The 115,343-nt window shown below is 65.4% G+C and carries 72 protein-coding genes and 2 pseudogenes (2 of these 74 cut by a window edge); 37 read left to right on the top strand and 37 right to left on the bottom strand.

The window, feature by feature from the left end; all coding sequences use genetic code 11:
- The 4 genes from OG474_RS00805 to OG474_RS00790 form a co-directional block, all read left to right on the top strand.
- A protein-coding gene (locus OG474_RS00805) for a right-handed parallel beta-helix repeat-containing protein (protein ID WP_405060201.1) crosses the window boundary here: on the top strand, positions 1-2,023 show its 3' portion. The gene continues 512 nt to the left of window position 1, outside the view; the window shows 2,023 of its 2,535 coding nt (coding positions 513-2,535); the start codon falls outside the window, past its left edge; it ends in the stop codon at positions 2,021-2,023.
- A 46-nt stretch (positions 2,024-2,069) separates the two neighbouring features.
- On the top strand, positions 2,070-4,991 hold the full coding sequence (locus OG474_RS00800) for an ATP-binding protein (protein WP_405060200.1): 2,922 nt from the start codon (positions 2,070-2,072) through the stop codon (positions 4,989-4,991).
- 104 nt (positions 4,992-5,095) lie between these two features.
- A complete protein-coding gene (locus OG474_RS00795) occupies positions 5,096-6,163 on the top strand; it encodes an LLM class flavin-dependent oxidoreductase (RefSeq protein WP_405060199.1) in 1,068 nt (355 codons plus the stop codon).
- Positions 6,164-6,185: 22 nt separating this feature from the next.
- Positions 6,186-8,327, top strand: coding sequence for a BTAD domain-containing putative transcriptional regulator (locus OG474_RS00790; protein WP_405060198.1), 2,142 nt, complete (start codon positions 6,186-6,188; stop codon positions 8,325-8,327).
- Positions 8,328-8,353: 26 nt separating this feature from the next.
- Here OG474_RS00790 and OG474_RS00785 read toward each other — a convergent pair whose 3' ends face one another.
- The gene (locus OG474_RS00785; protein ID WP_405060197.1) at positions 8,354-9,106 is read right to left on the bottom strand and encodes a hypothetical protein; all 753 of its coding nucleotides are present in this window, start codon (positions 9,104-9,106) and stop codon (positions 8,354-8,356) included.
- Positions 9,090-10,154: a hypothetical protein gene (locus tag OG474_RS00780; RefSeq protein WP_405060196.1), complete on the bottom strand. Its 1,065-nt coding sequence runs from the start codon at positions 10,152-10,154 to the stop codon at positions 9,090-9,092. Before OG474_RS00780 ends, OG474_RS00785 begins: the two co-directional genes overlap by 17 nt.
- Positions 10,155-10,247: 93 nt before the next feature.
- Here OG474_RS00780 and OG474_RS00775 point away from each other — a divergent pair, with 93 nt between their 5' ends.
- Together OG474_RS00775 and OG474_RS00770 are read left to right on the top strand one after the other, a co-directional pair.
- Complete coding sequence (locus OG474_RS00775; RefSeq protein WP_405060195.1) at positions 10,248-11,213, top strand: BTAD domain-containing putative transcriptional regulator; 966 nt, start codon at positions 10,248-10,250, stop codon at positions 11,211-11,213.
- A 169-nt stretch (positions 11,214-11,382) separates the two neighbouring features.
- Positions 11,383-14,247, top strand: coding sequence for a TIGR03767 family metallophosphoesterase (locus OG474_RS00770; protein WP_405060194.1), 2,865 nt, complete (start codon positions 11,383-11,385; stop codon positions 14,245-14,247).
- 65 nt (positions 14,248-14,312) lie between these two features.
- Here the strand turns inward: OG474_RS00770 and OG474_RS00765 are convergent, their stop codons facing one another.
- Positions 14,313-14,672 (bottom strand): hypothetical protein, encoded by a 360-nt coding sequence (locus OG474_RS00765; protein ID WP_405060193.1) that lies wholly within the window; start codon positions 14,670-14,672, stop codon positions 14,313-14,315.
- A 222-nt stretch (positions 14,673-14,894) separates the two neighbouring features.
- Here OG474_RS00765 and OG474_RS00760 point away from each other — a divergent pair, with 222 nt between their 5' ends.
- The gene (locus tag OG474_RS00760; protein WP_405060192.1) at positions 14,895-18,062 is read left to right on the top strand and encodes an AfsR/SARP family transcriptional regulator; all 3,168 of its coding nucleotides are present in this window, start codon (positions 14,895-14,897) and stop codon (positions 18,060-18,062) included.
- A 91-nt stretch (positions 18,063-18,153) separates the two neighbouring features.
- Here OG474_RS00760 and OG474_RS00755 read toward each other — a convergent pair whose 3' ends face one another.
- From OG474_RS00755 to OG474_RS00745, 3 genes are read right to left on the bottom strand one after another with little or no spacing between them, the layout of a single operon-like run.
- A complete protein-coding gene (locus OG474_RS00755) occupies positions 18,154-18,510 on the bottom strand; it encodes a twin-arginine translocase TatA/TatE family subunit (protein ID WP_405064528.1) in 357 nt (118 codons plus the stop codon).
- Between the two features lie 40 nt (positions 18,511-18,550).
- Complete coding sequence (locus tag OG474_RS00750) at positions 18,551-19,273, bottom strand: crotonase/enoyl-CoA hydratase family protein (protein WP_405060191.1); 723 nt, start codon at positions 19,271-19,273, stop codon at positions 18,551-18,553.
- Between the two features lie 10 nt (positions 19,274-19,283).
- On the bottom strand, positions 19,284-20,492 hold the full coding sequence (locus OG474_RS00745; protein ID WP_405060190.1) for a calcium-binding protein: 1,209 nt from the start codon (positions 20,490-20,492) through the stop codon (positions 19,284-19,286).
- Positions 20,493-20,939: 447 nt separating this feature from the next.
- Here OG474_RS00745 and OG474_RS00740 point away from each other — a divergent pair, with 447 nt between their 5' ends.
- Positions 20,940-21,554: a fibronectin type III domain-containing protein gene (locus OG474_RS00740; protein WP_405060189.1), complete on the top strand. Its 615-nt coding sequence runs from the start codon at positions 20,940-20,942 to the stop codon at positions 21,552-21,554.
- Positions 21,555-21,558: 4 nt separating this feature from the next.
- Positions 21,559-22,374: a class I SAM-dependent methyltransferase gene (locus OG474_RS00735; RefSeq protein WP_405060188.1), complete on the top strand. Its 816-nt coding sequence runs from the start codon at positions 21,559-21,561 to the stop codon at positions 22,372-22,374.
- Positions 22,375-22,411: 37 nt separating this feature from the next.
- Here OG474_RS00735 and OG474_RS00730 read toward each other — a convergent pair whose 3' ends face one another.
- Together OG474_RS00730 and OG474_RS00725 are read right to left on the bottom strand one after the other, a co-directional pair.
- Positions 22,412-23,071, bottom strand: a complete 660-nt coding sequence (locus tag OG474_RS00730) for a GNAT family N-acetyltransferase (protein ID WP_405060187.1) — start codon at positions 23,069-23,071, stop codon at positions 22,412-22,414.
- A gap of 44 nt (positions 23,072-23,115) precedes the next feature.
- Positions 23,116-25,032, bottom strand: a complete 1,917-nt coding sequence (locus tag OG474_RS00725) for a DUF2207 domain-containing protein (RefSeq protein WP_405060186.1) — start codon at positions 25,030-25,032, stop codon at positions 23,116-23,118.
- Between the two features lie 186 nt (positions 25,033-25,218).
- Here OG474_RS00725 and OG474_RS00720 point away from each other — a divergent pair, with 186 nt between their 5' ends.
- Complete coding sequence (locus OG474_RS00720; RefSeq protein WP_405060185.1) at positions 25,219-25,671, top strand: hypothetical protein; 453 nt, start codon at positions 25,219-25,221, stop codon at positions 25,669-25,671.
- 210 nt (positions 25,672-25,881) lie between these two features.
- Positions 25,882-26,922 (top strand): tetratricopeptide repeat protein, encoded by a 1,041-nt coding sequence (locus OG474_RS00715; protein WP_405060184.1) that lies wholly within the window; start codon positions 25,882-25,884, stop codon positions 26,920-26,922.
- A 77-nt stretch (positions 26,923-26,999) separates the two neighbouring features.
- Here the strand turns inward: OG474_RS00715 and OG474_RS00710 are convergent, their stop codons facing one another.
- The 9 genes and pseudogenes from OG474_RS00710 to OG474_RS00670 form a co-directional block, all read right to left on the bottom strand.
- On the bottom strand, positions 27,000-28,070 hold the full coding sequence (locus OG474_RS00710; protein ID WP_405060183.1) for a hypothetical protein: 1,071 nt from the start codon (positions 28,068-28,070) through the stop codon (positions 27,000-27,002).
- Between the two features lie 73 nt (positions 28,071-28,143).
- Positions 28,144-28,584: a hypothetical protein gene (locus OG474_RS00705; RefSeq protein WP_405060182.1), complete on the bottom strand. Its 441-nt coding sequence runs from the start codon at positions 28,582-28,584 to the stop codon at positions 28,144-28,146.
- A gap of 28 nt (positions 28,585-28,612) precedes the next feature.
- Positions 28,613-29,239 (bottom strand): hypothetical protein, encoded by a 627-nt coding sequence (locus OG474_RS00700; protein WP_405060181.1) that lies wholly within the window; start codon positions 29,237-29,239, stop codon positions 28,613-28,615.
- Between the two features lie 161 nt (positions 29,240-29,400).
- On the bottom strand, positions 29,401-30,927 hold the full coding sequence (locus tag OG474_RS00695) for a carboxylesterase/lipase family protein (RefSeq protein ID WP_405060180.1): 1,527 nt from the start codon (positions 30,925-30,927) through the stop codon (positions 29,401-29,403).
- Between the two features lie 189 nt (positions 30,928-31,116).
- Positions 31,117-32,388, bottom strand: a complete 1,272-nt coding sequence (locus tag OG474_RS00690) for a calcium-binding protein (RefSeq protein WP_405060179.1) — start codon at positions 32,386-32,388, stop codon at positions 31,117-31,119.
- An 81-nt stretch (positions 32,389-32,469) separates the two neighbouring features.
- On the bottom strand, positions 32,470-33,336 hold the full coding sequence (locus tag OG474_RS00685; protein WP_405060178.1) for a hypothetical protein: 867 nt from the start codon (positions 33,334-33,336) through the stop codon (positions 32,470-32,472).
- An 80-nt stretch (positions 33,337-33,416) separates the two neighbouring features.
- Positions 33,417-35,006, bottom strand: a complete 1,590-nt coding sequence (locus OG474_RS00680) for an FG-GAP repeat domain-containing protein (protein WP_405060177.1) — start codon at positions 35,004-35,006, stop codon at positions 33,417-33,419.
- 151 nt (positions 35,007-35,157) lie between these two features.
- A pseudogene (locus OG474_RS00675) lies at positions 35,158-35,271 on the bottom strand (hypothetical protein); the annotation flags it as partial.
- A 98-nt stretch (positions 35,272-35,369) separates the two neighbouring features.
- Positions 35,370-35,495 (bottom strand): hypothetical protein, encoded by a 126-nt coding sequence (locus OG474_RS00670; RefSeq protein ID WP_405060176.1) that lies wholly within the window; start codon positions 35,493-35,495, stop codon positions 35,370-35,372.
- A 649-nt stretch (positions 35,496-36,144) separates the two neighbouring features.
- Here OG474_RS00670 and OG474_RS00665 point away from each other — a divergent pair.
- From OG474_RS00665 to OG474_RS00650, 4 genes are all read left to right on the top strand, one after another.
- Entirely contained in the window at positions 36,145-36,495 is a 351-nt protein-coding gene (locus tag OG474_RS00665) for a hypothetical protein (protein WP_405060175.1), read from the top strand.
- 210 nt (positions 36,496-36,705) lie between these two features.
- Positions 36,706-49,791, top strand: a complete 13,086-nt coding sequence (locus OG474_RS00660; RefSeq protein ID WP_405060174.1) for a putative Ig domain-containing protein — start codon at positions 36,706-36,708, stop codon at positions 49,789-49,791.
- Positions 49,792-50,151: 360 nt separating this feature from the next.
- Positions 50,152-50,472, top strand: a complete 321-nt coding sequence (locus OG474_RS00655) for a transposase (protein WP_405060173.1) — start codon at positions 50,152-50,154, stop codon at positions 50,470-50,472.
- Entirely contained in the window at positions 50,469-51,353 is an 885-nt protein-coding gene (locus tag OG474_RS00650; RefSeq protein WP_405060172.1) for an IS3 family transposase, read from the top strand. Before OG474_RS00655 ends, OG474_RS00650 begins: the two co-directional genes overlap by 4 nt.
- Positions 51,354-52,536: 1,183 nt before the next feature.
- Here the strand turns inward: OG474_RS00650 and OG474_RS00645 are convergent.
- Positions 52,537-55,035, bottom strand: coding sequence for an FG-GAP-like repeat-containing protein (locus OG474_RS00645; protein ID WP_405060171.1), 2,499 nt, complete (start codon positions 55,033-55,035; stop codon positions 52,537-52,539).
- Between the two features lie 737 nt (positions 55,036-55,772).
- Here OG474_RS00645 and OG474_RS00640 point away from each other — a divergent pair.
- Positions 55,773-56,555, top strand: coding sequence for a tetratricopeptide repeat protein (locus OG474_RS00640; RefSeq protein ID WP_405060170.1), 783 nt, complete (start codon positions 55,773-55,775; stop codon positions 56,553-56,555).
- A gap of 140 nt (positions 56,556-56,695) precedes the next feature.
- Here OG474_RS00640 and OG474_RS00635 read toward each other — a convergent pair whose 3' ends face one another.
- Positions 56,696-57,688: an ABC transporter permease gene (locus tag OG474_RS00635; protein ID WP_405060169.1), complete on the bottom strand. Its 993-nt coding sequence runs from the start codon at positions 57,686-57,688 to the stop codon at positions 56,696-56,698.
- Between the two features lie 348 nt (positions 57,689-58,036).
- Here OG474_RS00635 and OG474_RS00630 point away from each other — a divergent pair, with 348 nt between their 5' ends.
- A complete protein-coding gene (locus OG474_RS00630; RefSeq protein WP_405060168.1) occupies positions 58,037-58,264 on the top strand; it encodes a hypothetical protein in 228 nt (75 codons plus the stop codon).
- A 362-nt stretch (positions 58,265-58,626) separates the two neighbouring features.
- Here the strand turns inward: OG474_RS00630 and OG474_RS00625 are convergent, their stop codons facing one another.
- The 3 genes from OG474_RS00625 to OG474_RS00615 form a co-directional block, all read right to left on the bottom strand.
- Entirely contained in the window at positions 58,627-59,877 is a 1,251-nt protein-coding gene (locus tag OG474_RS00625; RefSeq protein ID WP_405060167.1) for an alpha/beta hydrolase, read from the bottom strand.
- A 138-nt stretch (positions 59,878-60,015) separates the two neighbouring features.
- The gene (locus OG474_RS00620) at positions 60,016-60,597 is read right to left on the bottom strand and encodes a hypothetical protein (RefSeq protein WP_405060166.1); all 582 of its coding nucleotides are present in this window, start codon (positions 60,595-60,597) and stop codon (positions 60,016-60,018) included.
- 119 nt (positions 60,598-60,716) lie between these two features.
- Positions 60,717-61,343, bottom strand: coding sequence for an RNA polymerase sigma factor (locus tag OG474_RS00615; RefSeq protein WP_405060165.1), 627 nt, complete (start codon positions 61,341-61,343; stop codon positions 60,717-60,719).
- A gap of 229 nt (positions 61,344-61,572) precedes the next feature.
- Here OG474_RS00615 and OG474_RS00610 point away from each other — a divergent pair, with 229 nt between their 5' ends.
- The 6 genes and pseudogenes from OG474_RS00610 (at position 61,573) to OG474_RS00585 (ending at position 71,540) form a co-directional block, all read left to right on the top strand.
- The gene (locus tag OG474_RS00610) at positions 61,573-61,857 is read left to right on the top strand and encodes a hypothetical protein (protein ID WP_405060164.1); all 285 of its coding nucleotides are present in this window, start codon (positions 61,573-61,575) and stop codon (positions 61,855-61,857) included.
- A 1,733-nt stretch (positions 61,858-63,590) separates the two neighbouring features.
- Positions 63,591-64,654 (top strand): annotated as a pseudogene (locus OG474_RS00605) (transposase).
- A 589-nt stretch (positions 64,655-65,243) separates the two neighbouring features.
- Positions 65,244-67,748 (top strand): FG-GAP repeat domain-containing protein, encoded by a 2,505-nt coding sequence (locus OG474_RS00600; RefSeq protein ID WP_405060163.1) that lies wholly within the window; start codon positions 65,244-65,246, stop codon positions 67,746-67,748.
- 220 nt (positions 67,749-67,968) lie between these two features.
- Complete coding sequence (locus tag OG474_RS00595; protein ID WP_405060162.1) at positions 67,969-69,378, top strand: IS1380 family transposase; 1,410 nt, start codon at positions 67,969-67,971, stop codon at positions 69,376-69,378.
- Between the two features lie 502 nt (positions 69,379-69,880).
- The gene (locus tag OG474_RS00590) at positions 69,881-70,240 is read left to right on the top strand and encodes a hypothetical protein (RefSeq protein ID WP_405060161.1); all 360 of its coding nucleotides are present in this window, start codon (positions 69,881-69,883) and stop codon (positions 70,238-70,240) included.
- A 1-nt stretch (position 70,241) separates the two neighbouring features.
- Positions 70,242-71,540, top strand: a complete 1,299-nt coding sequence (locus OG474_RS00585; RefSeq protein WP_405060160.1) for a caspase domain-containing protein — start codon at positions 70,242-70,244, stop codon at positions 71,538-71,540.
- A 286-nt stretch (positions 71,541-71,826) separates the two neighbouring features.
- Here OG474_RS00585 and OG474_RS00580 read toward each other — a convergent pair whose 3' ends face one another.
- The gene (locus OG474_RS00580) at positions 71,827-76,746 is read right to left on the bottom strand and encodes a hypothetical protein (RefSeq protein ID WP_405060159.1); all 4,920 of its coding nucleotides are present in this window, start codon (positions 76,744-76,746) and stop codon (positions 71,827-71,829) included.
- An 856-nt stretch (positions 76,747-77,602) separates the two neighbouring features.
- Here OG474_RS00580 and OG474_RS00575 point away from each other — a divergent pair.
- Positions 77,603-79,237, top strand: coding sequence for an IS1634 family transposase (locus OG474_RS00575; protein ID WP_405055942.1), 1,635 nt, complete (start codon positions 77,603-77,605; stop codon positions 79,235-79,237).
- Between the two features lie 205 nt (positions 79,238-79,442).
- On the opposite strand, the gene OG474_RS00570 is transcribed toward OG474_RS00575, so the two are convergent.
- The 3 genes from OG474_RS00570 to OG474_RS00560 all read right to left on the bottom strand — a co-directional run bounded on the left by OG474_RS00570 (position 79,443) and on the right by OG474_RS00560 (position 81,883).
- Positions 79,443-80,543 carry a DUF3644 domain-containing protein gene (locus OG474_RS00570; protein WP_405060158.1) on the bottom strand — a complete coding sequence of 367 codons (1,101 nt, stop codon included), beginning with the start codon at positions 80,541-80,543 and terminating at the stop codon, positions 79,443-79,445.
- A 405-nt stretch (positions 80,544-80,948) separates the two neighbouring features.
- Positions 80,949-81,239, bottom strand: coding sequence for a hypothetical protein (locus tag OG474_RS00565; RefSeq protein WP_405060157.1), 291 nt, complete (start codon positions 81,237-81,239; stop codon positions 80,949-80,951).
- Positions 81,240-81,337: 98 nt separating this feature from the next.
- Positions 81,338-81,883: a hypothetical protein gene (locus tag OG474_RS00560; RefSeq protein WP_405060156.1), complete on the bottom strand. Its 546-nt coding sequence runs from the start codon at positions 81,881-81,883 to the stop codon at positions 81,338-81,340.
- A gap of 48 nt (positions 81,884-81,931) precedes the next feature.
- Between OG474_RS00560 and OG474_RS00555 the strand changes: the two genes are divergently transcribed.
- Complete coding sequence (locus tag OG474_RS00555; RefSeq protein WP_405060155.1) at positions 81,932-83,329, top strand: PLP-dependent aminotransferase family protein; 1,398 nt, start codon at positions 81,932-81,934, stop codon at positions 83,327-83,329.
- Between the two features lie 62 nt (positions 83,330-83,391).
- On the opposite strand, the gene OG474_RS00550 is transcribed toward OG474_RS00555, so the two are convergent.
- Positions 83,392-83,949, bottom strand: a complete 558-nt coding sequence (locus tag OG474_RS00550; protein WP_405060154.1) for a TetR/AcrR family transcriptional regulator — start codon at positions 83,947-83,949, stop codon at positions 83,392-83,394.
- Between the two features lie 83 nt (positions 83,950-84,032).
- Here OG474_RS00550 and OG474_RS00545 point away from each other — a divergent pair, with 83 nt between their 5' ends.
- Positions 84,033-84,983 (top strand): NADP-dependent oxidoreductase, encoded by a 951-nt coding sequence (locus tag OG474_RS00545; RefSeq protein WP_405060153.1) that lies wholly within the window; start codon positions 84,033-84,035, stop codon positions 84,981-84,983.
- Between the two features lie 49 nt (positions 84,984-85,032).
- Here the strand turns inward: OG474_RS00545 and OG474_RS00540 are convergent, their stop codons facing one another.
- Together OG474_RS00540 and OG474_RS00535 are read right to left on the bottom strand one after the other, a co-directional pair.
- Positions 85,033-86,358 (bottom strand): diguanylate cyclase, encoded by a 1,326-nt coding sequence (locus tag OG474_RS00540; RefSeq protein ID WP_405060152.1) that lies wholly within the window; start codon positions 86,356-86,358, stop codon positions 85,033-85,035.
- 264 nt (positions 86,359-86,622) lie between these two features.
- A complete protein-coding gene (locus tag OG474_RS00535) occupies positions 86,623-88,179 on the bottom strand; it encodes an FG-GAP-like repeat-containing protein (protein WP_405060151.1) in 1,557 nt (518 codons plus the stop codon).
- Positions 88,180-88,604: 425 nt separating this feature from the next.
- Between OG474_RS00535 and OG474_RS00530 the strand changes: the two genes are divergently transcribed.
- From OG474_RS00530 to OG474_RS00515, 4 genes are read left to right on the top strand one after another with little or no spacing between them, the layout of a single operon-like run.
- Entirely contained in the window at positions 88,605-89,894 is a 1,290-nt protein-coding gene (locus tag OG474_RS00530; protein ID WP_405060150.1) for a DUF6271 family protein, read from the top strand.
- Positions 89,891-91,078 carry a type III PLP-dependent enzyme gene (locus tag OG474_RS00525; protein WP_405060149.1) on the top strand — a complete coding sequence of 396 codons (1,188 nt, stop codon included), beginning with the start codon at positions 89,891-89,893 and terminating at the stop codon, positions 91,076-91,078. The genes OG474_RS00530 and OG474_RS00525 overlap by 4 nt, the downstream gene beginning before the upstream one ends.
- On the top strand, positions 91,071-91,547 hold the full coding sequence (locus OG474_RS00520; RefSeq protein WP_405060148.1) for a GNAT family N-acetyltransferase: 477 nt from the start codon (positions 91,071-91,073) through the stop codon (positions 91,545-91,547). Before OG474_RS00525 ends, OG474_RS00520 begins: the two co-directional genes overlap by 8 nt.
- Before the next feature lie 14 nt (positions 91,548-91,561).
- Entirely contained in the window at positions 91,562-92,716 is a 1,155-nt protein-coding gene (locus OG474_RS00515) for an MFS transporter (protein ID WP_405060147.1), read from the top strand.
- Here the strand turns inward: OG474_RS00515 and OG474_RS00510 are convergent.
- From OG474_RS00510 to OG474_RS00500, 3 genes are read right to left on the bottom strand one after another with little or no spacing between them, the layout of a single operon-like run.
- Positions 92,713-93,555 (bottom strand): carbohydrate ABC transporter permease, encoded by an 843-nt coding sequence (locus tag OG474_RS00510; protein ID WP_405060146.1) that lies wholly within the window; start codon positions 93,553-93,555, stop codon positions 92,713-92,715. The genes OG474_RS00515 and OG474_RS00510 overlap by 4 nt on opposite strands.
- Position 93,556: 1 nt before the next feature.
- Positions 93,557-94,447 carry a carbohydrate ABC transporter permease gene (locus tag OG474_RS00505; protein ID WP_405060145.1) on the bottom strand — a complete coding sequence of 297 codons (891 nt, stop codon included), beginning with the start codon at positions 94,445-94,447 and terminating at the stop codon, positions 93,557-93,559.
- A 5-nt stretch (positions 94,448-94,452) separates the two neighbouring features.
- Complete coding sequence (locus tag OG474_RS00500) at positions 94,453-95,727, bottom strand: ABC transporter substrate-binding protein (protein ID WP_405060144.1); 1,275 nt, start codon at positions 95,725-95,727, stop codon at positions 94,453-94,455.
- A 141-nt stretch (positions 95,728-95,868) separates the two neighbouring features.
- On the opposite strand from OG474_RS00500, the gene OG474_RS00495 reads away from it, so the two are divergent.
- The 4 genes from OG474_RS00495 (at position 95,869) to OG474_RS00480 (ending at position 105,311) form a co-directional block, all read left to right on the top strand.
- Positions 95,869-97,527, top strand: coding sequence for a hypothetical protein (locus tag OG474_RS00495; RefSeq protein WP_405060143.1), 1,659 nt, complete (start codon positions 95,869-95,871; stop codon positions 97,525-97,527).
- Between the two features lie 98 nt (positions 97,528-97,625).
- Positions 97,626-98,603: a LacI family DNA-binding transcriptional regulator gene (locus OG474_RS00490; RefSeq protein WP_405060142.1), complete on the top strand. Its 978-nt coding sequence runs from the start codon at positions 97,626-97,628 to the stop codon at positions 98,601-98,603.
- A 98-nt stretch (positions 98,604-98,701) separates the two neighbouring features.
- Complete coding sequence (locus OG474_RS00485) at positions 98,702-101,590, top strand: family 43 glycosylhydrolase (RefSeq protein WP_405060141.1); 2,889 nt, start codon at positions 98,702-98,704, stop codon at positions 101,588-101,590.
- 1,870 nt (positions 101,591-103,460) lie between these two features.
- Positions 103,461-105,311, top strand: coding sequence for a DUF222 domain-containing protein (locus OG474_RS00480; protein ID WP_405060140.1), 1,851 nt, complete (start codon positions 103,461-103,463; stop codon positions 105,309-105,311).
- A 689-nt stretch (positions 105,312-106,000) separates the two neighbouring features.
- Here OG474_RS00480 and OG474_RS00475 read toward each other — a convergent pair.
- The 5 genes from OG474_RS00475 to OG474_RS00455 are packed head-to-tail and all read right to left on the bottom strand — an operon-like array spanning position 106,001 to position 112,274.
- Entirely contained in the window at positions 106,001-107,746 is a 1,746-nt protein-coding gene (locus tag OG474_RS00475) for a glycoside hydrolase family 35 protein (RefSeq protein WP_405060139.1), read from the bottom strand.
- A gap of 26 nt (positions 107,747-107,772) precedes the next feature.
- The gene (locus OG474_RS00470; protein ID WP_405060138.1) at positions 107,773-109,119 is read right to left on the bottom strand and encodes an ABC transporter substrate-binding protein; all 1,347 of its coding nucleotides are present in this window, start codon (positions 109,117-109,119) and stop codon (positions 107,773-107,775) included.
- A 39-nt stretch (positions 109,120-109,158) separates the two neighbouring features.
- A complete protein-coding gene (locus OG474_RS00465; protein ID WP_405060137.1) occupies positions 109,159-110,550 on the bottom strand; it encodes a ricin-type beta-trefoil lectin domain protein in 1,392 nt (463 codons plus the stop codon).
- 9 nt (positions 110,551-110,559) lie between these two features.
- On the bottom strand, positions 110,560-111,405 hold the full coding sequence (locus tag OG474_RS00460) for a carbohydrate ABC transporter permease (protein ID WP_405060136.1): 846 nt from the start codon (positions 111,403-111,405) through the stop codon (positions 110,560-110,562).
- Positions 111,402-112,274, bottom strand: a complete 873-nt coding sequence (locus tag OG474_RS00455) for a carbohydrate ABC transporter permease (RefSeq protein WP_405060135.1) — start codon at positions 112,272-112,274, stop codon at positions 111,402-111,404. The genes OG474_RS00460 and OG474_RS00455 overlap by 4 nt, the downstream gene beginning before the upstream one ends.
- Before the next feature lie 111 nt (positions 112,275-112,385).
- Here OG474_RS00455 and OG474_RS00450 point away from each other — a divergent pair, with 111 nt between their 5' ends.
- From OG474_RS00450 to OG474_RS00440, 3 genes are all read left to right on the top strand, one after another.
- Positions 112,386-113,408 carry a LacI family DNA-binding transcriptional regulator gene (locus OG474_RS00450; protein ID WP_405060134.1) on the top strand — a complete coding sequence of 341 codons (1,023 nt, stop codon included), beginning with the start codon at positions 112,386-112,388 and terminating at the stop codon, positions 113,406-113,408.
- 77 nt (positions 113,409-113,485) lie between these two features.
- A complete protein-coding gene (locus OG474_RS00445; protein ID WP_405060133.1) occupies positions 113,486-114,328 on the top strand; it encodes an SAM-dependent methyltransferase in 843 nt (280 codons plus the stop codon).
- Between the two features lie 112 nt (positions 114,329-114,440).
- Positions 114,441-115,343, top strand: the 5' end (the start) of a protein-coding gene (locus OG474_RS00440) for a heparinase II/III family protein (protein WP_405060132.1). Its footprint extends 918 nt past the window's final position; only the first 903 of its 1,821 coding nucleotides appear in the window; its start codon is at positions 114,441-114,443; its stop codon lies beyond the right edge, outside the window.

Genomic DNA, 115,343 nt, shown 5'->3' with positions numbered 1-115,343 from the left:
GACGCCTTGGAGCCGGATCGACATCGCAGCCGGTGTCCGGATCTTCGGCGGGCGAACCTCGACGAATCCCGGGGCGCGGCTCTACGTCAGGGACGCGAATCTCTGGGATCGGACCAGTTTCCTGGTCGTTGCAGGGGATAACGTGCGGATCAGCGGTGTCCGGATCGATGGCGGCAACATGGGGATCGTGAGTGTGGACACGGACGCGTCCGCCGGTATCAGGATCGCCTCGAAGGTGAACATTGAGGTCGACAACAGCGAGATCTACGGCTGGTACGGAATGGGCGTCTGGGTGGTGGGTGATACCGGCCGGGTCAACATCGACAACGCCACGGCTGTCCGAGTACATGACAACTTCATCCACCACAATCGCCGCTACCGTAGCGAAGGGTACGGCGTCGCAGTCGGCTCCGGCGCTTACGCGGTGATCGAGAACAATGTCTTCGACTACAACCGGCACGCGATCGAGGCCGGGCACCAGGAAGGTACTGGCTACCTCGCATATCGCAACCTGGTGCTGACCGAGGGCGGTCAGAACAGTCCGGTCGGGCTGGACACCCACATGCTGGACGTGCACGGCTCCGAATCCTGCGGTGGCAAGCAGGCATGGTGCGGACGGGCCGGCGAGTACTTCGACTATCGGTACAACACGATCTACTACAACGACAGCAACTCGATCACCGTCCGTGGCCGGCCGACCATCCGCGCTGACGTGACCCAGAACGTTTTCTGGCTGGGCGGCAACGGCGGCGACGCTCCGATCTACCAGACCGACGGCGACAACCTCCAGGCCTGGAACAACCTGTTCGGTGTGCAGAGCCTGAATGATCGCAAGTCGTGCGACTTCGACGGCGATGGCGAGAAGGACGAGTTCCTGGCCACCGGAATCACCTGGTGGTACAAGGCAAAGACCGGCTGGCGGTATCTCAACACATCCACTCGGCGAATCTGGGAGCTTTCGCTCCGGGATGCTGACAAGGACGGCCGTTGTGACGTCATTACGCCGGACCTGACGGTCTTCTCCGGTGGCCGGTCCGCGCCGACGCTGCGAAGCGACCTTTGGTGGTCACCGGTTTCCGGCCGGCTGTCCGTGTGGAAGCTGTACAACTCGACCATCCACAGTGTGGTGCAGCCAGAACCCCTGGTCGCCTCCAGCACGACAGTCCTGGCAGCGGCGGACTTCAACGCCGACCAGGTAGCCGACCTGGCCACCCGGACGTCGAACGGCATCGTCCAGGTCCAGCTCCTGGATGCCGCGGGCAAGGTAGATCTCACGGCTACCAGGTCAACAGTGCCGGGCGTCATGCCGCTGACGGTGAAGGCGGCGGGTTCTGGCGACTTCAACGGAGACTCACGGGCTGACCTGGTCTGGCGTCACCCGAACGGCGAACTCGAGATCTGGTTCGCCGGTGAACGCGGAAACGCTGCCAGGCCGACACACAAGAACGAAGGTGTATCGACCTCGCTGGACTGGCAGGTGAAGGGCTTGGGTGACTTCAACGGTGACGGTCGCTCGGACATCGTCTGGCGGCACGCCAATGGCCAGGTCACCATCTGGTACATGGACGGCGCGCAGATGGTGGGCGAGGCAACTCCCGGTGGCCAGGATCTGGCCGGCGACTGGCAGCTCCAGGCGGTCGGCACCCTCGACGGCAACGAGATCGCCGACATCCTCTGGCGGCACCGCGACGGCTCCCTCGCCATCTGGCTGGACGGTTCCAGCTGGCGCACCGTCTACCCCACGAGAGGCAATCAGCCAGGCGCCCACGTGCCCCTCAGCTGGCAGATCATCGGTCTGGCCGATACCAACCAGGATCGCCGCAGCGACATCATCTGGCGTGATGCCGACGGCACCGTTCTGATCTGGGAGATGGACGGTGCCCGCCAGGTGCGAGAGTCCGAACAACTTGAGCAGCCGTCGACTCGGGCTGTGGCGGCACTGTCCCAGCACATGAAGCGGAACTCCGGCATCAGCAGCGTCCGCCGCGTCAGGTGCCGGCTGAGGAGCAAATGCACAGGGTAACCGGGGTACTTCGTCGTATTCTCGTGCCACGATGAATGGTCCGCAAGTGGAGTTCAGGGTGTTGGGGCCTCTTGAGGTTCTGCGGGACGGGCGTCGGGTGGAGCCGAGCGGCGGCAAGCTGCGGACGCTGCTGATCGACCTGCTGATGCACCGTACGCAGTACCGGACGGGTCCCCAGCTCATCGACGACCTCTGGGGCGGCCAGCCACCAGCCACTGCGACTGGGATCTTGCGAAACTATCTGTCGCAGCTACGGGAGTTGGTCGGGGCAGATCTGCTGGTACGACGGGGTCCCGGCTACGGCATTGACAGTCCGGCCGACCACCTCGACAGCGAGCGATTCGAGCAGCTGGCGGAGCAGGCGCGGAGTGCGGATCGGAGCGGCGATCTTGCCGCCGTTGTCGACCTGACGACGGCGGCGCTTGCCCTGTGGCGCGGTGAGGCCCTGGTCGATGTGGCCGATGCCGACTTCGCGCAGCCGCATCTGGCCCGCCTCAATGAGTTGCGGGAGGCAACAACCGAGCTCTACCTGGAAGCGCTGATCGGGGTGGGCCGGGCCAAGGAGGCGATCGCCTTGCTGGAGGAGTCCCTGGTCGTCGATCCGTTGCGCGAGCGGCTGTGGTGGTTGCTGATGCTGGCCCAGTACAGGTGTGGACGCCAGGCGGACGCGTTGCGCTCCTACCAGCGGGTCCGGACCGAGCTGACCGACCAACTCGGAGTCGAACCAGGTGTCGAGCTGCGCAGGCTCGAAGTCGCGATCCTCAATCAGAGCCCAGGACTGGACGATCTGGTACGGCGTACGGCCGCGCCTCCCGTCGTACAGGGTCAATCCGTTGCCGGCGTGGTCGTCGCGCGTGCGCCACGGCGCTACCGGACTGCGTTGCTGGGGCGAGAGGTCGAGCTGGACGCACTGGTGGGGCGGGTCGAGGCCGGTGCGGTGCTGACCCTGACCGGTGTCGGCGGTGCCGGCAAGACCCGGCTGGCCGTCGAGGTGGCCGGGCGGTTGGAGGACCGATGGCTGGACGGGGTCGCGTTTCTCGACCTCGCACCGGTGATCGACGAGAACATGGTCGCCGCGGCCGCGCTGATGGCACTGGGGCTCGACGAGGAGCCGATCCGGCCACCGATCGACACCGTGACGCGGGCGCTGCAGAACCGGCAGATGCTTCTGGTGGTCGACAACTGCGAGCATGTGCTCGCCGCCGCCGGGCAGCTGGCTGACGCGGTTCTCGACGCGGCGCCCAGCTGCGCCGTCCTGGCTACCAGCCGGCTGCCGTTGGGCATCGTCGGCGAGTGGGTTTGGCCGGTGGGGCCGCTGGCCACCGACGGCGAGCAGTCCGGTGCGGTCCAGCTGCTGGCGGAGCGGGCCGCCGCGGTGAACCCGGACTTCCGCAGCGACCGGCAAGCCGTCGAGCTAGCGCGGCGGTTGGGTGGGTTGCCGTTGGCCATCGAAATGGTCGCGCCCTGGACCCGCACGCTGTCGACGGCCGATATCGCGGACCGCCTCGACCAGCTGATGGCCATCGGTGACCGCAGCAGACCGGAACGTCAGCAGCGAATGGAGGCGGTCTTCGACTGGGGTGATCGCCGGCTGGACCCCGATACCCGCCGGGTCTACCACCGGCTCGGCGTCTTTGTCGGCGACTTCGATTTGGCCGCGGCCGAAACCGTCGTGCCAGCCGAGGCAGGTGAGCAGCCCGGGGTGCTGCCGGCGCTTGGCCGACTGGTCGACCACTCGTTGGTGACAGCCGAAACGTTGAGCGGACCGACGCGGTACCGGCTCCTGGAGCCGGTTCGGCAGTTTGCAGCGGCCCGGTTGCTGTCCGACGGCGAAGATGTCGAGGTCCGCGGTCGCCACCTGCTGCACTATCGGTCGGTCGCGCTCAGGATCGGTAAGCATGCGGCCGGGCCGGAGGCGACCAGCTGGCTGGCCCGGGCCGATAAGGAGATCGCCAATCTGCGGGCCGCTCACGACCATGCACTCCGGATCCGGCGGGCGGACGATGCCACGATCCTGGCCGGTGGGCTGTATTGGTACTGGTGGATCCGCGCGTCCAGCTCCGAGGGAATCGATCGCCTCAGCCGCTCGCTGGCACTCGATCCTGCGCCCGGACCGCGGTCCCGGGCCCGGATCGGCCTGGCGTCCTTGCTGATTCAGGCCGACCGGCTGGAGGAAGCCCGGGAGCAGGCCGAGGCCGCGCTGTCGGATGCCAGGATTGCCGGTGACCCTCGGCTGGAGGCCCATGCGCTGGGCACCGTCGGCCGCGCCGCGAGCGATCGTCTCGACTACGGCCTGGCCGCGACGATGCTGCAGGAAGCCCAGACCAGATTCGAAGCGCTGGAGAACCGGGGCGGAACCGCATGGTGCCTGTTCGTCCGTTATGCCGCCGCCCCGTCGCCCGATGCCCAAGCTGCGGCGCTACCCGGCCTGTATCGCGCACATCGGCTCTACGCCGAGGAGGGCGCGCCCTGGGGGCAGGCGTGGACGTCGTGCCTGCTGGGACTAGCTGCGATCCGGGAAGGACGGATCGATGCCGCAGTCGAGCTGACCGCAGCGAATCGCCTGATCGACGAGAACGGTCTGCGTGACGATCTTGCGGTCTACGCGAAGTCGTATCTCGGTGTTGTCTACGCCCGGGCCGGCCAGCTGCGCGCCACCGTCGAGTTGCTCGCGCAGGCCTTGACGATCGCCGAGGTGTTCCCCGACCGGCGGCCGTTCGCCGCCTGGCGCTGGGCACTCGCGGAGGCTGCTGCCGCCGACCCCGAGCTGTTCGCCCGTTCCCTTGGATTTCCGATCGACCGCACCAGTTCCCTCGTCGACCCGAAGCGGATCGCGGCGCTCCGCTCGACGGCGGTCCGGACGCTGGGCTCGGGGCGCGCCGAGCTCCTGTTCGCTGCGGGCGTGTCCGCGTCCGACCATCAGTTGCTGGCCGAGCTCGAGGCGTCGCTACCCAAACGAGGCCGCTGAGCGCTCGCTGAACACTTGCTGAACGGTCCACCGGCACTCTGATCAGGTATCGAGCTGCCGGACGAAAGGACCATTGTGAGTCTGCACAGCACACTGAGGTTGCGATGAGCGCCGTACGCCGCGGAATCGCGCTCACGCCGATGGAGACCCGCGAAGACATCATCGTTCGCACCGCGCTGCTGGCCGACGAACTGGGGTACGAGGCGTTCGCACTGCCAGAGGCCTGGAGCCTGGACTCGACCATCATGCTCACTCGGATCGGGCTGCAGACCCGGCGGATCACGCTGGTAGCGGGCGTCCTCTCCGTGTGGGGCCGGACACCGGCCACCCTGGCGATGACGGCGGCCACACTGCACCGTCTCACCGAAGGCCGGTTCGTCCTCGGGCTGGGCACCAGCACGGCTGCCCTGGCCGAAGGATTCCACCGGACTCCCTTTGAACGACCCGCTGCCCGACTGCGCGAGGTCACCCGCGAGGTGCGGCACCTGCTCAACGGCGGACGTGCCCAGTACGACGTACCGGGGCAAGCGCACGAACTGATCGCGCGGCCGCTCGCACTGGGACTGCCGGCGATCCCTGAGCTGCCGATCTGGCTCGGGGCGATCGGTGATCGTACGGTCGAGGTGACCTCAGATCTGGCCGACGGCTGGTTCCCGGCCTGCCAGACCCGGCTCGGCCTCGCGGAGCGTGCTTGGCAGTTCAGCCGGCCGATAACTGTTGCCGCGGGCCCTCTGACCGTCGCTGCCGCCGATCCGAAGACGGCACGGACCGCTGTCTCCAGCGGCATCGTCTGGTACCTCTGCGCGATGGGCACCCACTACTCGGCGGCTGTGGTCCGCCAAGGCCACGGTGACGCGGTTCAGGCCATCCACGCCGCGAATCCGAGCCCCAGCCCTTTCAGCGGCATCGTCCCGGAACGCGCACAGGCGTTGATCGACGAGCTGACCGTCAGCGGTACTCCGGATCAGGTCCGCGCCGGTCTGGCGGCCTGGGACGAGGTCGCCGACATCGTCATGTTCGGCCTGCCACCGGGCCTGCCATGGCACCAGATCGAGGCGACTGTGCGCGCCGCGGCGCCGGCGGCCACCATTCCTACAACACTGACGGGGGTGTCGTATGACGAAGGTCTACGACGTATCGGCGACTCTCGCCGAAGCAATCCGGTCTTCTGACCGGGCCAGGACAGTTCAGTTCGTGACTGCCAACGCCAGCCATCTGCTGGACATCGGAGACGCCGGGCTCCTCCTGGCGGCTGTTGACCGGGTCCCCGAATTGCTGGACGACGCACGGATCGCTCCGGTCGTCGCGATGGCGCATCTGGTGACGGGCGACTGGCATCAGGCTCAGCTGGAGTTTCAGCGTTTGGTCCCGGCGACCGGTTCAATCGATCCCGGGCTCGCCTGGCGGGCCGGTTCGGCGGCATATCTGCTGGGTGAGAACGACGCTGCGGAAAAACTGCTAGCCCGTGGTCGGACCGACGGTGAGGATCCCGAGGACCTCGCCATCCTCACCGCGTGGACTGCGGCGCTTCATGCCACCAGGGGCTGCACCGGTGCTGCCCGCGAGGCTGCTGCTCTGTCCCTGGAGTCGGCGCTCCGGTCGAAGTCGACCGGAGCCCTGACCGCGAGCCACGGAGTGCTCAGCGAACTTGCCGCGAGTGTCGGGGACTGGTGCGAGGCCGACAGCCGGCACGGTCTCGCGGTCGAGGCCGCCGAGCGGGGTACCGACGTGCTGAGCAGGATCAGGTTGAGCATCGCCCGGGGCACCCGGCTGGTCTACCAGGGCATCACGGCCGAGGGAATCGCCGAGCTGCGGCGGGCCTTGGAACTTATCGATCGCTCCGGTTATGTGATTGTCCGGCCGCAGGCCCGCTGCCGGCTCGCCGAAGCGCTGACCCAGGCCAGCGAGTACGACGAGGCATTCGCCATGTACAGCGAATCGCGAGATGCGTATCAGGCGATGAACTCGCGGCGGATCGCCGACCCGCTGGCAGGACTCGGGATGATCCACCGGATGCGCGGGCAGGTCGCTCAGGCGCGATCGGCGTACGAGGAAGCGGTACAGCACGCTCAGGCGAGCGGCGACCAGCAGAGCCTGGCCGTCGCGTTGGCTGGGCTGGCCCGGGTCCGCGCCGCGGACGACCTTGATGCGGCCGCCGTCCTGGTGGATCTGGCGGTCGACACCGGCGACGCTCAAGGCCGGAACGAAGCTTGCCTCGCGAAGGGCTGGATCGCCCTCCTGAAGGGTGATTCGGAAGGTGCAGAGGCGCTCGCAAAGGTCACCATCACAGCTGCTCGCCGGCGCCGGGATGCACCTGGACTGGCCGAGGCGCTGGAGCTGGCGGCCTCTGCCCGTCCGGATCTGGGAGGACGGCAGCTCACCGACGCCATCGCGATCTGGACCGACCTCGGCAGCACCGTTCAGGCGGCCAGGGCGAGACTCCTGGATGCGACGTTGCGGGCGGAGCGGAAACAGGCGGCGGCGGTGGTCGAAGAGCTCCGGCGGCTGGGTGTCCAGCCGGAATGGACCGGCATCGCGGACGATCTGGCCAAGGTTCGGCTCACTCCCGCGCTCCGAATAGATGCGCTTGGCAAGTTCCAGGTGATCCGTGAAGGCTCGGTGGTGGCGATGACCGAATGGCAGTCGAAGAAGGCACGCGACGTGCTCAAGATCTTGCTGTCCCGGCGCGGGCGGCCGATCACCCGTGAAGAGCTGCATTCCCTGCTGTGGCCTGACGACACCGAGGTGGTGGGCAACCGGCTGTCCGTCGTTCTGACCACACTGCGGAAGGTACTGGACGGGTCGCGAGTGGACGGGAACATCAATCCGGCCGTGGTTTCTGATCGAAACATCGTTCAGATCGATCTTTCCGTCGTCGATGTGGACGTCGAGCGGTACATGGAGAAGGCAGGCGCGGCGCTGGAAGAGTGGCGGCGAACCGGCTCGGGAGCGCTCACCTCCTTGCAGCTCGCGGTAGCGGAATTCACCGGCGACTTCTGCGCGGAGGACCTGTACGAGTCGTGGGCAGCGCAGACGCGTGAAGAGGTGTCGGCCATGCACTCGGCGGTATTACGGGCGCACGGTGCTGCGGCAAGGGAGACCGGGCACATCGACCTGGCGGCTTGGTCCTATCTGAGCCTCCTCCGGCAGGATCCCTACGACGAATCGACGCATGTGGATCTGGTCGCGATGTTGCAGGAATCAGGCCGCTTCGGCGAGGCACGGCGCCAGTACCGCCGTTATGTCGAGCACATGACCGAAATCGATGTGCCTCCGGCGGACTATCCGCAGAGCACCCAGATCGGTTTCCATGCGGCCATCGGTGCGGCCGGGTAGCTCCCCGCCGTAGTCGAAATCCGGGACTATCCGACGGCGGGTTCGGTGAGGGCGGCGACCAGAGCACGAGCTTCCTCGAAGCCGGTCGCCGCCTCGCTGGTGCCTACTGCCGAGACGAGACCGGCGAAGGTCCGGCGATCGTGTGGGTACATGCCCAGTCGCGTGTCCTGGCTGCAGGCAAGAAATCCGGTCACTCTTGCCGCAATCGTCCGGTGGCCGAGGAGAAGGGCCGCGTGGGCCAGGTGCACGAGGTCGACGTGCTGCTGCTCGAGATCGGTGATCTCGGTGCGGATTCCGAGAGCGCCGAGCAGCAGCGGGACGGCCTCGGGTGCCTTGCCATTGGCCAGGAACGCAACGCCCAGCCCGCTGAGCCCGTTCCCGGTCAAGTTGATGATGCCCACGCCCGGAGCCAACCCGAGCACCTGAAGGAACTCGGCATGGGCTGCCCCGGGGTGCCCCTCGCCTAGGAACAGGAAGCCGACCTCCTGCCGGGCATACGCCTCGGCTTCGCGGTCCCCGGTTGCGAGCGCCATCGCAAGGCCTGTCTCGAGATGACGCCGGGCGGCCGGCAGGTTGTTCTCCTTGTGGCTGACGACGCCGAGGAGGTACTCGGCCTTCCGGATCATGACCGTCAGGCCGATCGCCGATGCCGCTACCAGCGCCTGTTCCAGGAACCTGCGGGCGGGGAGGAGCTCGCACCGCATCTCATGCTCGCGCCCTTGGCGATACAGGTCGTCGATACGCCGGCGCTCGGCCACTTCCTCATCCGTGGAACTCATAACCGGCAGCCTCGCACACGGGATCGGCCGGATTCTGGGGTGCTGCTTGGGGGATCACCTGTCCCGGCTGACCCAGAATCCCCGCGGACAATCTGTCGATCACCACAGCAACGTACTTGTCGACAGCCGGAACCGGAATCGTCAACTGGCGTGCGATCTCGTCGGTTGTGAGGCCTTCGACGAGCAACCTGAGGACCTCGAACTCACTATGATCGAGGTCGGCAGGATGGTTCTGCGGAACTGCTGCGCCACGGGATATCTGGCCGATCCCGAGCTGATGGAGCCGTTGTCCTGCAATCCGGGCCAGCGGCTTCGCTCCGAGCGAATCCAGCTCTTCGACTGCCTTCAGTAGATGCTCGGGGCTGTCGCTCTCAGACCAGGCCATCGCCGTCTCGTAGCGGCGGCCGGCTCTCGCCCACAGCTCGGCCGCCTCCCGCCAATTCCCTGACGCGAGCAGCTGGAACGGTCCGCCAGCCGTGCTCATCGCGACGATGTGGCCAGCACGCGTCAACCAGTACCCGAGCTCTGGCCAGACGCTCCGCAGATCCACGTGGTAGGCATCGGTGAACGGACCGAGTGCGATTCCGGCGACGGCTGAATGATCGCCGGTCAGCCAGGCGGCTTCCGCAGCGACAGCGGCTGCCCGCGCCATGTACTCCAGGTCTCCGCTCTCGTGGCTGTGGGCAACGACCGACGCGACCAGATCGGCTGCGCTGGCTTCGCCGCGCCTGCTCCCCACGCGGGCGAGTAACTCCAGCGCCGTGCATCGATGCGGGAGCGAGCTGGTTCTGAGGACCGCGGACGCAGCTTCTACGGCGTCGTCCCAGGCGCCACGGTCGATGTCGACTCTCGATCGGTCCAGTCTCAGCCTGGCGTACTCCGTAAGGAGGCGTGAACGTTCTCCGGGCGTCAGGAGACCGGCGCTTTCGAGCACCAAGCGATAGTGAGCGGCTGCCTCGCGGTAGGCGCCGTCAGCCGCGGCATCCCGGGCCGCGGTGGTGATCGTACCGACCAGGTCGGCCGGCTCCCTAGCATGCTCAAGGACCATTCGATCGAGTTTACTGACCATGCCACTGACACGGCTCACAGTCCGTAGTGGTTCAACAACCACAGCAGAAACACTGTCAACCCCCTCACCCGGATGGGCGGGGCACAGGCCAGCCACAGCGCACTTGAAGCGGTCGTTGGGGAAATGGTGTCAGTCAAAACGCGTGCTTACCGCACGCGTCCAAAGCACACTCGGGAACTGATGACCATGGCACAGAACACGCTTCGGCAGCTATGCCTTCAATCGACCACGATCGAGCCTCCGACGACAGATCGACCGCAATACAGCCTGCTGGGTCCCCTGGAGGTCTGGCGATGCGGTCGGCCGGTCGACATCGGGGGCCCGCAACAGCGGACGCTGCTGGCGGTGTTGCTACTCAATGCCAATCGGATGGTCGGCACGGATCGGCTGATCGAGCACCTCTGGGGCGTGCAGCCGCCGCAGACCGCCAAAGCCCTGCTCCACGGCTGCATCTCGCACCTACGGAGAGTGCTCAACTCGTCGTCGAACGAGCAGGTTCTCGTTACTCGAGGATCGGGATACGTTCTCAGGGTCGACACCGAGGACCTGGACCTGCTGCGTTTCCGGCACCTGACGGATGCGGCGGCCTGCCTGCCGGATGGCGAGCATCGCGTGAGACTGCTCTCCGAGGCACTCGCCTGCTGGAAAGGTGCCGTAGCAACCGGGCAGGATCTGCCCAGCTGCTCCGAGGAGATCGCGGAGCTGGAGGAACGCCGGACCGCGGCGCTGGAGGACCGTCTGGTCCTGGACCTTTCGCTCTCGGTCCACGCCGGCCTCCTGGTCGAGGTACGGGCTGCGGTCCGCAGACACCCATTGCGCGAACGCTTGTGGGCACTGCTGATCGCGGCGCTCTACGGCCTGGATCGGCAGGCCGAGGCGCTGGCGACGTATCGCGAACTCCGGCAATCCCTGATCGATCAACTCGGGATCGAACCGAGCGTCACGCTCCGGGAACTCCATCAACAGATCCTTTCCGGAACCAATCCCGGCGATCTGATCATTCCGGTCGGAGCCGAAAACCTCCGCCGAACTGGTTGAAAAGAGTGCCGATGCCCTTTGCGGACGTGGACAGACGCGCCACTGTGCCTGCACTTCATCAGGGGATTCTGGGGAGCTCTCACTGGGTGCCGGGCCGGCGATGGCTTCCCAGAGGTTCCCCAGCGTGGTCGGTGACCCTAACCCGGTAGGCGAGATCTGAGGAGGCACTGTGGAGATTTCCCGGCGAAGGTTCCTGGCGGCCGCTGCGGTCGGGACCTTGGCGGCCCTCGACCCCACCGGGCTGGTGACCGGAGCAGCCAGGGCCGGCGTGCCTGCTGAGTTGACCGGCGGAGTGACGACGCTCGACCGGACGGTCAAGCTGGGACCTCCTGGACCGCGGGGCTACCGCAAACTCATCGCCGGCCCAGGGGAACCGCACGTTGACCGAGTGGAACTGTTCCCGGGAGCCCCGCCGATCATCGATCGGCCGATGATCGCCTTCGCGCAGATGTCGGACCTGCACATCATTGACGACCAGTCTCCGATGCGGCTGGAACTGTTCGATCGGTATGCCGATCCCGGGCCGCCGCATTTCGGTAGCTACGACGACTTCGACGGTGCTTACCGACCGCAGGAGAGCTTGTCAGCCCACATGACCGATGCGATGTGCCGAGCGGTCGCCAAAGTCGGGCAGGGACCCGCGACCGGTCTACCGTTGAAGTTCACCCTTGTCACAGGTGACATGACGGACAACGCGCAGTACAACGAGACCAGGTGGTACATCGACCTTCTCGACGGGCGACCGGTCACGGTGAACTCCGGTAGTGCCCAGGACCAGAGTGTGACCGGGGCGGCATTGGGGATCGACAAGCATTACTGGCATCCTGCCCACGAACAGAATGGACCTGATCAGTACCTGGCAGCGGGATTCCCGAGGGTTCCTGGTCTGCCCGCGGCCGCCAGGACCACCTTCGACGCGCACGGCGTGGGGATGCCCTGGTACGCCGCGTACGGCAACCACGATCGCAACATCCAGGGCAACTTCGATCCCTTCACACCGGTCGTCGGCGACGACCTGAGATCGATCGCTGTCGGGGGCGGCAAGGGAATCGACACCAAGAATCCGCTACCGGACGTGGGTGACGGCAGTATCGGCAGCTTCGGTGAGTACAAGGACCTGCTCGATGCCGTCGGCGGACTGGTGCTGACCCATGTGCAGCCGGACGCGGCTCGCCGGCCCTTGTCACGTGAGTCGTTCATGGCCGAGCATTTCAACACCACCGGTATGCCGATCGGGCACGGGTTCGCCACTGTTGCGAACGACGCCGACTACGTCATCCCGTCAGGACCCGAGGATCTGTTCCGGTTCATCTGCCTGGACACGACCGAGTCCAACACCGCCACGGGGTCGATCGACGGCGACCAGTTCGACTGGCTGCTGGTTCAGCTGAGGGCATGTCACTCGCGCTATGAGATGTACAGCCCTATCACCAAGACGTACATCAAGTACGACCAGCCCGGCGTCCGCGACCAGCTGGTCGTGCTCTTCTGCCATCACACCCTGGCGACCATGAACGATGACTTTGATGCCGGCGTGAAGCTGCGGCTCCTGCTGCTCGGCTTCCCCAACGTGATCATGATCGTCAACGGTCACACCCACAAGAACAAGATCAACGCCTGCCCGCGGCCGGTCGGGTCCAACTTTCTCGGTGGGTTCTGGGAGATCAACACGGCCTCACATATCGACTGGCCGATCCAGAGCCGGCTGATAGAGGTGGCCGAGGGCGACGGTGTGCTGGCGATCCACACCACGATGGTTGACCTGGATGCGCCGCTGGACTCCGGCGACGACAAGTCGAGCGCGGTCGGGCTGGCTGCACTGGGACGCGAACTGACCGCGAACGACATCCAGCAGACCGGTAAACCAGGTGGCATCACCAGCACCGAAGGCCAGCTCTCGGATCGCAACGCCAGACTGCTGCTACCGATGCCTTTCAAGATCCCGATTCGGCCTTCGCGGGTCGCGACGGCACGCAACAGCGACGGAAAGCTGGAGACCTTCGCACTGGCCAAAGATGGCGGGATCTTCCGGCGCAGGCAGACCACTGCGGGCAGTCCGTCGTACCCGGCCTGGGACCAGTTGGATGCGGCCGGTGTCGCGCTGTCGGCCGAGACGAATGCCGACGGCCGGATCCAGTTGTTCGTACTCCGAGCAAATGCCAGCATCATCATGCGGTCGCAGAGCACTCCCGGTGGGCCGATGGCAGCCTGGACGGCGCTCGATGGCGGCTTGAGCACAATCGCATCGACCCGGACCAGTGACGGCCGGATCGAAATCTTCGGTACGACGGTGACCGGTGCCGTGCAGACACGTCGGCAGAGTACGCCGAACGGGCAGTTCGGACCTTGGGCCACACTCGACGGCACAATGAACGCTGTAGCGGTCGAAACCAACGCCGACGGCTCGACGGTGCTGTTCGCCGTCAGCCCGTCGGGCCGGGTCTTCCAGCGACGGCGGGCTCATCCGGCAGCTTTATGGACGTCGTGGCGGGTGCTCACCGGTTCACCCGGCAAGTTGAGTTCGATCTACGCCTGCAAACGCGCTGACGGTCGGCTGATCCTCAGCGGGACCGATGTGCTCGGCCAGTTCTGGCAGAGCATCCAGGCGACGCCGGATGGCGAGGTCTGGTTGCCGATGGTCAAGTTCGCGGCCGTTGGCACCGGCCCGGATCGCTTGTCGTCGGCTGCCGCCGAGATCAACGCCAATGGCGTCGTGGAGATCCACGGCATCGATCCGGCCGGGAAGGTGTTCTATACCGCAGTGGTCGAGGGCGTACCTACGAGCTGGGTCAAGACTCCGGATCTGTTGCCGGTCTCACGCACCGTCCCCGATCTCCGGGGCAGGACCACCGCCGCCGCCAGGCAGTTGCTCGAAGCAAACTTCCTGGTTCTCGGCACCATCGGTTCGACTTCGGTCAGCGACTCTCTCGACGCGGGCAAGGTCCGTACTCAGAGTCGTGCCGCGGGGAGCATCGTGCCGACCGGCACCATCGTCAACGTTACCGTCGGGCAGTGGGACGGCAGCCACAAATAAAGAACCGCGCGGTGACCGGCCTCGAGGCCCGGCCACCGCGCGGATCCAGTTGCGGTGTGCGCTGTCTACTTGGCGTCGGCCAGACAAAGGACGAAGCCCTTGTTTTTGGTGCCTTCCCAATAGACCTGCGAGACACCCTGGAAGTCCTTGCAGGCGCTCATGGTGGCGTCGTCCCGTCCCTTGTCCCCGATCCGGCCGACGACCTTGAACTGGGCATCGGCGGTGTCACAGCCCACTTGCTTGAGGCCTTTGGACCCGGATTCCTTGACGCAGTCGCCAACCTCCGCATTGGCGGCGTTGGTCCTGGCCAGAAATAGGGCCCCGCCGATGATGACGACGATTGCACTCACCCCGACCAGGTTGGTGATCTTCTGCTTCTTGCTCAACTTGTTCTTCGTGTTGCCGGGTACTTCTTGGCTTGCCATGACGAGTCTCCCTGCTTGTCTACACGAGTTCGCGATGATCTGAACAGGAGAGCCTTCGGGTGGGATGTGAATCGGCTGAGACTTTGACCGACCCGATTGTCGGCCATCACCGTACCCATAGAGCACCCACAGCGTTCTCTGGCGCAATGGAACCCCGGCCTGACGTGAGGCTCACTGATTGGGGAAGTGATGGGGGAACCGAACGAGGGAGCAGCGACTCGCGTGCGGTATCGCGTACTGGGGGCGCTGGAGGTCTGGCGTGATGAGGAACCACTCGCCGTCGGAGGTCCGCAACAGCAAGCGCTGCTGGCGATCCTCCTGCTGAACGCGAACAGGGTGGTCTCCGCCGATCGGCTGATCGAGTACCTCTGGGGTTCGCATCCCCCGACGACTGCCAGGAGTCTGCTGCAGGGGTGCATCTCGCAACTCCGGCGCGCCCTGCAGCCTGCTGCCGGCGCCGCGAGTGATCATCCGCTCTCCACTCGCGCTCCTGGCTACAGGCTCCGGGTTCGGTCGGCGGAGCTGGACCTGCTGGCCTTCGAGGAGCGGGTCCAGGCGGCGGCCGAGATCGAGGACCCTGCCCGCCGCTCGCGGATGTTGGCAGATGCGATCGCCTGCTGGTCCGGCCCGGTGCTTGACGGGCTGGACCTGTTGGCTTGTCATCAGGAGATCGCGCAGCTGACGGAACGTCGTGGTTTCGCCTACGAGCAGAAGTTCGAGGCAGACCTGATGCTGGGTGTTCAAGCGGGTCTGGTGGCCGAGCTCAAAGCGCAGATTCGCGGCGAGCCGCTCCGGGAGCGACTGTGGGGCCTGCTGATCGCGACACTCTACGCGCTGGATCGACAGGCGGATGCGCTGGCCGCCTATCGTCGGCTGCGGACGTCGTTGATCGACCAACTCGGGATCGAGCCGAGCCCAACGCTGCAGGAACTACATCGCCAGGTGCTGGCCGGTACGCCGCCGCAGGATCTCGTGATCCCGGTCGGCAGCCGATCGGCCAAGGACGGCAGGGATGCCCTGGCCACCGCGCCCCCGGCTCAGCTGCCGGCTGCACCGCCCACATTCGTCGGCCGCCGAACAGCTCTCGGACTGCTCGGCGAACTTCATCGGGCCGAGGCGGCCAGGATGGCAGTCGCGGTTGTGAGCGGCAGTCCGGGGATCGGGAAGACGGCGCTCGTTCTGCAGTGGGCGCACCAGGCCAAGAGCGACTTCCCGGCTGGTCAGCTGTACGTCGATCTGCGTGGCTACGGCCCAGCCTCACGCCTGCGGCCGATCGAGGCGCTGGCAGGATTTCTGGCCGCGCTCGGAGTATCGCCCGAACGGATCCCGGTCGATCTGGAGCAGGCCGCGGCACTGTATCGATCGGTGCTCTCCGGCAAGCGGATGTTGATCGTCCTCGACAACGCCTACGACGCCGAGCAGGTCCGACCGTTACTGCCGGCTTCACCGGACTGCTTCGTCCTGATCACCGGCCGCGGCAGGCTGGACGGACTGGTCGTCCGAGACGGCGGTCGGCGATTCGCTCTTGATGTTCTCGCCTCCGACGAGGCGGTGGAGCTGCTTCGCGAGGTGGTCGGCAGTGCGCGGGTCGATGCCGAGCCCGTTGCGGCAGCCGAGCTGGTGAAGCTTTGTGTCCGGCTTCCGTTGGCCCTTCAGATCACGGCGGCGAATCTGGTTCGCCGTCCACTCCGGTGTCTCGCCGACCAGGTGCGAGATCTTCGTGCCGGGACTCTGGATGCGTTGGCGATCGGGGACGACGATCAATCAGCCGTCCGCGCGGTGTTCGCCCGGTCGTACGAATCGCTGGATCTCGAAGCGCGCCGGGTGTTCTGCTTGCTCGGCCTGGTGCCCGGCCCAGGGTTCGACACCGCTGCGACCGCCGCACTCGCTGCACTTCCGCATCGGGTGGCGAGGGCGAGTTTGGATCGTCTGGTCAGCGCTCACCTGCTCGATGAGTCGGCGCCTGACAGGTTTGCCTTCCATGATCTCCTGAGGCTCTACGCGTGCGAGCAGGCCGAGTTGAATGATGGCGCCGCCGACTATGACCTGGCACGGGGACGGTACCTGCGGTGGATGGTCGAGATGGCCGATGACGCGACCCGAGTCCTGTGTCCTGAACTACTTCGTGCCGTGCCGGCGGGCCGGTCGGCAGAGCGGCATCAGAATCCCGAGTCCGCGCTGCGCTGGCTGGACACCGAGCGAGCGAACCTGGTGGCGATCGCGACCCAGACCGCATCACGTGGCAACTGCGCGAGTGTTTGGTTGCTTGCTGACGCGCTTCGGGGCTATTTCTGGCTACGTCGGCACAGCGTGGACTGGCTTGCGGTCGCGAACGCCGGCCGATCGGCGGCCGAAACGGAGCAGAACCTGCAGGCTCAGGCAGCAATGCAGTTCAGTCTGGGGATGGCGAGGTTGTGCCTCAACCAGCACGCGGAGGCGATAGGTCATCAGACTCGAGCGCTCGAGCTTTGCGAGGCCGCCGATTGGGAGGAGGGCTGCGCCAACGCTCTCGGCAATCTCGGGGTGCTGCGCTTCGAGATCGGAGAGCTTGAGACCGCCCTGAGCCTTCATGAGCAGGCCTTGCTGATGAATGGCCGAACCGGCTCGAAGCGCGGCGAAGCGGCCAATCGATGCAACCTGGCGCAGGTTCATCTTGCGGCCGGCCGTCTCAGGGAGGCCGGGCGAGAGCTCTGGCAGAATCTGATCCTTCACTACGAGGGTGACTATGGCAGGGGCAGCACGCTTGAGCAGCTCGGTGTCGTGTTCGGGCGGCGAGGCCAGTTCGAGCACGCCTTCGATTCGCTGGACCGGGCGCTTGAACATTTTCGCAGGGTCGGGAATCTGAACGGTGAGGCGATGACGCTCGGCGATCTTGCCTTCCTCCGCGGCCAGTCCGGGGCGACCGAGGACGGCCTTCGCGATGCGTTGCGGGGATACGAGATTGTCCGGCGTACCGGCGACCGGGTGACCGAAGCCCACGTCCTCATTCGCCTCGCGGGGATCCAGGTCGATCTTGGCAGGCAGCCCGATGCCGTCACCCATCTGGAGCAGGCGCTGGACCTCGCCCGTCAGACCGGTGCCAAGCTGCAGGAGGTAGAAGCCCTGGTTGGCCTGTCTGCCGCATTTGCCGTCAGCGGAGGACACGATCGAGCCCTCGACCACGCGCGGCGAGCAATGGTGCTTGCCGACGACCTCGGTTACCAGAGCCTCTATGGGCAGGCGATGGCCACGATCGCCACCATCCACAGGGAGCTCGGCCAAGATAACCAGCACTTGAACTACGCTCGCCGAGCTTTCGCAGTGGCCGAAGCGAGCGGAGACGAACTCCTTCGGCGCCGAGCTGTGAGATTGCTCGGCACTGATGGCATCGGGAGCCGCAACGGCGCTTGACGAGGGGGACAGGCAGGGGCGGAGGAGCCGCTACCCATCCGGCCTGAATCAGGAGCTGCTCCCGAAGCCCGACGGCCCGTTGAAGGCAGGGTCACGACGCCCAGGGTAGCGGTGGTTCGTTGTCGCGTTTTCGGTCAGCTTCGGCGCGCACCATCTCCGCACCTGCGGGCTCAGGAGCCCTGTCATGCGGCACTGCCCCGGCCGGCCTCCATACGCTGTGGTTGCTGAGCCGGAGGCGCCGTCGCCTGGCCTGCAGAGCCACCGTCCTGGGCCAGTTCGTCGCTGTCCTTCCGGATCGGACCGACCTCCTCTTCCCAGATCTTCTCGATCTGCCGATCTGCCGATCTGCCGATCTGCCGAGTTGCCGAACCAGGGTGGGCAACATGGCAGAGCCGAAGAGCAGGATGACGATCGCGAGAATGATGAGCCACTCCGCGCCCTGAGGCATTCCGAGGAGTGAAGGCATGGCGAGCGCCGTTTCGTGAGAATCAGTTGGTCAAGTGCGGCAGGTTCTCGGGAAATGAGCTCGTCCCGAACTCGTTGTCGAGGCCGGCTCGAACCGCTGCCAGCGCGTTTGCCCTGGCCCGAAGCTTGGTTCCGATGTAGGCCGACCGGTCGAGCTTGGCCAGGTTCGTCGCGACCGCGGCGGCGGCGGCGATCAGGTCCGTGGACTCCACCACCTGATCCAGGATCCCGGCAGTAACCGCGCTGTCCGGTGTGTACCTCTCGGCGAGGGTGACAACCCGGTCGAAGTGCGGTGGTGGCACGCGGTAGCGGCAGATCTCGATCGCCGCGAGGGGGACGGGCAGGCCGAGCGCAACCTCATTCGCGGTCAGGATGTGCGGACCACGCGCCCCGATGCGGTAGTCGCCGCTGAGCGCGAGGAACAGCCCCATGGCGATCGCGTGACCGCTGCAGGCGATCACGACGGGGGTCGGGAAGGACAGCAGCCTGTGGGCTAGCCGGAAGCCGGAGCGCAGCATCGTCACAGCCTCGGGCCCTCGGCCGCTGAGGGTCTTGAGATCGAAGCCGGCCGAGAAACAACCGTCCGTACCCGTGAGGACCACGGCTGCTTCATCGGCCTGCGCCTGGTCGAGGGCGTGGGCGATCGCCGACAGCATGACCTGTGACAGCGCGTTGGCCCGGCCACCGTTCATCGAGATCGTTGCAACGAGATCCTGGCGGTCATAGCGCACGAGTTGGCTGGTCATCCGCTGCCCGTCACGGTGCGCAGAAGCGGGTGTTGTCGCCGGCGTCCGTCGTGCAGACATCGACGCCGTCGCCTCCGTCGGCCAGGTCTCCGCGACCGGCATCTCTGGTGTCGAGACGGTCGTTGCCGCCACGACCCTGCAGGGAGTTGATCACCGGCCCATTCGCGGCGAACGCGATGCTGAGCTGATCGTTGCCCTCGCCGCCGTGGATGGCCTCGACGTCCGATCGCACGTTGTCGCGTTCACCTGTCGCGCCATCGTCGAACAAGCCGTCGTTGTCCACGGTGACACCGTCCGGGCGTGCGGCGTAGCTGACTACATCGAAGCCCGCGCCACCCTCGAAGAGATCCGGGTCCTTGGCCGTTCCCGCGTCGAGGGTGTCCGCGCCGTCTTCGCCGTACAGTTCGTCGCTGCCGAGGCCTCCGTCGAGACGGTCGTCACCAGCATCGCCGCTCAGGACGTCGTTGCCTGCCAGGCCGTTGAGGACATCGCTACCGCCACCGCCGACGAGTCTGTTGGCCGAGGCACTGCCGGTCAACGAGTCGTCGGCCGAGCCGCCGGCCAGATTCTCGACGTCCGGGCGGATGTTGTCGTGCTCACCAGGCGCGCCGTCGTCGGCGGTATCGTCGATATCGGCTCGCACGGCCGTCTGCCGTTCGCTGTAGTCGGCGAGGTCGACGCCGTCGCCGCCTGACAGCTCGTCGTCGCCGGCGTTTCCGGCCAGCTGATCGTCACCAGGTCCGCCTTGAAGACGGTCGTTTCCGGGACCGCCGAGCACTGTGCCTGAGCCGGACTTCGGGCCCAAGACCAGGCGGTCGTCGCCGGCACCTCCGGAGAGAACTCCGCGCATCGCATCGAAATCGTCCAGAGCATCGAAGGTGACGCTGTCTGCGAGGTCACCGGCATCGATCCGGATATCCCACAGCCCACGCAGGGCACAGCTGACGACGTGGACGTCCAGCGGTGTGCAGCCGACCGCCCGGACAAAGTCGCCGGCGTCGGTAACGATCAGATTTTCGCCCCGCCGCTGGACGCCGATGACGTTCGCCTTGCCCGGCGCAGCGGTCACAGTCATGATCCCGAGCCCGGGATCGGCCACGACCTGCGTGAAGGTTGCCGCGCTCGCATCGGCGACGGGCAGCAGAGCTGCCGGCACCACCAGGAGGAACCCGGCGATCAGGCTCGTCTTTCGTGACGTCGATACACGTGAGCGAGGCAAGGATCCAAGCCTGCGTTGCATTCGGACCATCTCCTAAGTCGGTCGGACGGGAGACTCATCCTGCGCCGCATCGGTGGGCAACTTATGGGAGTGAGAGGTACCCCGCGCAGGCGAACTCCGACCAACACGAAGCCCTCAGGTTTCTCGAACACAGGTGTGTCGAAATCGAGGTGTGCCGGGAAGTGCAGCCGTGGGTGGCAGTCCAGCGCTCATGCCGAGCCAACCGGCGCATCCGTGGACCCGCACTGGCTCTCCCCCCGAGCCAGGCGGGCCACCACACGCTGGGGCTGCCCGCGCCGAACGGGCCTCACCCGCCTGCATCGGTGTCGTGGCGGCCCCAGCGAGTGACCGAAGACGGCCAACACAGGACTAGGTTCAGGAGGTGCACTGATGACCGTGCGCAGTGGATACAGGCTATTGGCCATACTGGTTATCGGATTGGCCTCGATGGCTGTCATGGTGTCGCCGGTCGGCGCGGTGGCGGACACGAATCCCCCCACCGTGCCCTCAGGGCTGAGGGCGACGGACGTCTCGTTCACCTGGGCGCAGTTCGCCTGGAACCCGTCGACGGACGACTCAGGCGCAGTGTCCTACTACGTGTTCGAAATCGAGAACACCACGTGGAGTCTGGTGAGCGCCGGGACCCTCACCGGGCGGTTGGGCGGCCTGGACGCAGGGCGCACCTACCGCGCCACAATGCGGGCTGTCGACCGAGCCGGGAATCATTCGGTTCGAACTGCGATCAACTTCTCCACGCTTCGCCGGACCGGTCCTGCACCCACCCAGCCGTCGAGCCTGCAAGTGCTGTCTAACAATGGACGGCCGGACACCATCACCTGGCACCCCTCGGATCACGACGGTCCGGTCTACTACGAGGTCTTCTCGGGCGGTGTCTCCGTCGGTACGACGGGAACCACCCGAGTGTCTCTCCGCGAGCTGCTCGACGCCGGGACCATCGACATCGGACCGAACTTCTTCACGGTACGGGCCTGGGGCGAGCACGAACACGCCTCCGAACTCAGCGACGGGCTGATGGTGATCGTCCCGAACCCGCAGGGATAGCCGCGTGACCACGACTGGTCCAGACTTCGAAGCCATCACCTCCCGACAGCAGGCGACCTGGGCCGCCGGCGATTTCGGGCGGATCGGCTCGCTCGTCGTCCTGCCGCCGGAGTTGCTCTGCGAATCCCTTGATATCCACCCCGGCGACCGCGTTCTCGACGTCGCCGCGGGGAACGGTGCCGCGTCGCTCGCCGCCGCCCGGAGATGGGCCGACGTCACCGCACTCGACTTCGTCGAGCATCTGCTGGAGTCGGCTCAGAAACTTGCCACGCTCCAATACCTGCCGATCCGGACCAAGCTCGGGGATGCCCAGGATCTGCCCTTCGAAGACGGCAGTTTCGACGTGGTGCTGTCCACCTTCGGAGCGATGTTCGCGCCGGACCAGCAGCGAACAGCGGACGAGCTGGTCAGGGTTTGCAAGCCTGGTGGCCGGATCGGCATGACCAACTGGACTCCGGATTCCCTGGTCAGCGGGATCTTCGGGGTGGTCGGGAGCCATGTTCCGCCGGCGGCGGGCCTTCGCCCGGCCGATCAGTGGGGGACTCGAGCTCGGATCGAGGAACTGTTCCAGAACCGGATCGGTGCGCTGCAGATCCGCCGTCGCGAGTTCACCTTCCGGTTCCCGTCGGACGAATACATGCTGGAGTATTACCGCGCCTGGTACGGGCCGACGCAGAAGGCCTTCGAAAGGCTGGATCGGGAGGGCCAGTCGAGCTTGGCCGCCGATCTCCTCGCTCTCTATCGGAGTCACAACCGGGCAACCGACGGCAGCCTGGTCGCTGCGAGCGAGTACGTCGAAGTCGTCGCCGTAGTGAGCTAATGGAGATCGGCCTGCCCCAGCGCGCGGGGTGGGCCGATCAGTGCCTGACCAGTAGCGCCTCGGAACCGACCGGGACGAACCCTGCCGCAAGGAACGCCCGCATCGAGGCGGCGTTGCCGGGCGTCACCTGTGCCCAGACATACGAGCCGATCGGAGCGAGGACCCGCGCCGTACGGGCCAGCTCTCGTCCTCGGCCCTTGCTCCTGTTCACTTCGGGCACCTCCACAGCGCACTCGAGCCGTCCGTCGACTCCCTGTCCAGTGAGGACGAGACCGCCGCCAACGTGGTCGAAGACCTGTACGCCGACCCGGTGCACGCGGGCCCGTTGCACGCGCGGATGGTCTTGGTCACCTAGTTCGACGAGCATGGACCGGAGCTGAGCCCGCTCTGCGACATCAGCCAGTGCGGGTGCCAGCAGCAGTGCATTGATCGCGTTGACCCGCCTGCCGGTGGCGGCCTCCAAAGCGGTCAGAAATGGTGGGTTGAGCGGCGCGGAGGGATCGGCCGGCGGGAGAAGATCGTGGACCCAGTCCGGCGTGGCGTCGGCGGCGACCACGATGTGAGCTGTCAGCCCGATGACACACGTGTCCCGTTCGGACGGTGCGCCGACAACGCTGACGCTCAGGTCGGGGGCTGGGAACACGCCCAGTTCGATCTGGCTCAGGGTGTCTGTCCGTACTTCTGTTTCGTCGGTCATGGGTGCCTTCCTGGTGGTTCGCCGGTCCATCGAATGGTGGTCGTTCACCAGGAGCCGCCGCCGCCTCCGCCGCCCCCTCCACCGGCCGCACCTCTTGATCCGAGGCCACCGCCTCCGCGGGTACTCGAGTTGAGCGAGCCGAGGAGGCCTGACAGGGACGAATCCGGGCGCTGGAGCGAATTGACGATGGCTTCTGTGAGTACGCCGGCCGTGAACGGCGACGCGAAAAGTGAGGGACCGGAGTACCAGCCGGACTGTCCAGGGATGCGGCCTGTTGTGATCAGCTGTCCACAGACCTCCTGCCAGCGGTCCGTGAGCCCGTAGACGATCGCCCACGGCAGGTAGCGGCTGAAGATGTCCTCGCCCTCATCGAACCGCAGCTGATCGGCCTCTGCCGTGGCCAAGTAGGTTCTGAAGCCGACGATCTGATCGGCGATCGCCCGGCCGGCGGCCGACCGCCTTCCTCTCTCGCGCGCGGCCAGCACGCGGTGTATGCCGTGGGTCGCGATACAGAAAGCGACCAGGAGAATCAGCCAGTCGAGCGAATGGCGGGTGCGGTGGCCGACCACAACACCCGCGATGAGGCCGAACAGGCAAATACTGAGCGGGACGAGGCAACCTGCCAGGGTGGGAGCTGCGGCAGGTGGGCGGGCGTACCAACCGTGAGCCATGACCTGCGCCCGCACCGCGTCCGCCGTTGCGAAGTGCGCCCTGGACATCGCCGAGTCCGCAACACCTTTGAGGATGGTCGTTTCGCCTCTGACGAGCGGATCGAACAGCTCCTGTAGCAAATTCTTTTCGTGCCCAGGTCTTGCGAGCGTGGGGTCGGCAAGTACTAGCGTCATGGACTTGTCGTCGAAGCTCGCCTGGACCTCCAACGCGCCACGAAATGCGAGGTCGATGACGGTCGCTGCTGTCTGCTCGGCATAGATATCGGGGTTTATCAGGAAGCCGGCCTCAGCCACCGGAATCGGTGGCGGGGCGAATATCACCGGAAGTTGTTCGTCATGCAGTTCGTCGGTCCCGATGACTGCCCGGATGCCTCGCGGCGGAACAGTTCCGGGGGGGGGGGGGCTGATGTAGCGCTGATCGCGCCGGAGCGATCTGACCCACAGTGTGGCGCCGAGCGTCGTCAGGATGGCGGTTGCGCCGGCACTGATCAACACGCCGCGGCTTACCCCGGTGACTGTGACCTCGTCATCAGAATCGCCGAGGACCGGAACGGCAGGCCGGCCTGCCGGTTGCACGATCGGTGAGTCGTTCCGCACCAGTCCTGGACGGATCCCTGCAACATAGGTGAGCTGGTCGCCCGGCAGCAGCAACGGATGGGTGAAACGGCCCTTCCCGTCCTGTGAAGTCATGCTCCCGCAACCCGACTTCGTGCCGACCGAGCCGGCAAAGCAAGCGACCTTGGCAACTCCACCCGGAACTTCGACCGTGATCCCGACCGAATGCAACGGTGCAGTCCAGCCACCACCGGTGGCATCCCAATAGATCTCTGTGTGATCACTGAAGTGCCTCAAGGCACCCGCGACCTGATAGCGGATGACATAGGTCGCCGTTTCGGTCGCGATTCGCCGCTGAGATGAGCCGATCCGCAACCTGAGCCCTTCGACTCGCCCAGGACGATTACGGTCAAGATCCACAGCTACCGTCGTCAGCTCAGCGCTGTGGCCCGACGGGCTGCTCACACTCACATCCGAGACGTCATACCGCTGATCGAGCCTCGCATCATCGGCGGACGGCTCCCGCGTCACCAGATCCCGAAAGATCCCGTGCCGCCCCGAGCTGGACCCGAACCGGTAGACGATGGTCTCGGCGATGTGCAGAATCCCGTCTCCGTCCACCCGGTGCACGGCCCGGAACGAGTCAACCGAATCGTCACTCGCCGCAACCGCCACCCCACCCGGTGCCAGCACCCCGACAACCGCAACCACCAACACCGCTATCCGCTTGGACACTGGCTCGTTCTGTCACGCGCCCCTAACACCAGCCTGCGAGTGCCCTGAGGGTCAAACCTCAATTCCAGTAGCGATGTGATGGCTGATCGTTGCCTTCTGCATCAAAGTCGGGCGGGAGCACGTCCCCAACTTTCTCCCAGCGAACCGGAGGAGAGTCTGCACCGGGTATCGAATCAACGGAGGAACATGATGAACCAATCGGCCACAGGCGGTGTCGCTGCCGCCGCCGTGCTGAGTGCGATCGCCACGCTGAGCATCGCCGGCACCGTCGCGCTGAACCTGCCGGGCGCAAGCGGTACTGTCTCGCCGGACACGACATCGACAGCTGCTCAGGTGGACGACGAGCCCGAGGAGGAGGAGGATTGCCCGCCCAACGGCTGCGGTGGCAACCACAGCGAACATGCAGCGCGCGATGGCGGTTGGTCGTCGCCTGCACGTCGTTCGGTCGCCGTGTTCGCCGCAGCGGCGGCGCTTGCGACGTGTTTGTCCGTCGGCCCCGCGCACACGAACACTGATGACGTGGTGGGTAGGGCTCGAATGATGGATGAGAAGCCGGAGGAGCCCGAGGACGAGGAACCCTGTCCGCCCAACGGCTGCGGTGGCAACCACAGCGAGAGCGGAGTTCGTGATGAGTGGTGAGCCGGAGAATGCACGTCGGCCGGCTCGGCCGACGCAGGCGGAGGCTGCCAGGCGGAGGCTGGTGCGGATCACCGCATTTGCCACCGCAGTGGCAGCGGTGGAGGTGACAACGGCTGTTGAGGCTTCGGCACGCTGGATATGCACGGTCTCCGAGTGCGGCACCAACCACAATGAGTCCGCTGTGCAGGACCAATGATGAGCGTGGGCGGCATGGTAGACGGCGACGACGTAGTGGTGCTGTTGGAGCGGGCGGCGGCCGTGGCCGCCACTGATCCGGGCGTTGCGGGCTCGTTGGCGGTTTGGGCTGCTGAGTCTCTTGAGGGTGCCGAGCGCTACAGCACACTATTGGCCGCCGCACAGCTGTTCACAGCGGCGGCAGACTGGAACCGGTTGGCGGACACGTGGGCAGCGGCCGCCGAGGTGGCTCCGGATGAGAGTACGAAGGTCGGGCACCTCTCGAGCCAAGGCAATGCTGAACGACAGGCCGGGCGATGGAACGAGGCAGAGGCATCCCATCGGCAAGCGTTGTCGCTGGTAATCGATGGGAGCGGAGTCGATGCAATGCAGTTGGCTGTCGTCAGGCACAACCTTGCGATGACACTCAAATACACCGGCGGCTTCGCCGAGGCCGAACGTCTTTACCTGCAGGCGTTGGACACGGCGACCGCGCTCGGCGACCATGAGTTTGCCGCCGTGATCTACCACAATCTTGGCGGGCTGGCACACGCCCGTGGTACCTCTGAGCAGGGTGTGCGGTGGGCGCGACAGGGGCTACGGCTTCGCAAGTCTTCCTCCTCGGATCCGGTCGCCGCGGCCGAAGACCAAGGGGCTCTCGCTGCCTTGCTGATCGACACGGGCGACTTCGATGAAGCTGAGCAACTGCTGCTGGAAAGCCGCGCGATCTTCGTCGGCCACCTCTATGCGGAGCACTACGAAGTCGCGGTTGTCGACGGCAACCTGGCGGCCATTGCGCTGGCTCGTGGGGATCTTGTCGGGGCTGAGACCCGGGCTCGACTGGCGCTGTCAGGCAAGGAGAATGCTCTTGGGAACCGGCACCCTGAACTGGCGCCCACGCTGACGACCCTTGGAACGATCCGTCGGCGGTGCGGGGACCCTGATGAGGCGGTCGAACTCCACCGCCGAGCACTGGACCTACTTGCTCCCCACGTTGTCGACGGCCATCCGCTCTTGAGGACCGTCCGCGGGAATCTGGAGATCGCAACCGTCACCGCAAAGTCTCGGCCTACCTGAGTTTCGCGCTGACAGTCAGCTGGTACCGCGGTGGCCCGGGAGAGCTTCCTGGGCCACCGCGGTCGGTCTGTCCGGGGCTACGGGCAGCTGTCCTGCTTTTCCGCCTTGCAGGTGTCGATGCCGGCGCCGCCGAGGGCAACGTCGAAGCCGGTGTCGCCGAGCAGGAGGTCGTCGCCGGGGCCACCGCGGAGGACATCGTCGGCGGCCAGGCCCTCGATTTGGTCGTTGCCGGAGGATCCGTCGAGATCGTTCGGGCTGTCGCTGCCGACCAGGACGTCCGCGGCGACGCCGCCGATCAGGTTCTCGACATCGGTGCGGACGTTGTCGTTCTCGCCGGGAATACCGTCGTTGGCGATGTCGTCGAGGCTGATCTTCAGTGGCGTGTAGCGCTCGCGGTACTGAGCCGAGTCGATGCCGGGGCCACCGGACATGAAGTCGGCGCCGCCTCCACCGATGACGATGTCGTCGCCTTCCAGCGAGAGCAACTTGTCGTTCCCGGACCCGCCGTCGATCCGGTTAGGCCCGGCCGTGCCCACCAGCACATCGTTGCCGTGGCTGCCGGTAAGGTCTTCGACATCCGAGTGGATGTTGTCGTTCTCGCCGGCCGCACCGTCGTTCGCGAGGTCGTCGAGGCGCACCTCGACGTCGGCGCTTCCGCCGTACACCACCCGATCGATTCCAGCACCACCGTGTACGTCGTCGGTCCCACCCAGCGGCTGGACCACGTCGTCGCCCGAACCGAGGTCGATGAACTCGGACGCCGAACTTCCGTTCACCGTGTCGCTCCCTGCACCGGCCAGCAGCCTGGCCGGGAACTCGGTGCGGTGGTTGATCGAGTCGTTGCCGTCGCCGGTGTCCACCAGCACTTTGCTGACGTCCTTCAACGGGCACTCCACCCGGCTGCCGACTCCGATCGAGACGCAGGCGCCACCGGTGATGAAAACACGGCCGATCTCCTCAACCAAAAGCCTGGGTGCCCGGTCGGCCGGAAAGTTCGTCACATACACAGTCGGGTGATCGTCCTCCGGGCCGCCGACGACCGTCAGCAGCCCTTCGTCGAGCTTCACCTTGAGCGGTGCCGGAGCTCCAGTTGCCATCGGCTGGATCGCCAACGCGATCATCACGCCGGCGGCTGCCGTCGACAACACTAATCTCAGAGCGTTTTTTGTAGTGGCCATACCCAGAAAGTCGCAGGCTGTGCTGGGCAATCAATGGGCATGGTCAGGACCTGTTGCAGAAGGGTTCGTTCGGCGCTGCGCCGCAGCCGGGTCCCGGATCGGCAAGTGCTGCCCGGGCCTGCCGCTGGAAGGGAAGGAGCTGCGCCAGCTCGGACCGGGCGGCATCGTCGAGTGTCTGGAGCTCTTGGAGTCGGCCGACGTAGCGCAATCCGCATGCGTACAAGGCGACCAGGGTCTCGGGCCTGGACAACGTGATCTGCTCGACCTCTTCACCGGAGACATCGATCCCGACGCCGTCATCCGTTGCCTCGAGGAGCAAAGTCGCGCCGGGCCGGTGATAGGGATAGATGTAGCAGGTCTGCGGTTTCACGAGTACTTCGACAGCCTCGAAGCACAGCCGTTGGACGAGGGGCAAGAGGTCGTCGGCAATTGTCAGGTTCCCGATCTCCAACCCGCTGCCGATCATGAAGGACACTGAGGTCATCTGGAAGCCAACTCCACGGTCTCGATGGTCATCGGTCGCGTACGCCGTACCGGTCGACCAAGTCGCCATAGAACTGATGCGATCCGACGTCGTAGTCCCAGCGCGCTCCCGCCGCTTCAGCAGCTGCACGGATCCCAACGAGGAAGCGGTTGAGCCGAGGGGTGTGACGAGCAGCAAGAATGCTGTTGTCGTAGCTGATGTCGCCGTCTTCGATCTCGTTGACCCCGGCTAACCGGGAGAACCAGATGTCTGTACCGAGCCCGGCCGAAAAATAGACCGGCCCATCGACCGCCGGCCGAATCGGGCCCTCCAGGGTGACCGCCGGCACCCGGGCAACCTGCCTCAGATCAGGCCGTAGCTCCAGCAGGTCGCAACCAAGATCGTTGGTGAACCGCTCTTCGAGCCCAGCCCAGCCATGCACAGCAACCCGGCTCCGTCCTGCCATTCCTCCGAGCAGATTGCGATGCCGGCCCTTCAGTAGCTTGCCATCAGCAACGAATACGTCCTCGGCCCGCCCTAGGGCAAGGAGCACCCGAGTGAAGTGTTCCAGGGGATTCCACCGATCCCAGACAGCGGGCATGAACTCGGCGTACCAGAGCACCAGGCTGGAGCCGAAGGTGCTCCAGTGATTCTGCATTGGCGTTACTGCAGTCATGACACCTCCTCAGCGCAAGTCATGGGCCCGTCCCGGCGGCAGGGGGAATCGGGTATCTCGCCGGAGCGGAACTGCGTTCCGTTGGTCTCAGGACCAGTTTGGAGTTGAGAGATCGGTCGAGGAAGGACCGGATTGTGTCGAAGGTCAGATTGGTCTTACTGCTACTCGGTGAGAAGGGGGAGGGCTGGGAAGGTGTGATCTTGCCAGATGAGGCGGGAGGCTTCTTCTGGGTAGGGGGCGATGGTCGACGAGGTGTCGAAGACTTGGGTCAGGCGATGGTCGGCGTCGTAGCGGGGCCAGCCGGGGTCGCCGTGGGTGGCGAAGTCGGTCCAGGCAGTGCGGAAGCAGCTGGACAGTTCTTCGGCTGCGGGCGGTAGCGGTTCGCCGATCAAGAGGGCGGGTCGCCCGCTGGTCAGGTTGCCGAAGATGAGCGGGATGTCGAGGCCGTGGCAGGACCCGAGTCCGCCGCCCATCCCAGGGGAGGACCATGTGAGCTCGTAGAGGTGGACTTGGCCGCCGCCGCTGATCTGGGCGTCGGCGAGCTGGAGGCTCGGCATCCGGAAGAGCCAGTCCGAGTTGATCAACTCGTAGAGTTGTTCGTTGGTCGCGACCGGAAATGCCTCGCGGTATCGGCGTACGCCGTCGGGGCCGGGGGCAAACATCTGGAGAGCGGTTTCGGTCTGGTCTTCGGTGACTTGGCCGAGTACGCCGTCGATCAGGCTGAACAGCCGGTGTTCGTCGCGGGTGTGCCCGACGAGCAGATCGATATCCCGCCCGGCGCCGTCGGCCAGCGCCTGCCAAGGTGTTGTCGGCAGAACGTCGCCGTCGACCACGGGAGCGAACGGGATCGGCCGATGGGTGATCTGCCCCCAGCGATCCCGCCAGTTGCCCACCATCGCGGAGACTGCGTCCCCGACGGCAGGTAGCAGGGACGGAGCCACCGACGACAACTCGGACACAATGGGGTTCACACCTATCTCAGCCGCGCAGGCGGCCCCGATGTCGGCAGCCAATTCGGGAGAGAAGAAGGTTCCGGGCAGACTTTGCGCGATCGCCCGGTGGAAGAGCCCGGTGGCGCGCGGCATGGCGAGCAGCGAGGCAACTGATCCGCCGCCCGCCGATTGCCCGAACACGGTGACCTGGGCAGGGTCGCCGCCGAACTCCCGGATATTCTCCCGCACCCATTCCAGGGCCGCGACCTGGTCGAGAAGACCGCGGTTGTCCGGTGCTCCTTCGATATGCATGAAGCCTTCGATGCCGAGACGGTAGTTGAGGGTGACCGCGACGACTCCGCCCCTGGCCAGATGCGCTCCGTCGTACTCCGGAAGACCGGAGCTGCCGCCGACGTAACCGCCGCCTGGGATCCACACCATCACCGGCAGATCTGCGCCATCCGGAGCAGGCGTCCAAACGTTGACGGTCAACCAGTCGTCGCCGACCGGGGCCTGCGAAGCCCCAAGGAGACCGGACTGCGGGGGCGGCGGGCCGAATGCGATCGCCGGTCGCACACCACCCCAACTGCGGACTGGTTGCGGCGCCGCAAATCGGAAGGTGCCGACCGGGGGTTCGGCGAATGGGATGCCCCGGAACACGGCGAGACCGCCTTCTCGGGTACCACGGACTGCACCGGCCGCCGTGCGGACTTCCGGCCCGGACTCGGGTGAGGTGCTCGGTGCGGCGAAGGCCACTGTGCGATTCCTTTCCGTCTTGCTCGGTCGACTACGTCTTTGCGCGCCATCAGCCTTTGAGCAGCCGCCGACGGGTACTCCGCCACTCAAACCCATCATCGTGAGCGTGCAATGAAAGCGACCTGAGGGCCGCCGCCGGCGGTCTGAGGCGAACCACGCAGGCCAGCCGGCGACGGTGCCTCTCCCGCCCTACGGTCGGCGAAGCGACGAGACGATCAACTGACAGTTGACCGTCTCCTCCCCGGTGTCCACGAAGCAACTGTTGGCACCCGGCCCACCATCGGCGATGTCGTGCAGTCCGTTGTCCTCGACGATGAGGCGGTCGTTGCCGCCAGCACCTCTCAGGATGTTGCGCACGAGTGCACTGTCTGGTGCCGCTACAGACAGTCTGTCGTTGCCCTCGCCGCCGAAGATCGACTCGACGCTTGGGCGGACGTTATCCAGTTCACCGTCCAGACCGCTGCCATCGTCGAACTCCCCGTCGTTGTCAGCGAGGATGTCGTCGACACGTCCAAGATACGATGCGATGTCCTCGCCGTCACCGCCGTCGAAGAAGTCGGAGCCTCGGTCGGGGCCGCCCTCAAGGCGGTCGTTTCCGTCTCCGCCGAACAGGTTGTCACTGTTCTGCCCACCGTCGAGGAAGTCCTCTCCCTGTCCGCCGGCCAATGAGTCGTTTCCGTCTCCGCCGACCAGGGAATCACGCCCTGGTCCACCGTCGAGGGTGTTGTTGCGGCTGCTGCCTTCGAGAGCATCGTCGGATGAACCGCCGCTCAGATTCTCGACGTCGGTGTGGACGTTGTCGCCTTCGCCGCTCGTGCCGTCGTTCGGCAGGTCGTCGATCCGCACCAGTACCCGGATGTCCCGCTCGGCGTAGTCGGCGAGGTCAGCACCATCGGCACCCTGCAGGTCGTCGGCGCCTGCGCCGCCGCTGAGAAGGTCATCGCCCTTTCCTCCCCGCAGTTCGTCACTGCCGGGCCCACCGAACAGCTTCCCGCTCGTCGCGAGCTGGTCAAGAACGAGGAGGTCGTCGCCAGCCCCGCCGTGAATCGTCGCTGTCAATACGTCGCCTTGCCCGGCGGCATTGAAGCGCACGACATCACTCAGGTCGCCGGCATCGACCACGACACTGCGGATCCCTTTCACCGGGCAACCAACAGCGTCCTGCCGAAGCTGAATACAGGGCGGCGCTGCCGACACACCCGCAAGGTCGTCGACGACCAACTGGCCCTGCCGCTGGCTTACCGTGATGAAGTTCGTCCGGCCTGCCTGTGCAGTCACTGTCAAGGTGCCCAGGCTGGGATTGAACTCGACCACGGTGGCGGTGATTGCCGCATTGGCCACGCCCCCACTGGTGGCGGCGAGAACGGCAGGAATCAGCAGGGCGACACACGTTGCCAGTCGCAACGATTTGCGCAGGCCGGCCCGCTCGAGGACCGGCCCCTTGTGCTGCGATAGCCGCATCGGCTTCTACTCCTTGGATTGTGCTGCATTGGATGGCTTCCGACATACCGGTCTGGCCAGTACGCCGTCATTCTGCGGACGTCACGTCGTGGCGCAGACGGTCTGGGCGGCGAGCTTCCAGGGCACACTGTCGTTCCGGGTGGCAGCTGCCTGAGCCCTGCCGAAGGGAGGAATGGCCGTGGTTCCGAACTCAGTGCCGATGACGTAGCGATCGGTGCCGTTCTGAGATGCCGAGTCGATGGCCCAGCCCACCGCGGTGACGCTCCAGTTGTTGTCGTCGAGCGGACATGCTGAGAGATCCGACTTGGTCAGGCCGGCCGACGCGGTGGTGTCTCTGCTGAAGGTGACGGTGCTTGCGACAGCGGCGCAGATGGCGTAGGCGGATACCGACCAGGGATCGTTGAACCCGCCTGACCCCGCGTCGGTCACGGCGCGCGCGGTGACCTCATTGAAGTCGCCGCCCGTGTACTGGAGCCGGTCGATCGAAACATGGCCCCATCCATTCGCCAGGGATGCGCCGCCACTGACGACCTTGAGGCCGGAAGGGCAACGTACGGTCGCGGTGTGGTGGTCTCCTGATGCGAAGGCCGATGTGTTCTGGACGAGCGCCCAGGCATAGTCCAACTGCGCGCCGGCACAGGCGATCGTCGCGGAAAGTTTCCAAGAGGCGGAGGTTCCGCCATTGCCGGTGCCTGGCTCGACGATCTCCCCGGCGCCGACGAGCAGGCTTTCCGGGGACGGGATGAAGTCATCCAGAACCACGGCCCCTTCAGCACCGTCCAGGCGAAAGGACCCGCCCATGATCCGATGGCCGGCCGGGCAGTCGACGCGCACGGACTTGTAGACATTGGAATCGAACCCGGTGCTGGCGGTGATGTAGATCAAGCCGGGAATCTGCGCCTGCGCGGCCGGACACAGACCGGCAACGAGCACGAAGGTGGTCGCCACGACACCGATGATTTGCCGTAGTCGTCGGGTGCGCCGAACTGCGTACATGGGCACCATTGACTTCTCCTCTCGAATCTGGGTCAGGAAATGTATTTATCGGTGATCGTGTAGGTGTCGGTGCCGCCGGTTAAGGCGAGCCCAACGAAGTTCATTCCGCCGCTGTGTGAGATGTCTTCCTTGCCGTCGCCGTTGAAGTCGCCGATAGCAGTCTTGACTCCCAGTGCGCCGATCAGTGAGGTCAACTGAGCTTCGTTGCTGGTCGCGGTGAACGCCTCGAATTTGCCGAGCGTCTGATCGGCCTGGGAAAGCGCCATCGGCAGGAAGGGATAGATTTCCTCGGTCTGCCAGTGGGTGCCGAACGCGGCCAGGTCGGCCCGGCCGTCCGAGTTGAAGTCGCCGGCCACGATCTTGACCGTCGCCGGGCGATTCAGCGGCCCCTCGATGTCATCGGCGCGCTCGGCGAAGCCGGTCGCCTGATTGGTGACGCTGAACCCGAGGAACTCCCGCGCACAGGCGAATTGACATCCCAGCGAGGTGGGATAGGCCACCGGGACGGACTCCCAGCCACGGCCGCCGGCCAGCGCGATGTCGTCGTCGTGGTCACCGTCGAAGTCGGCCACGACAACCTGGGCGCCCGGGCTGCGCGACCATTGCAGGTAGGCGAGGCAGTTCCCGGCCGGTCCCTGTACCACCGGACAGCTCGTGCCCGGCGCGGATCTGATCGGGTTGCTGGTCATCGTGAACGAGCCGTCCCCGTTCGACATCGCCAGCGGCATCGATCCCGGCAGGCCCGCGATCGCCAGGTCGTCGTCGCCGTCGCCGTCGAAATCGCCAGCCACCGGTCGCGCGAGCGGATCGGTGATGCTGGCGAAGGATGGGTTGTTCCAGTAAACCGGGGTGAAGACCGGTACGGGAAATCCGGGCGCGGTCGGCGGCGTGACCACCGTCGCGGCTTTCCGTGCCTTGCCAGGTCGGCCACCGGTCAGGTGCTGGGGCTCGGTCATGTCGCGATAGCTGCTCGACAGGTTGACCATCACCGATGTCCAGCCGGTGCCCCCGAGAAAGGCGACATCGTCCTTCCCGTCGCCATTGAAATCGCCGACCGTCGCATCTGCCTTGGCGTCACCCAGGGCAGTTGACAAAAAGGGATGCGACCAGGATCGGCGGTCGAATTCACCGTCACCCGAGGAAAAGGCGACCGGCAGCGTGTCGCCGCCGATCCTGGCAACGACCAAGTCATCCCTGCCATCGGCGTCGAAGTCACCGCTGAGCACCCGGCTGCCCTGCAGTCCGGAGATATCTCCCCACAGGGACGGCCGGGTATCCAGTCCTCCTCCGCCGTCGTCGGCCGACCGGGCGGCAAGGCCGCCGAAAGATTCTTGGCACGATGGCTGGTCGCCGCCCGCTCCATTGGCTTGGTGCCATCGCCGAGCATGGAAGACGGCCGTCGAGAGGGCCCACCATTCACCATTTCTGATCAGATCCATGCTGGCGTCGAAAGCATTCTGATTCTGTAGGCACATGGCGCATTCCGTATCATCCCAAATGTCCTCGCAGCTCGGTTTCATTGAATCCGGAATGCGAGCCTGTGCGGTCCCCGATGAAATCAGCCCAAAAGAGCATACGAGTAACGTCAGAATGAAAATTCGGATGGTCTTGTGGATGGTCATGGCGATCCCTTCCGGTCGGCTTACACGGTTCCGGCGTACCGCCTGACGTGGTACGCCGTGGTTCGGCCGGTGACGTCGCGGCGCCAGGTCGGACCAGGAGGTGCAGGTCGTTCGGTTGCGAGGTGGACCAGGGGTGAATGAATCCGCCGTACAGGCCCGGTTCCTGGGCAGCGGTGATCTGGGTTCTTTCGGCGGACCAGGATCGAGTGGGAGCGGCCGAGGCGTGGGTGACGATCGAGCTCCGGGCGGCGTTGAGGTAGGACATCACCCAGGTGCCGTGGCTGAGCAGGCGAGCCGACAGTTCACCCGAATCGGCCGGTCAGGATGCGGGGCAGCGCCGGTCTCAGCCCCAGTTGCGGCCGTTCAGCCCCGGCCGGAGTATTCGTCCGGGAACAGCATCCGGTCCCGCACCCGGCGCAGCACCATCCCGCCGTGCGGTCGGCCGGCGGGTACCGAGAAGACATTGACCCAGTTTCCGCGGCGTTGCATCGTGCACAGCTGGGACGGATCCGTTGTTGTCCGCGTTGTTTCACCACTTGAGGTTCGTCCGGACGAAGTCCTCGCCGTTGTCGGAGTACGCCAGGCAGGAGTAGCTCGTCTTCCACAGCGAGTCGCGTACGCCGGGATCCCCGGTGCCTGTGTAGGAGACCAGTTGTGCGCGGATGGATCTTCGAGTGCAACGGCACCGGTGACCGTAGGTCCGCGTCGGCCTCGGGGCGGCCGGAACTGAGGGTCTGCCCGAACAGGTAGCCGACCGAACCGCCGTCCACCAGGTAGGGGATGCCAAGCTCTGTTCCGCCCGCCCGCCGGCGGGTCGCCGGTTCGAGATCGGTCCCGGTGAGCCGGCATCTCAGTACGACAGCGCCCTGGGCGCGGGCCAGCTGAGGTGCGGCAACCGCGACTCCCATTCCAGCCAATCGTCGCGAGGAAAGTCCTCCGCCTCAACTCCATCTGCCGACCCTTCCAATCACAATCCGGTCGCCGGGCGAGCCCGCGGTAGACATCACCATCGACGGACCTGCTGGGAACTCGCTGGGAAAGGCCGAGAGGCTTACAGCGGCGACTCACACCGAACCCGAATCCCGCTGTGCCGTGATGTCTGGTGAGAAGTGACCATCACGAATCGAAGGAGCGCCTTATGACACCAGCCAGTTCGGCCGGAGCCGTCCTCATCCGGAAGTACAAGGTCAGGATCGGGGCCGGTCTCGCGGTCGTCGTGCTTGTCCTCGGTGCGGTCCTGTACTTCGCACTGAACAGCGCGGCGAGCGCCGACGTCGGCGATTGCGTCAGGAGCAACGGAACCAAAGGGCTTCGCCAGGCTGCCTGTGGGAGCCCGGAGGCGCAGTACAAGGTGGTCGGGGTAGTGAGAGACAAATCCCAGGCCGAGTCGAATTTCACTACCTGCCGCGAGTTCAAGGGGACGTCGGACGTCTATTGGGAGAAGGGCTTTCAGTCCTTCGTCCTCTGTCTGGCCGCGGCTCCCAAGTAGGTCCCGCTGTTCCCCAGTGCTTCCCCAGCACCGCTTGTGAGGCTTTCGGGCGGAAGACCTGCATGCCCCTTCTTTGAGCGGAGTTGATCCTGCGTGGTTGCGGTCGTTGCCGGTAGCGGACTTGGTTTGTTCAACGCGACTCCCAACATCCTCGGCCCTGCGGCCGTGCTGGGGCAGAGCTCTCTTGGGCAGGCGGCAGGCAGATGCTACGTGAATGTTGCTACCGGCAACCTGGTGCTCCAGGCTGGCGATGAGCATCTCTCAGGCCGCGGCCTCGGCCTGTCGCACCTGCGGACCTACAACTCGCTAGGTGCGGCGAACGACAGCGACGGTGATGGTTGGCGCTGGGACGGTGAACGCACCGTCGCGGTCCAGGGAGACATCGGCAAAGCCGGCAGCACAGTGACGCGGACCGACGGCGACGGTCACGAGACGGTGTACAGCTGGAACGGCTTGCGCTACTTCAGCACCGAGGGCGGCGGCGCGCACGACGGAATCGTCCACGAGGCAAACTCCCAGCAGTGGGTCTGGACCGACGGGACGAGTCGGCTGGAGGAGCGGTACGCGGTCTCGACCGGCAAGCTGGCGAGTCAGCAGGACCTCAGTGGCAACAAGACGACCTACCAATATGAGGCGGGCCGCCTGACCGGAGTCACCGACCTGGCCAGCGGACAGAAGCTGGTACTCGCGTACGACGCCCTGCCGGGAGACGCGAGTCTGACCAGGCTCAAGCGGGTCGATACGATCGCGTTGAACGTGGACACGGCCGGTCGCGCCACCAACGTCCTGGGGACACCGGTCAAACAGGTCGATTACGCCTACCACCCGAACGGCCGGCTGGCGTCGGTGCGGACCGAGCTGACCCCCTCGGAAACTGCCGACGCCAAGTTCTACCTCACTGACTACGTCTACGAAGCCAACCGCATCGTGACCATCACCCTGAGCGACGGCTCGATCGTCAACATCAGCTACTTGTCGGGCAAGGTCAATTCGGTGACGGACGCGAACGGCGTACAGACGTTCACGTACAAGCAGCCGGCCAACGGCAAGGTAGAGACCGACATCAGCTTCGCCCCCGGCGATGGCGCCCCGGTCCAGGCGTGGACGTACGTCTGCGATACCTCGCAGCGGCTGATCGAGATCAAGTCGCCGCCACCCGTCGCGGGCGCCGCACGGTTGTCGACGCGGTTCGAGTACTACCCGGACGACAGCGTGAAGCGGGTGATCGATGCGCTGGGCAAGGGAACGGACTACGAGTACGACCCGGAGGGAAATCGGCGGCTCGAGCGCGACCCGCTGGGCAACACGGTCACCCGAGTGTACGACGAACGCAATCATGTCATCGCCGAGACGCGTTACCAGGTCCCCGACCCGGACGGCGGCGACCCGCAGTCCGCGGGTAACCCGGTGACGACCCGCTTTGCCTACGACTCCCAGGGACGGCTGCGTTTCGCCATCAGCGCCGAAGGAATCGTCAGTGAGAGCCGGTACGGCACGTCCGGTACGGCGACCGGTTTGCTGACGCAGACGGTGTTGTACACGGACAGCCGTTTTGACCTCAGCACCCAGACACCGCAGACGGCACCGACCGAGACAGCTCTGATCAGCTGGGCCGGTGCGCGGGACAAGTCACAGATCGAGCTGACCGAGTTCGCGTACGACCTGCGCGGCAACCTGAGCAAGCAGACCGCCTTCGCCAAGACGACCGCCGCTGGTGCCGGCGTGCTGGACGCTGCCGCCGAGGTCACCGAGTACATCTACGACGCACACGGCGACCTGCTGCAGACCGTCGTCGGGCGCGGCAACGGCCGTACTCGCCCGACGATCCCGTCCAGAGTGGTGCGCGACGGCCTTGGCCGGGTGACCGAGACGATCGACGCCGGAGGAACCAGCACCACGTCGTACGACGACAGCAGCAAATTCCAGCTCACCACAGCCGCGGGGATGGTGGACTCCCGCCGCTTCGACGACCGCGGACGCCTGGTTGAGACGACCCGGACCGGAAATGGTGCGAGCCGCACCGACAAGAACGTGTACGACAAGGCGGGCCGGCTCCGGATGGCCGAAGACCCGCACGGCGGCCGGCGATTCGTCTTCTACGACGCCGCCGACCGGGTCAGCTTCATGGTGGACGCAACTGGCGCTGTCACCGGCCTCGAGTACGACGCCAACGGGCGCGTCACAGCGGAGACGCGATACCGCAAGCCAGCCGACTCCAACGGCTGGTACATCGGCAACACAGTCACCAAGGCCGCCCTCACCGTCGGTGCCGCTGGTGCAGATGTAGAGGTTGACACCGAGAAAGACCGAGTCACCCGCTACACCTACGACCCGTCCGGTCGACGCGCCACAGTGACCGACCCCGCCGGCACTGTCTCGACCACGGGTTACGACGGGCGGTCGCTGATCACCCAGGAACAGACCGGCAACCGGGTCTCCCGCTTCTTCTACGACCGCGACGACCGCCAGGTCGGCGTCGTGGACCCGCTCGGCTTCCTGACCGAATACAAGTACGACGCCGCCGGCCGACTGTCCGAAACCATCCGGTACGGGCAGCGCAGCCCGGCCGCTCCCGATGTCGCTGACCCGGTGTGGGGCGGAGTCACGAGTCTGACCGCGATCGGCGACCAGCTGTTCGAGCATCTCCTGCCTGCGTTCGATCCGGACGGCGACGACCTGATCTACGGCAAGGTCGGCACCTGGCCCACCTGGCTGAGACTCGACACCAGCACCGGAGCCGCTGTCCTCAGAGGCACTCCGCCGAAAACGCTCACGTCGTACAGGGTGACGGTGAGCGCTGATGACGGTCGTGCCCGGCTGACCAACACAACCGTCACCATCACCGTGACCAACACGCCGCCGACCTGGACACCACTGCCGAACTCCACGGCTCCGCGAGGGAAGGCCGGCTACAGTCTCGTCCTGCCACCCGCGACGGACCTCGAGTCCAGCGCCGCGCAATTGGTGTATTCCTTGCGATCGCCACTCCCTGCGGGGCTGACCTTCACCGCCACGACTCGCCGGATCAGCGGCACCCCCACGACAGCCGGGGTCTCGACACTGACGGCCCGGGTCACCGATCAGCAGGGACTTTTCGCCGAGCAGACCTTCACCCTGACAGTGACGAACAACGGGCCGACCTGGGTGGCGGTCCCGACGATACTGGCCGAGTTCCAGGTGCCGCTGAAGCGATCCGATGGATCGCCCGTGACGGTGCCACCGGCAACGGACCCGGACGAGCAGCCACTGACCTATAGCGTCGTGTCGAAACCGGCATGGCTGCAGTTCGATCCGGTCACCCTGGTGCTGAGCGGTACCCCGACGGTCAAGGGATTGGCTCCGGTCGAACTCCGTGCGACAGACAGCAACGGCCGCACCGTGACCACAGGGTTCGGCGTGGACGTGAAGCCAGGAGTGATCAGCATCGCCGGCGACAACCCTCCGCCCACGTCGTCGAAGGTGTCACCGCGTACCGTCAAACCGGCTGCGGCAGAGCCGGTCGAGGATGTGCTGGCCGGATGGCGGCCGACAGCTACCGGCGCGCTTCGCAGCTATCTGTACTACGACGGTACCGGGACGGCTGTCGGATCGGTCGACGAGCGCGGTTTCCTGACCGAGACGGTGCTCAACGAAGAGACCAACAGCCGGCAGACCTTGCGGTACCGGAAGGTCGTCACCGTGGCGCCTACCGACACCTTGGCGACTCTGAAGGCCAAGGCAGGCAGCGGGAAGATCACGACCACGGTCGAGCTCGACGACCTGGGCCGGGTGAGCCGGCTTGTCGGCGCGGACGGCACAGTGACACGGAACGAGTACGACATCGCGGGTCGGCTGGTTCGTGAGGTGCGAGCCTTCGGCGCGGGCGACTTGCAGCGAGGGAGCCGGAGCCGGCCGAATGCGTTCGGCGAGGCGACCGGCATCCTGAGCGGAGTCGGTGACGCAACCCTGCCGGCCGACCCCACCCAGGCTGTGATCGATGCTGCGATCGTGAGCCGTGGCACACGGTTCGAACACGACAAGCGTGGCCGCAAGGCGAAAGCCGTCGACCCGGCGAACCACGCGACACTGTCCTTCTACGACGGCCAGGACCGGCTGACACACACCGTCAATGCTGAGCGCGAGGTGGTCGAGACCACCTACGACGCTAACGGACAGGTTGCTTCGGTACGCCGGTACGCCAACCGGATCACGCCGCAGAACATGACCGCCCTGACCGGCGGCCCGGCCGGGCAGCTGGCAGGCAAGCTTCCGGCCGTCGATGCCGCGCAAGACCAGCTCACGACATTCGAGTACGACCGCCGAGGGCTGCTGACCAAGCAGACCGACCCCGAAGGGTTCATCACCAACCGGACTTACAACCAGTTCGGGCAATTGGAGACGGAAACGCGCACGATCAGCACCGGCGCCGGCGGGACTAGGACGGCCACCACCCGATTCGACTACGACCTGCGTGGCGGACTGCGATCGCAAACGGCCGATGCCGGCGGGATCGACCTCAACCGGGCCACATCGTACGACGGCCAGGGCCGGCTGATCCGATCGGTCGACGGCGCCGGTCAAGCCACCCGAACGGCCTATCCCGACGGCGGCCGCGTGCTCGAGGTCACCGACCCGCTCGGCCGGAAGACGCGGTCGGAGTACGACGCGCTCGGCCGGATCCAGCGGTGTGAGGATCCCTCCGGGGCTCCGACCCAGTACGAGTACGACGATTCGATCCAGGCGGAGTCGGTGACCTCGCCGGAGAACGTGCGGGTCACCACCCGTAAGAACAGGCACGGTGAGGTGGCCGAGGTCACCGACGGTGAGGGCGGGAAGACGAAGTATCAGTACAACAAGGACGGACAGCTGCTCAACGTCACCGACGCGGCCGGTGCGACGATCCGCGAGAACACCTATGACAACAGCGGCCGGCTGGAAACTACCAAGGACGGCCGCGGAATGCTGGTCCGGCTGTTCTACGACGCCGCAGACCGGGTTCGGGAGCGGAAGGTGGAGTCCGACAACAACGTGACAACCCGGTACGAGTTCAACGCGCTGGGGCAGACCGCCACCGTGACCGAGGGCAAGGGCACCGCCGCGGAGCTCATCACGACCTCGGACTATGACCGCAATGGCCGTTTGCTGCAGGTTGTGGTCGACCCGACCGGGCTGAAGCTGCTGACTAAATACACCTACGACGGACTTGGCAATGCCGTCACTGTTCAGCACGGCACGGTGGACAATCCTGCCCAGCAGGTCACGACCTACGAGTTCGACAACCTGGGTCGCAAGTCCAAGCAGATCGACGCGCCGAGCACGGTGCTGGGTGGAGGAGTGGCCGGCGCGCGGGACCTGGGCACGCAATACCGGTATGACGCCGCAGGCCGGCTCAGCCGCGTTATAGACGCTCAGGGCAACAACGCGTGGACTGTGTACGACGCAGCGGGCCAGGCCACGCACACGATCAACGCCGAAGGTGAGGTCAGCCAGAACACGTATGACTTGAACGGGCGCCTGATCAAGACCCGGCGCTATCTCAACCGCCTCGGCGCGACGGTGCTCGCGACGCTCGGAGATGCGCCTGGGCCGGTGGAACCGGCAGCCAACGCGAACGATCAACGCAGCATCTTGGCCTACGACAAGGACGGCCGGATCCGGTTCAGTGTGACCGCCGTCCGGGACGACGAGTGGGCGATCGCCGAGAACAAGTTCGATGCCAACGGCAACATCATTGAGACGCGCCGGTACGACAAGCCTCTGCTCGAGGCGCGAATCGCTGACCTCGACACGGCCACCTCGCCAGGCCTTTCGGTGGGAGATGTCAACGCCGAGCTCGCCGCCCTCGGATACGGCGGCGAGGACACGCTGACAGCGGTCCAGCGGACCAGATTCGCCTATCACGCGAACAACCGGTTGCGCTTCACCGTTGACGCCCAGGGTGTGGTCAGCGAGAACGTTTACGACCCGATGGGTTCCCTGGTGGCTACAGTCAACTTCGCGGTCAAGCCGAACTTGACGTCGTACACCCAGAACGCGATCAATGCCGCGGTGGATCGCCTGAATCCCGGCAACCGGGTAACCCGGTTCTCCTATGACACACAGGGGCGGCTCCGCTTCACCCTCCGTGTCACCACCAGCGATGGGCAGGGCAAGGCGACGCAGCACCTGGTCAGCGAGCAGGCCTATGACGCGCTCGGGCGGCCTGGCCAGACCACGCAGTATGCGACACCGGTCGGTTCACTGGCCGACTACAAGCCTGCAACGATTACCACCGCGATCGTTCCGAATGCCGACGACCGTCGGCAGGTCTCGATCTACGACATCGCCGGGCGCCAGGTCTATTCGGTGCGAGTGCTGGCCGCCGGCGCAAACAGCAAGCACCAAGTGACCAAGACCGAGTACGACGCCCTCGGCCGGGTGACCCAACGGACGGCATACGCGGTCGAGATGGCGTTGGCCGGCCACACCAAGGCCGTCGTCGATGCGGCTGTCGCTGCCAACAAGAGCAGCAAGGACCGGACGACCGCCTTTGTGTACGACGTCCTGGGACGACAGCGCTTCATGATCGGTGCCGACGGTTCGCTCAGCGAGACGCTTTACGACATGCGCGGACGAACCGAGGAGAAGCGTCGTTACCACCTGCTGCTCGATCCCTCGATCGCCCGGACCGAGCAGGCTCTGGTCGGGCGCCGCGGGAGTCGCGCGCTCGGCGACGGAGCAACTCGTGGTGAGCGGTATACCTACGACAAGGTCGGCCGGCTCCTGACGACCACCGACGCCAAGGACCTTGTCGAAACCAACGCCTACAACGGGCTGGGTGACCGAACCAGTCACACCGACAAGAACGGTGCGGTCTGCACCTACGTCTACGACCGGCTCGGGAGGGTGTTCCGTAAGATCAATCCGGCAGCGGAGTTGTTCGCGGAGCTTCCTGGCCAGCGGCCGACGGTCCAGGTCATCGCGCTCGAGGACGTGACCTATCACGACCCGCTCGGCAACTTGCGCAAGAAGGTGGAGCGAGCGAACACCGTTGACGCCCGCACGACGGAATTCGGCTATGACACGCTCGGCCGCCTGACGTCCACGGCGTTGCCCGGCTACTTCGCCGACCCGGTAGCTCCCGATGCCAACCCGGCGCACGTCGGCCGGGTGCACAAGGATGCTGCGGCCGGCCGCTTCCGGCGTACTGTCGAACTGGGATACGACGTGTTCGGCAGTGTGGCGCGGACCAAGACTCGTACTGGACTGGAAACGAATCAGTACGAATACAAGACCTACGACCGGCTCGGTCGGCTGAAGCACGACATCGACGCGTTGGGTCACGTGGTCGTATTCACCTACACCAACTTCGACGAACAGATCGATGTCACCCGGCACAGCGATACCGTGGAGATCACCGGTACGCCGGCCAACGGTACGCACTGGACCGCGACCGAGATCACGGGAAAGATCGGCGCCGATCCGGCTGCCCGCACCGCTACGACCAGCTACGACAATGCCGGACGCAAGAAAGAAGTCAGGCAACCGTCGGAGAGCTACTACCACAGCGATCTGCTGGAACGAAAGAACGTCGCGCAGCCGGCCCTGGCGACTGATCAGGCAACGACGCTCTTCTCCTACAACGGCTTCGACCAGGTGCGCCACGAAGCCGTCAAGTTGGACGGCAGTGGCTGGCGTGACACCTGGCGTTACTACGACACGATGGGACGCGAGACCCGCTCGGTCGACACCCTCAATCATCATACGGTCAGCTCCTACGATCCGTTGGGCAACCTGGACCGGGTCGTGGAGTACGCCGAGCCCGGCCAGCAAGGCAGCGACAGCTTCAATGAGCCGGGTACCAACGACAGCGACCGCGACCGGATCGTCGCCTTCAGCCACAATGTGCTGGATCAGCAGACCGGCATCCGGCGTTTCGGCGCGGCGTACAGCGAATTCGACACCGACAAGTACGTGCAGGTGCAGAACGGGCGTGACGTCGCGTCGACGCTGCAGACCTTCACCTACGACGGGCTCGGCAGGGTCCTGAACCAGACGGATGCAATGGGAGCCGTCACCACGCTCCGCTACAACCCGCTGGGGCAGCTTGACCAAGTCACCGAGCCGGCTCGCCAGACGGCGGCGCGGGCGGCAGTAGATCCGTTCCGCAGTCAGGCCGCGGCAACACCTGTGACCATGTTGACGCTGGACGCCTTCGGCAATGTTGTCACTCAACTCCGGACGGACGGCGGCGGAGCTGGAGAAAACCTCTTCATCCGGTACACGTATGACGCGGCAGGCAACCTGATCACGACGATGGATGCCAAGGGCGGTCTCAGGCATCAGCAGGTTGACTACGCGGGCCGCGTGGTCAAGGAGATCCAGCCGATCGACGTCCAGCAGGGCACCAGCACCTTCACCTATGCGTACGACCTGGAACGGCGCTACGTCTACAATCCCTCCGGTCAGCAGACCCATACCCTGGACGTGTTCGCTGAGGGCAGCCAGTCGAAGCAGAGCGGTGTCCACAGCCTCTTCAATGCCTTCGGTGAGGTGTACGAGGAGCGCAAGGTCTGGGGTCCAGCGTCGGCTGCGCCGAGCGAGCTCAACAAGGCGGTCGTCGCCTTGTACCACTACAACAAGGCCGGTCTGCTCGACGAGCAGACCTCAGGTGACGGCAAGACCCGCCTACGGTACAACCTCGCGGGCCAGGTCACCCGCCGGGAGCAGCTCGGCCAGAAGCCGAACCCGGCCGCAGTGATCATTCGCGTCAGCGAAACGGGCTACGACGACCTGGGCCGCGGAGTGATCCAGCGCCTCCCGGCCTTCACCGGCCTGGTGAATCAAGCTCAGACCATCATCACGCCTCTCCTGACACAGGACCACGATCGATGGGGCAACGTCACGGTCCGAGGAGAGGGACGGTTCGTCCGCAACGACAACGGCCAGGTGCTCGGGCAGTTGGCTACGACGGTGCAGGAGTACAACGCCGACAACCGAGTCACGATTCAGCATTTGCCGCGGACCTCGGCGATGACTGGAAGTCAGCCCTATATCGTGGATCTACGCCACGAGCTCCGATATGACCTGGCCGGCCGGGTGGTCGAGGAGGCCGATATCTCCCGGATGCCCAGTGACGCACCGGACAAGTTCACCGTCCGCCGGTCCCGAAGTAAGAAGTACGACTCCGCAGGCCAGGTCGTGGCGGAGACCGACGGCACCCTGATCACTACGAGATACGCCTATGACGCCCACGGGAACCGGGTAGGGGTCCGCAACGCCTTGGGTACCGTTGATGTGAGGACCTTCGACAAGAACGGGAACGTCCTGACCCGTGGGGTTCTTCGCCAGCAGTCCGGTGGGGACCCCTATGACGGCAGCGAAGGCCAGACGCCCTTCCGGGTGACCTTCAACAACTACGAGTACGACCAGGCGAACCGCCGGATCGGGACTGGGGAGAAGACCGACAAGGACGGCGGTGGGTCGTTCGTCCGGACGTTGGCCAAGCTCGATGAGCGGGGCTTCGCGCGGCTCAATCTCAACTTCGGCATTGAGGCGACGTGTGACTACGACGTTCTCGGCAACAAGACTCGCGAGAACGACAAGAACAACCAAGCCCGGACCTGGGTCTACGACAGCGCCCCCGACCCGGCCGACCCGGTTCAAGCAGCCGCACACATTTACAGTTTCGGACGCCTCCAGAGCAGCACCGTCGGCGGCAACCGAACGACAGGTTATGAATACGACGACTTCGGCGCTTTGAAGAAGGAGAACCATCCGACGGTCTCTTTCACCAACAGCCATCGCACCAGCGAGTACTACGAGAACGGTCTGCTGAAGCGGGTCGTCGAGGTTCTGGCAACCGGTACACCGGGTGCGGCAGGCAAGGACGACTACTGGGCGACTGAGGAGACCACCCGGTACGACTACACATCGCTGGGGCAGCTGGCCAAGGAAGACTTCACGCGTACCGGCCAGCATGATGTCCGGGTCTTCCGCGGTGTTCTGCTGGGCTGGGTGTACGAGCTGGAGCCGTTGCCTTCAATCGGCCGCGTGACGGTCACCAACTACGACGCACTGGGCCGAATCAGCACGGTCGCGAGCACGCCTGCGACCGACCCGGTGGTCGCCAATCGGCGTGGTGCGGTCTCGCTGACCTATGCGTACGACGAACTCAGCAACCGGCGCAAGGTGAGTGGGACATTCACTCGCCCGGGATCTACTACCCCCGAACCATCTCGCGATCTGTGGCATTCCTACGACGCAGAGGGCCGGATGAAGGTGGTCGAAGGGATTTTTGGCGAGGGAGGAGTCACCGGGGGCACGAGTGGAACCAGGATTACGTACGATGCGGTCGGACGCCGCCTGACCGCGGAGAAGTTCCTCAAATCTGACAGCGGAGTCACCTCATCCGGCTGGCAGGTCGACTGGCTGAACTTCCGTGAGGAGCGCTACCTCTACAACGATCGAGGCTTCTTGACCGGGATCTCGCAACGGATCAACAAACGGGATTACCACGCCGGATCCGGCGTTCCGGTCAAGGAGATTCCACCGTCCGGCTCGAGTCCCTGGGAGAACTCCGAGACACGAGATGTAGACGGTCGCGGTGCCGTCAACAAGAGCGACGTCCACAAGGTCGTCGAGTCGACGGGACCGCTGTCGAGCCAGGTCACCAAGTCGCCAGCTCTTGAGACCACTGTTCAGCGGTCTTATGGCAGCCGCGGGGAGATCACCGGGCAAAGTACGACGCACCACATCGGCCATACGCCGAACTCGAGCTCGAATCAGTACAACTACGACCCGGCAGGCAACCTTCGTTCGTACGTGTACTTCCAGGCTGCGGGGCCGCAAGGAAGCAACTCGCCATCGTTCTCGAACCTGTACACCTACGACTACACGATGGAGTTCGGCGGGTACAAGGAAGAGAAGGTCACGGTCAGCTCGAATCTGCCAGATCTGAGGACCGGAGACACGACAAACCGGTACGACCCGAGCGGCCGGCTGCTGGATCAGTCGACCAGCATGGGCGGCGGGGCGACCAGGACACGCACCTTCGCGTATGACATCGACGACCATGTGCTGGCCAAGGATGAGGCCACCGTAAATCCGAACCCCGACGGCGAAGACAGCTCCGGAAAACAAGACTTCAGTTACGCCCACGGCAACCTGGTCTCGGTCATCGGCAGCGGCTCATTGAAAGTCACCCAACTCACCAATGTCTTCACGCCGATCAGTGCGGCATACCCGGCTCCTAGCCTGTCCGGCCATGTAGTCAGTGCTGGCGACACCCTGGCCTCGATCGCCCAGCTCTACTTCGGCGACAGCTCACTCTGGCCCCTCATCGCAGATGCCAATTCTGTTGCCGGCGGTCCGACCGAGGCCCTGCCGGCCACCGAACTGGGCCGGACTTACCGCCTCCCCAACGTCGTCGGCAACACCCACAACAACGCCACCACTTTCATCCCCTATAACCTCGGCGCCATCATCGGCGACTCCACCCCGGCCCCCCGCCCGGCATTGCCGCCTCCGCCGCTCAGCTTCCTCTTCCTCCGGAAGCTCGCAGTCAAGGTGGTCAGCGCGCTGGTCGCTGCTGGAGTGACATTCGTGGTCACCCTCGCCCTCGGCCCAGGACCAGGTGCTGCCGCGGTCGCCGGTGGCCTCGGTCAAGCAGCCGGCAACTACGCCGGCCAGCTACTCGCCCGGGAACTGGGGCTACAGAAAGAGATCAACGGACGGGCGGTCCTGGCAGCCGGTATCAGCGGCGCGATCACCAGCGGTTTCAGCAAGTACCTGGACGGCAAAGCCGAGTACTTCGAAGGCCACGAAATGAGCGGTCGTTTCGCGAGGTCCTTCGTCGGCAGATGGAGCGGCTACGCCGGCAACGCCGCAACCGGTGAGCCCCTACCCACAAACGACCCGATCACGGCCACCGGGATCGACCTGGCCATGGCCAAGTGGGGCCCCTCCCTCGATCGCAAAAAACGCCAGGACGCAGGTGAGAAGATCTACTTCAAACTCAGCGGCGCCACCGAAAAGATGCTCACCGGCGCCCTGGACCTCCACACCGGCTGGCTCTTCAACGACGACTCCCGCAAATGGTCAACGATCGTCATACAGACGGTCGAACCCTTCGGAAAAGTTCTGCTAGGCGGTGCCTCCGCATGGGCTCGCGAACAAATCTGGTCCCCCAAACAAACCCCACCAGCCGGCCAAAAATCATGGCTGGACATCGTGCAGGGTTGGTTCGGTGACGCCGGTGCGGCACAGAACGTTCAGCCGGCTGTGCCCGGTTCTGGTTCAGATAGCTTCGCCGACGTTGTTGGCCAGCTCCTCGGAGTCTCCGCGAGCGCGGCCGCGCTGGGTGGAGGAGCACAGAATGCTAATGCTGCTCCGAACCACCCTGTTGAGATTCTGGCCAACCACGGCCTGGCAGAGATCTTCCAGGCAGTCTTGCGTCCGGCGGTCGAGACGATGTACGCGGACGAGTACGCCGCGGGTCGCCAATTCTCGGCTGCGTCGACCGAGCGACTTCAGGGCCGCAGTTGGATGGCTGACCTGCTTCGGGATGATGTCCTAAGCGATCTGTCCGCGGACAGAATCTCCGAGGCAACTAGAGATGACGGACCTTCTAAGGCCGGAACGAAGTTTTCACCCCGCATCGGCGGGCAGCTTGCTGGGGCCTGGCGAAACCTTCCCCCCATCACCACTGGCGATAGTGCAGTCTGCAAGGGACCGCTCTTCAACCGAGGGACTGTCCTGTTCGTTCACGACGCAGAGACAGAAGTCGATCTGCGCGGCTTCGCCGGCTACGCAGATGCGGACACATGGATGTTGGTCCACACAGTCAGTGACCTCATCGAAAAGCTGCGGGAACACGTAGGCCCGTGCGGCTATGTGACCGGGATTCACATCGAAGCCCACGGCGGAGCGTTCGGCGGCTTCCGGCTCGGTGACGATGTGAATGGTGATGGACACCTCTCACCGGATGAGCCCGGCGACCCTGTTTCGGGGAGCGTCGACGCGGCCAGGTTCGGTGCGCTTGTCAAGGGGGCGCTGGCGCGAGATTCATCGTCGTTCATATCGATCGCGGCGTGCAACTCTACCGGTCGTGACGACCGATTTATCAAGACTCTGAATGCTGAGACCCGAGCCATCGTCATCGGATCTCGGGGGACAGCCAGGGCTGGTGGAGGGTTCCTCAGTGGGGCGTGGTGGCGCGTGGACGAACCGCGAGTCCAGATCAATGCCGACGGCACCGCGAGGACCAGTTACAGGTTCTCCGGGAACGGTATCTGGAAGCCGTTCGGTGCCGCAGATATCCTCTGGCGGCCATTCTGACCGGAGTGGCCACGCAACGAGGTTGATGCCATAAGCCACTAGAGGAATTTGTGGCCGGCTGAGGGTGAAGTGCCTTGAGGAGCTCACCCTCAGTGTTGCGTCCGGGGCCAGAAGTGGATTGGTGCGACGCCTGCGAATCCTAATTGTCGGCAAGAATTGTATGCATTAGCGGACCGGAATCCGCACATGATGGCGGTTGACCGAAGTCCTCGCTTGAGGGATGCTATGTTGCGATTCGCTTAATTCAAATTGAAAGACGGGTCCTGCCTGATAAGATCCAGCACGCTATCTAATGGGTTGGACCGTTCCCGCTTCGGTGGACACCCGTGAGTAGCTGCCCGATTCGTCGGGAGTTTGTAGATGGGTTCGACTCGTCGTAGTTTCAGTGAGGAGTACAAGCGCGAGGCGGTGGGTTTCGTGCTTGCTGGTGGCCGGTCGGTTGCCGAGGTCGCCCGCAATATCGGTGTTCACGAAATGACGTTGGGTAGATGGGTGAAGAAAGCTAAAGACTCCGAGGAGCCGGCGGTGCCTGCTGATGGCCCGTTGGGTGAGTCCGAGCGGCTGGAGTTGATCCGGTTGCGGGAACAGGCCAAGAATGACAAGGCCGCGATCGCCGAGTTGCAGATGCAGGTCGAGTTCGCGAAAAAAGTAGCGACCTGGTTCGCGAAAGGAAAGCAGTGATTTTCGCTGCTATCGCGGACTGGGCTGATTCCGGCGAGTATCCGGTGCGGTTCATGTGTGCCGAACTGGGTGTCTCGACGTCGGGCTACTACGCCTGGCGCAAGGCTGTCCCGTCACAGCATCGCAGCGACGACGAGATGCTGGTCGTGGTCTTGCGGCATCTGCATGCTGAGGCGCGCGGAAATCCTGGCGTGCGCCGGTTGCGGGCCGGGCTGGCAGCAGCCGGGCACCGGGTCGGGCACAAGCGTGTCTGGCGCCTGATGCGGCTGGCCGGCCTGCGTGGCCGGCACCCGAAGGCCTGGAAGCGCACCACGATCCACGGTGACCAGCCGGTCGGTGCACCGGACCTGATCGGGCGCTCGTTCACCGCAGACGAGCTGAATCAGAAGTGGTGCGGAGACATCACCTACGTCAAGACCTGGACCGGCTGGGCCTACGTCGCGACCGTGATCGACCTGCACTCGCGCGCCATCATCGGCTACGCGGTCGCCGACCACATGCGCACCAGCTTGGTCACTGACGCGCTCGACATGGCCATCGCGAACCGGACACCACCAGCCGGCGTCATTTTCCATTCCGACCGCGGCACCCAATACACATCCAGCGAATTCGACCAATACTGCACAAAAGCCGGAATTCGTAGATCGCTCGGCCGGACCGGGATCTGTTACGACAATGCGGTATCCGAATCTACCTTCGCAACTTACAAGAAAGAACTCATCCATAACCGTCCGTGGCCCGACCTCGAAGCACTCACGGCCGCAACAATCGACTGGATAGAGAACTACTTCAATACCATTCGCCGCCATTCCACGCTCGGGTATTTGACACCCCGAGAATACGAGCTAGGATTCAGGGAAATCACTCAAATGGCAGCCTAAATCGGCGTCCAAAAAAACGGGAACACTCCAGGTCAACAGGCATCCTCTTGTGTGCGAGTAAGGGAGGCTCGCTCGCGGGGCTATACAACAGCAACTCTGTCGAGGTGCTGTTGTAGCCTTCAAATTAGAGAAACACCTGGTTGTGATTGATAGGAGTGCGGCCGGGTAGCCATCGCGCACCGCGGCCCATGGTCCTTTCCATCTCCGTGGCTTGCTTGCGGCACGGGTGACAAAATTCTTCGCTCAGCTCACTGGCGGAGGCGACCGCAACACGGTTGCCCATTGATCGGTCTGCCGACTGTGTGAGGCCATGTGTACCAATGCTGCCGCCCGGCGTTGCGGTAACTCCACACCCTGAGGTGGTGATGGTGGGAGACGTGAATGCGAGGGTCGCACGGGCTGCCCAGGCGGTGGTTGTGAGGCGTTTGAAGAGTTGGTTCGGGTCGCTGTTGGATAGGAGATCAGGATGGCGGCTTGCTGGTCACCTTCCTGGAGGTAGTGGGCGGTGAGGCGGCACCCGGTTATCGGGAACGCGGGGAGGATTCGGGTGGAGTCGAAGCTGTTGCTAACGGGGCGGGCGGCGAAATTTCGCCCGATTCGGGTCGGCTGCGGCGAAGACGCCGCGGAGCCGGTTTCGTTGACGCCGCCGACGGCCAAGGGAGGAGCGGTCTACGCTCCCTTCCGCGCGTGGCCGGTAGGTCCAGTCAAAACTTACGGCGGGTTACCGGTTTCAAGCGACTGCGCTCGCACATACGAGGCGAGCGAATCAAACGGGACGGACGAGCTGGTCTTCAGATCCTTGCTGTCCAGGCTTCGGGACGAGTTCGGCGGTGCGCCGAGGTGCGCGAGAACGGTGCAGGCGACATCGGTCAGGCGAGTGTCGATGGCGTGAGCCTGGTCCGGACCCGGCCGCCGCTTGTTCGATCACGGAGATGTAGTCCGAATGGCCAGTGCTGGGTAGTCGTCGTAGTGGTTCGGATTGCGACGGTCGGCAGAGGTGTCGTGCATGTGCAGTTCGTCCCAGTCGGCAGGTGGGGGCCCACCCAGTGCTAGACCATGGGCATTCAAGTTCTGCTTGTTCGGCAGCGGACCAATAGTCGAGCTGGTCCAGGCTACCCAGACGCCCGCTCCGTTGGGACTCGTCGGAGCAAGCGTCTGGGTGGTTGCGGTTGCTAGTTGATTGCTATGGGCATGGGGTTGCTGGTTTGGAACCAACTGACAGGTTGACCGTGCTGCCACGCGGGGCCGTGCTGTAGGCGGCTGGGGATTGGGTGGTGATTCGGCCGATGTTGTTGCAGGTGGGGTCGGGTACTGATTTGACTGTGCCGATGGTGAGGTCGGCTGCGGTGAGGGGGGCTCGGGCTTGGGTGACTGTCAGCTGCCGGACATTGGGGACAGTGACGCTGTTCGGGGGGACGTCGGGGAGGACTACGCCGGGGGCGTACTGGAAGACCGGGCGGATCGCGGCGATCCGAAAAGAGTTGCCCTTGGGGACGTCGGGGGAGGTGGGGTAGGTCTCACCGATGTGGCGGTCGCCGTCCATCATCCAGATGCCCACACCGCCGTCGGTGTGTTGCCAGATGATGTCGGAGCGGCCGTCGAAGTTGAAGTCGGCGACACCCTTGATTGTCCAGCCGACGGAGGTTTGGGCGCTGGGCTTGTTCTGGTACGCCGGGTAGACCGCGCTCGGGTAGGTGCTGTTGAACCGGATGATCTTGAGGCCACCGTTGTCGGGGCGGCGAAGCAGGATGTCCGAGCGGCCGTCGGCGTCGAAGTCGCCGAGTCCCTGGAAGGTCCACTTGAAGGGATCTTGGGTCTGTGGCGGGGGGAGGTCGTAGGACTTGGAGACGAAGTGTCCATCCATGTACCAGATGGACAGCCGGCCGTCGTCGTTCGACCAGAGGAGATCGGCGCGGCCGTCTCGGTCGAAGTCGCCGGCGGCTTTGACTCGCCAGCCGCCGCCGACGCTGGCGGCCGAGTCGTTGCCGGGGCTGATCGGTGCGGCATTGTCCGCCCGGCCGGCGGGCCAGAACTCGAGCCGGCCGTCCTGGTGGCGCCAGACGAGGTCCGCGCGGCGATCGCCATCCAGATCGCCCGTGGTGGCCAGCACTGTAGTTGATGGCAGAGTCCCTCGAAGATCCTGCAGGGTTCCGATATCCGGCACAATCTCGCCCAGGTGAGTCGTCAGCCGGATCGCGACTTGGCCGGCCGGACCTCGCCAGATGTTGTCGATCACCCCGTCTGCATTGAAGTCTCCGGTGCCGGCAAGGTCCCATCCGAAGGAGTAGTTGTCCGACACGAAGTCGCGCTGGACCTTGCCGTTGCGCAGTTGCCAGACCCGTGACAGCGCAGTACCGGTGGACTTCCAACTGATGTCGACGCGGGCAGCAGGCGCGGCTCGGCCGCCGTTGAAGACGACGCCGTCGCTTTTGGATCGCACGTCGCAGCGGCCGTCGTTGTTGAGATCGGACAGCTCGAGTTCGTCGAGTCGTTTGTTGTTGGTGTTGAGGAAGGACCAGCCCTGGGTGCCCTGGAACCACCAGGTGGTTCCGGTGGTCATGAAGCGGTCTTGTTTCCCGTCCGCGTCGAAGTCGCACTGAGCGCTGATGTTGGGCCACTCACCGAATTTGTTGTTCAAGGGCAGCAGATTGTGGCCCTGAGTCTGGTGAAAGGCGCCGGACTCGTAGAGCGGTAGACCTTCCCACTCACGACTGAGGGCGAAGACGTTCCAGCGGGCGTCGGCTCGTACGCTCGGTACGCCGCGGACCTTGATCGAGGTGCCGCCGGTGTACATGACTGTGTTGTAGCTGTAGTCGAAGTATTCACCGGCCGGTCCGCAATACTGGGACTTGCCGCCGCAGGATTCGGTGCCGTGCACATCGAACATGTGTGTGTTGGTGGCCCAGGTGTTCTCGCCGCCACCCATCAGGACGAGGTTGCGGTAAGCGAGGTAGCCGGTGCCGGACTCACCATCGCTGGCGATGGCGTGCCGGTTGAAGTCGAAGACGTTGCTTTCGATCAGGGTGTAGGCACCGTCGTATGTGACGACGCCGTACCCTTCGCGTCGTTTGTGGCGATTGTGATGGATGTAGTTGTCGTGCACCCGCACGGCGCCAGCGTTCTCCATGTTCAGGACCTTGCTGGGATCCCTAACCGCGACGCCGGAGCCCTGCCATCCGTAGATCTCGTTGTTGTCGATCTCTACGTTGACGCTCGAGTAGATTGCCAGCGCCGTCGATCCTTCGGTTTCCCGGTCGACAACATCCATCTCTCCGCCGTACAGGCGGATGCCGCTGATCCTGACGTTCTTGGTCTCCCTGGTCTGGAGGAAGACCTTGGGTGAGGTCCTGGTGAAGATGCGCGGTCCGGGATTTGATGAGGTGCGCCCGCCGAGAATGCGGACGCCGTCGGCGATCGGCAGAGACACACGATCGCTGAGGTCCAGGTCGACGTGGTCCTGGATCCGGACCACGGTGCCGGGCGTCGCGATTGCCTGCTGGAACAGGTCCTGTTGGCGGTTGTTCGAGATCGTGACTGTCCGTCCGAGGATGACACTGACATCCGCCGAGACGGCCACGACTTCGTTGGCATCGGGCAACACGAGCGTCAACCGATAGGTCTTGCTCGCTTCTGGCCGGTCGACGCGGGATCCCTCAACGCTGACCGCGTGACCGTCGAGCATCGGGCTGAGGATGCCCGCACAGTCTGGATTGATTTTGACACTCCATCGGACTGTGGTGCTTGCACCGACCTCAATCTGTGTCGGACTCAAGGACACGCGTGGAGCCGCCCACCCATTGCTCCGGCAGTAGGTCCATTGTGGGTCTTCGTCCGCTCGGGCGCTTCTGGCGATCGCCAGGCCGAACGCCATGGCGAGCACGAGCGCCATGCTGACGATGAACCTGATCCTGCCGGGGAGTCGCGCCTCGCGGCGTACCCCGGGAGCACTGGCTGGCATATCGGTCGTCCTCTGCTTAGGTCATTCCGCTGTCGGAAGAGATCCGACGGCGCTGCCTAGCCACTGTGACGATGAGCTCTTGGAGTCCGCTGGGGAGAGGTGACGGCCTGGATACGCCTATCACCGATCTTTCAGTTCAGCCGAAGGATACTCAAAGGCTCTGCGGGTGCAGTTTGGGCAGGAAGGTGGGGACTGTCTTCACCCGATCAAGATCGGAGTAGTAAATGCGTGTGCTATCACTGATCCCCTGGAAGAGGCTTGCGGTGACCTCGATCGGCGCTGTCGCGCTGTGTGCGGCTGCCCTGGCGGGCACTGCCACCGCCGCCCAGGCGGATCCGCCGCCGAATGGCCGAATCATCTCCAACCACAATCAGGTCCTTCTCTAGACAAGTCGTCTCACGATGCCCATTGGACATGGCCTTCCACCTGCAGCACAGGTCGCGCAGCGTCGAGGTTCACAGTTGCGTGCGGAGGGCATGCTGTCCGAGGCTCGTCGCGAGTTTCACCGGGCACTAGCTCTCGCCGAAGAGGATCGGAGCCTCGATCCACTGAGTCTGGTGCCGCTCCTGAACGATATCGGGGTCACCGGAAAGTACCGCGGTGATTTCGACGAAGCTGCGTCGGCCTACGACCGGGCATTGAAGGTCGTCGACACTGGCGAGGTCGGCACTGCTGTGCTAAGAGCAATGCTCCTACACAACATCGCCGGCCTCGCCCATGCCCGGGGAGAACCTGCGGCCGCCGAATCCGCCGCCCGTGAGGGCATCGCCCTCCGACTGGCCGCGGCCACCGTCGAACCACTCGACCTGGCAGCCGACCAGGCCGCGCTGGCAGCCATTCTGGTCGACCTCGGGCAGGTGCTTGAGGCTCAGGAGCTACTCACCCGAGTCTTGAGGGTCTTCGAAAGCACGTACGGCCCGGAGCACTATGAGGTAGGAGTCACGCTCCATAACCTCGGCTCCCTCCAGCACCGCTGCGGCAACTTCAAGTCAGCCGCCACAACGCTGACAAGAGCTGTGAAAATCAAGCGAGCTGTCCTGGCGCCCAGTCATCCCGATCTCGCCATCAGTCTGCACAACCTCGCCTGCGCCCAGGCGAAACTCGGCCACAACCACCGAGCCGCCGAGTCCCTGCGCGAGGTACTCACGCTCCTGTCCGGCTCCGTCGCTGACGGCCACCCAACGTTGCTGTCGGCACGCAACCGACTCAGCAGCCTCAGCTCCGCAATCAACATCGACGGCTAAGCGCCTCCGACTCCGATGAGGCCAGTAGACCGAGGCACCATCTACTGATCCAAAGGCGTCCCGCTCGTCCTCGCCTTGCCGTCGGTACGCCTGAGGGCCGCGCTACGCAAGCGGAGTCCCCCTTGTCACACGCTCGAAGGTCAGGTCGATCTGATTCTGGGGTCGATCAGGCCGTACACGATGTCGACGAGGAAGTTCATGGCGACGAGGATGACTGATCCGAGCAGGACTGTTCCCATGATGAGTGGGAGATCGTAGTTGTTCTGGCTCTCGAGGACGAGGTTGCCCAGGCCGGGCAGGTCGAAGACGCGTTCGGTGAAGATCGCACCGGTGAGACTACCGGCGAGGTCGAGCCCGAAGATGGTGATGATGGGGATCAGACCGGCGCGTAGTGCGTGCTTGTAGGTCACCACACGATTCGGCAAGCCCTTGGCTCGTGCTGTGCGAATGAAGTCTTCGCCCAGTACTTCGATCATCGAGCCGCGGGCGAATCGGGCGTAGGACGCACAACCGTAGATCCCGAGAACCAGCCATGGAGCGAGGAGGCCCGCCATCCATTGGACGGGATTCTCTGTCAGAGGCGTGTATCCGCTGCGCGGCAGGATCGGATAGACGATCGTGAGGTAGAGCGCGGTCATCAGCGCCAAGACGTAGTACGGAATCGAGCCCACAACCAAGGTGCCGGCCATCAGTAGCCGATCGCTGATGGTCGCATGTCTTCTCGCGGCAATCGTCCCGATGGCCACGCCGATGGTCAACACGAGCACGGCGTACCCGGCCACGAGCGACATGGTGACTGGCAGACGCGACCGGAGCATCTCGGTCACTGGGCGGTCGTTCTTGAATGAGAAGCCCAGGCAGGGCACGGTGCATCTCTGCGTTGTGCCGGATGTTTCGAACGTTCGCCCAACGATGATGCCGGCCGAGTACTCCAGGAACTGCTGGACCTTTGGGCGGTCAAGGTGCAGGTTGGCCTGGATCTCCTGATATCGCTGCTGGGTGCATCGGCGCTCGCCGCAGATTGCCCCCGCAGGGTCGGTCGGGGCGACAAAGAAGAGAGTGAAAGTCGCGATCAGGGTCATTGCCACGACGCTGATCGCGCTCGCCAGACGTCGCCCAACGAAGCACACCATCGCTCTCTCCTCGGCAGTGAGCGTAGCTGCGGGCACCTCCTGCTATAGATCAGGATGGTGGGAAGCCGGTGGGGAGCCGCGTACAAACTGGCGCAGAGGTGACATATCTTGCGGTGCACCTCGCCTCCGATCACGGCTCGACGGAAGCTTTGTCCAGATGACGACACGGTGGTCTGACTCGACGCCCGCTCACGCGTGGGGAGCGACGAGAAGAGCCTCGGATCCGACTGGTACGTAGCCGGCCGCTAGGAAGGCGCGGAGCGAGGCGGCATTGCCTGGAGTGACCTGCGCCCAGATGTGGGAGCCAGCCGGGGCCAACGCACTAGCAGTCCGGGAAAGTCTGCGGCCATGTCCTTTGCCGCGCAGGGCCTCCGGGACTTCCACTGCACACTCAAGGCGGCCTGCCACACCGACACCAGTGAGGACCAAGCCGCCCGCCGGGTGGCCGTAGACTCGGACGTCGTCACGGTGTCGGCGTGCCCGGCGTACGCGCGGGTGGTCGACGGCCGTGAGTTCGATGAGTTCGGCCGTGAGCTCGGTCCGTTCGGAAGGGTTGGTAATGGCGGAGGCGAGTAACAGCGCATCGATTGCGTTGACCCGCCGACCGGTGTGCTTCTCCAGAGCCGACAAGAACGGCGGGTTGAGAGGCGCCGAGGGGTCGCCGGAGGCAAGCAGGCCATAGGCCCACTCTCGGGTGACATCTGCTGCTAGAACGATGTGTCCGGTGAGACCGATGACGCAGGTGTCTCGCTGTGAGGGAGCGGACACAACGGTGACGCTGAGGTCGGGCGAGGGGAAGGTGCCGCCCTCGATGCCGCGCAGTATCTCGCGCAATGACGTTCCTGGAACCGTCGGCTCGGGCGGTCCCGGCTCGCCTCTGGTTCGCAGTCGCTTCCGTAGGTTCATGAGTCTCCTCACCCGCTGGTCGACGGATCGGATCAATTCTTCGTCCAGTTAGCCGTCAGTAGGTGAGCGTGGCCTGAGGGTTGGCTGTACGCCCCGAGCACAGCGATCAGTCCGTCGGCGATTGTTCGTCGCCAGCTGATCGGGTCGTGGCCGCCGTGATGTTCGGCGTAGGTGACGTCGTACCCCTGATTCAGAAGCGTGTCGCGCATCTTCCGGTTGGTCGCGAGTGTTGACGCCGTACCGCCGTGGCCGGGCATCGTCTCCCGGTCACCGACGTCAAGGTAGAAACGCAGCGGCTTGCGCGTCGCCGCGGCGTACTCGCGAATCAGCAATTCCGACTGTCCCTGCTCGGGAGCTGGCCACCAGAAGACTCCCGATTGTGAGAGGACCGCGCCGAAGCAGTCGGGGGCCCGCAAGGCGATGAACATGGCTGTCAGTCCGCCGAGAGACGCGCCGCTGATGACGCGCTGCGAGGGGTCGTCGGTGACGCGCCATCGGCGACGTGCCCACGGCAGCAGTTCGCGGGTCGTGAAGTCGAGCATCCGCTGGGTTGGAGTCAGTTCCTCGGAGCGCCGATCATCGCGGCCATGGACGAACAAGGCGACCAACGGTGGGATCTTGCCAGCGGCAATCAGGTTGTCCAGTGTCGCCGGGATCCGCTGCAGATTCCTTCCGATGTAGCCATCAAAGATCACGAGCAACGGCAGCCCGTCTGTACGAACAGCCGGCGGAAGGTACACCGAAATGCAACGCGTGTCATTTAGCGCAATGCTCGGCAGGAGCTCTTCGGTCAACGAGCCGTGCCGCACATCTGTCCGCGGGACAGACCATGGTTCGTCTGGCGCGGCAGGCAACTCGAGCAAAGAAGCCCAACAGTCCCAGTCGGATTGGTCCCGGGGATCGTGCTGAAAATAGACAATCTCCTTGTTGTGCTCGTCGACGTGGGTCAGGCCGGTACCGGTGTCTTCGACAGGCACGGCGTCAGCCCCGTCGTGGCAGATGAAGTAGATGGTGCGGAGATCCAGGGGCAACCTCACTGAGCCGTACCAAAGGTCGGTATCGATGAAGCGGTGCAGCGGAAGGTTCACGCCCCAGGCAGTGTTCGTCGAGTCGGCCGAACCGCGCCAGACGAAGGTGACCAGCGCACTGATCCCGTCAGGCTCCTCGATCAGCGGCGTACCGCCCGCCGCAACCTCACGCCAAAACTTGTCGAGCGCATCGGTGCCGCCGTGCTGGTACTCATCGAACAGCCGGCCGATTCGAGGGCTGATACTGGCCACCATGGATTCCTCCTGCCATGTTCTACCGGCACAGGGAATGGTTCCCTGTGCCTACGGCACACTGTTCGCCTCGCCGTGGGACAGACGTGCGTGCCAGGTCGACCTGACACGATTACAACGCCGACGTTCCACGACGAGGCGCTAGCGCCGGGGTGTGGGGGTTGGGTTAATGGATGGTTGAACTGAGCTTGGACTGTAGGCGGGCGCGAGCGCGGCATTGACGAGTTCACAATGAGGAGTGCTGGCAGGGACGATGCTCTCAGTGAACACGACCGGGTTGGGGTCTCCGGCGGCCGTCATGGCGAAGATGTTCACCGCCTGGCCTGCGCCGATCTCGCTTCGGCTGATTCGGAATTCCGTTTCGACACGTTCCGCGCCGGGCGTCCCGGCCATGTCTATGGTCGGGCCCCAGAACCGGCCGTCGCGTGAGCAGACCTTGCCTGGCGGGATGTAGTCGACGATCGCGGGGATGCCTTTGGTATGCAGCCGCTGCTCGAGTCCTTGAGGGTCGCGGAACTCCTTGATCCGGACGATGACCGTGTCGCCTGGGCCGTTGGCGATGGCCCAGGCAGGAGAGGTTCCGCCGGGGCCTGTCAGCGCGGCGACGGCGACCGCGCCGGCCACTGCAACACCTGCAGCGACTGCCAACCAGGCCCGGTGCTTCGTCGCGTGCTGCACCGGTCGGGGTGGCTGGTCGATGGGTACGCTGCGGATTCCGTTCATGAGGAGACCCCTGACAGCGTCATGACGGCCTGGAGGAATCTCCCTCTCGGCAGGCGGGGGCGCCATTCGGAAGAGCTGCTGACGAATGTCGGGATCGGGACCTGTGTGGTGCTTGCCGCTCATCGTCGTATCTCCTTAGCAGGCGGAGCTGCGGGACTTCCGCAGTCACCCTGTGCCTGTCCGCTCAGATCAGCGGGTTCCGGCTTTGCGGGTAGCAGGTCGCGTATGGCGTCGGAGAGCTTCTTGCGGGCTCTGGAGAGACGAGACCGCACCGTACCGATGGGGATGCCGAGCACTTCTGCAGTGGTTGCGTAGTCCATGCCGGCCCATACGCAGAGCGCGAAGACCTCTAGTTCGGCGCGCCGCAATCGACCCAGCGCGTGGCGAACGGCCATGAGCTGCTGGGCATCGTCGAGCCTGCCGGCGATCTCGTCGCTGAAGTCTGCTTGATCGATCGATGCAGGGAGTCTTGCGACCATGGCCGCGTGCCGACGAGCTGCGCGCGTGGAGTTGCGGGCCACGTTGGTTGCGATGCCAAGCAGCCAGGGTCGCAGTGACTCGCCCTCGGGTTCAACCTTGGCGTGAAGTCGCCAAGCCTCGAGGAACGTCAGCGATAGCACGTCCTCGGCAGTCGACCAGTTGCCAGTAAGCCGAAAGGTGTGGTTATAGACATTGCGCGCGAACTCGTCGAACAGTCGGCCGAAAGCCTCGACATCGCCGGCGCGGATCTCGGTACGGAAACTCATCGTCATACTCAGGTCTCTGTCCACCCGACGACCGTTGGTTCCCTGGACGAACGCTGACGTTCGCACAGCTGGTGGCAACTGCAGCAGCTGTGCCTGTCGGTGTCCTTTCGGTTGGCTGCGTGCAGTGCCACGTCCGCAGCGCGGGACTGGTCGCCGTTGCCGACACGCGGTGTCCTGGAGTCCAGATTCCAGGTTCCCTGTCCGCCTGCTGCCGACGAGATTCGCCTTTGTGGAGATCGAAGAGGATTCGAACAACGTCCAGTTGACGTCCGGGCAAGGTGTCGGCAGGCCGCCTACGAGCTGGACCATCGCGGGGCTCATCAAGCTGATTGATGACGCCATTGACTCGGCAGGGGCTCAGCTCGCCCGATCTGAAGGGCTGCGATTCGACTGGACCGACGACGAGTCGGTCGTCCGGCCGATCAATGGCCGTCGGCCAGCCAGAGCCCGAGACACAGAGCGCTGGCGACTCGAGGAACAGGCGGGGCCGGAGCGAGAGATCGATCTGGCGTGAGGAACTTCGCCTGGCTGTGAACCTCTGAGTCCTGGAATTGTTGATCGGGGTTCCGGTGTGCTCGTAGTAGGTCTCAAGGATTCGACCTCACAACGGTTCGAAACGCTGGCTTGGGCGCCATCGGTGCAGACGAGCGACTGGTCGATCGGTTCAGAGACCAGTTGATGCTTCCGGCAAGGAGCGACTGCCTGGAGATTGTCGGGTTCATCGGCATACGAGCCAACGAAGGAAGGGCCTATTCCACGAGGTCGACGGCAACCCAGATTCATCGGCGATCGGACAGTCTCGTCGGCATCGCAGAACAGCTCGACCTCTTGGATGGTGAAGCCACGCCTATCCTGGTCAGCGACCCTCGGGATGCGTTCGCCATCGAACGCGTTAGCCGATCCAGCGGAGGGCGATGGGTGGGGTATCCCGCTGTGCGGCGCAGTGCTATCAGCCGAACAGGCGAGGGTCCTCGGCGCGCATACGGTGGCCGATACGGTCATCGTCGCGCTCGCGGACCCACGCACGGCTCAGCGAACGGCTGCCGAATGCCTCAGCGAGTTGTCTGGATCGTTCCGAAAGGTCCAGGCCTTTGAGCTCCCTCGCGGCCAGTCACCGGCCAAGCTATGGATGGCGGCCGGCGGTCATCAGCGGCTTCATGATGCACTTCTGCTCACGCGCCCGCTTGCTGACTACCTGCCGACCGGAAGGCGACAACAAGCACGATCGCAGCTGCCGGACCAGGCGTCTCGCAGTCCAGAGATTGAGCGCTTGCGCGAGTGGTAGGCCTCAGACGCCTGCGAGCCTTCGTCGCATAGCGCGCCGTCGGGATCGCGCCAGAGGCCTAGTGAAGATGGCGCCTGAGGCGAAGGTGCGGTCGACCACGAGGTGGGCCGTCTGAGCTGAGCCTCAGCAACCAACCCCGGCTACCTGTTGACGCCGGGCGCGCCGGTCGGGGTTGCGCCGTTCCGGAGAGGTCAACTGTGGGCGGCAGTCCCGTCCGTTGGACGTCGACATGATCACGCGGAGAGGCTCAAGTCATTCTGCGAAGGGTTCGGAGGTAGGACAGCGGATCGACACTAGCAAGAATTTGTCGTGGCCCGCCAGGTAGGTGGCGAATGAAGCCACCATTCATCTCGGGCCAAGTCTCGGCAACAAACAGGGCATCGAGGGGTTCGACATGGGCAAGGTACTCCGGGGTGAGCCCGTCGTAGATGGCCATGCTGTTGGTGCGTGAGTGCCAATATGTCGGCCGCTCTGTCCGGAGATATGTGACAAACGAGGATCGAACCTCTCGGGTGCTATCGGACGGGAAAGTCTCGCCGCGGCACGGTCGGCTGTCATGCGCAGGGTCGCGAATCAAGCTTCGGTCGCGTGGCTCGCATTGCTCCTCCGCGGTCCACAGAAGGACGACGACGGATGCGTAGTAAGAATTGCTGAGACTGGAGAGCATCCCACAGACCCGGAACCTGCCGAATCAACCGAGGATGCGCCGCGGCGATTGCCGCTAGTCCTAAGAGTGACTCCCCGCCACCATCGCGTATCACGCGCTCGACCAGTCTTCGGACCAACTCGAACGGGAGAAACATGGCGCTAGTCGCCGATCAGGACAGGACTGAGGCCGCTAGCCCGGTGCTTTCACGGGGTTTGGTGGTGAGGCTGTGTTGGTGAACTGAAAGGTGCTCCTGACCAGCGACGATGTGGTTTGTCTAGGACCATGTCGTCGCGTATCGAGGAGCACCTTCGAGGTGAAGAGTACCGGGTTGTATCCGTGTGTCCGTGTTGATGCGGCTGGTTCAGGGGTGGTGTCGCAGGCCGGTGGCCTGCTGATCACCGAGACGATCCGGGCCAGCGGTCTGGCCGCGGAGCTGTCGGGGGCGTTGGCGCCGTGGCGCAAACCGTTGGCCAGGCATGACCCGGCCAAAATCGTCACCGATCTGGCTGTCGCGCTCGCGCTAGGTGGAGACTGCCTGGCCGATATCGCGGTACTGCGGGGTGAGCCGGGGCTGTTCGGGCCGGTCGCCTCGGACCCGACGGTGTCGCGCACGGTCGATGCGCTGGCCGGCGATGTCGAGGCGGTGCTGAAAGCGATCAACACCGCTCGGGCCGCAGCCCGGACGCGGGTATGGGCGCTGGCCGGTGAGCACGCACCAGACACCGGCCGTGATAGCGGCGATCCGCTGATCGTCGACCTCGACGCGACACTGGTCGGTGCGCACAGCGATAAGCAGGGCGCGGCGCCAACCTTCAAGCGGGGTCACGGATTCCACCCGTTGTGCGCGTTCGTCGACCACGGACCCGACGGGTCCGGTGAACCACTCGCGGTCATGTTGCGGCCCGGGAACGCCGGATCGAACACCGCCGCCGACCACATCGCCGTGGTCCGCGAGGCTCTCAAACAACTCCCCGGACACCGAGCCGGAACGCGGCCCGGCCGCCGGGTGCTGATCCGCACCGACTCGGCCGGCTGCACCCACGAGTTCCTCGACTGGATCACCGGCCAGCGATTGCCGGACTCAGAAACCTCCCGCTGCACGACTTCGCCCAGAACCAGATCTGGTGCGCGATCGTCGCGCTGGCCTGCGAAATCACCACCTGGACGCAGCTACTCGCGTTCACCGGCACCGACGGCACCACCCACCAGGCCCGCCGCTGGGAACCCAAACGCCTACGCCTACGACTGTTCTCCACCGCCGCCAGAATCGCCCGGACCGGCCGCCGCACCACCGTCCACCTCGCCCGCAACGCCGCCTGGACCATCCTGCTGCACACCGGCCTCACCCGGCTCCACGCCCACAACACACCCGGCTAAACCACACCCCAACCACCACAGCGACCCGAACAAACCCGGCCCGTGGAACCGGCGCCCACCCGCGACGACACTCGGGCGCTTTGTCCTACCCGACTGCAAGAATCAACCCCGCAAACCGGCCACCGAGCCGCAGCCAACCACCCGCGACCGACCCACGAAAGATCCGGGCTAGTACGTGGTTGAGAACCGCAGATTCCTTGACCTTGACCAATAAGTTGCTATAGATGGCGAGGTCGTGAGGTAAGAGTCTGTCGAGATGCCTGTGTTGCAGGTCTGCTCCGACATCGGATGGACCGACCCGTCGTTGTACCTCTCGAGACGGTCCGCGGCGTTCCCCGAAGGTCCACCTTGGGTCGGTCCGAATGCACGTGCCCCGGTGCGCAACGCGCTGACCGCCGCAGAACGACTGATGACGGCGTCAGCGACAGTTCCAGGGATCTCCCAGCGTCTGCCCATTGCACTACGCCAATCTGTGCAATGGACGAGGGTGCCCGAGCGGGAGGGCGGGTCGCGCTCGTTATCAGGAGCCACGTGTGAGTTTGAGACCCACACGAGGACTTTGCATCCTACTCGGTGGCAAGGAGAAGGTGTGTTCGAACATTTTGCTAGGTCTTCGACTGTCCTGCGAATTCCCAAGCGCCGTCTGCGAGCGCACGTCGTCGTTGCGCTCTTGACGTTGCTCGTTGCATCCGCGGCAGTTTCGATCAGTGTAGGTCCGCCACCTGCGGATGCGAGCGCGTCGCCATCGCGGCCGTCATCGAGCGGGGAGGCTCCGATAGCACTCAATGGGGACTTCAACGCCGACGGCCGTACGGACATCGCGCTTGCAGGCACAGCGGGCTTCCGAACATTGCCAGTTGCTCTGGCGCAGGGCGCGGGTGGAGCGTTCACCCGCACCAACCACGCTGCCGCGGAATTCGCGTACTGGGCCGGCGGCCCAGGCGTCAAGATCATCAATGAGGACTTCAATGGTGATGGCCGGACCGATTTGGCGCTGACCGGTGCTGCCGGCTGGACCACGGTCCCGGTCGCCATGTCGAATGGCGATGGTACCTTCACTGTCCACAACAGTCCGGTAAGCCAGTTTCCAGGCTGGGCGGCGGCACCCAATGCGACCGTGACCGCTGGCGACTTCAACAATGACGGTCGAACCGATTTGGCGCTGACCGGTGCTGCCGGTTGGACCACGGTCCCGGTCGCCATGTCGAATGGCGATGGTACCTTCACCGTCCACAACAGTCCGGTAAGCCAGTTTCCAGGCTGGGCGGCGGCACCCAATGCGACCGTGACCGCTGGCGACTTCAACAATGACGGTCGAACCGATTTGGCGCTGACCGGTGCTGCCGGTTGGACCACGATCCCGGTTGCCATGTCGAACGGGAATGGTACCTTTACCGTCCAAAACAATCCTGCCGGGCAATTCCCTTATTGGGCGAGCGGTGCCCGGACAAAGGTGACCGCTGGTGACTTCAACAATGACGGTCGAACCGATTTGGCGCTCACCGGTGCGCCCGAGTTCGTCACCATCCCGGTTGCCATGTCGAACGGGAATGGTACCTTTACCGTCCAAAACAATCCTGCCGGGCAATTCCCTTATTGGGCGAGCGGTGCCCGGACAAAGGTGACCGCTGGTGACTTCAACAATGACGGCCGAACCGATTTGGTGCTCACCGGTGCGCCCGAGTTCGTCACCATCCCGGTTGCCATGTCAAACGGCGATGGTACTTTCACCGTCCACAACAACCCCGCGGGTTCTTTCCCCTACTGGGCCAGTAGTGAGGCGACAGTGCTCGGCGGCGACTTCAATAACGACGGTCGGACCGACCTCGCTCAGACCGGGGAGCCAGGCTGGACGACGATCCCTGTCGCTCTCTCGAATGGCAACGGCACCTTCACCGTCCAAAATCAGGCGTTAGCGGACTTCCCCCAATGGGCTGCGCGAGCGAGTGGCCCAGTGGATGCTCCGTTTACGTTTGGGCCCGAGACGCTCATCGCCAGCGCCGGCACGGTTGTTGTGAGGTGGGGCGACCGCAGCAAGAACGAGAGCGGTTTCGAGGTTCAGAAGCGGAACAAGGTTGGCGATTGGGTGACGATCCATAGTGTTCCAACTGTTAATCGTCTGGGAACTAACCCGGCGCCGACATTTACCTATTCAGATGCCGACACAAGCTTGAGTGGTCAATGCTACCGAATCGGAGCGTTCAACACGACGCACACCGGCTACACGGATGAGAAGTGCACGGTTCGACCGGACCTCAGCCGATTCCCGCAGACAGTGCCCAACGACATCGCCCAATGGCAGGGCCTGTCGGGGACCAACGGTGGAACCGGCAAGCTCCAGACCATCGCAAGGGATGAGGCAACGTTCCTCGCATATGACGCCGGGACCTTCGGCGTCGATCTGGAATTCAGTGAGAACTCCGATCCGTGGGTAGTCGCAGCGCAAGGTGGACCGCAAGTAATGGCGGGGCAGGCGATCGCACTCAACCTGGTTGGCCGCGGCTGGCTCACGTATGAGAACCAGAGCTTTGGCGTTGATCTCGGCCTCAGCGGCTCTCCGTCCTACGAGTGGATCGCCATTGGCGACGAGAGTACGCCTGCCTCCGAAGCTGGCGCAGGCCGCAGGCTCGGGTCAAGCGGAGCTTACGCGCTGTACAACACGAAGAACGGTTCCTATCTTGTGAACGGCAATCAGACGACAGGCCCAGATCTGGTCTGGTATGACCCAACGCCCGCGCCGCCGCCCCCGCCGCCGCCTCCGCCGCCGGGCATCAGAACGTACACGATCTTCAATTGTGCAGACCCTGCCCGGCCGTTGAAGTTCTGGACACGAGACGTTACTGCGGGTCAGATGTATGACTTCGCCGGGATCGTCGAAACCGGCTGGATCGGCTCAGGCTGTCAAGCCAGCAACACCAATGATTTCGTCTTCACAGTCCCGACCTCGAATCACACATACGAGGTGATCTCAATCGACTACACGAAATCTGGGTGCGACACCACCGGCCCGCCGTTCGTCAGCAGCTGCATAAAAAGCGATACCACGTTCAGAGGCGATACGAACGGAGTCAACGCGAACTTCACGATCTCATAGAGAAACCGTCGCCCTCCACTGCGTACCTTCCGAGCCTCGAGGCCATGGAGCGGTACTTTTGCTCCCGAGGCTCGGTCAACCCACCTAGCCCTGGGTTTGCAGTAACGATGTGATCGCGGGGTTCGACACGCGTCGTAGATGTAGAGAAGTGCCTTGCCTGCAAGGGATTCTGGACTTGTCTAAGGTCCCAGAACGATCCGAGCGGGAAGGCACTTCGTAGGTGCAGAATGCAACGACGCGTCCGGTGGTCTGCGTGACGGCCAATGGGCGGGGTGTCGCGTCGCATGCAGGGTCGCGGTTGCTGGCGGATCTGGCCGATGTGACCGGGCTGTCACAGGGGTTCAGTGGGGCGCTGGGTGGGTTGCGGCAGCGTCGTTCGAGGCATGATCCGGGCCGGGTGCTGGTCGATGTCGCGGTGATGCTGGCCGATGGTGGCGAGGCGATCTCGGACCTGGCCGTGCTGCGGGACCAGCCCGATTTGTTCGGTCCGGTGGCCTCGACGGCCACGGCGTGGCGGGTGCTGGACAGCGTTGATCGGGTCGTGCTGGGCCGGTTGCGCCAAGCGCGTGCGGTCGCTCGCGAGCGTGCGTGGCTGGCCCGGGCCGAACTCGGGCGAGATTTGCCGGCCGCGGCCGCGGGTGGCCGGGTCCTGCCCGGTCTGGTGATCGATCTGGACGCCAGCCTGGTGACTTGTCACAGCGAGAAAGAATCGGCGGCGGCGACGTTCAAGGGTGGGTTCGGTTACCACCCGTTGCTGGCGTTCCTCGACAACACCGGCGAGGCACTCGCGGGATTGCTGCGCCCGGGCAACGCGGGCAGCAACAACGCAGCCGATCACATAACGGTGACCGATCTCGCGCTGGCCCAGATCCCCGAGGCTGACAGGCACGGTCGCCCGATCCTGGTCCGTGCCGATGGAGCGGGTGCCACCAGGGACTGGCTGAGACATCTGCGCGGGCTGCGCGCCCAGGACCTGGACGTGGAGTTCTCGGTCGGGTTCACCATGACGCCTGCGGTCCAGGCCGCGATCGACGCACTGCCCAAGGCAGCGTGGACGCCTGCGATCGAAGCCGACGGATCGGTGCGTGACGGCGCCGACGTCGCCGAAATCACCGGCTTCCTGGACGGACTGACCGCCGCGGGCTGGCCAGAACGGATGCGGGTGATCGTGCGCCGCGAACGGCCCCACCCGGGCGCCCAACTGTCCCTGTTCGATCAACACCACGGGCTGCGTTACCAAGCCTTCGCCACCGACACCCCGACCGGACAGCTCGCCCACCTCGAAGCCCGACACCGCGCCCACGCCCGCGTCGAAGACCGGATCCGGCAAGCCAAAGACTCCGGCATCGGCCGGTTCCCGTCCAGACTGTTCGCCCTCAACGCAGCCTGGCTCGAACTCGCCCTCACCGGCATCGACCTCATCACCTGGACCCAGCACCTGCTCCTGGACGGCGACCTGGCCAAATGCGAACCCAAAGCGCTGCGCTACCGGCTTCTGCACACCGCCGCCCGCATCACCCACGGCCAGCGTCGCACCTACCTGCGACTGGCCGAACACTGGACCTGGGCCCACGATCTCGCTGCCGCGTTCACCAGCCTCGCATCGATCCCGCGCCCGCTCCGCACCTGAACATCCACGCCCCTGACCGCCCACAACCAAAGGACAACGGAACAGCCAGCAAGCCGGCAGATCCGTCACGCCCAACAACGCTTGCACCCCAGCGCCCCATCAGTGCCACCGATCAACGGACTACTGAAAGACCAGGGCTAGGACCTTTCGACGAGTCCAAGCCGTTGCCCTACCGAGGGGTGTCTCCCCAGCCACACTGAGGATGACGAACGACGGACTCCAGCGACTTCACGACGCATTGCTCCTCACCCTCCCCTGGCCGACTACTGGTCACGTTGCCAATCGCGACGCACTCGGGTGCGCCGCGCTGACGAGGTGCCGCTCGAGCCTGAGCAAGACACCTCGCCTGAGCTGTGACCGGCGAGATGCACCGATCTCCTCCTGTGGTCCGGCTACTGCGATAGCTCTGCCCAAAAGTACAGATATTGACCGGTAGATGAAGATCCAGACCGTGCCTGACCCGAATATGATTATTTCCTGTCCGGCCGTCAGGGGGTAATTCATGGACTCAGGGATCGCGCGCATCACGATCGACGGTGCCGAGGAGGAACTGCGGTCGTTGGCCAACTGGCTGCGTGACGAGGACGATCTGCGAGGCCAGGTCAGGCTCGACGGACCGCCCATCCAGGAAGGCCAGATGGGCGGCGCGTTGGATGCGATCGTGACCGTTCTGACGAGTACGACGGTGGCCACGTTGATCATCTCTATCCGGGAATGGGCGACGGCGAAGCGGTCCGCTACGAAGGTCACGCTGAAGTTGAAGGCGGCTGACGGTCGCGAGCTGGAGCTGACGGCCGGGTCTGCGGCCGACGCCGAGGTCACGCTGGACAGTGCCCGCAAGTTCCTGGACGAGAGTTCGTAGCATGGATGTGCCGAACGGCGACCGGTCCAGAGCCGTCCTGATCGGGACGAGTCGCTTCGCGAACTCGAATCTGCCCGCTCTGCCGGCCGTGCGACGGAACCTGTCCGCGCTCTCGCGCGCGTTGACCGACCCGACGAGCGGGATCCTGCCTGCCGGAAACTGCGATGTAGTGCTGAACCCGGACTCGCCTGACGCCTTCATGCGACGCCTCCGACAGGCCGCCGGTCAAGCTGAGGACTTGCTGCTTGTCTACTACGCCGGGCACGGACTGCGTCATCATCGGCGGGAAGACGATCTCTACCTGACGGTTCAGCGGACGGACCCTGATGGTTTGGACGGCAGCGCGGTGGAGTTCCGGTGGGTCCGGGATGTCGTCGCGGAGAGCTCGGCGCGAGCGCGTCTGCTGATCCTCGACTGCTGCTATTCCGGGCTGGCTCTCGAGCGGATGTCGGTCGACTCACTCGAGGAGCGGGAGTTGACTGTGGTAGGGACGTCCGTGATGGCGGCCACTCCGAAGAACAAGCGGGCGCATTCGCCGGCTGGCGAGCAGTACACGGCCTACACAGGTGAGCTTCTGGGGGTGCTCGAGAACGGCTCGCCGTTGGCGGGTCAACCATTGACGGTGATCAACACGCACCGGCTGCTGCGGGCGGCTTTAGCCAAGAAAGATCTGCCACAGCCCGTCTTACGAGCGGACAACACGAGCGGCGAAATCTTGCTCCGACGTACCACCTCGGTCGCGGAAAACCATGCAGAACTTGAACTGTTGGCGCCCGTCGAGCAGACCGCACCGGTGCGCGAGGTCCCCCTGGGCCTGCAGTACGCGATGGAGTTGGGGGTCGGTGTGCTGGGGTTCGTCTGTGTCTTCAGCTGGGGATGGTCGATCGGCGCCCTGTACTCCCTGTTGATGTTCGGCGTGGACGAGTCGACTACGGAATTCGCTGGTGCCGAGCTCGTCAGTACTCTTGTGACGGCCTTGGCTCTCAGCGCGTTCTTCGTCATCAGAAGCTGGTGGAGACGTATTCCACTCGTACCCAGGTTCTCCGACACGACCAAGCCCGAACTCGCCAGCCTCGTCCTAGTGTGTATCGGCGTAGCGGTATCGGCGGTGACGAGTCTCCCCGACGCAAAAACGGGGTTCGACAAGGCCACCACGCAGATGCTCACCGTGGCGGTCGTCACCACCGCGATCACCTGGGTCGCGATCTTCGGGCAAGCCCTGCTGCGTCGACTGCGATCGTCTCCGCAGCGATCTGAGGTCAGCGAAGAAATTCTCGATGACGAACGGCCGAACCCGTGATCGATGCCCGCCAACGTGGCGGGCTTGCGACTACTTGAATCGGGCCCGAATAACTGGTCCAGGCAGCGCATAATTACGGTTATGCGCGACAAAAGCCAGGGACACGCCTGTCTGGAGCGGTCACGCTTCCCGTTACCGACGTGCGGTCATCCGTCCTGGCAATCGAAAGCTGTCGTGAGCCGACGACGTATGCCCGGCGGGCGTCAAAGGCTGGCTCTTGGATGTCGCGGAAGGTCGGCGATTGTCATCCGGTGTGATCAAGCTGGGACCGGCCTAACGGCGGGCATCAGCGGCTGTACGGTGCTAACCCTTCGTTGCCTGCGACCACCAAGAAATCGACCAGGGTCTGCCAATCACCTAGGCGCCCGAGCTCCTCGGAAGCGTTGCGGGTCTCCTTGAGCCAGGTGTTCAGCAACCACGACCGGCTGACGACGACTCGACCTGACTGGATGCACAGGTCCCTGACCCAGCCGACGCCACGTGTCGCCTGCACATCCAACGGAAGCCTGCGCAGGAATCCGATGAGTGCGTCTACCCCCTTGCCCTCACCGCGGGCGAGAGGGAGCCAGTCATCGATGAGGGTGACTAGATCTTCGGCACGGACCCAGTCGATGGGCGCGTTTGTGATCTCGTTGTGCGTCCCTGAGGTCCATGGAAGGGGGTCGGGGAGGAGCGCGGCGACTGCCCCGTCGCCCCAGTAGTGGTCTTTGTATGGGCTGTCGTCATTGCCTCGGTAGGTAAGGCCGTGGCGCAGGACGACGGGCCACAGGCTCTGTGCAGCGTTGGCGAGATTGTCGTTCTCGGACCCGGCTGCGGCGAGGCCGTGTAGGAAGTTCGACATGATGCCTGCGTTGCTGCGCAGGATGTCGAGGTGGGCGAGGACTGGGGCGGGGTCACCGTTCTTCGCGTAGCTGTGGAGCAGTGCTCGTGCGGCGATGAGGGTATGGGTGCCGCGGTCGTCGGCGTGCCAGCCATGTTCTTCGTGCGCATTGATCGCCCGGCCTTGGATATCGAGGAACGCGGCGAGGAGGTCCGATGCGTCCGCCGTGCGGCAGTGGTCAGTGGCCGCGGCGGCGCCGAGGCCGCGGATGGCGGCGCCGAGCACCCCGATGTAAATCGCATCACCGGAGAGCTCTCTGAGCCGGGCAACGACGTCGCCTTCGATGGGTGCCGGGTGGCGGCCGGACCCGTCCTCGTTCCAGGCGCCAAGCTCGGCACTTCGAGCAGTCTCGAGAAGCCAGTCCAGAGCTGCTCGATGGATGCATGGCTCATCGTTGCAGGGTGCGGGCCAGACGATGTCGCAGCCTCGGGCGAGGAATAGACGCGTTTCGAGAGGGGCTCTGCCGGCTATGGCGAGTCCGGCCTCCACGACGTCACCGATGGTGCCGCCCGCGTCGCCCAACGCATTGGTGAGATCCTGGGTGAGGTATGCAGGGAGTGCGGCAGCGACTGCCCGGTCGGCGCCGAGATCGAAATACTGACCTTCTCCGCGCTGGTCTTCGACATCGCGGAACCAGGACGAGATCCCAAGGACGAGTTCAGTTGCGAACGTCGCTTCGTAGCCCAGAGCGCGCGGATCGCCCGCGGCTGCTCGCTCGACCGCGGCGCGGACGACGTGAGCAACCGCGTCCAGGGGTCGAAGCGGCTGGATGCCGTCCTCGCTTTCGAGGAGCGCGCGCCCAGTCACCAGGTCGGCGGCGATTTCCTCGGACGTCGGCGTCACGTAATCCGCGTCGTGCTTGCGCGCGCCCCAGTATCTGTTCTGGAGTCGTACGGTGTCGTTGACCATCTCTTGGTACGCGGCATGCGCTTCTTGTGCAGCGAGGACTTCGGGTGGCGGTTCCACCTCGATGCGTACCCCATCGGCCACGGGCGTCAGCTTGTACCTGTCCGCGTCGAGACTGGCCGCCCAGTTCTTTGTCAGATTCTGGCTGATGCTTAGCCGATCACCGTTCTCGATGAGTCCCTTACCGACTGTCTTCAGCGCCGTGGCCCGCTCTTCGCCGCCACCTGCGAGCATGATGGCGGCAACCTCGCGGGGGGTCCAACCGCGCCGGTCGAGGTTGCGGAGTCCTTCGGTCTGAGAGGCGAGGCCGGAGTGCTCGTGGGTGCTGCGTGCAAACTCGAGTTGCCACACCGCAGGTTCTGCGAGGAAGGGGTCAAGAACGTCGTCGACCTTGTCGAGATGGCGTACCAGGGTGCCGTACAGCATGCCGGGTATTGCGAGGTTCTCGCAGCCGTCGAGAACGATCTCGATGACTCGTCTTGCTGGGAGGCCCTGATCCAGCCACGTCTCTATGACACGTTCCATCGCCTGGAGCCCGCTCATCGCCGGGTAGGGGCCAACGGTGGTGCCTCGGTACCAGCTCCAGACGTGGGAGTCCCCCACATAGAGCCGCGGGGTGCCGTCCAGGTTCAGGCTGAACCCTCGCTCGTCATCCTCGCCCTCGTCGGACACGACCTCGCGGTTCTGGTCGACTGAGAGTGCGAACGGGTCTGAGCTGTTGAGCCGTGCCGACGTTTTGACTCGTGCCCGGGCGCCGCTGTTCAAGATGTTGTTCAGGACCCGGACGAAGGTCTCGAAATCGGCGTACTGGCACAGCTGCCAGAACCCGCCGAAGTAGTACATGCAAAAGGGACCTCCGAAGCCGGTCCAGCGACCTTGGTGGCCACGGACGCCTTCGTCGCGATGCCAGTCGGGTGCGTCGTCGATGTAATAGGCCTCCATCAAGGTGGCCAGCAGCTCTGGGTCGCGTTGAGCGATCGCGCGAGCACTCACCGGTGAATCGGCCGCGGGTGCGAGGAATGCGGGTGCGTCATTGGCGAGGGCATGCAAGCACGTTTCGGTCTCGTCGTCGAGGTCAGGCCCGAGGAGCGCTAGGGTCTCGACGAACTCTTCCTTGGTTAACTTGTAGTCCAGGTTGCGTCGTCGGTGACGGTGGCGGCGGGTTGGGAGACCCGAGGATCGCATCGATCGAGTGAGGTCGTCGTCCTCGCTCGGCTCGCGCGGTGGGTATGCCTTCCAATGCGCAAGATGGCGTGCTCGCAAAGCGATGCGCAGCTCATTTCCTTGGGGGGCATCCGCGAGGGCGAGGGCTTGTAGCCAGTCCGCGAGCAGCTCGAATGAGTCCTTTGAAACGTCCCATGGCCTTTCGTGGTCCAGGAGTATGCGGATCACGGCGCTCGCAACGACCGGGTCGATGAGTCCACCGACCTTGTGTCTCTGCGCCACGATGCGGACAATGTCGGCGAGTACCAGTTCGGTCGACTCGTCTGCGAGTGCAGCCTTGAGGCAGTCGTAGGCCTTCGGTGTCTCCAGAACCGCTTCAATCGGAATGTCTGCCCACCGAACTCCGTGCTCGGTCGCGAACGCCTGGAAGTCATCGTACAAGTCACGGAATCGCCGCTCCTGCTGGACCGCAGCCTCCCTTAACAGGCCTTTGCAGGCGAGCGTCGCGGCCGAAAGTGCCAATCGCGGGACCGCGGAGCCGGCGAGGACCTGTGTCAGGTTCTGGGCGCGTACCAGCAGGATGGCCGTCGCATAGCGACGGACCTCGTCGTGGGCGAACTCGGGCTGTTCGCGGTACGGGCTTGCGGGTGCGAGGAGGTGGTCTCGCCTGAGTGCGTCGACCGCCTCGGGGTCGATGCCAGCAGCGGGGCGCAACTCAGGCGGGAGTTGCATCACCGACGCCGCAGCCGCGAGGAGTGTCTGTTCCCGTGCGTGTGACGACCCGGCGCCCGGGCGATTCTCGGCGCGGACGACGTTGGTCCATACCAGGTTTAGGCAGTCCCATTCGCTGAGATTCCCTTCGAGCTCCACCCCGGTCCGGGCGAGTAGGTCGAGCACGATGGGGCGACGCAGCAGCGAGTTGTCGGGCAGGTCACGCAGAACCGGACGGAGACGCGGGATCTGCGCGGCAACCAGCGCGACGTCTGCATCACTGAGCGCCATGACCTTGAAGGGAATGACCGGCTGGCCGAACACTATCGCCAATTGCTCGGAAACGAAGGCCGATGCGACATCCGAACTCACAGCGACCACACCAACGCCGGCCGCCTTCGCGGCCGATACTAGGTCGCTCAGAAGCGCGGCCGACTGGTCCAGAGCCGCGTCAGCGGCATCGATCACCAGGACCCTGTGAGGGGCAGAAAGCTCTGCAAGTAAGTCTTGGAGCGACATGCCAAGAGCAGTGCGCAACTCCAGACTTGAGCGTGGCAGGCTCCTGAAATTCACTACCACTGCCTCGAACCCACGTGGGTTGGCCGCCTCGAGTTCGGCGACCGTCGACAGCGTCAACGCGCTCTTGCCAATACCGGACTCGCCCTGGACTAGCAGCGCTGACCCGCCACCGTTGCCCGCCGCCAGTAGACCCTCGGTGAGTCGTGCACGCCGGTCAGAGAAGGAGATCTCGACCACGCCGCCTACTTTGTCATCGCCGATGCTGCCACGTACCCCGCTGACCGCCAGTTGCCGATGCTCCTCCAGGACCTTCCATGCGGAACGGCTCCGCGTCTTGGCGATGTTCAACAGTCGGTGCAGGTCGCGGCGCAACAGATTGACGTCGACTACAGCGCCGGTCCGGTCGTAGCGCGCGGACTCGACCTCGATCTTGTCTCGCAGTATCAGCCCGTCGGCGGCTGCATCCGCTACGGCATCGAGCGAGGTCGCGATCGCTGTGCGGTCACCGACGTCCGGTGTCTGTAATGTGAAGGAGAGCATGTGGAAGCGGCTCAGCAGACGCCACGTCTGATGAGACACTTCCGCATCAGTCACGTCGGGACCGAGGCCCTTCATGACCATGCTCCGAAGCTGAGAGAACCGTTTGCGCACTGACTGCAGCCAGCGGCCATCCACACCCATGGACGCCTCGAACGCAGCAGCGTTCGCGTGGACCCGAGCGATGTCGGACAACGTGGCGACCTCGTCCCACTGCTTCGAACGCCCGGCTGCCGCCACTGCCACCTTGTGGGAGTCACTGTTGAACTTCTCCACCTCGGCGAGCAGTGAACCGACCAACTTGACTGTCTCGGCGTCACTCTGAACGAAATCGGGAGTCGCGCGACAGGCAACTGCCAGCGTCATCTCGGACTCGCCATCACTGGAGGTGACCAGGAGATCATCAACCGGGTGCTCGGGACCGGTCTGGAACGCAACCCGGCGAACCGGTAGCTCAGAGGCTTCGGGACGGCGAGACCCGGTCAGCATGCTCGCCAAATACACAGTCGCGACCGAAGCGGCGAGGGACGCACCGCCACCGCCTGTCGAGTATGGGCTCGAGCCGCTCGGCGCCTTTGCTTCGTTATTGACCAGCGGCGCCTCGCCACTGACCGGGGACGTTCCATCGGAGGACGCAACTGCTTCCTTACCGCCCTCGGACGGCTCGTCTGCGTCGGGTGCCGGCTCGACAGGCCCGTTCATGTATTCCCCAGCCAGTCTGTGCTCGTCTGTTAGTACGGACTACCGTACCGACCTCTGCCGACACTGTCGCCTCGCCTTTTCTCCGTTTCAGTGGCTATCGCCGGCCGGTGCGACAAAGCCGCGTCGCGTAGGGTCCACGCAGGTCATCAGCACCAGCTAGACGATCAGGTTCCACTGTGGGAGCTACTGAATGATCGCGTGCAGCGTTTAAGGGATTCGGGCGTGGCCAACGACCTCGTGCCGCACTCAGGCCGGAGTTGGCAGACGCTGCCGGGCGATGTGGACGCTCTGCTGCCTGCACCGAGCAGGTAGTGGTGGAGCATCGTTCGACGAGGCAACTGCCAGGGGCCCTTCCCTGCGCAGGAGGGTAGGCAACACGATCAGTGTGGCGCCCACCGCAAGGAGAACTGGCTCGAGGTGCATTTCGGATGCTCGAGGTGCATGACGGCAGAACGCATGCGCGTGTTATGTCGCTGGCTCGGCCACTGACGGCCTCGACTCCCGCGTAGAGAGCCCAGACGTCCGATTCTCTCCTGACTTCGGTCACTCCTTCTCGGTTCGTCGGGGCGCAGCGCGCTGACCTGCGGTGATGGCCAGCCGGGGAGGTGGTCTGAGGCACTAATTAGTGTTCTAGGCTCGGGTTGTGGCGTGGGTGCGGCGGGTGCGAACGGCCTCGGGAGCGACGGCTGTGCAGGTCGCTGAGTATGTGGATGGGCGTCGGCGGATCGTGGCGCATGTGGGTTCGGCGCATACCGAGGCTGAGTTGGGTCTGCTGCTTGAGCGGGCTCGTGGGCTGCTGGGTGATGCTGGTCAAGGTGAGCTCGAGCTGGGGCTGGAGGCGACGCAGAAGAAGGCGCGGCTGGTCGCTCCTGCTGTGGACGCGGGGTTGTTCGCCGGGCCGGTCCGAGGTGTTGAACAGCCGCGGGTGTCTGCCCCGCAGGTGGTCGCGACGTCGTCGCGGCTGCTGTTCGACGTGCTCGCGGAGGTCTATCGCGCGCTGGGGTTCGCCGCGGTCGGGGACGAGACGTTTCGTGATCTGGTGATCGCCCGCATCGTCGAGCCGACCTCGATCCTGGACACCGGTCGTGTCCTGATCGATCTGGGGTGCAAACCGGCCAGCGAGAAGACGATGCGCCGCACCCTGATACGGGCTCAGCAGCGCGATTACCGCGAGCAGATCGCGACCGCGTGTTTTGAGCACGTGCTGGCCAGCGGCGATGTGTCGCTGTGCCTCTACGACGTCACCACGCTGTATTTCGAGGCCGAGAAGGAAGACGACCTGCGCAAGGTCGGCTACTCCAAGGAACGCCGCGTCGATCCCCAGGTCGTGGTCGGTCTGCTGGTCGACAGGCACGGCTTCCCGCTCGAGATCGGCTGCTTTGAAGGCAACAAGGCCGAGACCACCACGATCGTGCCGATCATCAAAGCCTTCCAAGACCGCCACAACCTGGCCGACATGGTCGTGGTCGCCGACGCAGGCATGCTGTCAGCCAGCAACCTGCGTCAACTGGATGAGGCGAACCTGAGGTTCATCGTCGGCTCCCGCGTGACCAAGGCACCAGCCGATCTGGAGTCCCACTTCCGCTGGCACGGCGACGCGTTCACCGACGGGCAAGTCGTCGACACGATCACCCCGCGCACCGGGCACAAGGTCGAGAACAACCCCAAGCTCAAAGCCGAACCGGTCTGGGATCCCGAACAGCATCCCGGGTCGTGGCGGGCGGTCTGGGCCTACTCGACCAAACGGGCAGTGCGCGACAACAAAACTCTCACTCTGCAAGAGAACCGGGCCAAAGACGTAGTCGCCGGGGACAAGACCGCCAAGGCTCCGCGGTTCGTCAAAACCAGCAACGGGTCACGCAGCCTGGACGAGGTCTCACTCGCGCGGGCGCGGCGCCTGGTCGGGCTGAAAGGCTACGTCACCAATATCACCGCCGGCGTCATGCCCGCACGCGAGGTCATCGCCAGCTACCACGAGCTATGGCACGTCGAGCAGTCCTTCCGGATGTCCAAGACCGATCTGCGCGCCCGGCCGATGTTCCACCACACCAAGGACGCGATCGAGGCCCACCTCACCATCGTGTTCACCGCCCTCGCGGTCAGCCGCGAGATCCAAAACCGCACCGGACTCGCGATCCGCAACGTCATCCGACAACTCCGGCCACTGCGCTCAGCCACCATCGCGATCAACGCCACCGAGCAGACCATCCCACCCGCCATCCCCACTGACAAGCAGACGATCCTCGACTCGATGAACCGGCCCCAACTCAGGCACTAACCCAAATGACCGAAGTCAGGACTGACGGCCTCGACTCCCGCGTAGAGAGCCCAGACGTCCGATTCTCTCGCCACAATGAAGTCCGCTCAACGATGTGGCCGAGACTTTCGTGCTGGTAGTGCTGCGAGGCTTCTCAGGATCCAGGGCGTGCCTTGCTCGCAGTGCAGTGCGACGGTTGCGCTGTACGCGAACTCGGCCATCTGGGCTAAGCGGCGCATCCCTTGATCCGGCATTTCGGTCGAGAGGTGCCTTCCCCCGAGGGCTTGTGGTGAGTCCAGACGTCATCCATGTCCAATGTCTCGACGGCTTCCTTCATTCGGCGCAGCGCGTTGTCTGAGAACCGGGCGATGCTCTGCGAGCCGAAGACGAAGACGTGGCGAGCGCTGGCGTCGTTGTCGATGGCCAGATGGCGGCGGAGCGCAGTACCGCGAGGCTGGCTCAATCCGGCCTTATCCGCGAGCTCCTTCGCTGACAAGTAGAACTTCTTTTGCAGGTCAACCTCTCGGATCGCTGCTGCGGGCAGTGAGTCATCCGCGACGTACCGCACCGGCGCGCCCGCTTTCTTGGTGAAGTGCACTGTCAGCAAGACGCCCTGGCCATCGATCTTGGTAGCGATGTCTCCCAGGCGAGGAAAGACCTCCGCGCGTGTACGCCCCTCCTTGATGCCCTTCTCCACGCGGCTAACGTCGCGGATCGAGACGTTCGCGTCGGGCTCCACGTGCGCCTCCATCGCGAGAAGGGTGCGGATGCGGGCCTGCGCCTCGTGTCTGGCCCGACGGCCTGGGGCGAGCAGCGCAGCGATCTGTGTGAACTCCTCGTCGACCAGTACACCAAGGTCCCGCGGTGGATCGACAGATAGCGGGAGGACTCGCTGGGGGAGATGGTCAGCCAGCGGTTCGCCAAAGACCCGCTGGAGCAGGTCGTCGAAGAGGGTCACGCCGGCTCTTGTGTGCAGGTAGAGCAGTTGCTCGCTCACCTCGTTGAACCAGTGCTGTTCGTCGTCCCTCATCGCATCGATGCTTCGCAGAGCTCCAGCGTCGGGATCCGCGAGCTTGATCGTCATCGAGTTCGACGCCTGACGAACGCAGGCTTCGAATCCGATCGAACGTCCCGACTTGCGGTCGAAGACAGCAACACCTTCTTGGACCAGCGAGGCCTTCAAGAGCATCTCGAAAGCGTGCTGAAGTGACAGCAGGACCTGAGTCGTCCGGCCCTCGTCGTGGAGTGAGTTGAAGGCGGTCATCGCGAGCTTGAGGGACGCGAGCGCCTTTCGCAGCAGCACCCTGGCTTCTTGCTTGAGCTTCACGAGTCACCTTTCCGGCGGGTCTGCGAACGAGCCTACTCGGGGGTGTCAGACTGGTTGAACCGCTTTGTGGACCGCGACCCGCGTCGTCGACATGGCACCCGAGAGGCGATCGAGCGCTCCAGAAGGTCCCCCGATGAGGGCGTGGAGTTCCGCCGCCACGCCGGCTGACGCTGCTCTTCTTTGGTGCTGGCGGGATCTGCTCGATCGCGTGGCCAGCCCAAGCCTCGTCGACAACTAGGCCCGCGAGACGAGCCAATGTGTCCTTGAGGCTACTGGCGTAGCGGTCGCTGACGATCCTCGCCTGTGCTGCCAGGTTGTAGGTATGCCAGGGCGCGTCAGTTCCGTAGATCAAAGGTTGGGTGGTCGCACCCTGGAGGACGGGAGTGAGGACCTCCGTCTGCTCCGTCACTGCTCCGTGGGATGTTGATAAGTGACGATCAGTGTCGAGAACGGATGAGCACAAAGGTGCAGGTCAGAGGATGAAATGGGAGTTCGGTCCGGTTTGGACGCGCGCGCAGGTACAAGATCCTCGACATCTTCGAAGGCACCCAGCAGATCCAGCAACTCATCGTCGCCCGCCGCCTCCTGGGAAAGACCTCCGCCGAGCTGAAATAGCCTTACTGGCAAGGCATCCGGGACTGCGTGGCATTGGCTCGAGCCGGCCTGACGAGCACGGTCGTACGACGACGGCAGCATATGGGTACGCGAACCGCTGAGCCAGGGACGGCGGCATACAGGTTCGGCAAGGCATCAGGAGCGGAATGCTCGTATCCGGTGCGGTTCTGCCTTCGAGATCATGATCGGGTCTTCTTTCCAGGGGGAACGATGGGTAGGTCGTAGGTGCGGCGCACGCTGTTGCCGATCCGGCAGATGTCGGTGCCGTAGATGTGCAGGGAGATGCCGACCGAGGTGCCCGCGTTGGTGACCCGGTGGATGTCGCCGGGTGGCGCGAAGCCGCTCACTGTTCCCGGCGGGTCGTTGCGTGTTTCCATCGGGAACAGGGCTCGGCCGTCGTCGGTGAGCCGAAATCTTTCCTCGCACTCGACGCCGGCGACGACTGCGACAACGCACCAGGTCGTGTGGTCGTGAATGCTGGTCGCCTGCCCGGGCCGTGAGATGAGCGCGACCACTGAGTAGCTGCCGTCTGGTTCGACGTGAAGGACGTGGCTGCGGTCGTCCCCGCCGCGTGCCGGCGCCGGTACTTGCCGCAACACCACAGGGGCCGCCGGCACTTTCCCGGCGAGTGCCGGAATCAGGGCGTCGACCACGGTCTGCCAGTCGGCCGGGATCCGGGTCACGCCGCGTACCACGGCGTACAGGTCGTCGAGTTCGCTCTGCATGCCTCAGACGCTAGGTGCGGCAGGCGGCACTGTGTAAGGTCCAGTTCTGTGGCAGTTGAGTGGGCCGGTTTGACGCCGGAAGTGCTGGTCCAGCTGGATCGCGGCAGCTCCGAGACCTTGGGATCGCAACTGCAGAACGGATTGCGGGAAGCCGTTCGGGCGGGCCGGCTCGTCAAGGACGAGCGGCTGCCGTCGTCACGTAAGCTCGCCGCGGATCTCGGGGTGTCCCGCGGTCTCGTGCAGGCGACCTACGACCAGCTGGAAGCCGAGGGCTACCTGCGCGCCGTCGCTGGATCGGCAACGCGGGTCGCATTCAGCGCACCGAAGGCTGCGGTCTCCAGGACTGCGCCGGCCGCAGTCCCCACCCCGGACATCGACTTCGTGCCGGGACGCCCCGACCTGAACAGCTTTCCGGCACGCGACTGGTTGTGGGCCTGCGGCGAGGCGACCCGCACGATCTCAGCTCGGGAACTGGGATACGGCGACGGTCGGGGCGCGGTGAAGTTGCGAGCCGTCGTGGCGTCATATCTTCAACGAGTGCGGGGTGCCTCGGCGGGCCCTGATGACGTGGTGATCAGCACCGGATTCACGCAAGGTACTGCGTTGACGTTGGCCGCGCTGCGGCACAGTGGCGTCACCATGGTCGCCGTCGAAGACCCCGGCCACCTCGAGATGCCACTTCTGGTCCGCCGGGCGGGCCTGACACCTGTCTTCGTTCCTGTCGACGAACAAGGCCTCGACATCGACCGGCTCGCCCGTACCTCAGCGACCGCGGTCATCGTCACACCTGCCCACCAGACTCCAACCGGTGTAGTGCTGAGCTCTGATCGACGGCGGGCACTGCTGCAGTGGGCACAACGCGTCGGCGCAACGGTGATCGAGGACGACTACGACTCGGAGTTCCGCTACGACAAGCAGCCGGTCGGTTCACTCCAGGGGCTCGCGGCCGACCACGTCGTTCTCGTCGGGTCGGTCAGCAAGTCGCTCGCTCCCGCGATCAGGCTCGGTTGGGTGCTGGCGCCCCGGCAGTTGGCCGTACGCCTCGCCGAGGAGAAGCAGCGCAGTGACCGAGGCTCGCCGACGCTCGACCAACTCGCACTGGCCCGACTGATCGAATCGGGTCGCTTCGATCGGCACCTACGCCGGATGCGCACCACCTACGCCGCACGCCGCGCAGCCCTGGTCGATTCGATCGCCGAGCACGCTCCCAGCCTCGAACTGACCGGACTGGCGGCGGGGTTCCACGCCCTGGCCTGGCTGGCCGACGGAACCGACGAGACCGCGATCATCAACGAGGCGGCCCGCCGCTCGATCGGGCTGCAGGGCCTCGGCCGTTACCGCTCCGCGCCCACCCGGGGCCCAGCAGGAATCGTGTTCGGTTTCGGCGACCTCAACGAGAACGCGATCCGGCGAGGGATCGCGACCGTGGCAGATCTACTGAACTGACCGCGGGGCCGGGTAGCCGCCGCTCCATAGCAGTCGGATGGCTCAGCCACGACGACGGGTCGCTACGGCAGGGTGACCGCTTCGCGTAGTTCGGCGGCGGTCTGGGTGACGAGTTCGGCGAGGGTTGCGTCCGGCTCGGTCAGCCAGCGGGAGGTTGCGCGCCGCGAGAGTGCTATCGCCACGTCGATGAGGAGGCGCGCCCTCCCAGGCTCGACGCCGCGGTGCTCGAGTGCCGGCAACAGCGCGTCGGCGATCTCGTCGAGCTTGATCAGGTCGCGCTCGGCCAGGGCCGGATTGGCGGCGATCACTCTGCCCCGGCGCAGCAGGAACTCACGCGGGCGATAGGCCTCCTCGGCGGTTCCCAGTGCGGTCAGCAGCGCGTCGATCGGCGGGATACCCGGATCGATCGCCTCGACCTGGGCGACGAGGTGGGCCTCGAGTTCGTTGCCGGCGAAGAGGACTTCCCGCTTGTCGGGGAAGTACCGGTAGAAGGAGCGCTCCTTCAGACCGGCGGCGCCGGCGATCTGTGCGACCGACGTGCGCTCGAAGCCCTGCGTCTCGAAGAGTTCCAGCGCCGCGCGCTCGAGCCGGCCCTGTGCGTCGGATTCCCATCTCGGCATGCGTACCAGGGTACGACAACAGAAGCTGTCATCAGCTGGTAGCGTCGGTGACAACAGATGCTGTTATCACTTTGGAGATGGTCATGAAGGCTCTGCAGTTCGACCGGTTCGGTTCCCCTGACGTGATCGTCGTTCGCGACGTCCCGCAGCCGGAGCCGGGACCAGGCCAGATCCGGATCGCTGTGCGGGCGTGCGGCCTGACACCGGCCGACTGGCACCTCGTTGACGGCCTCCTCGCCGACCAGTTGCCGCCGCTGCCGCGCGGGTTGGGCCTCGAGGTCGCGGGCACCGTGGACGCGCTCGGCGAGGGCGTGCACGACGTCCAGATCGGTGACCGCGTGTTCGGCCCGGCCGCCTTCGACGGCCCGACCGCCGGCGCCGCCGAGTACGCGCTGATGCCTGCCTGGGCACACATCCCCGACGGAGTCACGTTCGAGGGGGCCGCCGCGCTGCCGATGGCTGCCGAGACGGCGTGGCGTGCGCTCGACGACCTCGGAGTACAGCCGGGCGAGCTGCTGCTGGTCCACGGCGCAGGCACCACGGTTGGTGAGGCGGCGGTACGCCTGGCGCTGCACCGGGGCATTCGGGTGATCGCCACCGCCGGGCCAACTCGGGCAGCCGCCCTGGAGGAGCTCGGTGCGCGGGTGACCGCCTACGGCGAGGGCATGGCCGAACGCGTCAACGCACTGACTCCGGACTCCGTGGACCGCGCCCTGGACACCGCGCCCACCGGAGGTCGGATCGACCGGGCCGACCAGCCCAGCCCGGCCGGCGGCTCGCTACCAACCTTGATCGAGCTGACCGGGGATCCCGACCGTGTGCTCACCGTGTCGGACTTCGCGGCCGCGGCTGAGCTGGGTGTCCGGATCACCACCGACATGAGCTACGACCAGCTGAATGAGTTCGCGAGGCTTGCCGGCGAGGGCATTCTGGCCGTAGCGGTCGCCCGTACGTACACCCTCGACCAGATCCAGGAAGCGGCCGAGCTCAGCCAGTCCCGCCTGCCCGGCGGCAAGCTCATGCTCGTACTGTGATCACCGAATGTCTCAGGCGACCTTTGATCGGGGCTGCCCTCGATGATGCCTAGAGCGTGGAGTCTGTCTGGGCCGGGGCTGTGATGACTCGGTTGCGGCCGGCGTTCTTGGCGGTATAGGTGGCGGTGTCTGCGGCCATGAGTAGTACGTCGAGGTTGTGGCCGGCGACGGGGTATGTGGCGGTGCCGATGGAGCAGGTTAGGTCGCTGACGTCGACTGGGCCGTTGGGCGTCGTGACGGTGGTCATGAGGGTGGCGACTCGCCGCCGGATGCGTTCGGCGGTCTGCGCGGTGTCTTCGGCGGTGGTACCTGGCAGGAGGATGGCGAATTCCTCGCCGCCGAGGCGACCGACGAGGTCGTCGCTGCGTACCTCGTGTTTGAGTTCGGCCGCTATCGCCTTCAGGACCTGGTCTCCGGCGAGGTGGCCGTGGGTGTCGTTGATGGCTTTGAAGTGGTCGAGGTCCATGTAGAGCACGCCGAGCGGTGTGTTGTTGTTCTGGGCCCGTTCTAGTTCTTTGGTGGCGATCTCGTGCCAGAACACGTTGTTGACCACGCCGGTGAGTACGTCGGTGCGTGCAGCAGCCTGAAATTTGCCGACCAGTAGTGCACGGTGCAGTCCGAGCACGGTGATGAGCAAGGTGATGGTCAGCCAGGGCTGGGAGGTCAGCATGAGTGAGGTGGCCAGGCCGAGCCCGAGGCCGCCGGCGACGATGAATTGGTCGGACAGTTGCCCGAGTGCTCTGCGGGCAGGGGTGTCGGGGTTGGACAGCATCACGGCGCCGACGACGAGGGCGTAGTTGACGAACCAGTAGGCGACCGCTGCGGCGACAACTGCGGCCAGACCGATCAGGCCGCCGGTGTAGCCGGGATAGTTACTGGGGTTGATGGCGCGCAGGCACATGGTGGCAACTGCTGAGGCGAGGACGATGGTCGCGGCGGAGAAGACGACGCGGTGCGGCATGCTGCGCCGCAACCGCAGCCAGGAGTGCAGGGAGCTGAAGGCGATGACTGCGACCGCCAGCGGTAGGGGGAGGACGAGGACGGCGGCGAAGGTCCACATCGACTTCAGGTTCACATAGGTGGCGCCCTCGGCGGCGGTCCAGCGCAGCCGCTCGATCTCGCGGCCGGCTTCGATGTGCGCGGCAGCTCCGGCGACGAGGGCGCCGAAGCGGATCCAGTCACCGGTTGTGATGTCGAGGTCGAGGAAGGAGACGCCGGTGACGGTGAACGCGAAAGCGTCGACGGTCAGGACATAGCCGATGATGACTGCGGGTGCGGACCACAGCGCCCAGCGGGCAGGGAGCCATTTCGCGGCGTCTGTATCAGTCTCGCGACGACGCCTGCGCCGTGGCCTCCAATGGCGGATACTCGGCATTAACGTTCCCCCAGCCCCACTTTGTCCTCACTGTCAGAGTAAACGCACGATCACGCCTTGTCACTGCGTTGACTGGTCGGTGACGGCGAGGCGGACCCCCGGGAGGAGGTGCGTCGCCATGCGGAACAACGAGTGGCCGTGATCCGGCAGTAGCTGTTCGGCGGCCGCTATGGCGTTCGACTTGGTGCGCTCGCGCTCCCGTAGCTCCGGGCTGGCTGCGGTGTGACGACGCCATGGACTACGGATCGCCAGTCGGTGAGGTCGTCATCCGACGGGGACGCCGGTGGCTACCTGGCCGAGGTTTGTCCAGCCGCCGTGGCCGTCGCCGCCTGCCCAGGAGTAGACGGTGGCTGCGTTCGTGGTCAGGTCGACCATGGCGTAGTCGGCGTTGCCGTCGCCGGTGAAGTCGGTGAAGGCGACTCGGTTCGCGGTGGTGGTCAGGCCGGTTGCTGTCTTGCCTAGAAAGAGCCAGCCGCCGCGGCCGTCGCCGCCGCGGTTCAGGTAGGTCTGGACGGAACCGTCGGTGGCGATGACGCTGTAGTCGGCTCGGGTGTCTCCGTCGAGGTCGGCGAAGCGCACGGTCGTCCGGTCGGTCGTCGTACCGGTTGCGACCTGGCCCAGGGCGGTCCAGTTGTTGGCGCCTCGGTTGAGCCACGCCTGCACGGCGCCGGAGGCCGCGACGGTCAGGTAGTCGGTTCTGCCGTCGCCGTCGTAGTCCGCGAAGACCACCTGGGTCTGATCGGTGGTCGCGCCACCGAAGACCTCGCTGATCACGGACCACCCGCCGTGGCCGTCGCCGCCGCGGTTCAAGTAGGCGGAGATGGAGCCGTTGGAGTTGATGACGAGGTAGTCGGCGCGGCTGTCGCCGTCGAAGTCGGCGAAGCGCACGCGAGTCGCGTCCGTGGTGACGCCGGACGCGACTTGGCCGAGCACGGACCAGCCGCCGTGGCCGTCGCCGCCGCGGTTCAGAAACGCTTGTACGGCGCCGTTGCTCGCGACCGTCAGGTAGTCCATCCGGCCGTCACCGTCGAAGTCGGCCCAGCGGATCTTGCCCGAGCCGCCGGCCTCGGTGCCCGCGTTGAGGGCCGGTCCGGCGGCGATCACGCCATCGGAGTACGCGCGGTCGAGGGCCGGGTAGAAGGCTTGGGCCATCCGCTGGAATCCCGCGTCGTTGGGGTGCAGTCCGTCGGCCATCTCGGCGGACGTGAGCGCGGGTGGGTCGACGTACCGGGTCTTGGGGTTGGTGAGGGCCGACTTGATCGCGGTGTTGAAGGTGGCGACCTTGGACTCGAGTCCGGGGGTGGTCGGGATCAGGCCGAGGACGAGCACGGTGACGCCGGGTCTGTCGGCGACGATCCGATCGACCAGGCCTTTGAAGCGGGCTGGGGCGTTCGGTACGTCGATGTTGCGGTTGAGGTCGTTGATGCCGAGATGCAGCAGTACGACGTCCGGTCGGGTACCGGCGAGCCAACCGTCGATCTCGGCGCGGACCTGGTCGATGATCCAGCCGCTGTGACCTTCGTTGGACAGGTCGGCGAGCTGGCCGGATGCCTGCGAGCCGACGAAGTTGACGGCGTACCGGGACTGGCCGGCGAGCATCGTGGCGAGCGGCCGGCGGTAGGAGGACGAGGTCGGGCTACCGACTCCGGCGGTGATCGAGTCCCCGAGCGGCATGACTCGCAGCGTCTTGAGAGCTGGTACGGCGCTCGCCGTCGGAGCGGCGGTGACAAGGAGCCCGGCCACCAAGGCAAGGGCCAGCGCGAGGCGCTTCATGAGGCCGCGTTCATCAGGTCGAGTGGCGGAAACGATTCCAGTGAACATGATGGGTCTCCCTGGGCGATGAGAGCGCGTTCACGCAACGTAGGGCGCTGGTAGATATTTCTCAAGATCTCGGGTCGGCTCCCGCCCGGGGTGTCGCGGCGGATCGCTCGTGCGGCGGTCGGTGATAATCGGCGTCGGATTTGTTCCGGAACCGTTGTCAATTGCGCGAAAGCGCCGTTCGGCCCGAAGAAGTATTGACAGATTCCAGCAGGTGAATCTTATATTTTGCACCGATGCGGCCCGTGATACGGTCTGGCCGCATCGCAAACGCACGGCCTGGTTGAGGGAGTGGCTACTCCGCTGCCTTCGCCTTTCCTGGTCGCCTGTTTGGTGAGAGTGCTTCAGTAAAAACCCTTCGGAACTGATGTCAACGGATTTGCCCGGCCGAACTGAACCGGTTCGGTGTCGCAAAGGAGCAATCTGATATGCGCCGAATTTGCCTGGCCCTGCCCACCGACCGGGCCTGTGCGCCGATGCTGCGTGAGCTCGCGGAGGAGGCGGCGTACGCGGTCTCGCGGTTCGAGGTCGCGGTGACGCTGCTGATCCTGGACTCCAGCGCCCCGGCCGATCACGCCAACCACGTCCGGGTCCTCGCCGAGCTGAGCCTTGCGCCGGGCGTCGACGTGGTCCATGTCGACGAGGACGCGCAGCGGGTGTTCCTCGAGCGGACGATCGCGAAGGCCGGGGTTGCCGATCCCGAGCGGATCCTGCGGTTGATGCTGCCAGGCATCCGGTCGTACGGCGCTTGTACGAACCGCGCGTTCCTGATCGCGGCCGCACTCGGGTGCGACTCGGTGCACCGCCGCGACTCGGACTGCACCTACCAGGAGCTGGACGGGGCGAAGGTCTTCCCGATCCACCACGAGCTGACCGTCGGTACGACGGCCGGCGCCGCCCGGGGCCGGGTGTCGGACTCCGATCTCGACCCGGCGAGCGACGAGCTGCCGGTGGTCATGGTGGGAGCCTCGATCGTCGGTGATCCGACCGTCGACATCGACGACATCCGGCAGCGCGATCCGGAGATCTACTACGACGTGGTGAGCCTGTGGGCGCGCGGTGACGCGACCGAGACCGAGAAGCGGGAGCTGGTCGCGGAGTCCTTCATCGGCGCGGGATCGGAACCGTTCCGGGCGGACCGGTCCACGCTGACCGTCGTCGATCCGATGCGGGTGGACATGTCGAACATCGCGTTCCACCGGATCCAGGAACAGATCCCGTTGCCTCCGGCCACGGACACGATCGGCACCGACTACTTCTTGTTCCATGTGGTGTACGACGCGGGGCTGCCCGGCGTGCTGCACAACCGGCACATCGTGAACCTGCACACCGGTGAGCGCAAGACCGACGCCGGCTTCACGTCGTACCAGCTGGCGCTGACGAAGTTCTTCCTCTCGATGCTCTACCTGCACCACGTCTACGAGCAGTTGGCGCTGGCGGGCCCCTCGGTGCGTGATGCCGAGGGCAACGTTTCCGCCGCGGCGATCGCCGAGTTCGTCCGGGGGAGCATCGAGCTGCCGGTGGACGAGAACGTCGATCGGCTCGATCGGCTCGGCGCGGCGTACCAGAAGCTGGGCGGGCGGCATGCGGAGTTCGCGGACGGTCTCGTCGGCCAGCGGGAAAAGCTGCTGAGTGAAGCCCGTCAGGACATGGACGACTTCGCCGTACTGATCGACGTCTGGCAGCCGTTGGTCGCGGCGAGCGTTGGTCTGATGTGACGACCCTCCGGGTGAACGACCGGTTGCGAACCGCGCTGGAGAGCGCGACCGAGGATCAGATCATCTTCGATCTGGGTGGCATCGAGGACGCGTACGGCGCGCTGCTCGCGGAGCTGCCGGGGACCGCGATCCGGTTCGCGATCAAGGCGTGCCCGGTGGACGGCGTACTGGAGACGCTGACCGCGCGGGGTTCGGGCTTCGACGCGGCCGGCCCGCAGGAGATCGTGCAGGCGCTGGCGACCGGGGTCGCGCCGGAGCTGGTGCACTACGGGAACACGGTGAAGTCGGATCGCAACATCGCCGACGCCTACCAGCTCGGCATTCGCGACTTCGCCACCGACAGCGTTCCTGATGTGGTCGCGATCGCTGTGAACGCGCCGGGGTCGCGGGTGTTCTGTCGGCTGGGGACCACGGGCGAGGGCGCGCTGTGGGGGCTCAACCGCAAGGCGGGCTGTTCGGTGCGGGACGCGATCGTCGTGCTGTCGATCGCTCGCGCGCAAGGACTCGTCCCGTCGGGTCTGTCCGTGCACGTCGGCTCGCAGCAGATGACGACGGCCGCCTGGCGGAACGCGTTCGACGAGCTGGCCTTCGCGATGACGGAGCTGGCCGATGTCGGCATCCACCTCGACCGGATCAACCTGGGTGGCGGGCTGCCCGCGCTGGGCTACCTCGACCGGACCGGTACGGCGCTCAATCCGGTCCTGGCCGACATCTTCGCGACGATCCGGGCCGGGATGCGACGGTTGCGGGAGATTGCCGGTACGCCGATCGAGTTCGTGATGGAGCCCGGGCGGCATCTGGTCGCCGATCACGGTGCGATCCGCGCGCACGTCGTACGGCTGTCGACGCGGGAACAGCCCGACGGCGAGCGGGAGAGCTGGCTGTATCTCAGCTGCGGGAAGTTCAACGGGCTGTACGAGGTCGACCAGGTTCGCTACCGGATGGTGTTCCCGACGCATCCGAGTGGTCCGCAGGTGCCCGCCGTGATCGCGGGACCGACGTGTGACAGCGACGACGTTTTCGGGCAGGAGCCGGAGCCGGCCCGGGTGCCGGAGGCGATCGCTTCCGGGGAGCCGGTCTGGATCCTGTCCTGCGGTGCCTACTCGACCAGCTACACGACGAACCGCTTCAACGGCTTCGATCCCCTCCCGGTCAATGTGCTGCCGGTCGAGATCCATGCCTGAAGCGCTCACCGCGCGGCCGATCGGCACCGGTGACTGGTCGCGCATCGCCGAGCTGGAGCAGGCGGCGTACGAGCCGCTCGGGCTGTCGGAGGGCCGGAACGCCCTGGAAACCTGGGGAGCGCTCTCTCCGGAGACGTGCTTCGTGGTCGGCGAACCGGTCCAGGCCTACGTGCTCGCGCTGCCCTTCCGGCACGGCGACTATCCAGCTCTCGGACAGCCGTCGACGACGAGCTCGGACAACCTGCACCTGCACGATCTCTGCGTCGCGCCCGAGCTTCGTCGTACCGGTCAGGGGCGGCGACTGGTCGACCACCTGACCACGGTCGCGGTCGCGGCCGGGTACCGGCGGATCTCGCTGATCGCGCTCTCCGGCACCTCCCCGTTCTGGTCCGCTCAGGGCTTCGGCCCCGCCGCCGCAGTCCCCGTCGGCTACGGCGACGACGCCCGCTACCTGACCAAGGTCCTCTAGAAAAGGCTCTCTCCATGTCCTTCCGCCGCTCGCAGTTGTCGATCGCAGCGCTGTTCGGGTTCCTCGGTTTCCAGTACTCCACCTGGGCCTCCCGGATCCCGATGCTCAAGAGCAAGCTCGACCTGTCCGATGCCGAAGTCGGTCTGCTCCTGCTGGCCGCCGGTATCGGTGCCGCTCTCGCGTTCCCGGTCGTCACGTTCGGGATGAAACGGCTCGGCTCCCGCGGGCTCGCGCTGCTGTCCTGCGTGGGAATGACCGCCGTCCTGCTGTCGCTGGCCGTCGTACCGAACCTGCCGGTGGCGTTCGCGGTGCTGCTCGTCGACGGCGTACTGGTTGCTTGTCTCAACGTTGCGATGAATGCTCAGGGCACGGCGCTGGAGGTGCAGGCCGAGCGCAACACGATGGCCAAACTGCATGCCACCTTCAGCGGTGGCATCTTCACCGCCGCACTGCTCGCCTCCGGCGTCACCGCGGTCACTACGAACCTGCTGAGCCATTTCGTGATCGGCGCCGCGGTGTTGGTGAGCCTCACCGTGTTCGCAGCAGGCGGCCTGCTCCGGACGGAGCTGCCTGCGACCGAGCAGAAGGTGAAGGGCAAGCTGACCCTTCCGTCCCTCATGATCGCGTGGCTCGCCCTGGCGATGGTCTTCGGCACCGTGGTCGAAGGCGCCATGAACGACTGGTCCGCGCTCTACCTGCGTGACATCGTCCACGCGCCGACCGCGGCCCTCCCGCTGGGCATCGCCGTGGTCTCCGCCACCATGCTCATCACCCGGCTCTTCGCCGACGCCCGCCGCGCCGCCTGGGGCGACCGGTTCGTCGTACTCACCGGAGCCACCATCGCCGGCGCCGGCCTGATCGCCGCACTCCTGATCGGCGGCCTCATCCCGACCCTCGTCGGCTTCGCCTGCGTAGGCCTGGGCATGGCCGCAGTCACCCCGTGTCTCTACGCGGCCGCTGCCAAAGAAGGCTCGAACGCCCTCACCCTCGTCTCGACCATGGGCACCCTGGGCCTGCTAGCCGGCCCGCCGGCGATCGGCGCCCTCACCAACGCCACCGACCTGCGTTGGGGCATGGCCGCCGTGGCCGTCTTCGCCTTGCTGGTCACGGCCTGCACCACCCAGATCCGCATCGCCGACAACCGGAGCCAGCCGGCCGAGGCCCACTAGTCCTTCAGGCCGGCGTCGATGTCGGCGCTCATGACGTACTTCTGGAAGACGAGATAGAGGGCGACCAGGGGGATCATCGAGAGGACCGAGGCGCCCAGGAGGACGGACCAGTTCACGTTCTCGGCGCCGACGATGGTGGCGACGCCGATCTGCAGGGTGTATTTGCTGGGGTCGTTGAGCACGACCAGCGGCCAGATGTAGTCGTTCCAGCGCCACTGGAACGAGAAGATGGCCAGGGTCAGCATGATGGGCCGCGACAGCGGGAGCATGATGCGGAACAACGTGGACAGCTCGCCCGAGCCGTCGATGCGGGCCGCTTCCAGCAGGTCGTTCGGGACGGTGAGGAAGAACTGCCGGAACATGAAGGTGCCGGTCGCCGTGATCACCGACGGTACGACGACGGCCGCGAGGCTGTTGTAGAGGCCGAGATCGCGGACCACCAGGAACAGCGGCGCGAGGATGACCTCGCCGGGCAGCATCGTGGTCGCCAGGATGCAGATGGTGAACGCTTTGACCCACCAGTTCTTGTACTTCGCCAACGCGTACCCGCAGGCGGCGCTCGCGACGATCGTGAGCAGGGTGGCGGACACGGCGACGATGAGGGTGTTGACGAAGTAGTGCGCGACGTCGAAGCTCGTCCAGGCCTGCGTGAAGCCCTTGACCGTCGGGTGCTTGGGGAAGAACGTGAGCGGATACGAGAACAGTTCACCGGCCGGCTTGAACGAACTCAGCAGGAACCAGAGGACCGGGACGCCGTACACGGCGACCATGAGCCACATGACCGCGGTCGCCCAGATCTTCTTGGGGAGTTCCCCGGTGCTAGCAGTGGTGGCGGCCATGTCAGGAGTCCTTCCGCCGGTTCAGGGCGAGCTGTACGAGCGCGATCACCATCAGGATCAGCATCAGGACGAACGATGCGGCGCTCGCATAGCCGATCTGCGCGCGCTGGAAGCCCTTGGTGTAGATGTACTGGACGAGCAGGTTGTTCGCCGTCCCCGGTCCGCCGGCGTTGATCGCTTGGATCAGCGCATACTCCTTCATCGAACCGAGCACACTCAGCAGCACCACGATGAAGGTCGTCGGCGCGATCGCGGGCAAGGTGATGTAGCGGAACTTCGCCCACGATCCGGCGCCGTCGAGCGACGCGGCCTCGTAGTACGCGGACGGCACGTTCTTGAGCGCGGCGACGAACAGCAGCATGTTGAACGCGGTGCTGCCCCACGCCGCCGCGATCACGACCACGAGCATCGACAGGTTCGCGTTGGACTGCCAGGGCACCTCGCTGCCGCCGAGTGAGGTGATGACGTAGTTGACGAGCCCGAAGTTCTCGCCGAACATCCACCGCCAGATGACGCCGGCGATGATCGGCGAGATCAGCCACGGCAGGAAGAAGATGATCCGCGCGACGGCCTTGCCCTTGGTGTAGTTCGTGACGAGCAGCACCGCCGTACTCAGGGAGAGCACGAGTGTCAGCGGTACGACGCCTGCCGTGAAGACGAGTGTTCGCGTCAGCGCCGCGTAGAACGCGTCGTCCTGCAACAGCCGCTGGTAGTTGTCCAGTCCGACGTAAGGCGCCGTACCGATGCCGGTGTAGCTCGTGAACGAGTAGAGCAGGCCGGTCACGGCCGGCCAGACGAAGAACGCGACGAACAGCAGCAGGTTGACCGAGATGAGCACCAGGGGTGCTGCGGTGTAGTGGTTCAGGCGGCGCCGCGGCCAGATTGCTTGCACCGGCCTCAGCCCAGCTGCGAGTTGAGGCCGGTGACGATGTTGCCGACCGTCTTCTGGACGTCCTGCTCGCCGTTGATGAACTTCGCGAGCTCGGCCTTGGTCGGGTCGTCCGCGGCGGCCTTGCCCTCCAGGAGCAGCTTGGTGCCGGCGGCCTGGCCCGAGGCCGAGATCGGGTCGGCGAGCTCGATCTCCTTGGTGTAGAGCGCGAAACCGTCCAGCGCGGCCTGGGACTTGAACGGGTACTTGAGCGTCAGCCCGGACTCGACCGGCAGGTAGCCGTTGGACTGCGCCAGCTTGGTGTAGTTGTCCCGCTGGAACAGGAAGTCGACCCACTTCTTCGCGGCGGCCGCGGTGTCCTTGTTGTTGAAGGCAACGACCTTGCCGCCGAGGTTGATGTCGGTCGCGTGCACCGGTCCCGGCGTCGGCGCGCTGGCCCATTCGAAGCCGGTGATGCCCTCGGCGAAGTCGGGCACCTGCCAGACGCCGGAGAAGTACGCGACGACCTGGCCGCTCTTGAACAGCGCGTTCGGGTCGGCGCCGGACGTCCAGACCGACTTCGGCATCACCTTGTTGTCGTTCATCGCCTTGAACTTCGTGAGCGCGTCGATGGTCGCGGCGTCGGGGGTCTGGTACTTGCCGTCGGCACCGAGCTGGAAGCCCTTGCCGCCGTTGTTGTAGATGAACGCCCGGATGCGCGCCGCCGAGTTGTCGTAGACCAGGTCGTACTTGGCGCCGGTCGCGGTCCGGACCTTGGAGGCCGCCGCGAGGAACTCGTCCCAGGTCCAGGCCTTCGCCGGATCCGCCGGTACGGCGACGCCCGCCTTGGTGAACAGGGTCTTGTTCACGAACAGTCCGGCCGCGGTGAGGTCGGACGGGATGGCGAGAACCTTGCCGTCCTGCTCGGTGACCAGGTCCTTGCGGATCTTGTTCGTCTCGTTGTTCGCGGTCGCGCTCAGATCCTGGAGCTGGTTGAGCCACAGGGTGTCGAGCGACGGCACGCTGGCGACGTCCGGCAGCGAGTTGGCCTGGGCGGACTGCCGCAGCTTGTCCTGGTAACCGTCGTACGGCTGGTTCACGACCTCGACGGTGATGCCTTCCTTGGCCTGGAACTCCTTGGCCAGATCGGTGTAGCCCTGGATCTGGGCGGCCGTCGACAGCCAGAAGGTGATCTTCTTCGCCCCGCCTGAACCGGAGTCGCCGCCGGAGCCACAGGCGGTCAGCGCCATCGCGGTCGCCACGCCTACCGCCAGCCATCGCCACCGCCGAAGGGAACCGCTCATCGTTTTCTCCTTGTGGTCCGTGCAGCCCGGGTAGGCGACGGTCGGACGCTAGGAGGCAAGCGCTTACCGCGTCAAGAGGAAATGGTGTATCGATATACATTTAAGTCCTGACATAAGTCCCTGGAGCGGGAGGACAGTGCGGTGGACCAAGAATTCCTCGGGTTGCTGACGGCCGCCGGAGCGGCCCGGATCGCTCGGGTACGGCGTACTGGGCCGGATCGTGAGGTCGATCCCCGGCGGCTGGCGCGGGAGCTGCGACGCCTGGTGGCCGGCTACGTGGGGGAGCGGTCGCCGGATCGCCACGATGAAGTCGTGCGGGAGTGGATGCGGCTCCTGACCGGGGACCTGGTGGCGCGGCAGCACGCGGACGGGACCTACGACATCGGGAACCTGCACTCGCCGCCCGATACGGCCTTCCTGATCCAGGACCTGTGTGTGGTCTGGGAGCTGCTCGACCGAGACGATCACGCGGCGACCATGCCGATCCGGTCGGCGATCCACCAGATCCTGGCGAAGGCCGGCCCGGCGCTGGCCACCGGTGGTGTGCACACCCCGAACCATCGGTGGGAGGTGTCGGCGGCGCTGGCCCGGATCAACCACATCCTCCCTGATCAGCGCTACGTCGATCGGATCGACGAGTGGCTGGCGGAGGGGATCGATGCGGGGCCGGACGGGATCTACAGCGAGCGGAGTGCGATCTACGCGGCCGCGGTGACGAATCCCTCGCTGCTGACGATCGCGTGGCGGCAGGATCGGCCCGAGCTGATCGAGTTCGTCCGGCGCAATCTGGCAGCGACGCTGCATTTGCTGGAGCCGAACGGCGAGGTGGACGCGGTCGCGTCCCGACGGCAGGACCAGTTCGGGATCCGCGATGTCTGGGAGTATCTCCTCCAGTATCGCGAGCTCGCGCTGCTGGACGACGACGGCAGGTTCGCCGCTGTTGCGCAGAGCATCGAGCGTCGTGGGGCCGGTGAGCTCGGAGACTTCTTGGCTGAAGTGCTCGAACGTCCTGAGCTGGCAGAGCCGCTGCCGCCGCCGGCCGACCCGCCGACCGACTTTGTCCGTGAGTTCCCGTCACAGGCGTCGGTGCGGATCCGGCGGGGGAGTCGGACGGCCACCATCTTCGGTGGGACCGACTTCCACAACCTTCCGGTGATCGCCTCCGGCCTCTCGGTCAACCCGACGTTCTTCAAGATGCGGGCGGGCGATGCGATCCTCGACTCGGTCCGGCTCGCACCGCAGTTCTTCGGCACCGGGCATTTCCACAGCGAGTACCTGCGCCGGTGGTCGCCGGCTGTTGTGGAGCTCGGTTCCGAGGTCGCGGTGCCGTACTACCAGCCGCTGCCGGCGGAGCGCCGTACCGAGGACGGCCGGTATGCGTTGACGCCTGACGGCCGGTTCTATGCGTCGATGGACTTCGGTCAACGCGCCAGGGACTACCGGACGTTGCGGACCGCGATCACGGTGGCCGAGGTGGGGAACGGGTTCGACCTGACGTTCGAGCTGGCCGGATCTGAGACGCCGTACGCGATCGAGCTCTGCTTCCGGCCGGGTGGCGTGCTGTCGGGTGCCGTCGCGATCGATGGCTCCGGCAACTACCAACTGGAGTCCGGTACGGGCGTGTATGCGGTGGGCAACGATCGGATCGAGTTCGGCCCGGGCTCCGGAGTGGCTCGCGTCGCGATGGATCCTGGCGAGCGATATCGCATGCTCAACGGAACGCTCGTGCCCGACGGATTGCGCGTCTACCTGACCGGCCGCGCACCCGCCACCCAGAGACTCGAGTTCAGGACGGCCTAACGGTCCTTGACCACGGCCTTGTTACCGCGAACACTGGCCTCTGGCACACGTTTGCAGTGATCAGGGGGTTCGGATTGACCAGCGGTAGGCAAGCGAGCTTGACCGATGTCGCGGACCTCGCGGGCGTGTCGCACATGACGGTCTCCCGGGTGGTCAACAAGACCGGCCCGGTGAGTGCGGCGACCCGGGCCAAGGTGCTCGCGGCGGTGGAGAAGCTCAGCTACCGGCCCAATTCGGCGGCTCGCGCTCTGGTCACCGGCAAGTCCGGCATCCTGGGCGTGGTCACGCTCGACTCGACCCTGTACGGCCCGGCCAGCACGCTGTACGGCATCGAGCACGCGGCGCGGGAGGCGGGCTACTCGGTCACGATCACCAGTGTCGGTACGCCGAACAGTTCGGATATCGCGGAGGCGATCGAGACGCTGCGCCGGCTGGCGGTCGAGGGCATCGTGGTGATCGCGCCGCATGCGGCCGCAAGCAAGTCACTCGAGAGCGCGCCTCGCGACATCCCGCTGGTCGCAGTGGGCGGCGGTCAGGCAGCGCCGGTCCCGATGATCGCCGTCGATCAGGCCGACGGCGCGCGCCGGGCGGTCGAGCACCTGCTCGCCCTCGGTCACAAGACCGTCTGGCACGTGGCCGGGCCGGTCGACTGGCTCGAGGCCCAGGATCGTGAAGCGGCCTGGCGGCAGACCCTGAAGCGGCACCGCGCTCGGGCGCCGCGCATCATCCGCGGTGACTGGAGCTCGCGCTCCGGGTACGCCGCTGGTCAGGCGCTGGCCCGCGAGAAGGACCTGACTGCGGTGTTCGTGGCCAACGACCAGATGGCGCTCGGCCTGCTTCGCGCCTTCACCGAAGCGGGGATCGCGGTGCCGAAGGACGTGCATGTCGTCGGCTTCGACGACATCCCGGAGGCGGCCTACTTCAGTCCGCCCCTGACCACGGTCCGGCAGGACTTCATCGAGGTCGGCCGCCGGACGTTCCGCCAGCTGGCCGAGCAGATCGACGGCCGCGAGCCGGCGGCCCGCGACGTCGTACCGGCCGAGTTGATCGTCCGGGAGAGCACCGGGCCCAGGTAGCTTCACCGCGCCGGCGGTGCAGGTGAGGCCTTGACGGACTGCGTCCGCTCGGCCACAGTACCAGGACTGTTAACGCTAACATCCTGGTGAGGTGTTCCGTGAAGATCCGCATCCGCCCCGCCCTCCTCGCAGTCGTCGCTCTCCTTTGTGGGCAACTCTTCCTGCCGGTCGCCCGCGCCGACGAGGTCCGCGGCAGTTCGACGGCGGCGCCGTACGTCGGCTATGTGTTCAGCTACTTCACCGGCAACTCGGTCGCGGGGGAGAAGATCTACTTCGCGGCCAGCCGTGGGAACACCGCGCTCAAGTGGGACGAGCTCAACAACGGCCGGCCGGCGATCGAGTCCACCAAGGGCACGCTCGGTCTGCGCGATCCGTTCCTGATCCGGTCTCCTGGTGGCGACCGGTTCTTCCTGATCGCCACCGACCTCTCGATCGGCCGCAACGGCGACTGGGATGCGGCGCAGCGCCACGGCAGCCGCTATCTGGAGGTCTGGGAGTCCACCGATCTCGTCACCTGGTCGGAGCAGCGGCATGTCCTGGTGTCGCCGGAGACGGCCGGTAACACCTGGGCTCCTGAGGCCTACTGGGACGACTCGCTGCAGTCGTACGTCGTGTTCTGGGCATCCAAGCTGTACGCCGCGAACGACCCTGGGCACACCGGTTCGACGTACAACCGGATGCTCTATGCAACGACTCGCGACTTCCGGACCTTCAGCGCGCCGGCGATCTGGCAGGACCGGGGTGAGTCCCGCATCGACTCGACGGTGATCAAGGAGAACGGCGCCTACTACCGCTTCACCAAGGACGAAGGCGGTGGTGGCACCGGTTGCTCGGACATCATCCAGGAGAAGTCCACGTCGCTGACCGCGGTCGACCTTCCCGGCAAGCCCGCGTGGGCGATGCAGGACTCGTGTATCGGCAGGGACGCGGGGACGTCGGCGGTCGAAGGGCCGACGGTCTTCAAGTCCAATCCGGGTGACACTTCCGGCTCCAAGTACAACCTGTTCGTCGACGAGTACGGCGGCCGCGGCTACATCCCGCTCGGCACGAACAGTCTCGAGGCGCCGGACTGGAAGGTTCCGCCGAAGTACTCGCTGCCGGCCAGCCCACGCCACGGCACGGTGCTACCGGTCACCCAGGCCGAACTCGACCGGCTGCGCAACGGCCTGGTCCTGCCGGACCCGGTGAGGGCGGATGCGAACGGACTGGTCGCGCACTACCCGTTGAACCAGACCAGCGGCACCAAGGCAACCGACGTGACAGGCCATGGGTACGACGGCGTCGTGGCCGGTGACGCGAGTTGGGCCGGCGGCGCACTCAACCTCGGCGGCACGAACGGGCACGTGAAACTTCCGAACAACCTGATGGCCGGCCTCGGCGCGATCACGGTCTCGGCCCGGGTCTGGATCGACCCGGGGCAGGCGACGCCGTACTTCATCTGGGGGCTCGGCAACACCGCGAGCGATATCGGCAACGGCTATCTGTTCACCACCGGCAACGCCTACCGTACGTCGATTGCCAGCGGCAACTGGTCGACCGAACAGACGGCGGCGGCGTCCGGCGCCGTACCGCGTGGGGTCTGGAAGGCGCTCACGTACACGCTCACTCCACAAGGTGTTGCCACGATCTACCTGGATGGAGTCCAGGTCGGGCAGAAGACCGGTGTCACCATCGATCCGGGCGATATCGGTGGTGGTCGTACGACGGCCAACTACATCGGGCGGTCGATGTACACCTCCGACAAGTACCTCAAGGGCAAGGTGCGCGATTTCCGGATCTACAACCGGGCACTGTCGGCGGCCGAGGTCCGCGATTCCGATGCGGAGCCGCACGCAGTCCTCGGTGTCGAGCTGGCGAGCCTCAAGGCGCCCGCGGTCATCGACGACGCGTCGTCGACCATCACGTTGCCAGTCGTCCCGGGTACGGACGTCAGCAAGCTTCCACCGGTCTTCGGCCTGGTCTCCACCTCGAAGATCGCGCCGACCGGCCAGGTCGATCTCACTTCGCCCAAGACGTTCATCGTGAAGGCGAAGGACCGGACCATGCGGGCCTGGAAGGTCAAGACCGTCGAGATGCGCTCCCCGGTGCTGCCGGGCTACAACGCTGATCCGAACATCGCCGTCTTCGGCGATACCTACTACCTCTACGTGACCAGCGACGGATTCCCCGGCTGGGGAGGCAAGGACTTCTACGTCTGGAAGTCCAAGAACCTGAGGGACTGGCAGCGATCCGCGAAGCCGTTCCTCACCCTCGACGGAGCGAACGGCAACGTGCCTTGGGCGAGCGGGAACGCGTGGTCGCCGACGATCATCGAGCGCGGTGGCAAGTACTACTTCTACTTCTCCGGGCACAACCCGACGTACAACCGCAAGACGATCGGCGTCGCGGTGGCCGACAGCCCGGAGGGCCCGTTCACCGCGCAGCCGACGGCGATGATCCTCAACAACGAGGCAGTCACGTCGGGTCAGGCGATCGACCCGGCCGCCTTCCGTGATCCCCGGACCGGGAAGTACTACCTGTTCTGGGGCAACGGCTCACCGGTGTACGCCGAGTTGAGCGACGACATGCTGACCATCAAGGCGGCGACGCTGAAGCCGATCAGCGGTCTGACCAGCTTCCGCGAAGGGGCCTTCGTCAACTATCGCCAGGGCCTCTATCACCTGACCTACTCGATCGACGACACCGGTTCGCCCGACTACCGGGTCGGCTACGCGACGGGGCCGAGCGTGGACGGGCCATGGACCTACCGCGGCGTCATCCTCGAGAAGGACCCAGCACAGGGAATCCTCGCGACCGGCCACCACTCGATCATCCAGATCCCCGGCACCGACGACTGGTACGTCGCCTACCACCGCTTCGGCATCCCCGCCGGCGACGGCCAGCACCGCGAAACCACCATCGACCACCTGGCCTTCGCCCCCGACGGCACGATCACCAAGATCAAGCCAACCCTGACCAGCATCACCCCAGTCGTCCTTCCCGGGTAGGGCGGCCAACCACCGCGACGGATCTTCCTGGGTGGACAATCCCGCCATATCCCGGGGGTCCGCATACCCCGTGGGGGCTGTGAACAGGGCATACCTTGTTCAAGCCCACCGGTTCTTGTTCACGCCCATGGGTTGTGGCGCCTCGCCGGTTGTTCCGGCGGCTCGGATTTGGGCGGCGGGGGTAGGCGGTGGCTGGGGTCTTGGGTCGGTCAGTAGCCCCTCCGTCCCGAAGGTGCTCGTCCCGTCCGGCCGCTTGGATCCGGCCGACGACGTACGGCGTGGCTGGTCGCCGCTGCGGCCGGTTTGACTGAAGCAGTGTGGCTGGGGTGGTCTTTGGCTGGGGGAGTTGGCGAGGTCGGTGACCGAGGCTCGGGTTGCTTGGGCTTCCGGGCTTCGGTTGCGGTGCGGACATTTGAGCGGATCTCCGGCCAAGTTGCTCGTTCTCCCCTCAAATATTGAGCAGAGAAGGGTCAGTTTGAAGGGATATCCGGTCAAATGACGCGGGCTGCGGGACAGCGCGGTCACCAGCCGTCCTTTCCGGACCGCAACCCAAACCCGCCAGCCCCGAGCAGTGCTCACTTCTGGCCGCCCACCTTGCCATCGGGGCCGCAGCCCAAGCCCGCCAGCCCCAAGCAGTGCTCATCTCTGGCCGCCCACCTCGCCATCCACCCCAGACACCGCGGCGCCCAACCATGCTGTCTTTCAGATCGGCCGGACGCGGCGATCAACTACAAACCCACGTCCCCGGCCGAGTCCTTTCGGTCTGTACCCCGCCCGACCGCCAGAGCAGCTGACAAAGACAGCCGCGGCTAGCCAGGCCGGTGGCTGAACTGGATGGCGGGCGCGGACCTGTGCCACTGACCAACTCACTCCAGCGAAGGCTTTCGGGCGGCGGTTGAGCGTGGTGAGGTAGGCGCGGCGGAGGTTGGTCAGTGGTGGCGGTCCGCGAGAGAGGTTGACCAGGCCCCATGACGCGTCGTCTCGGCTGGCCGCGCCGATGCGGGCCGAGGGGTGACGCGCTATCCGGTGGATTTTGGGGACCCGGTGACGAAAATCGACCGGCTAACGAACGTCGCGAGCGGTACCGCCCGGTGGGACAGCTCACCTACTAACCGGTGCACCGAGTGAGCCGGAACCAAAGACCGTCAACCCCAAACAACGGACACCCAATCACCGGCCCCTTCTCGGCCCGCAACCAAAGCCCGTCGACCCTAAGGCAACGGAAATGCGGTCACCGACCCTCTCTCCCGAACCGCAACCAAAGCCCAGAAGCCCGAAGCCCAGGCGACGCGAAGTTGGTCACCGGCCTGATTTGCCGGACCACAACCAAACCCAGAAGCCCAGGCGACGGGAAGTTGGTCACCGGCCTGCCTTGCCGGACCGCAACCAAAGCCCGTCAGCCGAAAGTAGCCGGAGCCTCTGTCGCGGCCTCGCCATCCGGCTCAGCCGCCGCGGCGACCAGCGATGCTGTCTTTCAGATCGGCCGGACGCGGCGAGCAACCACAAACCCACGGCCCCGGCCGAGTCCTTTCGGTCTGTACCCCGCCCGACCACCAAGACCAGCCAATGGAAACGCACAGCGAGCAGAGCGCATGGCTGAGCCGAACGGGGAGCCCGGCGACCGCGCTCCCCGTTGCCTGAGGCTGACGGGCTACGGCTTGGGCGCGTGATGTGGGCGGCTGGCCGGAAACTCTTCGGCGCCAGGTGACGAAAAGTGTCCGATCAACACGATCAGCGCCGCCTGATTGGGCTGCGGCCAGGTGTGGGCTGTTTTGTGGACACCAGCCCACACCAAACAGCCCACACATCCTTTGCATATAAGGGGTTCTGGGCTCGAAAACTGTCGGTGGCCATGGCTATGCTTATGGGTATGGAGATCTTGGCGATGCCACCGGTGTACATGCAGAGCGGCGGTGAACTGCTGTCGACTCTCGACACCCTGATGGCCACCGCCGCCCTGGTCGAAACCCTGAAACTGCAAGTCATGGGCCGCCTCGACGAAATCGGCACCGCCCAAGAACTCGGCGCCCGCGACACCACCGAACTCCTCGCCCAGCGCTACCGCCTCGTCCCCACCGACGTCCGCAAAGACCTCACCTTCGCCAAGAACCTCCCCAAATACTCCGCCGTAGCCGACGCACTGCCAGAACCTGCCGACCCATCGAAGTCGGAGTCGGCGGAGTCGTCGGGGTCGGCGGTTCTGGCGCCGGACTCGGCCAAGGTCATCGTGTCCACGTTGGAGAAGGCGCCGGCGACGGTGCCGGTTGAGGTTCTGGACGTCGCCGAACGGGAAATGATCCGGGCCGCCGAGCACACCAACATCCGTGAGCTCGCCAAGTTCGGCCGCGACGTCCTCGCCCGCCTCGACACCGACGGGCCAGAACCCGCCGAAGACGAAGCCCACAAGCAACGGTCACTGCGGCTGCGGGATGTTGAGGGCGGGGTGAAGATCACCGGGTTCCTGCCCGGCGCCGCCGGGGAACAAGTCAAGACCCAGATCCACACTCTTGCCAAGCCCCACAAGACCATTGACGGTGAACGTGACCCGCGGACCCTGGAACAGCGCCAAGCTGATGCGTTGATGGGGATCTCGGATGCTGCGGCAGGCAACCCCGACTACCCCGGCGTACCGCACCTGACCGTCACGATCGACTTCAACGACCTCAAAAACGCCCTCTCCAACGTCCCCGACGCCTTCAACAGCGCGGCCGGCGCGAGCGGTGCGGCCGGTGCGGCCGGTGCGACCGGCGCGAACGGTGCGAACGGTGCGAACGGTGCGACCGATGCGACCGGTGCCACGGGTGGATCGGGTGGGATGGGTGAACTGGTGTTCGGCGGCAACCTGTCCGCCGGCGCCGTCCGCCTGCTCGCCTGCGATGCGGCGATCTTGCCGATCGTGCTCGGCGGGGATTCGCAGCCGCTGGATGTCGGCACCGAGCAACGGTTCGTGAACCGCTACATCCGGCGGGCGTTGAACAAACGCGATAAGGGCTGTGTGGTGTGTAAGGCACCGCCGTGGATGTGTCATGCCCACCACGTGATCCATTGGGTCGACGGCGGACCGACCAGCCTGCAGAATCTTGCCTTGGTGTGTTCTGCCCATCACCGGGCGGTTCATAAGAACCAATGGACCATCACCATCAGCGGCGGTGTCGTCCACGTCACCAGGCCGAGCTGGGCCGATCCGCCTCCACCGGACCCGGTCGCGCTTGCTGCTATGGCTGCGTGGGTGACCCCTGTCCGCAACACCGACGCGACCGCTAGTACCAGCGGCCACGCCGGTGGGGCCAGCGCGGCTACTGCCAGCGCGACCAGTGCAGGCGGGGCCGGTGCCCGCGTGGACGACGTCAGCAGAGCTCACGCCGACGACGCTGGTACCGGTTCGGCCGGTTCGGCCAGTGCCAGCGAGGCTCGTGCCGACGAGGGCAGTGCCAGCAGGGCCAGCGCCAGCAGGGCTCGTGGTGACGAGGGCGGTGCCGACACTGCCAGCGATAGTAGGGCTCGTGTCGACGTGGACGAGGTCAGCGGGGCTCGGTTCAGCTGGGGCGATGCCGGGAGCGACCCGATGTACGAGCAGCCAGCCCGGCTACCGGCCGCCAGCGCCCTGCCCAACGCCGCGCTCGTCGCAGCCCGCGAAGCCTTCCGTGAACGGCTCATCGCACTGGCACCGGGCTACACCGATCCCTGGGGTACGGACGACACCCCAGCAGCAGGACCGTAGACCCCGACCGGCTGGTGGCTCGCGGCCCCGACCGCCACAACCCACCTCGAAACGGCAGCCCGGCGCTCGTGGATCACCAACCACAGCGCCGGATCAGCCACGCGCCACACGATCCCGAACTGGGCGTGGAGCTCCCGCCACAGTCCCCGGGCAGGTTCACGTGGTGGCGTGGGGCGGCATCAGCAGCCACGGCCTCGGAGGTGGCCGCGTGGTGCATGGTGCATGGTGCCGGGGAAAGGGCCGCGGCGTCGGGCTAGCCGAGCACCGCCAGCGCCCGGAGGTAGTAACCACTGCGGCACGTACGGCGGGCTGGAAAACTTAGCGTCGGTTGGCCGCTAACCGCGTGATCCCAGTGCATGATCATCGCGCGTCGTTCGATCCCGGGCTGCCGGCCACGGCGCCGCCAGCCGCCAGCCGCCAGCCAGCCCACCAGCCCAGCTGACCGGGAGGCTGATATCGCGGCAGCCGAGCGCTGATCCGTCGGATCGCTCGGCAACCTGCTTTGGTCGGGTGGCGTGGCGACTGGCCACCTCGTGTGTGGCTGACGGAGTTCATGCCTGGCTCGCGGATCGGGCGGTGGGTTGGTAGATGACGCCTAGCTTGTCCAGCCCGTCACCGCAGCAGCTGGTGAAGCCGGTGATTTGCCAGCCGGTGGGTGCGGTGTAGGTGATCGTGTTGGCGGTCGACGGTCAGAGTTCGACGGGGCCGAGGTCTGGGGTGGGGGTGAATCGGGCGGTGAGGTCGGTGGGGGTGTCGAGTTCGAGGATGACGAGTTCGTTGGTGCCGGGGCGGAGGACGGGGCCGGGGATGTAGACGGTGTGTTGGGGACCGCGGCGCCAGTAGCGGCCGAGGCAGAAGCCGTTGACCCAGGCGAACCCCTTGCCCCAGGCATCTGTTCGGAGGAACAGATCGGTGGCTTCTTCCACGGTGAAAGCGGTTCGGTAGGCAGTGGGGCCGACGCCGGCCGCGGACGGCAGGGCTACCTTCCACAGATCCGGTACGGCGTCGAGGTCGATCGCCAGCGTCTGCCAGCTGGAAGGTGTGGTCGCCCCGACCTGGAGTGGTCCGATCAGACCCTTCGGCTCGCCGATGCGTGGACCGTAGTTGACGCGGCCCTGGTCTTCGACGACCAGTTCGAGAACGCCGCGGCCGCGGGGGAGGGTGATCGCGCGGTCGTGGTCCTCGCGGCTCAGCACGCCGATCGGATCGCCGTCGAGGAAGACGTGCGCGCGGTCGCGGACCTCGCCGAGTTGGAGGACGACAGGACCATCGAGGTCGAGCTGGGTGCGGTACAACGCGAACTGCGCTTCGAGGTCATCCAGGCTCGGCAGCCCGTCGTGCGCGCGCCAGGTACCCCAGCTGTCCGGCCGCTCCAGCAGCCGGATCGGTTCGCCGAGCGTCGCTGTGAACTCCGACGCAGCAGGGGGCCGATCGAAGTCCGGGAGCGGCGGAACGGGAGCATACCGAGCAATGACTGAGCGGAACGCGTGGAACTTCGCCGTCGGCTGTCCGGCCTCGTCGAGGGGCGCGTCGTAGTCGTACGACGTGACCGTCGGCTGGTAGACGCCCTTGTCGTTGGCGCCGTTGGTCAACCCGAAGTTGGTCCCACCGTGGACCATGTAGATGTTCACCGAGGCACCCGTCGCCAGCAGCGCGTCCAGCTCGGCGGCCGCGTCCGTCGCGGAGGTGGTGTGGTGCGGTCCGCCCCAGTGGTCGAACCAGCCGTCCCAGAACTCCATGCACATCAGCGGACCGGTCGGTTGGTGGACCCGCAGTGTCTCCAGGCGCTCGACACTCCGGGATCCGAACGAACCGGTCCGCAGTACGCCGTCGGTCCCGCCGGCGGTCAGCATCGCGTCCTCCGGCTGGTCGACGGTGACCAGTGGCACCGTGATGCCCTCGGCGCGAAACAGCTCCACGAGCCATTTCAGGTACGTCGAGTCGTTGCCGAAGGCACCGTACTCGTTCTCCACCTGCAGGAGCAGGACCGGTCCGCCCCGGTCCACCTGCAGCGGCTGCACGATCCGCAGTACCTCGGTGAGGTACTCGCCGACGGCGGCGAGGTACTGCGGCTCGTACCGACGAACCCCCACGCCTGGCTGCCGGAAAAGCCAGGCGGGGAGGCCGCCGTTGTCCCACTCGGCGCAGATGTACGGGCCGGGCCGGACGATCGCGTGCAGACCCGCTTCGGCCACCCGGCGCAGGAAGAGCTCGAGGTCGAGCATCCCGCTGGTGTCGAACACACCGCGCCGGGGTGAGTGCGCGTTCCACGGCACGTAGGTCTCGATGGTGTTGAGACCCATCAGCCGCGCCTTCTCGATCCGGTCGGCCCAGTGGTCCGGATGGATCCGGAAGTAGTGCAGCGCACCGGACAGGATCCGGAAGGGCCGGCCGTCGAGCAGGAACTCGGACTCACCGATCGCGAAGTCTGGCATATCTCCCTCTTGTAGGTGTAGAGCTGTCAGCCGTTGACAGTGAAGCCCTGCTGATTGCCATAGGCCACTAACGCGTCCTGCCAGGATTTCAGCCCGTCGTCGAGACCGGACTTGGACTGGTACGACTTGCCGACGGTGTCACCGAAGATGCTGTTGGCGTACAGCTGGTACGGCAGGTAGCTCCAGCCGGGTGCCACGGTACTCGCGGCGCCGGTGAGCACCTGGTTGATCTCCTGACCGCCGAAGTAGGCACTCTTCTTGCCCACGAACTCGGGCGCCTTGAGATCGGCCGTTGTCGCGGGGAAGCCGCCGCTGGTCAGGAAGGTCTTCACACCGTCACCATTGTTCAGCCACCGGACGAACGCCGCCGCGAGCGCCGGGTTCTGGCTCTGCTTGAGCACGGCCTGCGTGCTGCCGCCGTTCTCGGCCGTCACCGGCTCTCCGTCGTACGTCGGCATCGGGGCGACCCGCCACTTGCCGGCACCGGCCTTCACCGACGACTCCAGCACACCGGGCATCCAGGCGCCGGTGGGCAGGGTGGCGATGGTGCCGTCACCGAGCGCCTTGAACCACGCGTCGGACCAGCCGGGGATGCTGGACACGAGTCCACCCTGGACGAGCTGGTTCCATTCGCCGGTCCACTTCTTGGCGCCGTCGTCGGCCAGGTTGATCGTCACGCTCTTGCCGCTGGTGCTGAACGGCTTGCCGCCGGCCTGCCAGATCATGCTGGTCGTGAACCCGGCGTCACCACTGTCGTTGGTGATGAACTTCTTCGGGTCGGCCTGGTGCAGCTTCTTCGCCGCCGCGACGTACTCGTCCCAGGTCTTCGGCACGGTCAGCCCGTACTTGTCGAAGACCTCCTTGTTGTAGAACAACGCCATCGGTCCCGAATCCTGCGGCAGTCCGAACAGCCCTTCCCCGGCGTGCACCGCGGCCCAGGTCGACGGCGTGTACGCCGACTGGAACTGATCGAAACCGTACTGCCGCAGATCGACGAGCGAGCCGGGGAGTGCGAACTGCGGTAGCGCCTGGTACTCGACCTGCGCGACATCGGGAGCACCCGAACCGGCCTTGATCGCGTTCTGCAGCTTGGTGTACTGGTCGTTGCCGGTCCCGGCGTTGACGAAGTTCACCTTGACGTTCGGATACGCCTTCTGGAACGCGGCGACCTGTGCCTCGGCGGACGGGGTCCAGCTCCAGTAGGTGATCGTGCCGCCCTTCTTGAGCGCCTCGTCCACGGCAGCGGGGGAGCTCTGCTGCTTGCTGTCGCCTCCGGTGCCGGAGTCCTTGCTCGATCCGCAGGCAACCAGGACCAGCGACATCGCCGCGATCAAGGCGCCGCCGGCCACCAGCCGGCGGGGGGTTGACTTCATGGCCATTCTCTTCATTGTTGATACTGCCCTTTCACTGTTTTAGGCTCGCGCCCATTGCTGGTTCGGCTGGCCGGTGCAGGCCAGGAGCTGAACCGCCGTACCGTTCGCTGTTCCGGCCGCCTGCAGGCAGAGTGCCGGGTTGCTGATGCTGGAGATCGACTTGTCCGCGTTGAGCTGCCAGGTCTGGTTGGCCGCGCCGGTGCAGTCGGTGATGACCACTGAGCTGCTGGTGCCTGGCGTCAGACACTTGTCGGCGTAGATCGTGAGCTGCTTGCTCGCGGTCAAGTTCCAGCTCTGGTTGCCGCCGCCGTTGCAGTCCCACAGGTCAAGCGCCGTACCGTTGGTCGTCGAGAAACCCGGTACGTCGACGCAGCGGTTGCTCTCGACTCCTCGCAGCGGCTGACCGGGCGGGGCCGGAGGCAACGTGTTGACCGGCTCCTTCTTGAGCAGACCCCAACCCCATTGCAACTGCGCGAGGCCGCTCTTGCTGTTGACCTTGAGATCGCGCTCGCTGACCTGGGTGGTCATCGAGTAGGAGTCACCGGTCCGCAAACCAGGCCAGTAGACAATGCCCATCCGCTGCGCCCGCGCTGTCTCGGTCAGCGCACCGAGGTACGCCGTGGAGACGTTGCCCTCGTGGTTCCCGTAGTTCAGGCCGATCGTCATCGGGGAACCGGCCTCGTCGATGATGGTCCGCCAGCCGTACTTGCCGATCCGTGGTTGCAGGTTCGCCAGCCACGCTGCCTCGGTCGTGTCGGACGCCCAGAAACCGTAGAAGTGCAGGGACAGCAGCGTGCCCTTGAGCTGCGGTGCGTCACCGACCCCGGTGACGTTGTCGTTGTAGCCGGTGCCGGAGATGACCAGCCGGCTGCGCGGCACGTTCGAATGCCGGTCGGCCCAGGACGAGGCGAGTGACACCCAGTCGGGGAGTGAGTAGCCGAACGGTTCGTTCATCGGCTCGAAGTAGACGCGCGGGTTCTTCCGGTAGGCCTTGAAGACGGTGTCCCACATCGCGGTGAACGCGGCGGTGTCGTCGACCCGGCCGTCCTTGGCGGTGTCGGCCTCCCAATAGCTGATGATGACCTTGAAGCCCTGGTCGGTCGCGGCATCGATCGCCGCGCGGTAGGACGTCCACCAGTCCGTCCCGACGCTGGACGGGTTGATCGGCATCCGGATCGTGTTCGCGCGCAGCTCCTTGCGGAACTCACTGAGGATGCCGGTCGACTTGCGGTACGTCGTTCGGTAGTTGTCCGCGGTACTGAGCCCGGACGGGACGACCTCGTCGTCGGCGTAGTTGTCGCGGGGGTCGGCCCAGTTCACACCGCGGAAATCGGCGGTGTTGGGATGGTACGGCGTTGCGGCCGCGGGAACGGTCAGGGTGGTGGCCAACGTGGCGAGTGCCACGGTGACCCGCCAGAGTGCGGATCTCATCGGACTCCTTTACTTGACGCTGCCGGCGCTGAGGCCGGACTGCCAGAAACGTTGGAGCAGCAGGAAGGCCACGACGAGTGGCACGATCGTCAGCAACGACCCGGTGATCACCAGGTTGTAGATCGGGTCGGCGCCCACTCCGGTGGCCTGGCTGTTCCATTGGGTCAGGCCGACCGTGAGCGGATAGAGGTTCGGTTTGCTGAGCATGATCAACGGCAGGAAGTAGTTGTTCCAGGTCGCCACCACAGCGAACAGCAGCACGGTCACCACACCCGGCGCGAGCAGTCGCAGCGCCACCGTGAGGAAGATCCGGACCTCGCCGGCGCCGTCGATGCGTGCTGCTTCGAGCAGCTCGTACGGGATGGCTTCGCCGGCGTAGACCCACATCAGGTACAGGCCGAACGGGCTGATCAGGGACGGGATGATGATCGCCCACACCGTGTTCGTCAGGCCGAGCTTGGAGAACAGCAGGAACGTCGGTACGGCGAGCGCCGTACCGGGGATCGCGATCGCACCGAGCAGCACCGCGAAGACCGCACGGCGACCGGCGAACCTGTACTTCGCCAACCCGTATCCGGCCGCGGTCGCGAGCAAGGTCGCCCCGCCGGCCCCGACCACGACGTACAGGAGGGTGTTTCCCAGCCAGCGCAGGAAGATGCCGTCGTTGTAGGTCAGCGTCTGCTTGATGTTGGCGAACAGCGCGAAGCTGTCCCCGAACCACAGACCGGGCGTGGACAGCAGGTCGTCCTGGGTCTTGGTCGCGCTGATCACGAGCCAGACCAGTGGGACCAGCGTGTAGATCAGGTAGAGCACCATCAGCGTGGTGAGCAGGCGCGACGACTTGGTCTTGTTCACAACGCCTCCCGGGATCCGCGGAGCTGAACGACGTACGCGATGATCGCCGTCAGGACGCCCATCACGATCGCGACCGTGGCGGAGTAGTTGAACTGCTGGCCGGCGAACGAGAGGTTGTAGGCGTACATGTTCGGCGTGTAGTACGTCGTGATCACGTTCGGCGCGAGCGTGCGCAGGATGTTGGGCTCGTTGAACAGCTGGAAGCTGCCGATGATCGAGAAGATGGTGGCGATCACGATCGCGCCGCGCAGGGCGGGCAGCTTGATCGCGCGGATCGTCCGGATCGCCCCGGCGCCGTCGATCGCGGCTGCTTCGTACAGCTCGCCGGGGACGGTCCGCAGCGCCGAGTAGAAGATCAGCATGTTGTAGCCGACGAACTCCCAGGTGACGATGTTGGCGATCGACGGCAGCATCCACGAGCCGCTCAGCGGCTGGACGGCGTCGGTGCCGAGCAGTTTGTTGAGATCCGCGGCCAGGCCGAAGGTGTCGCCGTACAGGAAGCCCCACATGAGGACGGCGACCACACCCGGTACGGCGTACGGCAGGAAGAGCGCGATCCGGAAGAAGCCGGCGCCGCGGAGTCTGGCGCTGTCGATCGCCAGGGCGGCCAGGAGCGCCAGCGCGAGCATCACCGGGACCTGGACGACGAGGAACACCAGCACCCGGCCGGCCGACTCCCAGAACTTCGCGTCCCGCAGCACCTCGGCGTAGTTGTCCAGGCCGACGAACACCGTGCCGCCGAAGAACGCCTGGTCCCGGTAGAGGCTCAGGTAGATCGCATAGCCGATCGGGGCGAGAAAGGTGAGTGCGAAGACGGCCAGGAACGGGCCGACGAAGACCCACCCTTTCGCCTCCTGGCGCCGCGCCATCCGCAGCCCTCCTGACCCCCGATGCGGGGATTGTTCACGTTAACAACGATGGCGGGGACGCTAGCTTGTTAACGTCAACATGTCTAGACTCCGGCGAACGGAGGTGACGAAATGCGCAAACGAGGGTCATCGATGGCCGACGTGGCGCGGTTGGCCGGAGTGTCGGGCCAGACGGTGTCGCGGGTCGCGAACGACCGCCCGCACGTCGACGCCGCCACCCGGGACCGGGTGCTGGCCGCGATGCGCGAGGTCGGTTACCGGCCCAACAGCGCGGCCCGGGCGCTACGCAACGGCCAGTTCCGCAACATCGGCGTGATCGTGTTCGAGCTGTCCAGCTTCGGCAACACCCGCACGTTCAACGCGGTCAGCCAGGCCGCGACCGCCGCCGGCTACGCGATCAACCTGATCCCGTTGCTCGACGCCGACCAGGGCAAGGTGACCGGCGCGTTCAGCCGGTTGCAGGAGCAGGCCGTCGACGGCGTCATCATCCTGATCGAGGCCCATCAGCTCGACGAGGCCGAGATCCACCTCCCGGAGGGCCTGCCGGTCGTGGTCGTCGACTCGAGCGCGCACTACGACTACCCGATCGTCGACACCGACCAGGCCCAAGGCGCCCGAATCGCCACCGAGCACCTGCTCGACCTCGGCCACGAAACGGTCTGGCACCTCGGCGGCCCACCCACCTCCTTCGCCGCGACCCGCCGCCGCCGTTCCTGGCAGGAGACCCTGATCGTGCGGGGCTGCTCCGTCCCGCCGCTGCTCGTCGGCGACTGGTCCGCAGCCTCCGGGTACGCCGTCGGCCGGCAACTGGCCGCAGACCCAGCCGTCACCGCGGTCTTCGCCGCGAACGACGAGATGGCCCTCGGCCTACTCCGCGCCCTCCACGAAGAAGGCCGCGACATCCCCGGCGACGTCAGCGTCGTCGGCTTCGACGACCAGGAGTCCGCCGCCCAGTTCTGGCCGCCGCTTACCACGGTCAGCCAGTCCTTCGCCGACGTAGGCCGCCAAGCCGTCCAAGCCCTGATCACCGAACTCGACACCGACAACCACCGCCACCAACCAGTCAGCGTCCCCACCACCCTCATCACCCGAGCCAGCACCGCCCCGCCTCAAGGCGCGATGGCCGGCCTTTGACCGGAGTCCGCGGTCACAGACTGATCTGCACCCGCTACTATGCGGGTCTACTGCACGGGCGGCGTCGAGGAGTTCATATGAGTGATCAGAGCGATGACACTGCGGTCGACATGGCGGATCGGCTCAAGCTGACTGTTCCGCACAGTGCCCGGGTCTATGACTACTTCCTGGGCGGCAAGACGAACTTCGCGCCGGACCGCGCGGTCGCCGAGCACCTGCTCGAGGCGTTCCCCGGATTCCGGACCGCGGCCCAGTCGAACCGGATGTGGATGCACCGAGCGGCCCGGTACGTCGCCGAGCAGGGCATCACGCAGTTCCTCGACATCGGCACGGGCATCCCCACGAGCCCGAATCTGCACGAGGTCGTGCAGGGGATCGTGCCGGCAGCGCACGTCGTGTACGCGGACAACGATCCGATCGTCCTGTCCCACTCGCGCGCGCTGCTGGTCAGCTCGATCCTCGGCAAGACGGCGTACCTCGAGGCGGACATCACCGACCCGCAGGCGATCCTCGACTCGGAAGAGGTCCGCGAACTGCTCGACCTCACGAAGCCGGTCGCGCTGAGCATCGTCGGGGTCTTCCACTACCTCCCGGACGACGCGAAGCCCTACGAGCTGCTCCAGCAGTTGGTCGACGCGCTGGCGCCCGGGTCGTATCTGATCTTCTCGCACTGCACGCCGGACTTCGCCCCCGAGATGTGGGAACAGGCGATCCAGGTCTACAAGGCCGACGGTGGCGACGCGCAGGTCCGCAGCCGCGAGGAGATCGAGCGCTTCTTCACCGGCCTCGAGCTGGTCGAGCCCGGTGTCGAGGTCCCGTACCGCTGGCACCCCGACGCGGAGACCGAGCGGCTGGTCGACAACGAGACCTTCACCGACGTCAGCTGCAGCCTCTGGGTCGGCGTCGCCCGGAAGCCGTAGCCGAAGCCGTAGCCCGGGACCGCGCCTCGTGCGGGGTTCCGGGTCGGTACGGATCTGTACGAATGTGATCGTTCTCTGGTGAGGATCGCCGGGAACGCGAGAGCATGGCCGGGTGACTCTCGCAGGGCGTTGGCATGCGCTGGATCCGGCGACCCGGAGCGCGGCCCTCGACGCGGCGCGTGAACGCGTCGGGGTGCCGGACCTCAACCAGCGTGAGATCTGGGGATCCCTGCCCGCAGCCGCGCTGCTGGAGCGTGCCGAGGCGGATCGCTCGCGCCCGTGGCCGCGGTTGCTGCTGTCGGACTTCGCCCGGTACTGGCGCGACGGCGTACGGACGGCGTATGAGAACCCGGCTGGGGAGCTACGGCAGCGAACCAGTACGGCGGTGCTCGCCGCGGCGCTGACCGGTGACCAGCAGTACGTCGACGAGGCTGCCGACGGCCTGTTGCTGCTCTGTGAGCAGACGACCTGGTGCTGGGCAGCTCACGAGTCGTTCGCGACGGCTCGCGGAGAGGTCGTGGCAGACCCCGGTACGCCGTACCTGGATCTGGGCGCTGCCGAGACGGTCGAGGTCTTGGCGTGGGCCGATCTTGTCCTCGGGCCGGCGCTGGATGAGCGCGTCCCCGGCCTGCGTCGTCGGCTCCGGGCCGAGGCCGACCGACGCGTGCTGGAACCGTTCCTGACCGACCGTCGCTGGCACTGGCTCGGGCTGGACGGTCATCTGCACAACTGGAATCCCTGGATCCACGGGCACGTGCTGGCCGCCGCACTGTTCCTGGAGGACGATCCGGTACGGCGGGCGCAGGTCGTGGAGCTGGTCGTCGACGGACTCGACCGCTATCTCCGGGCACTCCCGGCCGACGGCGGTTGCGACGAGGGCTACTCGTATTGGTGGAACGGCCCGGCTCGACTCGCCAGTGCGTTGGAGCTGCTCGATCGGATCACGCTTGGCACCTTCGATCCGTGGCGGTGTGAGCCGCTGGAGGAGCTGGCCCGGTACCCGCAGCGGATGGAG

The organism is Kribbella sp. NBC_01505 (genome assembly GCF_045040285.1).
In the GTDB taxonomy this organism is placed as follows: domain Bacteria; phylum Actinomycetota; class Actinomycetes; order Propionibacteriales; family Kribbellaceae; genus Kribbella.
The sequence above is the reverse complement of the archived record's forward strand: the minus strand, read 5'-3'. Positions and strand labels throughout refer to the sequence as shown.

Coding starts and splice junctions, on each gene's coding strand:
- OG474_RS00795 (WP_405060199.1), top strand. CDS start 5,096: ATGAGCGCCGTACGCCGCGGAATCGCGCTCACGCCGATGGAGACCCGC.
- OG474_RS00785 (WP_405060197.1), bottom strand. CDS start 9,106: ATGAGTTCCACGGATGAGGAAGTGGCCGAGCGCCGGCGTATCGACGAC.
- OG474_RS00780 (WP_405060196.1), bottom strand. CDS start 10,154: ATGGTCCTTGAGCATGCTAGGGAGCCGGCCGACCTGGTCGGTACGATC.
- OG474_RS00775 (WP_405060195.1), top strand. CDS start 10,248: ATGGGCGGGGCACAGGCCAGCCACAGCGCACTTGAAGCGGTCGTTGGG.
- OG474_RS00765 (WP_405060193.1), bottom strand. CDS start 14,672: ATGGCAAGCCAAGAAGTACCCGGCAACACGAAGAACAAGTTGAGCAAG.
- OG474_RS00755 (WP_405064528.1), bottom strand. CDS start 18,510: ATGCCTCAGGGCGCGGAGTGGCTCATCATTCTCGCGATCGTCATCCTG.
- OG474_RS00750 (WP_405060191.1), bottom strand. CDS start 19,273: ATGACCAGCCAACTCGTGCGCTATGACCGCCAGGATCTCGTTGCAACG.
- OG474_RS00740 (WP_405060189.1), top strand. CDS start 20,940: ATGGCTGTCATGGTGTCGCCGGTCGGCGCGGTGGCGGACACGAATCCC.
- OG474_RS00730 (WP_405060187.1), bottom strand. CDS start 23,071: ATGACCGACGAAACAGAAGTACGGACAGACACCCTGAGCCAGATCGAA.
- OG474_RS00720 (WP_405060185.1), top strand. CDS start 25,219: ATGATGAACCAATCGGCCACAGGCGGTGTCGCTGCCGCCGCCGTGCTG.
- OG474_RS00715 (WP_405060184.1), top strand. CDS start 25,882: ATGGTAGACGGCGACGACGTAGTGGTGCTGTTGGAGCGGGCGGCGGCC.
- OG474_RS00705 (WP_405060182.1), bottom strand. CDS start 28,584: ATGACCTCAGTGTCCTTCATGATCGGCAGCGGGTTGGAGATCGGGAAC.
- OG474_RS00700 (WP_405060181.1), bottom strand. CDS start 29,239: ATGACTGCAGTAACGCCAATGCAGAATCACTGGAGCACCTTCGGCTCC.
- OG474_RS00690 (WP_405060179.1), bottom strand. CDS start 32,388: ATGCGGCTATCGCAGCACAAGGGGCCGGTCCTCGAGCGGGCCGGCCTG.
- OG474_RS00680 (WP_405060177.1), bottom strand. CDS start 35,006: ATGACCATCCACAAGACCATCCGAATTTTCATTCTGACGTTACTCGTA.
- OG474_RS00670 (WP_405060176.1), bottom strand. CDS start 35,495: ATGCAACGCCGCGGAAACTGGGTCAATGTCTTCTCGGTACCCGCCGGC.
- OG474_RS00665 (WP_405060175.1), top strand. CDS start 36,145: ATGACACCAGCCAGTTCGGCCGGAGCCGTCCTCATCCGGAAGTACAAG.
- OG474_RS00655 (WP_405060173.1), top strand. CDS start 50,152: ATGGGTTCGACTCGTCGTAGTTTCAGTGAGGAGTACAAGCGCGAGGCG.
- OG474_RS00645 (WP_405060171.1), bottom strand. CDS start 55,035: ATGCTCGACGGTCACGCGGTCAGCGTTGAGGGATCCCGCGTCGACCGG.
- OG474_RS00635 (WP_405060169.1), bottom strand. CDS start 57,688: ATGGTGTGCTTCGTTGGGCGACGTCTGGCGAGCGCGATCAGCGTCGTG.
- OG474_RS00630 (WP_405060168.1), top strand. CDS start 58,037: ATGTCCTTTGCCGCGCAGGGCCTCCGGGACTTCCACTGCACACTCAAG.
- OG474_RS00625 (WP_405060167.1), bottom strand. CDS start 59,877: ATGGTGGCCAGTATCAGCCCTCGAATCGGCCGGCTGTTCGATGAGTAC.
- OG474_RS00620 (WP_405060166.1), bottom strand. CDS start 60,597: ATGAACGGAATCCGCAGCGTACCCATCGACCAGCCACCCCGACCGGTG.
- OG474_RS00615 (WP_405060165.1), bottom strand. CDS start 61,343: ATGAGTTTCCGTACCGAGATCCGCGCCGGCGATGTCGAGGCTTTCGGC.
- OG474_RS00590 (WP_405060161.1), top strand. CDS start 69,881: ATGGACTCAGGGATCGCGCGCATCACGATCGACGGTGCCGAGGAGGAA.
- OG474_RS00585 (WP_405060160.1), top strand. CDS start 70,242: ATGGATGTGCCGAACGGCGACCGGTCCAGAGCCGTCCTGATCGGGACG.
- OG474_RS00580 (WP_405060159.1), bottom strand. CDS start 76,746: ATGCTGACCGGGTCTCGCCGTCCCGAAGCCTCTGAGCTACCGGTTCGC.
- OG474_RS00565 (WP_405060157.1), bottom strand. CDS start 81,239: ATGCTGCCGTCGTCGTACGACCGTGCTCGTCAGGCCGGCTCGAGCCAA.
- OG474_RS00560 (WP_405060156.1), bottom strand. CDS start 81,883: ATGCAGAGCGAACTCGACGACCTGTACGCCGTGGTACGCGGCGTGACC.
- OG474_RS00550 (WP_405060154.1), bottom strand. CDS start 83,949: ATGCCGAGATGGGAATCCGACGCACAGGGCCGGCTCGAGCGCGCGGCG.
- OG474_RS00545 (WP_405060153.1), top strand. CDS start 84,033: ATGAAGGCTCTGCAGTTCGACCGGTTCGGTTCCCCTGACGTGATCGTC.
- OG474_RS00540 (WP_405060152.1), bottom strand. CDS start 86,358: ATGCCGAGTATCCGCCATTGGAGGCCACGGCGCAGGCGTCGTCGCGAG.
- OG474_RS00535 (WP_405060151.1), bottom strand. CDS start 88,179: ATGTTCACTGGAATCGTTTCCGCCACTCGACCTGATGAACGCGGCCTC.
- OG474_RS00530 (WP_405060150.1), top strand. CDS start 88,605: ATGCGCCGAATTTGCCTGGCCCTGCCCACCGACCGGGCCTGTGCGCCG.
- OG474_RS00520 (WP_405060148.1), top strand. CDS start 91,071: ATGCCTGAAGCGCTCACCGCGCGGCCGATCGGCACCGGTGACTGGTCG.
- OG474_RS00515 (WP_405060147.1), top strand. CDS start 91,562: ATGTCCTTCCGCCGCTCGCAGTTGTCGATCGCAGCGCTGTTCGGGTTC.
- OG474_RS00510 (WP_405060146.1), bottom strand. CDS start 93,555: ATGGCCGCCACCACTGCTAGCACCGGGGAACTCCCCAAGAAGATCTGG.
- OG474_RS00500 (WP_405060144.1), bottom strand. CDS start 95,727: ATGAGCGGTTCCCTTCGGCGGTGGCGATGGCTGGCGGTAGGCGTGGCG.
- OG474_RS00480 (WP_405060140.1), top strand. CDS start 103,461: ATGGAGATCTTGGCGATGCCACCGGTGTACATGCAGAGCGGCGGTGAA.
- OG474_RS00475 (WP_405060139.1), bottom strand. CDS start 107,746: ATGCCAGACTTCGCGATCGGTGAGTCCGAGTTCCTGCTCGACGGCCGG.
- OG474_RS00470 (WP_405060138.1), bottom strand. CDS start 109,119: ATGAAGTCAACCCCCCGCCGGCTGGTGGCCGGCGGCGCCTTGATCGCG.
- OG474_RS00465 (WP_405060137.1), bottom strand. CDS start 110,550: ATGAGATCCGCACTCTGGCGGGTCACCGTGGCACTCGCCACGTTGGCC.
- OG474_RS00455 (WP_405060135.1), bottom strand. CDS start 112,274: ATGGCGCGGCGCCAGGAGGCGAAAGGGTGGGTCTTCGTCGGCCCGTTC.
- OG474_RS00450 (WP_405060134.1), top strand. CDS start 112,386: ATGCGCAAACGAGGGTCATCGATGGCCGACGTGGCGCGGTTGGCCGGA.
- OG474_RS00445 (WP_405060133.1), top strand. CDS start 113,486: ATGAGTGATCAGAGCGATGACACTGCGGTCGACATGGCGGATCGGCTC.